Below are 104,194 nucleotides of genomic sequence, written 5' to 3' on the forward strand. Positions count from 1 at the left end.
CACCCGGCCGCGGACCCTCAGATCACGCCCGATACACAAAATTCCTGACAGACCCACAGGGGATGGCAGTGACTGGACATCTCAAGTGGTTGACGGCAAGTTCGCGGTTGGTTGGCGTCCGCCCACATGGACTGATGGAGCACCAATTACCGGTTACGTCATTAGGGTCAGTTGTCTGAATGAATCGCGACCTGTCGGAGGAGGCTTTCGTTTGGAAGGCGAGCTGATCTCTGAACAAGTGGTGTCGAGCAGTGTACGATCTGCCGTTCTTGATTTTGACGCTGCTCTCTTGGGCGATGGCCGACAGTGTGACAAGCGCAAGTCCAAGAACCTAGACCCGGGCGTAGTCGTAAGTGTATCAGCGCTTTCAAAATATGGAGAGGGAGTGATAGACCGGGCCAGAGTGGAGGTCTTCGCGCCAGAAGCAACTGTGACACGCCAGCGGTATAGATCGCTTTCGGCTGGTGTCGACCATGATTGTGCGGTGAGACTCGACGGCTCGATTGTCTGCTGGGGGAATACCAGCTATGACGGGGAGGGGTTGATTAAAGCTCCCGCAGGCACTTTCAAGTCAGTTTCGGCTGGTGGCTACGGCAGTTGTGCGGTGAGATCCGACGACTCTATTGTCTGCTGGGGGAGTACCTGGGCTAGCGAGAAGGGGTTGCTTGATGCTCCCGCAGGCACTTTCAAGTCAGTTTCGGCTGGTGGCTACGGCAGTTGTGCGGTGAGATCCGACGACTCTATTGTCTGCTGGGGGAGTACCTGGGCTAGCGAGAAGGGGTTGCTTGATGCTCCCGCAGGCACTTTCAAGTCAGTTTCGGCTGGTGGCTACGGCAGTTGTGCGGTGAGATCCGACGACTCTATTGTCTGCTGGGGGAGTACCTGGGCTAGCGAGAAGGGGTTGCTTGATGCTCCCGCAGGCACTTTCAAGTCAGTTTCGGCTGGTGGCTACGGCAGTTGTGCGGTGAGATCCGACGACGCCATTGTCTGCTGGGGGGATACCAGCGAGGTGGGGTTGCTTGATGCTCCCGCAGGCACTTTCAAGTCAGTTTCAGTTGGTTCAAGCCATTCTTGTGCGGTGAGATCCGATGATTCCATTGTCTGCTGGGGGGATACGACTTGGGGAGAGAGGTTGATTGATGCTCCCGCAGGCACTTTCAAGTCAGTTTCGGTTGGTGGCTTCGGCAATTGTGCGGTGAGATCCGACGACGCCATTGTCTGCTGGCATTATGGGGTTGTTGACTTCGGGCCTGTAGCGGGTGTTTACAAGTCGGTTGTGAGAAGATCTGAAGGCTATTGTGCGGTGAGATCCGACGACTCGGCCTTCTGCGTGGCAAAGGACGGGAAGGTCACAGAGTTGAACGTGTAGGGCGAGAGGTTTCAGAACAGCGCTCAGACATCGTCCCGGATTTTCGCCATCATTGCTTCACTGGCTTCCCACAATCTGGCCCCGGTAGCGGGATCTTCTCTATGAAGCTGGGACCGTTCGACCATTTCCACGGTCTCGGATCCCGATGCCGTCTTGATCTCATCGCAGGTGTCGTGATGACCGTCGCATGGTGCTTCTAGTGACGGTCTTGGTCTGGCGACAACACGGGTTGAGCGGTTCGGCGCTGAGGCGATCCCGCTAATGTCCGGCTGACAGCTTGATCAAAGGAAACAGGCTCTATGGGGTCAGACAACTTGCCTTATCGCGGTCCAAGGATCGGTCTCTGTCTGCCCTACGAAGGCTTGGCCACAGCCCAGGACATTGTGGATGTGGCTCGAGCCGCCGAGTCAGCCGGATTGGACTCAGTGTGGGTGGGTGACCACATTGCCTTTCCAGTGGAGTTCACGTCGCAGAACCCGACCATGGCCGACGGGAAGTATCCGTATCCCACCGACAATCCCCGAATGGAGTCACTCACCACCTTGGCCTTCGTTGCCGGGGCGACGTCCACCATCAAACTGATGGTCAACGCCTGCGTGCTTCCCCAGCGCAACCCGGTGATCGTCGGCAAAGCGGTGGCCACGCTCGACTTCCTGTCGGGGGGAAGGGTGATCTTCGGAGCAACCCTCGGATGGCTTCGCGAGGAGTTCGACGCCCTGGGTGCCGACTACTCCCGTCGTCGGCAACGGCTAGAGGAAGGAATCGAGATTTTGCGCGCGCTGTGGGAGCAAGACCAGCCCTCATTTGAGGGCGCGACCCACTCGTTCTTGCCCCTCAACATGCAGCCCAAGCCGGTTCAGTCGCCGCTGCCGATCTACCTGGGCGGCCATTCCCGCCCCGCACTCCGCCGGGCCGCCGCAGTGGGAGACGGCTGGTTGGCCGCTCGAATGACCCCGCAAGACCTGCGGGAACATGTGGACTTCTTACGGGAGGAGCGCAAGAGTTCGCCTAGGGTAGATAATCCGTTCACCGTGGCCACCAACTGTCCAGCGGCAGTCGGTGCCGGTAGACCGGGCGTGCTGGACCTCACCGATGGGGACGCCACACGGAGCACGCTGTCGGCCCTGGGAGAAGCCGGGGCCGATGTGGTCAATGTGGTGGTTGTCTCCTATGACCCCGTCGAAACCCGAGAGGCGGCCGAAGCTCTGGGCAAACACTGCGGGCTGACTTCCTGATCCGGTCAGTTTGCGGCGAGGTGCTCTCGTAGCTCGACTTTGCGGATCTTGCCGGTGACGGTGCGGGGGAAGCTGTCGACGGCGATGAACTCGTCGGGGACCTTGATCTTGGCCAGGCGTTGGCGGCACCAATCGAGGAGACCGTCGAGCGATTCATCTGGTCGGAGTTCGACAAACGCCACCGGGCGCTCGCCCCATTCGGGGTCGGGGCGCCCCACCACCGCCACCTCGGCCACGGCCGGGTGGTCATAGAGCACCGCCTCGATCTCGCTGGGATAGATGTTTACCCCGCCGCTGATGAACATGTCCTTGGACCGGCCCACGATGTAGAGGTAGCCGTCGTCGTCGAATCGGCCCAGGTCACCGGTGCGCAGCCATCCGTCGACCAGGGCTTCGGCGGTTTGGTCGGGGTCGCGCCAGTAGCCGGCCATCACCTTCTCGCTCTTTACCCAGATCTCGCCTACCTCTCCGGGGGCAACGAAGTCGCCGCTGTCGTCATGGAGTTCGATCCGGACGCCAGGTACCGCCCGGCCACACGATTCCAACAGCTCGGGGCATGTGGCCAGGGCCAGGTCGTGGTCCTCAGGCAGCAGCCCGGCGATATTGGATATGCCCTCGGTGATGCCGTACGCCTGGTACAGGCCGCACCCGAAGCGCTCATGGGCCTGTCGAATGAGTGGCCCTGCGGTGGGCGCCGCGCCGTAGACGATGAGGCGAAGGCTGGAGAGGTCGGCCTCCTCGAAGCCCGGATGGTTGAGGAGGCGGCGAATCTGGGCGGGGACCAGGATCGAGATGGTCACCCGGTGCTCGGCGACCGCGGCGAAGAACGACTCCGGCGAGAAGGAGCGCAACACCACGTGGGTCTGGCCATCGGCCAACATGGAGCACACCCGCGTTCCGCTGGCAACGTGGTACAGCGGCGTGGTCGACAAGTACACGTCGTCGGGTCGAAACCGCTGCACCAATGCCATGGTCATCCCGTTGAACGCCAGCCCCCGCTGGGTGAGGCATGCCCCTTTGGGTCGACCAGTGGTGCCGCTGGTGTAGATAATCAGCGCGGTGTCATCTTCGGAGGCGCGATCCAGATCGGTGAACGGCACCGACGCCAGCATCTCTGCATAGGCATCGCTTTGGCAGTCGATGACCGGTCCCGCGGAGCCGATCGCCCCCACCCGCAGGGCATATTGGCTGGTGGCCACGGTGAGGGAAGGCTCGGCGTTCGACAGGATGAAGTCCAGCTCAGGGTCGGTGAGCTGGGTGTTCAGCGGGACGGCTGCCGCGCCCAGGTAGGCCGCGGCCAGATAGACGTCAAAAAACACCAGCCCGTTGTCGGCCATGAGCGCCACCCGGTCGCCCCGGCCCACCCCGGCATCTTCAAGCCCGGTTGCCAACCGGCGAACCCGGTCTCGCAACTCCTCAAACGTGACCGATGGCCCCCCGCTGACCGCTACCGCAGTCCGCTGGGAATAGAGCGCCGCATCACGCTCCAACAAGTCGACAATCCGCATCAGGTTGCCAATCGAAACATCACACTTCGACGAGTTGGAGGGGGGTGTGCTCGGCTATGTGCCCGTAGTCGCGGTCGTGGTGAAGCACGGGTACGTTGATGCGGATGGCGACGGCCGCGATGAGCGCATCAGCTTGGAAGCGAATGGTGATTCCCCTCCATCTGAGCTCCCGGTAGATCGTTGCCGCATCGAGCCAATCGAGCTTGGGGGACAGCGCTTCATGTTGCTGGGCCTCCAGCAGCCGTTGGGTTCGGGCGACAGCATCTCGGCGGGCGCCGGCCATGACCTCAAGCAGGATCGGATCAAGGGTGATCACCTCTCCTTTGGATATCGCCTGGCGCATTCTCTGCGCCTGGGGTGACCCCGTTGCCGACAAGAAGTCGATCCACGCGGAGGTGTCAGCTATCAGCACCGTTGTCCCAATCGGCAAACCGGTTCGCCCTCATGGTGTCTAGGTCGCCGTCCCAGCCGACACCTTCCATTTCCAGTTGCTCTTCAATGGTCATCGGACCTCCACCCAAGAGGCGCTCCAAGGCGAGATGTACCGCCTGTCGCTTGGTGCGGAGCCCAAAAGTCTGCATGGCGCGCTCAATGAGCTCATCGTCGATGTCGATGTTGGTGCGACTCATGACACCATCATACACCCTGATGTGTACAATCTGTCGGCGCGTGCTCCCTTGCTCATTCTCGTGCAGGCATTGCTGGGACGGGGTGAAAGCGGGCGATTTTGTAGTCACAATCATCAGAATTCGGCGGGTGGGCCGTTAGTCTCAGCCGCATGAGCATTCGCGTGGGCATCAACGGCTTCGGCCGCATCGGACGGAACTTCTTTCGAGCGGCAAGACAGGCTGGCGCCGATCTGGAATTCGTGGCCGTCAACGACTTGGGCAGCCTGGAGACCATGGCCCATCTGTTGCAGTATGACTCAGTGATGGGCCGATTCGCCGACCCGGTTGCGGTGGTCGACGGCGGGCTCGACATCGGCGGCAGGGTCCTGCAAGTGCTGTCAGAGCGCAACCCAGCAGATTTGCCCTGGAAGGACTTGGGTGTGGACGTCGTGGTGGAGTCCACCGGGTTTTTCACCGCTCGCGATAAGGCTGCCGCCCATCTGGATGCCGGTGCCCCGAGGGTGATCGTGTCGGCCCCGGCGTCGGGGGCCGATGCCACCTTCGTGGTGGGGGTGAACGACAGCGATTTCGACCCCGACAACCACCTGGTGGTGTCCAACGCCTCGTGTACCACAAATTGCTTCGTGCCCATGGTGAAGGTGCTCGACGATGCTTTCGGAGTGGAGCGGGGCCTGATGACCACCGTTCACGCCTACACCGGCGACCAAGCGCTGGTGGATGGTCCGCACTCCGATCTGCGCCGGGCCCGGGCCGCGGCGGCGAACATCGTGCCCACCTCCACTGGGGCCGCCCGGGCCACCGGTTTGGTGCTCCAGGCCATGAACGGCCTGCTGGACGGCATCGCGCTGCGGGTGCCGATTCCCAACGGTTCCCTCACCGATTTCACCGCTATGGTGCAGGGTGAGCCTTCGGCCGACGACGTCAACGCCGCTTTCTCCGCCGCAGCGGCCGACGGACCGCTGTCCGGGGTGCTGGACTACAGCGAAGCCCCATTGGTGTCGTCCGACATCGTTGGCTCGCCGGCCTCTTGCACGCTTGACTCCGGGTTGACCATGGCCTTGGGCAACCTGGTCAAAGTCTCCGGCTGGTATGACAACGAGTGGGGCTACTCCAACCGGCTGGTCGACTTGGTCTCTATCGTGGGCGCAGCGGGCGGCTGAGCACTGAGGTGCTGCCCACCCTTGAGACGCTGAGCGAGGCCCTTGGTGGGCTGGACGGCCGCCGGATCCTGCTGCGGGCCGACTTCAACGTTCCGCTTGACTCCGATGGCGCCATTGCCGACGACTTTCGCATCAAGGCTGCCCTGTCCACCATCCGTTGGTTGACCGGTCAGGGGGCCGCGGTTGTGGCGTGCAGCCACTTGGGCCGCCCCGACGGCAAGCCCGATCCCCGATACTCGATGGCGCCGGTTCAGATCCGACTGGGCAAGTTGGCCTCTGGCGTGGAGTTGCTGGAGAACCTGCGCTTTGACCCCGGAGAGACCGGCAACGACGACCGACTGGTCCAGCAGTTGGTCGACGGCTGCCACGGCTATGTGAACGACGCCTTCGGAGCGTCGCACCGAGCTCATGCCTCCATCGTGGGACCGCCTGGTTATCTGCCCAGCGCCGCTGGGCGCCTGCTGGCCAAAGAGGCCGAAGTGCTGCTCGGCCTACGGTCCAAGCCCAAGCGGCCGTTCGTCGCCGTGCTGGGCGGGGCCAAGGTCAGCGACAAGCTGGGGGTGATCGACGCCCTGCTGGAGACCGCCGACGAGGTGGTGATCGGCGGGGGAATGTGCTTCACCTTCCTGGCCGCCCTGGGCCACAGCGTGGGCGACTCACTGCTCCAGGCCGACCAAATCGAAGCCTGCGGTCGGCTGCTGCAATCAGGGGCGCCCATCCGGCTCCCTTCCGACATCACTGCGCTGGCGCCGGGGGAACATGTGGTGCAGGCCGGTGTAGATCTGCGACCCGACTGGCGGGGTCTAGATATCGGGCCCGGTACCGCTGCTGAGTTCAGCGATCTCATCGCCGAGGCCGGCACCGTGTTGTGGAATGGCCCTATGGGGCTGTTCGAAGATCCGAGGTTCGCAGCCGGAACCAAAGTTGTGGCCCAAGCACTGGCCGATAGCCGAGCATTCACCGTTGTGGGCGGGGGCGACAGCGCGGCGGCGGTGCGCCAGTTCGGCCTCGACCAGGAGATGGATCACGTTTCTACCGGCGGCGGCGCGTCGTTGGAGTTGATCGAACAGGGCGATTTGCCCGGCTTGAGGGCCCTCAGGGAATCCGTTGGCACTCGTGAGGAGGACAGCAATGGCTGAGCGCAAACCGCTGATCAGCGGCAACTGGAAGATGCACATGAACCATCTGGAGGCCATCCAGCTCATTCAGAAGCTGTCGTATGCCCTCGACCATGCCGACTACGCCTCCGCCGACGTCTCCATCCACCCGCCGTTCACCAACCTGCGCTCGGCTCAGACGGTACTCGACGCCGACAACATCCCCATCGCCCTCGGTGCCCAGCACTGTCACTGGGAGGAGACCGGGGCGTTCACCGGAGAGGTGTCGCCCGCCATGCTGGCCAAGCTGGCGGTGAGCTACGTAATCGCCGGCCACTCCGAGCGCCGCCAGCTCTTCGGCGAGACCGACGAGAATGTGAACCGGCGACTCAAGGCCATCCTGGCCGCGGGGATGACTCCGATCATGTGCTGCGGCGAAACCCTGGAGGAGCGGGAAGCCGACCAGACCGAGGCCCGGATCACCTCCCAGGTGGACGCCGGTTTGGCCGGGCTGAAACGAGACCAGGTGGGGGCCATGGTGATTGCCTACGAGCCGGTGTGGGCTATCGGCACCGGCCACACCGCCACCCCCGCCGACGCCCAAGCGGGCTGTGCTCTGATCCGAGAGCGGGTGCGGGTCAATTTCGGCGCCGACGCCGCCGCCAGCGTGCGGGTTCAATACGGTGGCTCGGTCAAGCCCGTCAACGTTGCCGAGCTCATGGCCCAATCCGACATCGACGGCGCCCTAGTGGGAGGGGCGTCGCTGGAAGTCGACAGCTTCTCTCGAATCGTTCGCTTCAGACTCCAATAGGAGGACGCGGAGCCCCCGCTTGGCGCCACTAGGTCTGAAGAGCCGTTGGCCTGAAGTGGGTCAGGTGATCTCGATGTCGTCCCACTCGACTTCGGTACAGAGGCGGTGGTACTCGGGGCCGTACCAGGGGGAGCTCATCTGAAGTCGATTGTGGGTGGAGTTGACGTAGTAGTTGTTGCCCGGAGACCCCATCTCGTGCATGAGCAGGAGCTTGGAGGCTTCCTTGTCCAGCGCCTCGTTGTAGCGCTCAAAGGCGTCCATCGAGACCTCGACGCTGGACTTGCCCTCTTCGAGCATCCGCACGATGCACTGGCCCGCGTAGCCCGACCACACCTGATACCAGATGGGAAGGCCTGTACCGCCCGACAGGGGCTGGGAGTTGGGGCCGTACAGCATGAACATGTTGGGGAACTTCGGCACCATCATGCTGATATAGGCCCGGGGGCCGTCTTTCGACCAGAAGTCGTGCACGTTGAGGCCGTCTCGGCCTATGTAGTCGGCTGGGTACAAGAACTGGACGATGTCGAAGCCGATGGCGGTGATGACGGCATCCACCTCGTGAAGAGTTCCATCGGCGGTCTCGATGCCCTCGGGGGTGAACCGGGCGATCGGATCGGTGATCAGCTCGACATTGTCGCGGGTTAGGGCCCGGTACCAGCCGTTGTCCACCACGGGGCGCCGGGAGAAGGGGGCATAGTCGGGTATCAGCCGATCCACGAGGTCCGGGTCGTTGTCGGTCTGCTCGTGGATGTAGTTGGTGAGGAACGAGCGCAGCTGGTCGTTCACCTCGTTCCAATAGCCGCCGGCGGCCTGCCACTCCTCGTCAGGAATCAGTTGGTCGTGGGTCTTGAACAGCGCCGCGATGGCCATATAGCGCCACCAATTCCAGTAGCCGGGGAAGTTGTCGAGCAGCCAGCGCACTTCGGGCTCAATGGGCTGTCCGTACTTGGGCCGAGGGCTGATCCACTGCTTGGAGCGTTGGAAGACGTACACCTGCTCGGCCTCTTCGGCGATGGGGGAGAGGAGCTGCACTCCGGTCGATCCGTTGCCGATGACGGCGATCCGGTCGCCGCTGTAGTCGTAGTCCTCTGGCCATTGGGACGGGTGAATGACTCGGCCGGGGAAGTCCTCCAAGCCTTCGAAATTGGGGGTCCTCTGATTGGCGAAGGCGCCGACCGCGTTGATCACCACGTTGGCCTCGATGGTCTCGATGCCGTTTGGGGTGTCGGCTTCGAGCACCCACACGTCGCGTTCCTCGTCGAAGGTGGCCCGCTTCAGGTCGTGGTCGAAACGGGTGTTGTCGTACATGCCGTATTTGCGCGAGATGTGGAGCAGGTATTCCCGCACGTACTGGCCCTTCCCGAAGTACTCGGGCCACGGGTAGTTCTTCTCGAAGGCGAACTCATAGGTGATCGAGATGGTGTCCACCCGGATGTCGGGATAGTGGTGTCGGCTCCAGGTGCCGCCCGGCTCAGATCGGCGCTCCAGGATCACATACGGGAGTCCCAGCAGCTCCATCTGGATGCCCGCAGCCAGTCCGCTGAATCCGCTGCCGATGATCGCCACTCGGAAGCCCTCGGGAATCTCAGGCTTGCCGTTGGTCCAGTCGACTGTCCAGGGGAAGGGTTTGAAGGCCATCAGCTCGCGCCGCGATTCGAATTCCAGGTCGCCCATGTCCTCTTTGGTGGCCAGGTTCATCAGCTGGCGCAGGCGGGGTTGCGGCGGTTCCTCGGGCATCCCTGGTCCGGCGTTCTCCTCCAGCCAGGCCACCGTCTTGGCAACCAGAAGCTCGCGCTGGTCATCGTCGAGTTCCAGCATTCTCGGCAGTGCCGCAATCTCGGGATCGTCGGTGTGCTGGAACAGCGCCATTCGCACCGCGTCCAAGTCGGCCAATTCCACTGCCCTGCGCATGAAGTCCGAATCCATGCCGGGAATTGTTGCAGAGCGGAGTGAGATTTCTTTAGTCCACAGGTGGGAGGTCTATCCCGGAGTCTCGGAGAACAGGGTTGTGTACACCTCGCGGGTCTCCGCAGTGGACAGGCCCGCGCCCAGGTACAGGTTGTCGATGTAGATCTCCCAGTGAAGGTGGGGGTCGGTGTAGAAGTCCCCGTTGGCGGCCGCGTGGGTGCCGCGATTTCCGATCTCGCCCACTCGCTGTCCCGCTTGGATTTTCTGGCCGACCCGGATATCGGGATCCACTTCGTGGAGATGGGCGTAGACCGTCACCACATGGCCGAGGAATGGGAAGTCGCCGTGGTCGATCACCACATAGTTGCCGTAGAGCGTCAATAGTGTGAAGGGGGGAGTGGCTTGCAGCCGTTCCGCGATGCCGAGCAGCTCATCTCGGTCGTCGGAATCGGGGTCTTGGTAGTTGCCTACGGCTAGGACCACCCGCCCGTCGAGGGCGGCCACCGCAGAGCGCCCCAGCGTGAAGCACTGGAAGTCCACCCCCTGGTGGATGCCGGATCGGTAGGCCCGGGGGGCGTTGGGCAACAGATCGGGATTGGAGAGCGGGGACGCGCAGTCGCTGGGAGGAGTCGTGATGGGTGCCAGACCCGCTGCAACCGCCAAGGCCTCTTCATATGTCGGGGGCATCCGGTCCAAAACGACCACGACCGGTGTGGAAGAGGGATCAGGGAAATCCGGATCTGGGTCAGCGTCGTCTGATGGGTTGTCGGTGGCTGGCTCCTGATTCGATACGGAAGTGCCAGAAGTCGATTCAGGACTTTCCGGCGAGTCGCCTGATGGAGCGGATGACGATTCATCACCAGATTCCGGTTCGTCAGGAGTCGTTGAGTAGTCGGTCTCGGCGGATCCTCCAGAAGATGTCGCGGGAGCATCGTCGGCACTGTTCGACCACCAGATTTGCGATACCAGGATTCCGACCGCAAACGCCGCTCCCAAACCGGAGATCGATAGGAGCATTCTGCCCGACTTGAGACTTTTTAGGATTTTGGCAGTCCATCTGGCGATCCATCGGACGGATGCGACCAGGCCATTTCTGATGCCCTTGAGCCTCTTGGTGCCCCGTTTTCCCCGCCAGCGGAAGGGCGCGGCCAAACTACTGCCGATGCCCGTGAATCTCATGGAGTCCCATTTCCCCAACCATGCGAATCAGGAGAATACACGGGTGTCCGGTGGGTCTGTGGGTCAGTCGAGCGGGTAGAATTGTCTGCTGTGACCATCGCGCTTGTGGTTATCGACGTGGTTTCGGCCTTGGGGCTTTTGCTTCTGGTGCTGCTGCATAGCGGCCGGGGCGGTGGCCTTTCCGACATGTTCGGCGGAGGCTTCGGGACGCAGGCCGCTGGGTCGACTGTCATTGAGAAGAACCTCGACCGGCTCACCATCGTGGCCGCGTTGATCTTCTCCTTCTCCACTCTGGCGCTGGCCCTGCTGCTGGACTCCAGCTAGCAGCGGGCCACTGGCCGCCGGTTTGGACTTCGCACTCTCTCCCGAGTTGCTGGCCCTGCGCGACCGGGCGCGGACTGTGGCCGAGGAGGGGGTTGCCAAATTCGGACGTCACAACGACTCGTGGATCAACGGCTACTCCAAGGAATTCGCCCGGGTCATGGCCGACGAGGGCTGGATCGGCATGGGGTGGCCGATCGAATACGGGGGACAGGCCAGGCCACCTATTGAACGGCTGATTGTGGCCGAGGAGATGATTAGCGCCGGCGCGCCGGTGGCGGCCATGTGGTTCGCCGACCGCCAGATGGGTCCAACGCTGATCGCCTATGGCACCGACCAGCAGAGGGCGGAGTTCTTGCCCCAGATGCTGTCGGGGGATGCCACTTGGTGCATCGGGATGAGCGAGCCCGACGCCGGCTCAGATCTGGCCTCCATTGCCACTCGGGCGGTTCGTGACGGCGACCAGTTCGTGATCGACGGCCAGAAGATCTGGACCAGCTTCGGGCATATGGCCGACTACTGCTATCTGATCTGTCGCACTAGCGAAGATGGCCCACCGCACCGAGGGGTCAGCGAGATCATTGTGCCCATGGACACCCCGGGCATCGAAGTACGCCCCATCACCGACATGATCGCCAACCGGCACTTCTGCGAGATCTACTTCACCGGGGTCCGGGTGCCGGCGGAGAATCTGGTCGGTGCCGAAGGGGACGCCTTCAAACAGACCATGGTGCAGCTGGCCCACGAGCGCGGCGGCATTGATCGGTTGGCGTCCAACCGGGCGATTTTCCTGCACGCCCGGTCGGTGGCCGACCGATCTGACCCCCGAGTTCGCCAACAAATCGCCCAATTGGAGACCGAGTATCGGTTGGGCCGACTACTGGTGTACCGAGAGGTCCTTGGCCAGGCCCCGGCCGGTTTCAGCGCGGCCACCAAGGCCTTCTGCACTGAACACGAGCAGCGGGTAGCCCTATTCGCCGCCGCGAGCCTCGGGCCGGCAGCCCTGCTCGAAGACGAGTGGACCAGGGGAATCTGCTATGCGGCCTCGTACACAATCGCCGGAGGCACCTCCAACGTCATGCGCAACATCCTGGGCGAACGCGTCCTTGGTCTGCCCCGCGAGCCCCGCTAAACGAGTTGCCTATGTCTTCTTCCCGGGGCCGTAGTCGATAGTAGCTTTCTACCTAAAGTAGTATATTAATACCTATGGTGCTGAGCATTAAGAGTGAGAAGGCCGACCAACTGGCCCGCGATCTGGCGGAGTTGACGGGTACGTCCATCACCGATGCGGTTACCGCGTCGCTTGAAGCCCAATTGGAGCTGGAGCGCCGGCGCCGGCATCGACCAGCGCTGGGGGACATAGTGGAGAGGTTTCGTGAGTTGCCCGTACTCGACGAGCGTTCGTCTGACGAGATCATCGGCTTTGGCGAACACGGTCTACCCGCATGAACGTGGTCGACACCTCGGCGATCGTCGCGGTTCTGTTCGGTGAGCCGGGCAGCGAAGACATCGAGCGCAAGTTGATGGGCGCCCCGTGCGTGATGTCGGCCGCCACCCGAGTTGAACTCGGAATCGTGGTGGAGGCCAAGACCGGGGCGGCCGGCGTATTGCTCCTCGAAGAGCTCTTGGCCCGCATCGAGGTTCAGATAGAACCCGTGGATGCCAGTCTGGCCGAAGAAGCACTGGCTTGCTGGCGCCGTTTCGGCAAGGGGAGGCATCCCGCAGCCCTCAACTATGGAGATGTCTTCTCGTACGCCCTCGCCCGCCGCCTGGGTCAACCTCTGTTGTTTGCGGGTGACGACATCGCTCAGACCGACGCGCTGGTGGGCTGAAGGGAGAACGGGGGCGAATCTAGGAAAAGATCGGGTCCCGCGGCGGCGGATTTGGAAGAATCGGGGCGTGTTTCGCGTTACCCAGTTTTCTGACATGCACTTCTGTAGCGACCCTGAGGCCGCGCCTCGAAATACCGATGACACTTGGGACGCGGTGTTCGACGATGCGTTCGCTTCAGACCGGCCGCCTCCTGATCTGGTGGTGATTACCGGTGACATTGCCGACAACGGCACCGAGGCCGAGTACGAGAAGGTGGCCGAGAAGCTGTCCCGTCTCCCGGTCGATGCGGTGGTGTGTCCCGGCAATCACGACCGGCAGGTGCCCTTCGATGCCATATTGCCTCGGCCGGGCATCAGCAGCGGGCGCACTCTGCGGGTCGGGTCGTGGCTGTTCCTCTTCGCCGACTCCAACGCAGACGGGCGGGACCGGCGACCGGATGGCTCGCTGGTGGACCGAGAGGACCGGACCCACGCGCACGGCCGTTTCGGGGATGCCGAGGTGGCATGGATTGTCGAGACCGTTGAGCGAAGTGACGCGGATCACGCCTTTGTGTGGACCCACCACCCGCCGGGAGCCTTCGGTTTCTTCTACAAAGAAGACCATGACGCGGAGTTCGCTCGGCTGGTCGACATGGTCCCCAACATCCGCGGCGTGGGAGCTGGTCACACGCATACCAACACCACCCATGAGTGTGCTGGACGCCCAGTCCACCAGTGCCCGTCGCTGTCGACGAACCTCGACCTTGACGAATACACCACGCTTCCGCCGGGATACCGCACTTACGAGTTTTTCGACGACGGGACAGTTGCCAGCGAGGTCCACCTAGTGGGGGAGGAGCAGTGGCCGAGCTATCCCCTGGCCGAAGTTACCCGGCAAATGCTCCGGGGCGAGATCAGCTTCGAGGAGATGATGGAGCAGTTGGCCGCTGAGCGCGCCTGACTGCGACGTTGGGTCGGGCCGACCCGTGTCCTGAATGTTTCTTAGATCAGAAGCATCTAAATATTAGAATTAGTCTAGAATACTTGCTAGGATGCCGGCATGGGATCCAGCGATACTCCCTCCACCGCTGATCTGCTGCGGCAGAACGGCTTGCAAGTCACTGCTCAGCGGATTGCCGTCATCCGTGCCGTTTCGGCCTGTCCTCACGGTACCGTTGAGGATGTGGCCGAGGCGGTCCACAACGACATCGGCGCCATCTCCCGCCAGGCGGTTTATGACGCGCTGGGAATGCTCGCCGACAAGGGCCTGATACGTCGGATCCAGCCCGCAGGATCGCCGGCTCGCTACGAAGACCGAGTGGGCGACAACCATCACCACCTGATCTGCCGCAGCTGCAATCGGATGGTCGACGTGGACTGCGCGGTGGGCTACACCCCGTGCCTGACCGCCTCCGACGACCTGGGATTCGAGATCGACGAGGCGGAGGTCATCTATTGGGGTCGCTGCCCCGAGTGCTTCGCCGCCAGTCCAGAACCGGCCGCCCAATGAACCGATCAACCACCAAACATCAACACAAAGGAGAGTCCAATGACTGAGAACGCAAGCCAGTGCCCGTTTTCGGGGGCCAATACCGCCAAGGGCACCTCAGCCACCGAGCAGTGGTGGCCCGAACAGATGAACCTGAAGATCCTGCACCAGCACTCACCCGAGGCCGACCCGATGGGGGAGGGGTTCGACTACGCCACCGAGTTCGAGTCGCTCGACCTGGCTGCCGTGAAGCAGGATATCGCCGACGTCCTGGTTGACTCCAAGGAATGGTGGCCCGCCGACTACGGCCACTACGGACCCCTCATGATCCGCCTCACCTGGCACGCCGCGGGCACCTACCGCATCGGCGACGGCCGCGGCGGCGGTGGCACCGGGGCCCAGAGGTTCGCCCCGCTGAACAGCTGGCCCGACAACGCCAGCTTGGACAAGGCCCGCCGGCTGTTGTGGCCCGTCAAGCAGAAGTACGGCCGCAAGCTCTCGTGGGCCGACCTGTTGATCCTCGCCGGCAACGTCGCTCTGGAATCGATGGGCCTTGAGACATTCGGCTTCGGAGGGGGCCGCCCCGACATCTGGGCGCCTGAGGAAGACGTGTACTGGGGCTCGGAGAACGAGTGGCTGGGCGACGAGCGCTACACCGGCGAGAGAGAGCTGGAGACACCGCTGGGTGCGGTGCAGATGGGTCTCATCTATGTCAATCCCGAGGGCCCTAACGCCAATCCCGACCCCATCGCCGCCGGAATCGACATCCGGGAGACGTTCGGACGCATGGCCATGGACGATGAGGAAACCGTGGCCCTGATCGCCGGCGGACACACTTTCGGCAAGGCCCACGGTGCCGCCCCCGACACCTACGTCGGAGCCGACCCCGAAGGCGCCAGCCTGGAGGAACAGGGCCTGGGATGGAGGAATACCTTTGGCTCAGGAGTAGGCGGCGACGCCATCACCAGCGGCCTCGAGGGCGCATGGACTAATGATCCCGCCACATGGGACAACGGCTTCTTCGACAATCTATTCGGCTATGAGTGGGAGCTGACCCAGAGTCCAGCCGGTGCGCACCAGTGGCGACCGACCGACCGGGCGGCCGACGACACCGTGCCCGACGCCCATGATCCGGCCAAGCGGGTGGCGCCGATGATGCTGACCACCGACCTGGCGCTGCGGTTTGATCCCATCTACGAGCCGATCTCCCGCCGCTTCCATAAGAACCCCGACGAGTTGGCCGACGCCTTCGCCCGAGCCTGGTTCAAGCTCACCCACCGCGACATGGGCCCGGTGGCCCGCTACCTGGGCCCAGAGGTTCCCGATGAGGAGCTGATCTGGCAAGACCCGGTGCCCGCCCCCCAAGGCGAGCCCATCGGGCCCGATGACATCGCCGACCTCAAGGCTCGGATCCTGGGATCGGGGCTGTCGGTGTCCCAACTGGTGGCGACGGCCTGGGCCTCGGCCTCCACATTCCGAGGCACCGACATGCGAGGCGGCGCCAACGGGGCTCGCATCCGTTTCGCACCCCAGGACGGCTGGGAGGTCAACGTCCAGTCAGGAGTGGGCGAGGTTCTGACTGCCCTGGAGCAAGTGCAGGCCGACTTCAACGCCCAAGGGGGCAGTCAGGTATCGCTGGCCGATGTGATCGTGTTGGGCGGATGTGCCGCGGTGGAGAAGGCGGCCAGCGACGCCGGCCACGACGTTGCAGTCTCGTTCTCGCCGGGGCGCACCGACGCCACTGCCGAGCAGACCGACGTCGAGAGCTTCGCCGTGCTCGAGCCCACTGCCGATGGCTTTCGCAACTACCTGGCCGACTTCCATAAGCGGCCCGCTGAGGAGCTGCTGGTGGACAAGGCGTTCTTGCTCAATCTGACCGCCCCGGAGATGACCGTGCTGGTCGGCGGGATGAGGGCGCTCGACGCCAACGTCGGCCAGTCCCAACACGGTGTGCTCACCGACCGGCCTGGCACCTTGACCAGTGACTTCTTCACCAACCTCCTCACCATGGACACCGAGTGGCAGGCGTCAGCCGACCAGTCCGGGGTGTACGAGGGCCGCGACAGGGATTCCGGGGAGTTCCGCTGGACGGCGACTGCCGCCGATCTGGTGTTCGGCTCCAACTCCCAGCTTCGGGCGATCGCCGAGGTCTACGGATGCGATGACGGTGAGGAGAAGTTCGTCCAAGACTTTGCGGCCGCCTGGGCCAAGGTCATGAACCTGGACCGGTTCGACCTGGCCTGAGAACGGCGCTGGCCAGCCGGTCAGCGGGATCCCCCTCTCCCGCTGACCGGCAGCTAGCTCGTTGGCGAGAGGCTTGGTAGCCAGTTCGAACGCGGAGAGAGGGTGTCCCTAGAACCCGTTGGTGGGCAACGGGTCGATAACCAGCTCGACCACCGAGGGCCGGTTCTCGGCGATCATCTCCCGAACTGTGCTGCGGAGGCCCGCCTCATCGGAGACTCGCACGGCGGCGCAACCGAACGACTCGGCGTACTTCACCAGGTCGGGATTGTGCAGCTCGGTTCCGAGGAGCCGTCCGCCGTAGTTGACCTCTTGGTCCAGGCGGGTGTTGCCGTAACCGCTGTCGTTGACCACGATGTGCACGGTTGGGATGTCGTATTGGATAGCGGTGGCCAGCTCGTTGCTGGCGAACAAGAAGCCGCCATCGCCGTTGATCGACACCACGGGCCGCTTAGGGGCGGCCACCTTTGCGCCGAGGGCCATGTTCATGGCGAAACCGAGCGTGCCCATGTATGAAGACGTGAGGTAGGACCGGGGATGGGCGACCGGCAGGTACATGTGGCACATGTAGCCCACCATGGTGGCGTCGACTGCCAAAATTGAGTCCTCAGGCAGGCTGTCGGCCAGAGCCTCGACGATGGCGGCTTGGGGACCGGCGGCTCGATGGGCGACGTCGACGCGCTGGCGAGCCTGGTGCCACTGCGCTGAGCGATCGGGACTGGGATCGCTGACCTGCCGCAGGGCGTCGAGCAGGTCGGCTGCGCCTGCTTCGGCATCGCCCACCAGGGCGACCTCCGGCGGGGTGAATCGGCCGATCTCGGTGGGATCGACGTCGAGGTGGATCAGCCGGTGATGGTCGCCCAGCCCAACGCCTTGGAGACGGGTACCCACCGCCAGCACCACATCGGTGTCGGCGATGACCGGTGCAAGGCGCTGGTGGACGAACAGCGTGCCGAGCACCGCGGGGTCGCGGCCGTCGATCACGCCCTTGCCCTCCCGAGTGGAGATGGTCGCCGCCTGGAGGTGGTGTTGCAGCTCGCGAAGGACAAAGGCTGCGCCATGGGCCCCGCCGCCGACGACCAGCAGCGGGTGGTCGGCCTCAGCGAGCAGGCGGGCGGCTTGGGCCACCAGTTCCGGATCGGGCCGCTGAGGTTCGGGAGCGACGGGGGCGACAACCGGCGCACCTGTCAGCTCGCCCATGGTCTCAGGGGGAATTTCCAGGTGAGCGGGGCGAGTACGGCCGCTAGTCATCGCCGCAAAGGCCCGTCTCACCGCGGCGGGAAGCTGGTCGGCCTCAGTGATTCGCTCGGCGTGTTTGGTGATGGGTCGGACCACGTCGAGCTGATCGTGTACTTCGTGGGGGAGGCTTTTGCCCTGGCCGATGGCGTCCCGGTTGATCTGGCCTGATATCTGGAACACCGGCGACGATGCGGCGTATGCCGTGGCCAGCCCCGACCCCGCGTTGTACACGCCGGGGCCGGGCACGATGAGGGTGGTGCCGGGCCGTCCGCTCACCCGGGCGTATCCGTCGGCCATGAAGGCCGTGGCCTGCTCGTGGCGCACGGTTATGTAGCGGATCTCATCGGCGCCGTGGTGGAGCGAGTCCAAGATGTGCATGAGCTGCACGCCGGGAATGCCGAATACCACCTCGACGCCTTCTCGCACCAGCTGCTCAACAACCGCCGTTCCCCCCGAACGCATCGAGCCGGAATCCGATTGCGTTGTCATGGTGCCTCCACCCTTACCGTTCCCTCGATGCCTGCCAATTCGTGCGGTGCCCTGCTTCTGTGAGTGTCGCCCGCTAGGTGCTGGCATTAGTTTGAGCCTTTCAAGCTGCCAAAGGAGCTCGCTGTGGAGTTGCGGAACAAGACCATTGTGGTGACGGGGCCGACGGGGATGGTGGGGCCACCGCTGTGCAAGTCACTGGCCGCCGACAATCGGGTGATTGCGCTGGCCCGGTTCTCAGACCCTGATGCCCGGGCCGATCTGGAGGCTGGGGGAGTGGAGTGCATCGCCGTGGATTTCGTGGCCGCCGACTTCTCGGCGGTTCTCCGTGATGTGGACGTGGTTGTGAATCTGGCGGTGATCAAGACCGGCGACTGGAAGACGGACCTGGCGGTGTGCTCGGAGGCCACCGGGCATCTGATGAGCCACTTCCGCGACGCGGAGGCGTTCCTTCATTGTTCATCGGGGGCGGTGTATCAGCCCAATGGGGGTCAGCCGTTCACCGAGGACAGCCCCCACGGCAATCACCACGCCCACATGATGCCCACCTATTCCATTTGCAAGATCGCTGGTGAGTCGGTGGCCCGATTCGGGGCCCAGGAATTCGATCTGCCGACGGTGATCGCCCGGCTCAATGTGCCCTACGGCGACACCGCCGGCTGGCCGCTGTTCCACCTGCTGATGATGCGGGCGGGCATGGACATCGAGGTGCATACCGATGGCGCCCGCTACAACCTCATTCACGACGAGGACATCGCCGCCGACTTACCCATTTTGCTGGATCAGGCGTCGGTTCCTGCCACCACCTTGAATTGGGCCAGCCCAGGATTGGTGTCGGTTGCCGAGTGGTGTGCGTACATGGCCGAACTAGACGGCTGCGATCCCCCCAAGATCGTGGAGGCCGACACCGCCATTCCCAGCACGGTGATGGATACCAGCCGCATGGAGTACCTGCGCCCCGACCGCCTGGTGGGCTGGCAAGACGGCATCCGCCGTCTAGTTGAGAACCATCCCACCTGACCGGTAACTCGTAGAGTCAACAAGCCCCAGCGCGATAGGGTGCCCTTTGCGCCGGAATGCGGCGTCCATGTCGGAGTGGCGGAATTGGCAGACGCGCTAGCTTGAGGGGCTAGTGCCCAATACGGGCGTGGGGGTTCAAGTCCCCCCTCCGACACTGATTTCGAGGGCGAGTCGTTCGAGTTCTCGGCTAGAGCCCGGCCCCCAATTCTGTTTGCATACAATTCTGCTAACATATCTGTATGCAAAGTACGAGCGTGCGCATCGATGTGACGACGCATCAGGAGTTGAAGAAGCTCGCCGCCTCCCTCGGCGCAACGGTGGGCGACACGGTTGCGCTGGCGGTGCGACGGCTGCGACAAGACGAGATTGGAGCTGAGCTATCGGGTCAACTCACTGACGAGGAAGTGGGATGGCTCGATGCTGACCTCGGGTGATGTCGTCGAGCTGGATCTCGGGCTGCCGTTTGGCCGAGAGGCGGGATTTCGCCACCCAGCGATCGTCGTAACCGCCCAAAGGGTTCTCGACGCCGGGCCCAGTGTCATTCAGGTCGTGCCGCTGACATCGCAACTGCGAGGGTTTACGTCGGAGGTGGAGCTCGACGCCGATCCTGAAAACGGGTTGGATCGCACATCGGTCGCCCAGTGTCAACACATCCGTGCCGTCGCGGCTGGCCGAATCGAAGGGGCAAGAGGAAACGTCGGTGGAGCAGCGCTCACCCAAATCCGTGAGGTGCTGGGCCTGATCCTCGACATCCCCGGTTGATTTCGCTGGGAGGTAGCACTTGCGCGCGATGACGACCTCGACGTGTCCAAGGCGTTCTCTGGGGCGGCCAACCACACCGGTTTCTGCTTGGGCCGGTACTTCTGCATCGGAGCCATGCTGGCCAAGACCGAGGTCGACATCGCCACCAACCAGTTGGCTCGGCACCATGGCCCACGTCGCATTCGACGGCCTACCGCCCACCCCCGAGGGCGTGTTCACCCGGGCGCCCAAGTCGATGCCGCTGACCTTCACCCCAACCAGCCGCTGAGCGTCCTATCGCTCGGGCTGGGCGTCCTGGAGCGCTTCCTATCTAGCAGCCTTCTGTCACTGTGCCTGGTTGGTGGCATGGTGGGTAGCCTTCTCAGAGCTTGAAACGCATGGAGGAGCAGATGGCTGATCGATCAGGACAGGCGTGGGAAGAGCTGGTAGCCCTGATGGGGGAAATCGAAGGCGATTGGTGGCGGGAGGCAAGGGGAGTGCCGACCGCCAATGACCGGGCCGAGGCTCGGATATTTGCCCTCAATAGCTTGCAGCACGCTCTGGAGTTCTGGTCGCAGGCTGATCCGGCTCGGCCATGGTTCTACCGGTGGTTTTCGCCGACCAAGAAGCTGCTAGGGGACAATCCCGACGCCATCTACTACGGCACAGTGATCGATCCCGATCTCGACTATGTGGTCCGGGGCAATCTCGCCGGGGCGGTATACACCTCGTTCACGGTGGAGCAGGGAACCGCCGGGGGTGCGATGTCAGCCAAGCTGGGGGCCACTCTCAATGACGATGAAATCGAGATCAACTCCGACGGAAGCTACGAGTTGCAGCTCAGCCAGAGCCCCCAGCCCGGTAACTGGCTGGCGCTTACGCCTGAATCCGGGAGCATCACGACACGGCACTATTTCGAGTGGGATCGCCCCGCCGCCACCGACCCCAACATGAATGTGCCCCTGTCCATCGAGCCGACGGTCGATCTCGGACCGCCGGCCATCCCCGACGACGAGGCTTGCGCCCAGGGTCTTCAGCGAGTGGTCACGTTTCTGCGCAGTGTGACCGTCGAATGGCCCGACGGGCCTCGAGAAGACATGCCAGCGTGGAGCTCTCCTGAACTCAACCGCTTCACCAACCCTCCCCTCGACGAGGGCAATCGGACCATCGGCTATGCCGCGGCCGACAACGCTTACCGCTCCACCCGCTATCGACTGGGACCTGACGAGGCGCTGGAGATTCGGGGCCGATTCCCGGATTGCCGTTTCGCCAACGTGGTGCTCAACAACCGCTTCATCCAGACGCCGCCCTATCGAGACCGCCGGGTTTCGCTGAACCGACGCCAAACGGTGCTTGAGCCGGACGGCTCTTTCCGCATGATCCTCGCTCATCGGGATCCCGGCGTCCCCAACTGGCTGGACACCGCTGGCGCCCCCACCGGCACGATCTTCTGGCGCTATCTGCTTCCTACCGAACAGCCCACCCAACTCGAAACCCAGGTGCTCGCGGTTGACGACGTATGACCGCCGTCACAACAGGTGTACACAACCGGGTCGGCAGGTTCACAGATCACGCCCGAGCAGACTGAAGCACTGGCCGGTCGGGCCGGCGTGGGTTGAACGGGTAGCGAGGAACGCCACGTAATCGGCGATCTCGTTCGGATCCTTCAGTCGATCCTCTCCGAGGGCTGGCTCCAGCTCATGCAGGCGCCATCTTGTGCCAAGCGCTCAGCAGTGGCCCGCCCTATGTCACGTCCCGCACCGGTCACGACGGCAACTTTCCCGATGAGCGGCTTTGTAGACATCTGATGCAGCCCTTTTGTTCAGGTTCGGTAACGCCAGGCGATGTGGGAGGAGCGGCGGGCGATCTGGGCCTGGCGGTCGACCGGGGGCAGGTCGAGTTCTTTGAGGGAGACGACCTGGGCGTTCACGACTGGAGTTTCGGGCGGGTGCCACCAGCGGAAGGTACACAGCACGGAATCCCGCCCCTCAGTGTCAAGCCAGTTGGCACCGCCGGGGTCGGTACCGGCGATGACGATGGGGCCGGGTTCGATGAGCGCGTGGTTGAGGCAGGTGAGCCGGTTGGTGAAGTCCAGGGCCTCATACCATGGCCGGTTGTAGAGCTGGACGTCCCATATGGTTGCACCCCGGTGGTCGACCTCAACCACGAGGGCCTGGTCAGAATCGAGGGCCACCCCGGCATGGCTGTAGATGAGCGTCTTGACCCCGCGGCCCATCCCCGCCGGGGGGAGGAAGGTGTTGGGGGGCTGGTCGCCCAGCATTCGCTCTTGGTAGCCGTTCCAGAAAGCGAAGGAGTGCTCGATCTCGCCCAGCGCGGTGCTGAGGATGGCAGCGGCATCGACCTCTGGTTTGGGCTCGCCCACGGTGTCGAGGCGCTCGATCACAAAGGTGGCGGGCTCGGCTGCCTGCCAGTCGAAGTAGTAGTCCCGGATGTGGACGAACGATGCCTCGGGATCAAGCGGCAGCCAGTTCCTATTCCCGCCACTGGGCTCTTCGCCGCCCAACAAGATGTCAATATCGTTTCCGGGGCCCATCCCAAGGCTCGACCCCGTCACCTCGAGTCCTACTCCCGCGCCGCCGCTTTGGGTGGCGCCGAGTTTGATCTGAAGGACGAACTCCTCACAGGCGCCCATGTGGCCAGAAATTCGGTACACCCCGTCCCCGTCGATGGCGGTCCGGCGGGCCACCTGGTCGGCGTTGGGTCCGCCCCACTGATAGACGGGGTCGCTGCTCCGGAAGAAGGCTGGGTGGCGGGGGTCGTTGTGGCCGATCGCATAGGTAAGCCAACACGCCACCTGATTGGCCAGGTGCCGCTGTCCCTCATCATCAAGACCTTCGCCAAGGGCTTCAATCCGATCGCAGAACTCACGCCAAGTCGTCATAGCTGCCCTGAAAAATAGACCACCCTCCGATCAGCAGCGGTCTTGGGCGATACAAGGATGCGCACTTGAAGGTGCAGAAGGTGGCCTCGGCCGAATCGGGGGGGGGGGTAGGTCTCGGTCGCAGCATTCGCAATTTGGGCGCAGATCAAGTAGAGCCATATGCCTGACGCCACTTAGCTGGGGGAGGCCACCGGTATGCGAATAGAACCGCTCACTGCGGCACTCGGGGCTGAGCTGTCGGATATCGACCTCGGTGGACTCGACGCCGAGATGGCAGCGGAGCTGCGGAAAGCCATCTTGGAGTACAAGGTGGTGGGCATCAGGGACCAGTTTCTTGGTGATGCTGGCCATGTTCGGCTGGCTGAGTCGCTCGGTGAGCCGTGGATTCACCCGATGGACCGCCTGGCCGGCGTCGATTCGGCCGAGCCGTCGGAGCTGCGAGTCAAGAGCGACCACCAGCTTCTGACCGACCGGTGGCACCTGGATGTGCTGTATGCCCCCAACCCGCCCGCCGTCACTGAACACGCCACCAATCCCAGCGTGACGTGCCGCTGGCGCTGGCGCAACGGGGATGTAGTGATCTGGGACGAGCGGTGTACCGCCCACTTTGCCGTGCGTGATCCGTGGGAAGGCGAACGCGTGCTGCGACGGCTGCTTGTTGAGGGTGATTGCCCTGTGACGGCCAACTAGCTGACTATGGCTTCGATGTCGGAATCTCTTGACGACCGGATTCAGCGGCTGCTGGACAGGGACGAGGTGCTCTTGGCGTCTCCCTGGCAGCTCTTTGACGAGGTGCGGTCGGCGTCGGACTCGGCGTTCTACAGCGAGGCCATGGGGGCGTGGGTCATCACCAGTTACCAACTCCTGCACGACATCCTTGTCGATCCCGCGACATGGTCAAACCGGTCCCCCACTGCCACCTATGAGTTCCGCAATCCTGTGGCCGAACACGCCGATGCCATCGAACAAGAGCCGGAGATGGTTGAGGCGGTCCGCCGCTTTCGCAACCGCTCTCGGGGCCGAGTGCTCAACACGGCCGACCCCCCCGAGCACGTGCGCCAGCGCAGGGCTCTGAACCGTGCCTTTCGGCCTGCACGCCTTCGGGCGTTGGAGCCCGAGGTCAAGTCGGTGTCAGATTCGCTGGTTGCTGCTTTCGCCCCGCGCGGTCGGGCTGACCTGGTTCAGGAATATGCCGTGTTATTGCCCATGGTGATGATCTCGCGGATGCTGGGGGTTCCCGAGGCTGAATTGGAGATGTTCAAGGGATGGTCGGACGACTTCGCCATTCCCATCGGACGAGCCCGACCCAGTCGCGACGAGGTGCGCAGCTACATCAAGTCGGAGTACGAGTTCGACGAGCACTTCTCGGACTTGGTCGAGCAGCGCCAAGCCGAGCCCCGCGATGATCTGATCTCCGATGTGGCCAACGCCGAGGTCGACGGCGAGCCGCTGACCTACGAAGAGCGGATGGGGGCGCTGCGGCAGTTCCTGCTGGCCGGCAACGAGACAACCACCACGCTGTTGGGCAACATTGGCCACCGCCTGGCCACTAACCACGGTTTGCGAGATCACTTGGACTCAAACCGAGACCTAGTGCCGGCGTTCGTCGAGGAGGCGCTTCGCCATGAGGGGCCGGTCACTGGCCTCTTCCGAGTTGCTACTCGGGACACCGAACTCGGAGGGGTGCCAGTGGCCAAGGGTGAGTTCGCGTGGTTGGCGTTCGCGGCCGCCAACCGCGACCCCGAGTTGTGTCCGATTCCCCACGAATTCAACATCGCCCGCAGTCCCAATGACCATGTGGCCTTCGGATACGGCGAGCACTACTGCATCGGCCAGGGGCTGGCTCGCCTGGAGGGCAAGGTGGGCGCCAATGCCATGTTGGATCTGTCCAATCTGGCGCTCGCCGACGACCACAGCGACACCTTCATGGACAGCTACATCCTGCGAGGCCGCACCCAACTGCTGGTTGCCTTCGACCCCCCAGAGGCGCGCAGACCATGACCAGTCAGAGCGACAACCGGGTGGCAATCGTCACCGGAGCGCGTCCCTGGGGAGTTGGCGGGGCGACGGCGCGGGCGCTTGCCCGACGGGGCTACGACATCGCGCTGGTGGACCTCCGCCAGGACTGGGGGGAGCAGAGCGCCGAGGCCATTGCCGTGGGGTCGGCTTCTGGGGGCCGAGGAGGCGGCCGACGTCATAGCCTACGCCGCCTCAGCCCCGAGCCACGCGATGTTGGGGGCAACCATTCACGCCAGCGGGGGGCGGGTGATGCCGCTCTGAGGGCGGCTAGAAGACTGTCCCGCAGCAAACGGAGAAAGGCAGATGATGGGCAACGCCGACAAGATCCGCCGGGTGGTCACCGGGCATGACGCCGACGGCCGGGGATGCACACCACCAGGACTATCGACTACATGGTGTGCCTCGACGGCGAGGTCACCCTGTTGCTGGACGAAGGGGAGGTGACCCTGCACAAGTACGACACGGTGGTCCAGCGGGGGACCGCGCACCACTGGGAGAACCGGGGCACCGAGCCGACCCGGCTGGCGTTCGTTCTCCTCAATGCCCAACCACTGCTATAGGCGGCCAATTCTCAGCGGGGGTGGTGACAGTGACCGGGCTGTAGATCTGGCTAGCTGTAGATCCGGCTAGCTGTAGATCTGGCTAGCTGAAGATCTGGCTAGCTGATGTCAACCGAGGTGGCAATGATTGACTGCCGGTCGTAGGAGGTGGTGTCCCCGGTCAGCTCCACTGGTGCTTCCCGCATGTTGAGGTCGAGGGAAGAACCGCCCACCCGGAACGTGAATGCTCCCGGCTCAGTGGCCAGAGCCATATCGAGGCCGTGGAAGGCCAGCCGGCTGGGGTGGACTGTAAACGTGACGGTGCAGGTCTCCCCGGCAGGGATGGGGACTCGGGCGAAACCGATGAGCTCGCGGATCGGCCGAGCTACAGAAGCGACTTCGTCGGTCACATAGAGCTGTACGACTTCGTCGCCGTCGTGTTGGCCGTTGTTGGCGACAGGAACCGAAATCGTGGTGGCTTCGGTTGTCGAACCGGCCACCACCGAAGGCTCGCCATATTCGAATGTCGTGTACGACAGACCGTGGCCGAACCAGTAGAGCGCGTCGGTGTCGCGGTCGACATAGCTGCCGTAGAACTCTGATCGATCGCCGCGCCGCCGCATGTCGTGGTGAAGCGGGATCTGCCCGACATGAAGGGGCAGCGTGACCGGGAGGCGGCCCGACGGGTTCACCTTGCCGGTCAGCACTTGGGCGATGGCCGAGCCGCCCTCTTCGCCGGGAAGGATCGACCAAATGAGGGCGTTGGCAGTCGCAGACTCGGCCTCGAGGGTATGTACCCGGCCGCTGATCACCACTACCACCATCGGTGTGCCGGTCGCCGCTATTCGAGCCACCAACTGCGACTGCACACCGGGGAGGCTGAGGTCGGTGGCGTCACGGGCTTCCCCGACGGTCGCGTCAGCAACCAGCCCGGAGCGGGCGCCCACGCAGACGATGGCCACGTCGGCTGACTCTGCGGCGGCGATCGCTTCGTCGATACCGGATGCGTCGTCGCCGTCATCGGCGCACCCCACAGCATGGATGACCTCGGTGTCAGGCAACGCAGCCCGCAGTCCGTCCAGCGGCGTCACATGGGGGGTGAAATGCGGTCCCGGGGAGAACGTGCCCCCGGCTTCGGGCAGTTGGTCGACCCCCTGCTCCAAGCCGAGGGCCTCCATGGCTTCGAGCATTTCTGCACTGCGATTCTGGTAGATGATCTCCAGGTGGGTCGGATAGTGGTAGTCGCCCTGGAGGAGGCGGGGATCATTGGCATGGGGGCCGATGACTGCCAACTTTGACATCGACGGGCTGAGGGGCAGCACGCCATCGTTCTTGAGCAGGATCACTCCTTCAGCCGCGGCCCGGCGGGCCAGCGCTCTCTGGTCGGGCGTGTCGAATACCGCCAACGCGGCATCAGCGTCGACGTAGGGGTTCTCGAGCAAGCCGAGCTGGATCTTCTGGGCCAGCACTCGGGCACAGGACTCATCGATGATTGACTCGTCGATTCGGCCTTCTCGAACTGCGGTGGGCAGGTGTTTGTAGCAGTCGAGTGCCGGCAGTTCGACATCGAGTCCCGCACTGAGCGCTTGGATGGCTGACTCAGAGGGATCTGCGGCGGTCATGTGGTTGAAGTGCAGCTGCATGACTGCGAAGTAATCGGCCACCACCGTGCCGGCAAAGCCCAGCTCGCCCCGCAGGAGATCAGTGAGCATCGCCCGGCTGGCCGCCACGGGCACTCCGTCGATGGACGAGTAGCTGTTCATGATCGACGCCAAGCCGGCCTCGCGGATGGCGGCTGCGAACGGCTCGGCGTAAACCTCGCGAAGCTCCCGGCCGCCGAGGTGAACCGGCGCCTGGTTGCGGCCGCCCAGGGAGTACCCGTAGCCCAAGAAGTGCTTGCCGGTACACACCACACCGTTGGCCAAATCGTCGGTCTGGAGCCCTTTCACATAGGCAACGCCCATCCGGGCGCACAGCTCGGGGGACTCTCCGTAGGTCTCCTCCACCCGGCCCCATCGGGGGTCCCGGGCGACATCCAAGACGGGGGAGAGGTTGTGGCGGGCTCCGACGGCGGTCATTTGGGTGCGGATCACCTCTGCGACCTCGGCCATCAGGTCCACATCCCAGGTGGCGGCCAAGCCCAGCCCCTGGGGAAAGGTGGTGGCCCCACGGTGAAGGAATCCGCCGACCCCCTCCTCATGGATCACCGCGGGGATTCCCAGTCGAGTGCGTTTCACCAGTACTTGCTGGATGTCGTTGCCGAGCTTGGCTGATTCGTCAGCCAGCAATCCGGTGCTCGCACCGATTCGGGTGACTTGGCCGATGCCATCGGCCAGGGCCTCGGCCGCATGGTCAGCGTCGAAGGCCTCGTCTTGCACCAGAGCAGTAAGCCAAACCGTCCCGAGCTGGGCCACCTTCTCCTCCAGAGTCATGCGCCCCAGGAGGTCGGCAACTCGGTCGTCGATGGCTGCGTTCGGATCCCGGTAGGTCTCAGTCATGGGGGCCCTTGGTGTCGCTCAGACCTTCTTGGGGTCAGGGATGCCGGGGCGGGTGCCCTCTTTGTGCTCGACGAATTCGATGAGATAGCCGTCGAAGTCCTTCACATAGGCCATGATCACCGGCCAGCGGTCGAGATGGGCGGGTTCCATTACCGACTCGCAGCCCGCGTCGATGGCTCGCTGGTAGAGCCGCTCGCAGTCACTCGTGTTGATGTAGATCTTCCACATTGCGGTGCCCATGTCGATGGGACCCTCGTTGTCGAGGTGCTGAGCCAACTGGAGTCGGGAACCGCCGTGAGGCGACTGGATGATCGCCTCGAGGGCACCGGGAATCTCCAGGCGGTGCTGGAGCTCGAGCTCGCACACGTCCACCCAGAACTCGAGAGCTCGGTCCATGTCTTCGACGTTTATGCAGTATTGGGCGAGTATTTGGGTCATAACGGCCTCCTTGATCGCAACGGTGGCGGGCTACTCGTGATTGCCGGTGTGACAGTACAGTGTGGAATGGCGCTCACGTTGGCGTAAGCAAGCCGCAATTCAAGAGGGAGGCGACCCATGCCCAGCCCCGTCGCAGGCGTAGACCAGAGCAACGCCCCTTACATCATCGTCTCATCCGACACCCATGCCGGGCTGTTCGTCGAGGATTATCGGGAATACCTCGAGTCGGCGCTCCACCCCGAGTTCGACGAGTGGCTGGTCACCCGCCACCAGCATCGGGCCATGGTCGAGGAGCTCAACGGCGAATATGTCGAGCAGTGGGAGCGCGAGAACGAGATCGGACTGAAGGGGGCCTACGACCCGGAGATCCGCGACAAAACCCTTGATGCCGACGGCGTCGCCGGGGAGATCATCTTCGCCGACGGCGACGCGGTAACCGGAATGGAGGCCCCGCCGTTCGGAGCCGGCCTGTCGGCCGGACAGATCACCGACTCGCGGCGCGCTTGGGCTGGGGCTCGGGCCCACAACCGCTGGCTTGAGGAGTTCTGCGCCACCAATCCGCCCCGCCGAGCCGGAGTCGCCCTGGTGCCGATCACCCACAGTATCGACGAAGCGGTGAAGGAGATCGAGGCGCTGGCTGGCAAGCCGGGCATCAGGGGCATCATGATCCCCACCATGTGGCACGAGCACCCGTCGTACGGCCACGAGAGCTACGACCCGGTGTGGGCCGCTTGTGCCGAAGCCGGACTGGTGGTACACACTCACTCCGGAGAAGCCGACACGCCGTCATACAACGAGAACATGGCCCAATACATGCTCGAGGTGGCGTTCTGGACCCACCGACCTCTCTGGCAGCTCCTGTTCTCCGGAACCTTCGACCGCCATCCCAACCTGCGCTACGCGCCGGTGGAGTGCGGCTCGTGGTGGCTGGGCGATCTGCTGTTCAAGGCCGATGCCATGTTCGGCGGGCGCAACTGGAAGGTGAAGAAGATGAGCTCGCGCACCAAGGGGCTCATCCAGAGGCTGCCGTCGGAGTACATCGGCAGCAACGTGTTCATCGGTGCCTCCACCATGAGCAAGGTGGAGCTGCGGCGGCGCTACATGAATGGGGTCGACGCGCTGATGTGGGGCACCGACTACCCCCACCCCGAGGGAAGTTGGCCCAACACCATTGAGCGCCTCGAAACCGATTTCCAGGAGATACCGGTCGAGGAAACCCGCTTGTTGCTCGGGCTAAACGCGGTGCGGTGTTACGACCTAGACATCGACGGGCTGTCCAATATTGCCGGCCAAATTGGCCCGACTCCCGAACAGCTCAACCAGAACCTCGATCTGCGGACCGACCCGAACGCCATACGCGAGGCCCGGTTCTGGTTCGACGACTACAACATCGAGTGGCCTGATTGATCCAGTCGAAGCAGTTGCGCTTCTCGTGTTTGAATGAGCCGCCTGGAATTCGATCGGGCTGATGGCAGAGCCCTTCGGGCAGTCGCCGTCCAGTTCTTTGCCAACGGTGCACTGTTTGCGTCGTTCGTTCCCCGGATGCCTGAAATACGAGACCGGGTGGAGATCTCGGTAGCTGGCGTGGGCGCCTTGCTGTCCATAGCCGGCGTATTCGGTTTGGCGGGAAGCGCGGTCGTCGGTCACGCAATATCGCGGTTCGGCACCCGCGGGGTGATGATTGGTGCCGGGGGTTTGCTGGCGATGTCGTTGGCGGTGGTAGGGCTGGCTACCACGCCTGCTGTGCTATTGGTGGGATTGGCGGCGATGATGGTATTCGACGTCATGGTCGACGTTGCCATGAACATGCAGGGTTCGTGGCTGAGCGCCCGACGGCACGCACCGGTGATGAACCGGCTCCACGGCCTGTGGAGCTTGGGCGCTCTCGTTGGAGGAGCAGTCTCTTCGCGAGTTGCCGCGGCTGAGGTTTCGCTCACCGCGCATTTACTGGTCGCGGCCATGGTGCTGCTGGCCCTGCTCGGGTTTGTCGGGCCGGGTCTTCTTCGAGTTGACGAAACGCCTGAGCCAACACCCGAAGAGGGCAAAAGGGCTGTCATTGCCCAGCGAAGCCTCAGGACCCTGGCCATCTTCGTGGTGGTTGGCTTCTCAGCTGCGGCGATGGAGTCGACTTCCTTTGACTGGGCCGCTTTTCGCCTCACCGACGATTTGGGCACTTCAGCGGGATTCGCGGCCCTCGGCTATGTGGCGGTGATGGGGGGCATGACCGCGGCGCGATTTGCCGGCGACTGGGCCAGCGTCCGCTTGGGCAACAGCAGGCTGGTAACGCTGTCGGCCTCCATGGCTGGCACCGGGCTGGCAGTGGCGTCGCTGGTGCCGAATCGATATGTCGTTGTGGCCGGCTATGTCGCGGCCGGGCTCGGGATTGCCGCATTGCTCCCCTCCGTGTACGACGCGGCGGCAAAACGTCCCGGTCGGCCAGGGGCAGGGCTCGGCGCGCTTACCGGTGGACTGCGCACTGCCATCCTGGTCATCCCCTTCGTCATCGGAAGTATCGCCGGTACGGGGCTAGACATCGGCGGAGCGGTGGCGATCGTGGCGCTTCCTGCCACCGTGATCTTCCTTTCGACGTCAGCGAGAGTGCGAGTGGCCGCTCACCGCTAGGGGTCAATCCAGGGGAAGATGGGTTCAGGACGGCCCTGGACACCGACGTCAAGGGCCAATAGCTCGCCGGGCTGGAATCCGTCGCGCCCCGGCTCGGAGGGCACAGTGCCGCCTGCCCCAATTGTGGTGACGAATAGGGTAGAGAGATCTGAGCCTCCGAAAGCAGGCATCGATGGCTTCTGCACTGGTAGCTCAATGCGACGGTCAACCACGCCTTCTGGGATTACGCGGATCACGGCCCAGCCATAGACCGATGCTGACCAGTAGCAGCCGTCGGCATCGACACAGGCTCCATCCGGCTTGCCAGGCAGATTCGAATAGTCGAGGAAAACCCGCTCGGTGGTTGCCTCCCCGGTGTCAGAGTCGTAGTCGAATACCAGAACACGGTCGGTGGGGGTATCGGCGAAGTACATGCGCCGGCGCTCAGGGTCGAATGCCAATCCGTTGGTGACCCCGATATCTGAACGCAGGGTTGTGGCATCACCGTTGGGATCAACGCGGTAAAGGGTTCCTGTCCACTCCCCAGCACTGGTGTCGGCGTACATCGAGCCGACTACGTACCGGCCGCCAGGGTCACAACGGCCGTCGTTGAGCCGATTGCCGGTACCTGCCTTTTCGAGCCGACGCCAACCAACGGTTTCGCCGGTTGCCCAATTGAGGACAACCAATTCGTGCTCGCTGGCCACCAGCAACCGGTTGGGATCGGTGGTGAGAACGAATGATCCAGGACGTCCGGGAAGTGCCTTCGACATGGTGGCACCAGAGGATGGGTCCAATCGATGGATGGCACGGCCATCGATGTCGGCCCAGTACAACGCCTGAACGCGTTCACTCCACACCGGGCACTCTCCTAAGGCCGCGGGAGCGTGACCGACAGCCTCAATCATGGCCATTGAGCCCTCCGACGTTGACAGCTTGACGACGTATTCATATCCTCCGATCAGTTTGACCAGCAAAGCCGGAGCAACCGTGAAGGGATTCGACCCCAAATTCAGCGATCCACCCGACTACATCCTTGGCATCACCAAGGAGATTTGGGAGGACCGCGGCGTGGACGCCCTCCATCGCTATTACGCGCCCAAGGTGATCGTCCGCTCACCGGATGGTGTGGTGGTCGGAAACGAGGAAGTCATCAGCGCCACATTGGCCACCCTTGCTGAGTTCCCCGACCGGCAGCTTCTCGGCGAGGACGTCATTTGGAGCAAGGACGAGGACGGCGGTTTCTTGTCTTCACACCGCATCTTCTCCACGGCAACCCACCTCGGCGACGGCGCCTACGGGCCGGCCAGCGGAACCCGCTTGCGGTACCGGATCATTGCCGATTGCGCCTGTCGGGAGAACCAGGTCTACGACGAGTGGCTCATCCGCGATCAAGGGGCGATCGTCCGGCAACTTGGCATTGACCCTAAGCGGTTCGCCTCCGATCAAATCGCCAATGAGGGAGGATTTGAAGGGGCAAACCCCCCCCTTGCTCCCGCTGACGACGTTGAAGCTATCTACCGGGGATCGGGGAACGACCATGAGGTTGGTGTCGTATACGCCGAAGCGCTTGAGCAGATCATGCAGGGCCGTTTAGCCGTGGTTCCCGAAGCATTTGACCGCGCGGTCCACCTTGAGCTGCCCGGTGGGGAGGTCGGTCACGGCTGGGGCGATGCCGATGCGTTTTGGCTCGGGCTCCGCAGTGCTCTCCCCGATGCCTCATTCCGCATTCACCACCAGATAGGGCGAAGTGATACCGGGATGGCCCCCCGAGCTGCGTTGCGCTGGTCGCTGGATGGGACTCATGATGGGTGGGGGGCTTTCGGAGCGCCATCCGGAGCACCGATCCATGTAATGGGGCTGAGTCACGCCGAGTTCGGGCCCTGGGGACTGCGGCGGGAGTACGTGCTTTACGACGAGACCGCCATTTGGAAGCAGATTCTCTTGCATACCGGATGAGTCGCCCCGGCAAGATCTGGCGGTTTGACATAATGACAACGTATTCATATGGTCTCGGTCCGTGGGGGCCAAGCCAGAGGGGGCATCCTCTGCTGAGGTGCGGAACCGGCAGCAGGCCAACCGACGGGTGACGTCGGTTGATGTGGCTGCGGAGAGTGGCGTGTCGCAAGCCACTGTTGCCCGTGTCTTTTCCTCGCCAGATAAGGTCTCGCCCGCGACCAGGGAGAAGGTCCGCGCCGCGGCAGAGCGGTTGGGCTACGTGCCGAACGCCATTGCTCGCAGCCTCAAGTCGCAGCGAACCAACATTGTGGGGGCGGTGGTTCCGGCTTATGGTGAATACTGGCAAAGCGTGCTGGCCGAGTTCTCCCGCCAGTTGGCTCAACGGTCGTACCAGCTCCTGCTATTCAGCTTTACGAAACCAGATGATGTCGATGGCGCCCTCTCGTCGGTAGCCCAGTACCGCCTCGACGGAGTCATCCTGGCATCGGCCACCATAGGTCAGTCCCATCTGGGCAGAATGCAGTCGTCGGCGCTACCGGCAGTGGCCTTCAACCAGCCGGCTGCTGAGGGTTTGGTTCCGTCGGTCTCGGTCGACAATGAAGTGGGCATGGCCGAGTTGGCTCGCCATTTGGTTGACACAGGAGTCGGGACCGCGACGTACATCGGTGGAGTTTCATCGGTATCGACGGACCAGATCAGGTACCGAGGGGCTGTGCAGGAGCTAGCTGAGCACGGCATCGCGTGTCCCTACATTGAGGCCGGTGCCTATACCTATGACGCCGGCTATAAGGCCGCTGGCCAACTGGCCCAACGAGACAATTTGCCCGAAGCGGTGATGGTCGGCAGCGACGAGGTTGCGTTCGGGGTGCTCGACGGCCTGGAGAATGCGGGAGTATTCGCTCCTCGTGACCTGCTTCTCACCGGATTTGACGGCCTCCCGCAAGCAAGTTGGGCCGGCTACGACCTCACCACCCTGGTCCAGGCCACAGATGTGCTCGTAGCCCAGGCAATCGATGTGCTGCTCGGTTCTAGCACTGCCGCCGATCGGCCGGCTTCAGTAATGGTGCCGGGGACCATTCGCTACGGAGAGACTACGAGGAAGACAGATGCCTGAGGCTCTCAAGGACGCGACGGCAAAGACCGCACACGGCACCGATCCAGAACTGGCTGAGCGAGTCCGCCTTCTGATCGCTGACATTGAAGTCCGCGGCGAAGCCGCGGTGAGGGAGATGTCCCGTGAGTTCGACAACTGGGATCCAGAGCAATTCCAATTGACCTCCGAGCGGATTGAGGAGGTCGTTGCCGGCGTCGACCCGGGCACCCTCGACGACATCCGCTTTGCCCAGACCCAGATCCGGAACTTTGCCCAGGCCCAGCTCGACTCAATCGGCGACACCGAAGTCGAGACCATGCCTGGCGTGGTTTTGGGCCACAAGAGCATCCCGGTGGGCTCTGTCGGCGCCTACGTGCCGGGCGGACGCTATCCGATGGTGGCATCTGCTCACATGAGTATCCTGACGGCCAAAGTTGCCGGAGTGCCGAGGGTTGCAGCCTGCACACCGCCAATCAACGGGGGAGTGCCCGCGGAGACGGTAGCGGCGATGCACTTGGCCGGTGCTGATGAGATCTACCTTCTGGGGGGAATCCAGGCAGTAGCGTCTTTAGCGTTGGGCACGGAGTTCGTGGATTCCGTTGACGTTCTGGTCGGTCCCGGAAACGCCTTCGTAGCCGAAGCCAAGCGACAACTCTACGGCAGAGTCGGGATCGATCTTCCGGCTGGTCCTACCGAAACGCTGCTGTTGGCCGATGACACCGTGGACGGCGAGATCTGCGCCATCGATCTTCTGGGTCAGGCTGAGCACGGCCCAACCTCACCCGCCGTGTTGCTCACCACATCTCGCGAACTAGGGCTTGAGACCCTTGCTGAAGTTGATCGCCAGCTCGAAACCCTGCCAACGGCTGACATCGCCTCACGGGCGTGGGCCGACTACGGGCGGGTCATCGTCTGCGAGGACAAGGCCGAGATGCTGGCCATGGCGAATGATCTGGCGTTCGAGCACGTTCAGGTCATGACCTCCGACGACGACTTCTTCTTAGAGAACATGACGAACTATGGCGCCCTGTTTCTGGGCCCGATGACCAATGTGTCCTATGGCGACAAGGTGATCGGCACCAACCACACGCTGCCCACCCAGGGCGCGGCTCGCTACACCGGTGGGCTGTGGGTCGGAAAATTCATAAAGACCGTCACCTACCAGCGAGTCACGAACCCGGAATCGAGCGTCCTCATCGGGGAATACTGCAGCCGGCTGTGCGCGATTGAAAACTTCGCCGGGCACCAGGCTCAGGCTGATATCAGGGTCAGACGGTACGGCAGGGCCGAATCATGAGCGAAGCCATGAACCAGGCCGCGGACCGCGTCATGCGAACGGCGGTGGTTACTGGAGCCAGCGGGGGGATCGGCTCCGCGATCACGCGGCGGCTCGCAGCCGATGGGTTTGCCGTGATCGCTGGCTACCATCGTGCCGCCGAAAAAGCCGATTCGCTGGTGGCTGGTCTTCCCGGCCAAAGCCACCGAGCTGTGCGGATCGCAGTAGACGAGCCGCAATCCCTTGCCGAATTGTCCCAATTGCTGGAGAAGTCGCCGGGATCGCTGGACGTTCTGGTCAACTGCGCCGGGGTGACCAGGTCTGTTCCCCATGACGATCTCGACTCCCTTGACGACGCCACTATCGACGAGATCTTCACCACCAACTGGCGGGGTCCGTTCGCCGCCATCCGCGCCCTGAGGATGCTCTTGGACAAGGCCGACAGTGCCGTCGTCGTCAACATCTCCTCAGTGTCTGGCATCACTGGCCAGGGATCCAACGTTGCCTACTGCGCATCGAAAGCCGCCCTCGACAGCATGACCAGGTCGTTGGCCCGGGCGCTAGCCCCTTCGGTTCGAGTGGTGTCGGTGTCGCCAGGGTGGGTTCTTGGCGAATATGCCGATCAAGTGCCTTCTGAGTACCTCGATGCCCAGTGCAGTGGCACACCGCTGGGCCGCCTGGCCACCGCCGATGATGTGGCTTCAGCAGTTAGTGCTGTTGTACGCGATCTGCCCTTTACCACCGGTGCAATCATCAGCGTTGACGGGGGCCGACCCCTGGGGGTCACATGAGTGCTCCCATTGTCATCCGAGCCGAAGACTTCGCCCGTCGGGTGATTCAGCCATCTGACTTCGTGGCCGACACAGAGGCCTTTGTCGACGTGCGACTGCCCCAATCAGCGGGCAAGGCCAGCTACTCGTTTATCGGGCCGGGCGTTTCCCAGAACGATGCCCAAACGGTCAATCTCACCGAACTCCATGGATACCAAATAGGCGCGGCGAGCATGGGCCACGGAGTGGTCAATAACCAGCATCTCCATTTCACCGCCGAGGTGCTCATCTGTACCCGGGGCCATTGGAAGGTGAACATCGGCGAACACGCCGAGCAGCACTTGGAGATCGGACCCAACACAATTTTCTCCGCCCCCAATTGGGTGTTCCGGGGCTTTGAGAACATCGGGAGCGACGACGGCTGGCTATTCACGGTGTTAGGCGGCGACGACACCGGAGGCATCATCTGGGCCCCCGACGTTCTTCGCGATGCGGCCCAAACCGGCCTATACCTGCGCCCTGACTATTCGTTGCTGGATGCTGCCAATGGAAAGCCCGCTGAAGACGTGGTGCTTCCGTTGAATGCTGAGTTGCTTGCCGGGGTGGACACCTACAGCGATGCGGAGCTCGCCGCCCGAACGGTGAGGATGGAGGACCTCCAGTGGTCAGACAAGGCATTGCTGTCTAGCGTGCTGGGCGACCACACCACCGCTTTGGCACCGGTTATCGGCTACGGCCTGACTGAGGATCGCCGCCATCGAACGCCGATCAGCACACCTCACGGCTTCTCGGTGGAATGGCTTCGGGTGGCGCCTGGGTCCAGTACCGGTGTCCACAGCCTCGATCACAGTCAGGTGGTGCTGGTTGGCGAAGGCCAATGGGAGATTTCCGTCAACCGAGGCAATGACGCAATCAGCGCCAACCCGACCGAAGGCTCGGTGGTGTCGATTCCGGCTTCTGCCTGGAGGAACCTCAAGAACATCGGCACGGCTGATGCATTCGCGCTGTTGGTCTGCGGCAGCGACCAGCGAGCTGACATCCAATGGGATCCAGAGGTCGTGGCCGCTGCCGAGGCGCTCGGCTGGGGTCACGACGCCGCTGGCTACTTGGCTCCGCTGGCGCTTCTCGGAAGGCCGCCGCAATGAGCCGACTCACGATCTACCTACGTAGAAAACCAACAACCAAGGAGGGGTAATCCCCATGAGCACACAACAACACAGGTGGTGGCGAGCCTTCGCCGTCTTCCTTGCCTTCGCCTTGATTGTCGCGGCCTGTGGCAACGACGATGACGACGCGGACGAGCCAGCGACTCCGGCTGCAACTGAGGCCCCATCTGAGGAGCCTATGGACGACGGACCCATGGACGACGCTGAGGAGCCTATGGACGACGGGCCCATGGACGACGCTGAGGAGCCTATGGACGACGGGCCCATGGACGACGGGCCCATGGACGACGCTGAGGAGCCTATGGACGACGCGCCGGAAGTCATGCTGATCTCCGACGAATGCGCCATCCCGAATCCCGAGAGCAATTTCGAGATCGACATCATGGGCTGGGAGTTCCCGATCACTACTCAGTACGCCGAAGAGCTGGACGACTGCGAGGAGGGCAACTACTCGTTCAACTATCAGTTCCTCGATTCGCAAGAAGCCCGCAGTGCTATGACGCAGGACGCGGCCTCCGGTTCGCCCAGTTTCGAGCTATACCAGGGGTCGAACGCCTTCATTAGCGAACTGGCCAACCAAGGCTTTGTGATGCCTTTGAACGACTTGATCGACAAGTACCGCGACGAGTTCAACCTCGATCAGATCGACAGCGCCTTCTGGGAGATGGCCACGCTGGATGGCAACATCTACTCGGTGCCCATGGTGTCCAACACCATGCACGTCTTTTATAACGAACCGGCCCTTGCTGAACTCGGCATCGACGTTCCGACCACGTTCGACGAGGCATTCCAGGCTTGTGCCGACATCCAAGACGCCGGCTATGACATCGGCTTCTTGTACATGCTGTCGGCTGGCTGGGCCTGGCAGATTGAGTTCGACAGCGTTCTTGGATCGCTCGGTCAGCAGCCGATCGACCCAGTTACCGGTGCGCCCAACTTCAACACCCCCGAGGGTGTGGAGGCCGCTTCGATCTTGAAGAGGATGTGGGAAGACTGCGCCCCCAACGCTTCCAACTCCTACAGCACCGATGACGTGCAGGCTGCCTTCCAGACCGGCGAAGCCATTCTTGGGCACACTTGGGCTTCTCGGGCCGGAGCCATGGACGATCCCGAGGCTTCGACAGTGGTGGGCGAAATCCAATTCGCGGCAGCGCTCACACCTGGTACCGGGACAGTGGCCGCACCTGCTTACATCGACGGATGGATGATCCCAGCCGGCACACCCGAGGAGAACGTCGAGAAGATCTTCTTGGCCATCCTTGCTGCCACCGACCAGGAGAGCCAGGAGGCTGCTGCTGAATTCGGGCTTGTGACCCGGACCGGCGTAAGCAATCCAAACGGACCCCGCAACGCGGCGGCTGCTGAAGCCAGCCTGGTGAATGGTCGAGGCGTCGACCTCACCCACCCCGCGGCCGGCATCGCCCGGGCCAAGCTGGGCGAAGCGCTGGTCAGCATTCTCGACGGCACCCCGGTTGAAGAGGCACTGGCCGCCGCTGAAGAGGCGTATCTGGCCGAAGCCGAAGAACAGGGCGTGCTCTGATCCAAGCGAGGCTGTCGGAACCGACAGCGTAGAATCCCCCTCCGGCGGGGCGGTGGCCTTAGGGCCCCGCCCCGCCTGGGGATTGGGGATTTGCCGCCAAGCCGGCCAAGAGCAGGGGGAAGATGAACAGACGCACCTTCTGGGGATTCACGATACCCAGCGTGGTCGTGATGCTGGCCTTGATGGTTTTTCCACTGGTCACCACGGTGTGGTTGGGCTTCCAGAAGCTGCTGCTGCGCGACCTGAACAACCCTGAGTGGGTCGGATTCGACAACTATTCCGATGTCCTGACCGATCCCGAGTTCTGGGCCGCGTTCCGGTTCACGATGGTGTTCGTAGCCATCGTTGTGCCGGTCACGATGGTGATGGGTTTGGGCGTCGCCCTGCTGCTCGACCGAGTTGGGCGGGGGCGCAGCCTGTACATGGCGGCTCTGCTCCTCCCGTTCATCGTGACCCCGGTGGTGGGCTCTCTGGTCTACAAGGACCTGTTCGAGCGGGGCGGGCTGCTTTCGTGGCTCTGGGAGGTGATCACCGACGATCCCTTTGCGGTCAACGCCGGGAACGTGAAGTGGCTCATCATCATCCAATCGATCTGGTACATCATGCCGTTCGCCATGATCACGTTCTTTGCCGGTCTCCAAACACTTCCCCAGGAGCGGGTGGAGGCAGCGGCCATCGACGGGGCCAATTTCCTGCGGAACTTGTGGCATGTGATCTTGCCCCACCTCAAGGTGCTCATCTTGTTCGTGGGATTGATCTCGATCATGGACGCCTACCGGGTGTACGACCAGGTGTTCGTGTGGACCGGGACCAGGTTCACCGACGCCCACACCTTGTCGGTCTACAACGTGCGGGTGGCCACCGCCTTCGATATCGGGAGGCTGGGCAAGGGCAACGCCATCGCGGTTCTCAACGTGATCGGCATCTTTGTGGTACTCATCCCGTTCTTGTGGCGCAGCTACAAGGACCAGATAGCGGAGAGGACCTGATCGCCCGTGCGCCGTTCCAGCACCCTCTCCCGTATCGGGCTCCACGCCACCATGCTGGTGCTGGTGGTCTGGAGCATCCTGCCGTTCATTTGGACGTTCCAGACCTCCATAAAGTTCACCCGCGATGTGGCCGCCAAAGAGCCCGTGCTGTGGGGCTATGAGACCACTGCCAACGCCTATAGGGCCTTTTGGCTGGACGAAGACGACATCAACATGTGGAGCGTTTTGGTCTACATCCTGGTGGTGGCAGTGATTTGCCTCATCTTGGGTCAGATCGGCCGCCGGGTTCGACACAGTTGGCCGTGGTTCACCGCAGCGGTTGGAGTGATATTCGTTGCCTTGTGGCGGTTCCCGAAGGTCTGGGAGGTCAACGACGAGTACGACTTCTTGATCAACAGCATCGTGGTCACCGTTCTCACCATGCTGATCTCGTTGTCCATTGGGTTGTTGGCCGGCTACGGGCTTGCTCGGTACACCGGCATTTCTGGAGCGGTCATCCTGATCGTGGCCCTGGGCTTCCGGGCGTTGCCCCGTACCGCGTTCGTCCTTCCGTATTTCTTCGGGGCCAAGGAAATCGACGACTGGCTGAACAGCAGCGGCGTGGGTTCATGGGATTTCCCCCTCATTGACTTTCCCGGTATCGACACCCTCCAAATCCTCGATACCCGCCTTGCCATCGTCTTGGCGTTGGTGGCGGTCAACCAGCCCTTCACCATCTGGATGTTCCGCAGCTTCTTCATGGAGGTGCCGAAGGAGATCGAGGAGGCGGCCATGATGGACGGGGCCACCCGGCTCCAGGCGTTCCGAAGAGTGATCATCCCCATGATGTGGCCCGCCATCATCGCCACCGGCCTGTTCACCATGCTTTTGGCCTACAACGAATACCTGTTTGTGCGGGTGCTGGCCCCGACGGAGTGGACCTTGCCAGTGGCAATCGTGTCGCTCACCGGGGGAGAGAGTTCCAGAACGATCACCGAGGCGGCCGCGGCGTCGGTGTCGATCACACTGCCCATTGTGGTGGTCATCATCTTGTTCCAGAAGCATCTCGTGAAAGGACTCGGCGCAGGCGCCGTGAAGGGTTGATGCCAGAGGTCTTCCAGCAAGCCAAGCGGGTGGTGCTCGACTACTACGACGCGCTCGACTCGGCCCGCGAGGGCGAGATTGCCGAGGTGCTCAGCAAACACACCGCAGAGGGCTATAGCTGGCGGGGGATGCATCCGTTTCACGAGATGGCCGGTGCCGACGAAGTTGCCGAGCAGTTCCATGTGCCATTGCGCCGGTCGTTGGCCCCCATACAGCGCCGCCCCGATGTGTTTCTTGCCGGGGCCAACACCCGAGATCAGCTGGGGGATATCTGGGTGTGCCAGATGGGGCACCTTTTGGGGCTGTTCGACCAGCCGTGGCTGGATATTCCGCCCACTCGAAAGATGTGCTTCATCCGCTATGCCGAGTTCCACCGGATTGAAGACGGTCTGATCCAAGAGACAGCGTTCTTCACCGACGTCATCAGCGTGATGCGACAGGCAGGCCACTATCCGCTTCCGCCCCAGACCGGCTCATCGCACATCTATCCCGGCCCTCGCACTCATGACGGGTTGCTTTATGACGCCCAGGACTCCGCCGAGGGCGTGACCACCATGGCGCTGGTTGACAGGATGATCGACGACCTCATATGGGCCAATGACGTGGGGAATACCCAGGGAGAGAACATCATGCCCCGGTCGGTGTTGGCCGAATCCTGGCACGAGGACATGATCTGGTCGGGTTCGGAGGGTATCGGCGCGGCCTACACCATCGACCGCTATCAGCAGCAGCATCAGCACCCGTTCCGAGTCAACCTCTCGGCCAAGATCTTCAATGGGCATGTGGCCCGGTTCGCCGAGGGCAATTACGCGTGCTTCTTCGGCTGGCCCAACCTCACCGTCACCGCTGATGGCGGATTCATGGGCTTGCCGGGCTCGGGTGTTCCAGCTGACATGCGGGTGGTAGACGTTTACCGCCGCGACGGCGACAAGCTGGCCGAGAACTGGGTGTTCATCGACTTGGCCAACTGGCTCAATATGCAGGGGCTTGATGTCCTCGCTCGCATGCGCCAGCTCCTGGGCATCGAGGAAATTCACAACGAAGACGCAGAAGCACTCGCGTGGGTCCGGCCAGAAACGCCGGACCAGAGTGGAGGGGAGTGAAGATGTCAACGGTTACATTGGACAAGCTCACCAAGGTCTACCCCAATGGGTTTCAGGCCATAACCGAGCTGAGCTTGACCCTGGAAGACGGCGAGTTCCTCGTTCTGGTGGGTCCGTCGGGATGTGGCAAGTCGACGGCACTGCGGATGATAGCGGGCTTGGAAGACATCAGTTCGGGCGACTTATACGTAGGAGAGCGCCGGCTCAATGACGTGCAGCCCAAAGACCGGGATATCGCCATGGTGTTCCAGAGCTATGCCCTCTATCCGCAGATGACGGTGGCGGAGAACATCGGCTTTCCCCTCAAGCTCCGCAAGATCGGCAAGAGGGATCGCCACGAGCAGGTCTACCAGGCTGCTGAAATCCTCGAGCTCACCGAGCAGCTCGAAAAGAAGCCGGCACAGTTGTCGGGCGGGCAGCGCCAGCGGGTGGCCATGGGTCGAGCCATTGTGCGGCGTCCCGCGCTGTTCCTCATGGACGAGCCGCTGTCGAACCTCGACGCCAAGCTGCGGGTCCAGATGCGGGCCGACATCGCCGGCATACAGCGAGAGCTGGGGGTCACTACTTTCTACGTCACCCACGACCAAGTCGAAGCCATGACCATGGGTGACCGGGTGGCGGTCATAAAGGACGGAATCCTTCAGCAGGCCGCTGCTCCCGAGGCGCTCTACGAGAACCCCGACAACGTGTTCGTGGCCGCCTTCATCGGCTCTCCCTCGATGAACCTCTACGAAACGACGCTGAACGAAGCCGACGGCGGCTACCTCCTGCGTCTCGGTGACCAGGCCCTCGCAGTGCCCGACCGCGTTGTAACGGCGCGGCCTGCTCTACGGGACTACTTGGATCAGCCCCTAGTTGTTGGCTTCCGCCCCGAAGACCTTGAGGACGCCGCGGTCGTCCCCGACCATCCCGACGACCAAAGACTTGATACGGAGATCGCGGTTCGGGAAGCCCTGGGCGCTGAGACCCTGGTTCACTTTGCCATCGCCGCGCCGAGCGTGGACAGCGGAGACCCCGATGCCCTCGATGAGCTCGGCGATGAGGAATCCAGCCGGTGTACGGCCCGGTTCAGCGCGGCTACCCGGGCTCGGGTGGGCGACCGCGTGCGGGTGAACGTATCCACCGAGCGTCTCCACTTCTTCGACCGCAAGACGCATCTGGCCATTCGATCCTGAAGGCAAACAAGCCATGAGCGCCAGCGCCGATCGCATTCTCACCACCCATGTGGGCAGCCTGCCCCGATCGCAGGCAGTCACCTCGGGCGTGTTTGCGATTGAGAGGGAGGAGTCCATCGATCGTGTGGAACACGACCGGGTGGTGGCCGAGGCGGTAAAGGTGGTCGTTGCCCGGCAGGTTGCTGCCGGGGTGGATGTTGTGAGCGACGGCGAAATGAGCAAGCTCAGCTACGCCACGTACATCAAGTACCGCGTCTCCGGCTTTGAGGGGGACAGCCCCCGACGGGCACCCGCCGACCTTGAGGAATTCCCGACCTTCCTAGAGCGCCAGGCCGCTACCGGGGGTACGCCGACTTACCTGCGTCCTCAGTGCGTCGGCCCCGTTGAGGTCATGGACATGGAACCGTGCAAAACGGACATTGCCAACTTCAGAGCCGCCTTGGACCAGCATGATGCGGTAGGTGCTTTCATCAACGCGGCATCTCCGGGCGTTATTGCCCTCTTTCAGCCCGATGCGTACTACGGCGACCACGAGGCTTACCTCTATGCACTGGCGGAGGCGATGAGGCCCGAATACGAGGCCATTGTCGACGCCGGCTTCCTGCTGCAACTGGATTCCCCCGATCTCGGTCTAGGCCGGCACATGATGTTCAAGGGCCGACCCGACGAGGAGTACGAGCGGCTGGCCAGCATCCACGTCGAGGCCTTGAACCATGCGGTGCGAAACATCGACGCCAGCCAGCTGCGGCTCCATGTCTGCTGGGGCAACTATGAGGGGCCCCACACTCACGATGCCCCCATGTCCCAAGTGTTGCCGATAGCGCTCAAGGCCAAACCCCAGGCGCTGCTATTCGAGTCGGCCAATCCGCGACATGGCCATGAGTGGACTACCTTCGCCGAGGCCGACATCCCCGACGACAAGGTGCTGGTGCCCGGTGTCATCGACACCACGACCCACTTTGTCGAGCACCCTGAGCTCATTGCCCAGCGCATTGAGCGGTTTGCGGGAATTGTGGGCCGCGATCGAGTGATGGCCAGCACAGACTGTGGGTTCTCCTCGTTCGCCGGTTATGAGGGAATCGATCCTGAAATCGCCTACGCCAAGCTCGAATCGCTGGCCCAGGGAGCGGCCTTGGCGTCTGAGCGTCTCTGGTGAGCTGATGTCTGGAGACAAGGAGCACCGGATGAGTATTCATGACGAGAACAGAGCAGCCCTCGCCCCGCTTAGAGAGGCCATGTACCACTGGGTCGACGGGGGAGTACAGCCCGCTTTGTCAAAGACCTTCGTGGCCGACGCTCGAGTCCATTTGGCGTTTCCGTTTGAAGACCTCGACGGCCCCGAAGGATTGTGGGATCAGGCGCTCAACGCATTGGCATCGGCCATGCCCGATATAGAGCGCCGTGACTACATCGTGATGGCTGGCGACGACGACCAAAGCGACAACTGGGTTGGCTGTTGCGGCCACTACACCGGCACATGGTTGAGGCCGTTCCTGGACATTCCTGCTAGCGGACATCAAGCGGCAATGCGGTACCACGAGTTCTTCCATCTGGTTGATGGGCGCGTGGTGGAGATGCAAGCACTGTGGGACATACCCGAGCTGATGATGCAGGCTGGCGTGTGGCCGATGGGACCCAGCCTCGGGCGGGTGTGGCAGGCGCCCGGCCCGGCGACCCAAGACGGCGTTCACCGCGGTCCGAGGGATGCGGCAGACTCGCAGGCGAGCGTCGACTGGGTGACGGGCATGCTGACCGACATGGGCCGCCACCCCACAGAACCCGACCAGGTGATGCGCCTTGACCACTGGTGGCACCCGAAATTCAGCTGGTACGGCCCCGCCGGTATCGGGACAGGACGAGGAGTGGACGGTTTCCGCAACTGGCACCAGATTCCCTTCCTTGCCGCGATGCCCGATCGCCGCGTCGATTTCAGCAGTGTGAGCCACTTTCTTGGCGACAACGACTATGTCGGGGTCACTGCGTGGCCGGGCATGGCGATGACCGTTACCGGTGACGGTTGGCTGGGCATTGCTCCCTCAGGTCGGGAGATCACCATGCGCAGCCTCGACTTTTGGCGGCTGGAGACCGATCCGGCCACCGGCCAGCGATCGATTCGGGAGAACTGGGTGCTAGTCGATCTGCTTCATATGTGGGACCAACTGGGGGTGGACGTCCTTCGGCGAATGAGAGAATTGGCGCGGCCGAGTCGTCTGGCTGAATAGCGCCAAGGCAGTGATTGGCTCACGTGGGGGTGCTATCCCATGGTGCCGTGGGCGGGGCGTGTCCGCGACGGCCAGTTTCACCGGGTCCGTGGGACGACTGCTTCGGCGACGTTGCCGACCCTCCTATGGTGCGCTGGCCGGGCTTTGGGTCAATCTGGCTGGAATCCAGTATGAATTCGTGGGTGATGTACGACGAGCGCCCTGACCTGGTGTGCGTGGAGCCTCAAAGCCGCGCGCCCGATGCGTTCAATCGCGACCCCGAAGTCTTGGAACCGGGCGAGACGCTGAGTGTATGGATGAAGATCTCTTGGGACCTTGAGGGATGAGTGTGGATCCCGAGGGCTGTTTGGCTGCTGAGCTTCGAGGGACACCGTCGGACCAGTTGCCCGGCATCCTGGCCTTTGGAGACGGCGATGTGACGGCCGTCTTTGTGTCGCTGTCGGCGCGCGACCCCGACGGACGCGATGCGGAATATTTGGAGTGGCATACCCTCGACCATCGGGCCGAACAGCATCGGCTGCCCGGACTCCGCGGTTCGCTGCGGTTCGTGTCCACATCGGAGTGCCGCTCGGCCCGAGCTGCGGTCGACCCTCGATACGAGGCCACCGATCACGTCATGGCATATCTGTTTGCCGACCAAGCCCCTATGGACGCGTTCTATGGACTGGGAGAGGAGCTCTTCAAAGCAGGCCGGATGCAGCACCGACTGCCCGCGGTGGAAGGTGATCTGTACCTGTTGCGTGGTAAGGCGGCAGCACCAAGAGCGGTGGCTGGTGCCGATGTCCTCCCATGGCGTCCCGCACATGGGCTGTATCTGCTGCTCGAACTTGGGGTCGCCGCACCCGATCGTCTTGTCGAGATTGATGGCGTTGCCGGGGTGTGGTGGGCGACCACTGATTCAGAGAAGATCGAGGCTCGCCCCTGGTTCGGCTCTCTTACATCAGCTACTGAGGGGGTGAAGCAAGTCAGTTTGTGCTTCACCGACGAAGATCCAATCGACGTCGCTGAGCGAATAGAGCCGGTCTTGAAGGAGCGATGGGCTGACGGCTCAGCGAAACCCTTGCTGGCCGCGCCTTTCCGCGCGGTCGTCCCTTACGAGTGGGATCGCCACCTGCCCTGACCTCGAGCCGCAGGGAAACTGAACGCCGTTGGCTGAGAGCTGGTGTCCGCGTGTTCCGCCGAAGACATCCTGTGTCTGATCGGCACACGCAGCGGCACCGTTAGATTGGGGCCCCATGAGCGACAACTACGTCTTGTACGGCACTTCTGGATCTATTGCGACCATAACTCTGAATCGTCCTGAGTATCTGAATGCCATCGTCCGGCCCATGTGGACGGAACTCGACCACTTCATTGCGGAGGCAAACCGTGATCCGGAGATCAAGGTGATCGTGTTGCGGGGCGCGGGGCGGGCGTTTTGCGCCGGGTTCGACTTCGGTGCCGACGGCGATATGGCCGCCGTGCGGAGCGAGGGCCGGGATTGGGACCCAGGGCGCGATGCCATCGGTGTCACCAATCGCTGGGATGCGCCGGTGCCCAACTTCATGGGCCTCTGGTCGAGCCCGAAGCCGACCATTGCCCAGGTTCATGGATGGTGTGTGGGAGGCGGCTCAGACATGGCCCTTTCGTCCGACCTCGTGATTGCGGCGGAGGATGCCCAGATCGGCACCCCGTATTCCCGGATGTGGGGCTGCTATCTGACCGCGATGTGGGTGTATCGGCTTGGTCTGGCCAAAGCAAAGGAGTACGCCCTGACCGGCAAGCCGCTTTCGGGGGCCGAAGCAGCCGAGGTAGAGCTCATCAACCAGGCTGTCCCGGCCGATCAACTCGATGAGACCGTGGCGGAGTTGGCCGAGCAGCTTTCGAGCATCCCGTCAACGCAGTTGGCGGCCATGAAAATGGTCGTCAATCAGGCGTACGAGGCGATGGGTCTGAGGAACTCGCAGATCATCGGTTCGCTCCTCGATGGGGCGATGCGCAACACCCCCGAAGCCCTCGCATTCATCGAGAAGGCCATGACCGAGGGCGTGCCTGCTGCGGTAGCTCAGCGCGACGGCCCCTTCGGCGATTACAGCCAGCGCAAGAAGTAGGTGGAGCCGACTCAGAGATCAGTGCCGTTGCTGCGATCAAGAATGCCCTGGTAGGCATCAACGGTTTCTTGGTTGAAGGCAAAGAACCGGATTTCCGACACGGAGGTGGGGGTAGAACGGACGGTCTCGATAGCGATGGCGGCCGCAGCCTCAATCGGATATCCGAAGACCCCGGTGGAGATAGCCGGAAAGGCAACCGTCTCGGCTTCAACCTCGTCGGCTCGGGCCAGCGATTCCCGATAGCAAGAGGCCAGCAGTTCTGGTTCCCCGTGGTCGCCGCCGTGCCAGACCGGCCCCACGGTATGGATCACCCAACTGGCCGTGAGGTTAAAACCCGGCGTGATCTTGGCCTCCCCGGTCTCACATCCACCCAACGTGCGGCAGCACTCGACCAGCTCCGGCCCCGCCGCCCGATGAATGGCACCGTCCACCCCGCCACCCCCCAGCAGCGTGTGATTGGCCGCATTCACAATGGCATCCACGTCCTCATCTGTGATATCGCCCAGCACCAGCTCAAGACGTGGACCTGCCTTCTTGATGATCCTTGGGAGAAACGCTTGCTTCGGGATTGATGGCACGGTGAGTTCCCAGTTCATCACTGGGTCTTGTCGCGATAGGCCCTCAGTTGAAATGGAACCACCCATGAGGTGCCCGACGACGAGCATTTCAAGAATCTGACTTTCGTTCTGATCTGAAGAGCGCCTGTAGATGGATTCGTCACCGGTTATGGCGGCGCTTTCGATGACATAACCGCCCTCAACCGGAGCAAACGTTGCCTCATAGATCCCGAACCCCGTCCAGCTGCGATGGGCATAGAGTCGGTCGTCTTCCACGAAGATGAACCATTTCTCATCCATGATCTGGGGGACATAACCCTGCCGGATGCGCTCCATCTCCTCTTCGGTCCAAATCCGAGCAGGAGGGGGAATGACCTGGGGCATCTTGATTGGCTCGTTGCTCCAGTCGCTGCGTTGAGCAATGCGGTCATTCATTCTGTTGGCCAATCCTAGGTCCGCCCCTCGGCGGTGGCTTCTGCCAGGGTGGCCGTAGGTAGCGGCGACCAGAGTCTGGGTGCTTCTCCACAGCCCAGTTGTTGTGATGAACCTTGTCGTGGCAGGAGTGACACAACAGCACCAAATTTTCGGGTTGGGTGGGTCCGCCGTGTTGCCATTCGATGATGTGGTGCGAGATACACCATTCGGGTTCCACCCGGCAGCCGATGCAGCCCCCATCTCGGGCTTCGAGGGCTGCCCTGAGCGCGAAGTTGGGGTGGCGGCTAACGGTGCCCAGCCAGATGGGCTCGGTGTCGGCTTGTCGAAATAGACCGCAGAAGATGTCGGCGTCACAGGCCAGCTTGTGGAACTCAGATCCCGGTAGGGGAGTGCCGTCAGCCAGACGGGGGTTGCCCAGCTTGTTGTCGACGAGGTCGTAGTCAGCCATCAGTAGCAACGTGGTGCCCTGGGGCTGCTCTTTGCCGCCCTCGGAGCTCTGTCGTGTGATGAGCTGCTCCAAGGCGTCTGCCCGGCGGTGCCGGTCTGAAATGTGATCTCGGCCTCGCTTGTTGTCGAAGCGCCAGTTGGCGTCAGTCTTGGCGTTGAGCGACTTGCGAATTCGGGCCGCCGCAGTGGGATCGAACAGGGCGTAGAGCCGCCACATGCCATCGTCTTGTTCGGTGAAGCTGGCCGTTCGAGCTTGCTTCTGGCGCTCGTGGCGGGCTTCCCCGTCGTCGCCGGCCAACTCGTTCTGATGGTCCCGCATCGTCTTTCGGAACTGGTCCGGCGTCTCCGTTTCAGCCGCCTCCAGCATCTTCTGCTCGTCCATCGGCCCGTTCTCCGACGCCCTACCCATTATCCGAGCGTGCTCAGGAGTGATCCGGCTATCCACCAAGGCATCCCGGGTCGCCCCCAGCTTCTCCAGTTGTGCAGCTTCGTCCATCGTCTTGCGGGCCTGTCCTTTGGACACCCGCAATCCCTCCAATAGCCCATCCACCGTGTCACCCACCCGCGACCGCCGCTTCTTCTCCGCCACCACTTCCGCAATCAACCCCGAAACCCGGCTCTGCACCCGCCCCAAATCCCGCAACCGAGAGTCCAGCCCAGCGGCATCCAACCCCCGAACATCCACTGCCGTCAACACCGAAGAACCGATGTCGGCGGCGGTGTTCACCCTGGTCAGAGTCCCAAACTCCATGCCAATATCTTATCGACCCCTATGACAACATCTTTCTAGAGCAACCTTGTTGATCAAGCCGTCACATCTCACAAGTAAAGTGCTCGGCGTGGCTGATCATGTAGAAACCAAACCAGACTCGTCGGGAGGCGGCCCGATCTTCCGTCTTGAGCTTCCTGGCTGTAGCGGTACCGGCGTATTGCTTCCCGACGGACAATTTCTGGTTCATGCCGGTGCAGTTGGGCCTGCCGAGACGGTGGCGTCGTTCGACAAGTATGCCAACAGCTATCGCCGGCAGCTCCGCGAGGAACTGCTCGACAACGGCACTCTTCTAGTCGATGGTGACCGTGTGGTGTTGACACGTGACTGGGAATTCAATTCGCCAAGTGCAGCAGGAGGAGTGCTGATAGGTAGGCACAGGACCTGGCTTGACAAGTGGCAAGACGACGATGGCAAAAAGTTAAGGGAGTACCTGCGTATCGAGTCGAGCAATTCCGGCGATGGTGGCCCTGACCCTGGGTATACCTCGCCAGCGGAGATTGAGTTCCGACAGTTGTGGTACGAGGCGCATGTCGCGAGATTCGTTGCGGATGAAGAACACTACAGAGCGGCCAAGTACGCCACGGACGGGTTCAAGGCAAGTGCGGACGAAGCTCTCGGCCTGCTGGCTGATCTTCGACGACCCGGTGGCCTTGACCGGTTTATCAAGGACATTCGGAAGTGAGCCGTAGCACCGGGGACACTGGACTTCAATGGCTTCGCCGGACAGTTGTTGCTGAACCGGCTATACGATCGAACCGACGAACCCCAACGATTCGCTCATCTGCTGGCCGAATCGCTCACGGTTCCAGCTTCCGATCAGGAAGCTGTCGAGAAGCTCACGTCAATGGTGGACTATGTGAAGTCCATCAAGGTTGGAGCATACCCAGCCCCTGGAAGTGTGCCCTTCCTCTTGTCGTACTTCTGGGCACTTGCCGACTGGGAAAGCTGGCCGGTGATGTGGGCAAGTGCTGTCCGCTTCATTGAGTTCTCTACGGGTGAAAGCCTCCCAGATGATCCTCCCAAGAAATATCGGGCGTTTCTCCAGAGGGTTCGGGAGCATCATGTGGAGTTTGAGACAACCGCCGCATGGTGGCAGAACCAGCGACCTGTATTCCTTGACGAAGTACTGGCGGATCGCGCTGCTTTCGGGCTCGACGCTGAGGCTTCCCCAGAAGGTGACCTAGAGATCAACGCCCGCGCCCTCGTAGGTATCGCCAACTATTGGGGCAAACAGCTTGCCGAAGACGTCGAAGATGCGCTCGGCCACTCAATCAGGGTGAACTTGCCAAAGGCCATTAGTGCCAGGCCCGACCTCTGGGTGGATTGGCGCATCAACGAGGCCGCTGAGAATGGGCTCAGTATGCGGGTCTGGGTAAACGACCAGGGCGCAGCCGTTGCCCTGCGCCCTGGAGTAAACCCTCAAGGCTGGAGGGACGAAGTTGCGCCGGTCCTCAAAACAGCCGAATACGACAGCTGTCAAGTTCTCGGCGGATCTAGTTCCCAAATCGGCGAGGATGTCGGACTCCGAGGGACCAACTGGGCAGAATTCGTCTACGGTCGGTGGTTCCAACGGGAAGAGTTCACAGATGTCGACTTGGCAGAGACGGTTGTCGAGACGGCTACGCAACTGAAGCCGCTGTTCGATGAGCTGTTGGCCCTCGCTAAGGGCACGCAGAAAGAACCACCCACCGGTGGCGACGACACCGAACCGATAGAGGATCTGGCTGCGGAGCTGTTGATTCAACGGGAGTTCTTGGACGATGTGGTAGCCCTGCTGGAGGACAAGGGGCAGGTGATCTTCTACGGGCCGCCGGGGACAGGGAAGACTTACCTGGCTCGGGAGCTTGCCAGGGTATTGGCCCCTGATCCGGGGCAGCGGGCGCTGGTTCAGTTCCATCCTTCTAGTTCCTACGAGGACTTCTTTGAGGGATACCGGCCCGAAGCCGTAGACGGCGACATGACTTATCAGCTCACCCCGGGTCCCCTCGCGCTCATGGCTGAACGAGCCGAGAACTTCCCTGGTCGCCAGCATGTGATGATCATCGATGAGGTCAACCGGGCCAATCTTCCCAAGGTGCTGGGCGAGCTTGTGGCACAAGTCAACGACGAACTCAAAGATGCATTAGGTGGGGACGACTTGCTTGTCGGGCCAAGCCACTTCATGAAGGCGGGCTTAGACGCCGAGGCTGTGCGGCGAATTTGGGAGTACAACATCGAACCGTTCATCGAAGACCAGTTCTTCGGCGATCCTGCGGAGATCGAGCGGTTCAGGTTTGACAATGTCTATCGGCGGTACCGCAGCTATTCGGGTCAAGACGAACTGGAGGCGGTCCAAGAACAGCCCGCAACCACCGAGCCGTCCGACGAGGACGACGAATCGCAAGAAAACCAACACGGCGAGGCGGAGTGATCAACACGATCACGCTCTACGAGTACGAGCGGAAATCGCATCGGATCTCTGAATCCCAATCACGTCGCCTTGCCTCCGTGGGAAAGGGCGCGATCACCGTAGAGCCGGAGGCTCACCACGGTTACTACTCAATCACCGCCCAGAACATGGTAGGCACCCTGGTGGTCGATGATCTCCGGGTGCTGATCCGCCCGAAGATCCGCCCTGAGAACCTGTTTCTGCTGCTGGAAGTGGGCTTGGACCCAAATGCTTGGCGGCAGGAGGCCTTCGACTACGCGATAAGCGCCAACCTATTGCCTTCGGTGATTGCCTTCTATGCACGCACCTTGGAGACCACCCTGGCCCGAGGACTCCTTCGCTCGTACCGCCATACCGAGGAGCGGCTGGTGTCGCTGCGGGGGCGTATCGACATGGCCGGGCAGTTCCGCCAAGCAGGAATCCGGGTGCCGGTGGCGTGCCGATTCGACGAGCACACCTCCGACATCGCCGAGAACCGCTATCTGAAGGCCGCAACCCGATTGGCACTGAGGGTTCCCGGTGTGGCTCCAGAGGATCGTCAAAGGTTGCTCCGGGAGGTCGTGTCACTGGAGGATGTGGCCGACGTCCACGTTCAACCTGACGAACTCGACCGAATTGCGTTCACCCGTTTGAACGTTCACTATCAGCCTGCGCTGCGCCTCGCCCGACTGCTGCTCGCGAATCTGACTCTGGCCGACCGGCTCGGGCACAACGCCGCTTCGTCGTTCCTGGTGGACATGAACCAACTCTTCGAAGACTTCATCCCCCAGCGGCTTCGGCGAGAGCTTCGCGGTCGACTCGAAGTGCTGAGTCAGTTCGGAACTCATCTAGCCGAGCGACGTCAGGTGCCGATCCGTCCTGATCTTGTGTTCCGGAGGCAAGGCGTAGAAGTTCTTGTCGCTGACATCAAGTACAAGCTGACGGGCGACGCTCAAGCCCGAACTTCGGACTGCTACCAGCTGCTTGCCTACACCACAGCGCTGGACCTCCCAGAGGGTCTCTTGATCTACTGCCTCGCTGATGGCGGGCGACCTGAAGGGGTAGTGACTGTTCGGCATGCAGGCAAACGACTTCACACCTTGGCCATCGACTTGTCCGGTCCATCCAGTGCGGTTGCTGCGGAGATCTCCGATCTTGCTGGGTGGATCTATGGACGGGCTCGGGTCGCGGCCTGATCTATTACTAGGCAGGTCAGAGGTGATGAGTGCCCACTAAATTGAGGGCCTTGATGGCAGGGGAGAAGAGCTACTACGTCGACTCGCTGGGTTCGATCAAGCTGTCCCCATATCGGCTGAACGAGTCGCCGTGCGCCCACCGGTATGTGACTGATCAGACGATTTTCGCCTTGTACTGCGGTCGCCTGTATCCCCTGAAGCATTCTGCGGACGAGGATCCGCTTCCCAGCTATTGGAAACTGCGCAATGGCGTCCTGTTGTACGACGTGCCGGAGATGCCGCTGGAGATCGTTGGACCTGACGCCGGACGGCTGCTGGAGAAGGTGCTCGTGTGCAGTGTGGAGTCGCTCGGGATAGGCCGATGCCGTTACGCACTGGCCTGCAACGACGACGGAACCATGGTGATGGACGGCGTGATAATGCGACTGGGGCCGGAGCGCTTCTGGTACGTGAAGGCCAATGGCGAGTTCACCACCTGGCTCCGAGCCAATGCCTTCGGCCTGGATGCCGAAGTCAGCGATCCGCGGTCGCAAGTGCTCCAGATCCAGGGACCGAAGTCGCTCGATGTGCTCAACGCCGCCATGGGCGGAGGCTTGTCGGCTGACTTCCGATATTTCCGCGCCGGGTTCTTCGACTTGGGCGGCCAAACCTTGTGGGTGTCTCGCACCGGTTGGACCGGAGAAGTGGGTATCGAGGTCTACACCAACAGCGGCCCGGAACCGACAGATCACGATGCGCTGTGGGATCACCTGTTCATCAGCGGCGAGCCGTTCGGCATGGAGTTCAGCACGTCCACTTCAATGGGCATCCGACGCATCGAGGCGGGGATCTTGGACAACGGCAGCGACATCGAACCGGATCTGACCCCGTTCAGTGCCGGCCTCGGCCATTTTGTCAACTTCGACAAGAGGGAATTCATCGGCCGGACCGCACTGGAATCCGCCGATCGCAGCCAACTCCTGTTCGGCCTGATATGCCCAACCGCAGTGCCAGAAGCATTCATGGGCATCTACTTCGAAAACCGCCCGGTGGGGCACATAACCGTCGGCACCTGGTCACCCACGTTGGAGGCAGGTGTGGGTTACGTCCGCTTCGACCGGCCGCTGGCTGACGACGACTGGCTAGGAAAGACAGTTCTTCTTCAAGATCAAGAGGGGGATCTGCACGAATCGACGGTGGACTTGCTGCCCTTCATCGACAAGGAGAAGCAGCTGCCCCGAGCGGCGTGGGGTGAAGGAGGCCAGTAATGCGGCTTGGGATTCATCTGCCTCAGTACGGTCGAGCGGGTTCATCAGAGGCGATCCAACAGGTAGCAGTGCGAGCCGAAGAGATCGGGCTGGCCGATGTGTGGGTGAGCGACCACATCGTCTATCCGGCTGACCAGGGGTATCCGGCGTCGTACCTGTTCGATCCGCTGCTCACCCTGAGCTGGGCAGCGTCGGCAACTCAGCACATCGGGCTGGGCACCAGCGTGATGGTGGTGCCCCAGTACCACCCGCTTCACCTAGCCAACAGTCTGGCCAGCCTCGACCAGCTAAGTGGCGGTCGCCTGACCGTTGGAGCTGGAGTGGGATGGTCGGCTGCTGAGTTCTCAGCACTCGGACAGGATTTTCACACTCGGGGGGCGCGCATGGACGAGGCGCTGGAGATCATGCGCTTGGTGTGGACTGAGTCCCCGGCCTCCTACCAGGGGAACCACTATCAGTTTGAAGACATCAAGGTGCTGCCCCAACCGGCCCATGCAATCCCGATTTGGGTCGGTGGCAGCAGCCAGCCGGCCTATGACCGGGCCGCCGCGGTGGGCGACGGATTTCAGGGGCTGAGCAAGCCTCCCGAGGAGATGGGAGAGATCGTGACCGGCATTCGGGCGCAGTTGGCCGAGAGTCGCCCCGACGCCGATTTCACCTTCTCATACCGCACCGGTTGGGATCCCCAGGGCATGGATGCCTCCCAAATCCGCGAGGAGCGGGACCGCTACGCCGAGGCCGGTGTGGAGCATGTGGTGTCGGCGCCGTGGAGAATTGACGCCGACGCATGGATCCGGTCGATGGAGCTATTGGTCGAAATTGTCGAGCCAGATCTCGTCACCCAGTAAATCGGTGAGATCGCACAGGTCTGAAGGCAGGGATGCCCCGCCCTCGGTCACATGGCTGAGGTGAAGCCGCCCATCTGCTTGGGGTCGGCGTCAAAGGATCGCACCATGGCGTGAAGCGAGTAAGAAGCCACCAGTCGGCCGTCCTGGGCGAAGATGCGTCCTTGGCCTTGCACGTGGCCGCGTCCGGCGTAGATGGCCGGATTCTCGTAGAGGTGCCAGTCGGCCGCATCGGCTTCTTCATGAAAGGCGATGTCGACGGTCATGGGTCCGGTTGACAGGGTCTTGTGGGCCAGCGCCTCGGTGACGCCCTGGAAGGGCCGCATCGACGCACCGATGGTGTAGTGGGTGGTGGCCTGGGCCAGCAGGGCAGCCTGCATTGCCGGAGCCTCCGGCCGGTCGCGATATCGCATCCACACGAATAGCTCGGGGGGACCCACATCGTCAGGGTCGAAGTTGTAGGCGCCGTCCACCACCCGGATGTCGCGCCCGATCACACCGAAGTCTCTCAGGGGGCACTCAAGCGGATCGGGTACCTCCGGCATCTCGGCGGTCACCCGGTAAACGTCCTCAGCTCCGCTGTCGAGCAGAACCAATCCCACGGCGCACAGCTTGTCGTGCTGGACGATCCGGGTTTCCACCGTGGAATAGGTCCGGCCCTGGCGCAGGACATCAACTTCGACGGCCAAAGGAGAGTCGAACCGGGCCGCTTTGGTGAAGACCATCGACGCCGACACAACTCGCTGGTCGGGCACAGTCTTGGATGCCGCCACTATGGCCTGGCCCAGGAGATGGCCGCCCTCGATCACCTGCCGGGGTCGGAACCGATTGGGAATGTCCACGAAGGTACCGAGGGGCGGGTCGGGGAATGACGGGCTGGTGAAACGTCCTTCGCCGTCGGGTACCACGTCTATCAATCGAGCCAGGTCGGCGGCGGTGCCCCAAACAGGGAAGGGATAAGCCACCACATCGCCGTTGTCCTCGGCCACTTCTTCAAGGAGCGCCACTTGGACCCGATCGGTATAGAAGGCCACGTGGCCCTCAAGGCCGGCTACTTCGGGAAATGGTCCGCGGTAGGCCCAAACCACGTTCTCCTCGGTTTGGTCGCCAACGGCAAGCGACCAGTAGTCGGCCTCGCCTTTGAACGGGCAGACGGTGTGCAGCTCGGTCTCAGTGAAGTGCTCCCAGACCACATCGCCCACGGGGAAGTAGAGCTGGTCTTGGTGATCTGACTCCTTGACGATCAAGCATGAGTCGCTCTCGGCCACGATGGCGCCGTTGAACGTCGCCCGACCCCGACCCGACCACGGAACCAGATCGATGGCATAGCCGGGGTACCGGCCCCAGGCAGATTCAATCTCGCTCACACCAAGATCGTATTGCTAGCGTGCCCGCCAAAGAGGACCGGAAGAGGGGCTGACCATGGTTCAACCAATGGAGGGCATCCGCATCCTGGATGTCTGCGACCACACCTTTGTGCCTGCCGCCTCCGCGGTGCTGGCCGACTGGGGGGCCGACGTCATCAAAATCGAGCACGCCCAGCGGGGCGACGCCGCTCGCGGCTTGGGATCGAGCGGCGCCCTCGATCTCACCGGCAAAGTCCACGCCATTCTGGGGCACGCCAATCGAGGCAAGCGCAGCCTCGGCCTCGACCTCCAAACCGAGGAGGGATTGTCGGTGCTGCACCGATTGATTTCCATCTCCGATGTCTTCCTCATCAACAAGCCGCCCAATGTGCGTAAGCGTCTCCACATCACCGAAGAGGAGGTGCGGCAGCACAACAAGGACATCGTGTACGCCGCAGGCACCGCGTGGGGGCCCAAGGGGCCAGAAGGCGATAGGGGTGGTTATGACATGACCTCGTTCTGGGTGCGATCAGGGGCAGCGATGGCCACCTGGTACACCGACGACGAGCGAATGCCCTCGCAACCCGGGCCGGCCTTCGGCGACTCCATTGGGGCAATGACCATCGCGGGAGGAATTGCCACCGCGTTGTTCCACCGAGAGCGCACCGGCGAGGCCCTATCCCTGGAAGTCTCCCTGCTCGGGACCGGCCTGTGGGCCATGGGAGCCGGTGTGGCCATGTCTCACGTCAGCAACACACCGTGGCGGCCGATCGATTTGAGTGGGGCCCGGCAGCCGTTGCTAGGCAACTACGTCACCGCTGATGGGTACACCATCAACATCACCTGCCTTCAGCCCCTGCCGTATTGGCAGGAGTTCTGTCGAGTCATCGGACGCCCGGAGCTGATTGAGGATGAGCGTTTCACCTCCTATGAGACGCTTACGGAGAATGCTGGGCCCGCGCGGGAGATTGTTAACGAAGTGGTCTCCAGCCGGACCCTCGAGGAACTTCGAGAGCTGTTCACCGACTTCTCCGGCCAATGGACCCCGGCGCTCGACACCCTGGAGATCATTGACGATCCCCAAGTCAAAGCCAACGGCTACGTCCAGGATGCGGAGACCCAAGACGGGATTCCGTTCAAACTGGTGGCAGTGCCCGTCCAGTTCAACGGCGAGCCCGCGGCGCCGGGACGGGCACCGGGCTTCAATGAGCACGGCGATGAGATACTCACCGAGAACCTGGGCATGGACTGGGAAGAGGTCATCGATTTGAAGGTCAAAGGAGTGGTTGCCTGATGAAAGCTGCCGTCGTCTACGAGGCCAAAGAGCCAATCGATGTCGTCGAATTCACCTCTGGATCCGTCGGCCCCCACGATGTGCGGGTCAGGGTCGGGGCCAGTGGGCTGTGCCACTCCGATGTCGCGGTGCAGACCGGGGATTTGCCGTTTCCGCTTCCCATGATCCTCGGCCATGAGGGCGCAGGCGTGGTTGAGGAAGTCGGCAGTGAGGTAACCACCTGCCAGGTGGGTGACCACGTAGTGCTGTCGGCTCTTATCCACTGCGGCGTGTGCCGGAATTGCCTGAAGGGCCGGCCCAACCTGTGTACCGCGAATCTGGAGTTGACGTTTCCCGGCACCGACGCCGCTGATGGCGCCCCCCGCATGGCTGACTCGAATGGCCGGGGACTTTATCAGTTCTCAGCCATCGGCACCCTTGCAGAGGAGCTTGTCTGCAACGAGCGGCGGGCTATTCCGATTCCCGACGACGTGCCGCTGGAGATTGCCGCCATGACCGGTTGCGGCGTTCTCACCGGCACATCGGCGGTATTCAATCGGGCCAAAGTCCAACCGGGCTCCTCCGTGGTGGTGATCGGTTGCGGCGGCGTGGGGCTCAACGTGATTCAAGCTGCCGCGCTCGCTGGGGCCAGCACCATCATCGGCGTTGACCTTCACGACGACAAGTTGTCTATGGCTCAGGGCTTTGGGGCCACCAATCTGGTCAAGAACGAGAGTGCTGAAGCCACCGTGGAGCAGATCTTCGAACTCACCGGCGGCGAAGGTGCCGACTATGCCTTCGAAGTGGTCGGCATACCTGCGTTGGTGAGCCTGGCCTGGGACTGCTTGCGCCAAGACGGCACTGTGGTGGCCATCGGCGTCCAAGCCGCTGGAGCGATCACCGAACTTCCCGGCCTCGAATTCTGCATGACGGAGAAGACCCTCATGGGCTGCGTGTACGGCACATCGCGGCCGACAACGGACATTCCGATGCTGGTTGAGATGTACCGCCAGGGCCAACTGGAGATTGAGAAGCTAATCACCCACCGATTCGATCTCGAGGAAATCAACGGCGCCGTTGAGAAGATGGAAGACGGCCACAACGCCCGCGGGGTCGTCGTATTCTGAGTCGCGATGTTGGACTCGATGGGCCGTGCTGTGGCCATCATTTGCGTCTTTGCTCTGAGTGCAGTCCTGCTGGTGTCGTGCGGATCGTCTGGTAATCAAACGCCCGAAACGCCAGGGGACGTCTCAGAAGTCGACACTGCCTCGGACCCCACCCCTTCCGCGGAGGCCACTGGCTCCGATCAGACAGACAAAGACTCGGATGGAACCACAGATCCCGTCGCCCCGTCGGCTCCTCCTAAAGAGCCGGAAGAGGCCGCGGACGAGCCAGCCCCGATTGTTTCCGGACTCGGCTACATCGAGGAGACTTTCGTTGATCACGACCGGGCCACTCCGCCTAGCGGCAACGATCCGAGCAAAGACAGCCGTACCCTTCGGACCCTCCTGGTCTATCCGGCCGCGGTGGATGGCTCAGCCACCAGCCCTGTAGAGAATGCCCAGCCAGCAGGCGGCCCGTATCCGTTAGTCCTGCTGGCCCACGGGCTGAGCGGCTACCCGGAGGGATATGGAAAGTTCCTGGCCGCAATCGCTTCAGGCGGATACGTCGTCGCCGCCCCTGAATTTCCCCGCAGTTCGAGATTCAATCCTGGTGGTGCTGACGCGGGCGATACCGGATCTCAACCGGGCGATTTGAGCTTTCTGATCGACACCGTCGTCCAACTCGGCGCCGACCCCCGATGGCCGCTGGCCAACATGGTAGATAGCAGCAAGATCGCGGCAATCGGGCATTCCAATGGGGCGATCACCGTGCTGGGAATCGGCGCCAACAGCTGTTGTCGCGACGAGCGGGTTGATGCGGTGGTGCCCATGGCAGGTCCGCCGGCACCGTTTGAGGGTGAATACGACTTCACCGACACACCGCCAATCTTGATAATCCACGGCACCAAAGACCCCCTGATTCTTTACGCAACCTCACCGAAGCTGTTCAACGACATTTCAGCGATCAAGGGCCTGTTGACTCTTGAAGGCGGAGACCACGGTTCTTGGCTGGGGTCGGACAGCGACTTATTTGGCGACGTTGTCACCACCACATTGGATTTCTTGGCCGTGGCTTTCGATGGCGACGAGCAGGCCGCCACCCGCTTGCAACAGCCCCGCTCATCTCCCAGCGCCGATCTGGTATTCGCCGCCGAGGCGAACTCCGGTCTAACCGTGGAGTTCGAGGTGCCCGAGCTCAGCCGTCAGGCATCGGCTGAGCCGACAACCGGCTTGGTCGACGGACAGACCGTGGTGGTCACCTGGAGCGGGTTCCTCCCCGAACAGACCGTGAATATTCTCCAGTGCTCGCAAGGCGGCATCGAGGGCTCAGGAGTCTGCGACTTCTCCAACGCCAGAATCCTGCATCCCAATCCCACCGGCGAAGGCTCGGTGGAGCTGACAATCATCGTCGGGGCGGTTGGCAGCGGCATCTGTGATGCCAACGTCGACGATTGCGTGATCGCGATCAACGACTCCGGCCTCCAAGATCCCGAGGCCACGATCCGAATTCCCCTCAGCTTTGCTCGCTAGCCGCTAACCCGAACAGAACGAGGGCCGCGGAATTCGAAGCCGTGGATCTCGATCTGCTGGTCCGGTTCCAAAACTAGATCAGGAAAGCGGGCGAAAAGGCGCTCGGCCCCTACTCGCACTTCTTGGTGGCCGAGCCACTCTCCCAGACAGCGGTGGGTGCCGAGGGCGAATGCGGCGTGGGTGCCCTCTCGGCGGTCGAGGTCGATCTCCGTCGGGTTGGTCCAATGGGACTCGTCAAGGTTAATAGACCGCAGCACCCCGCTCACCAGGTCTCCGGCCCGGATTGGCGTGCCATCCAATTCAAGATCCTGCGTGGCTTGGCGGGTGATTGTTCCCACTGGGCTGTACACGCGGAATACCTCCTCGATGAGGCGGCGTAGCTTGGCCTGGGCTGCACCAATCTGAGACTTGAGGTCGGGGCGAGTCAGGAGAACCCAGGTCACCATGCCAATGCCGTCCCGGGGCTCGTTGATGCCTCCAGAGATCATCAGTCGCACGTTGTTAACGATCTCCTCTGGCGTCGCCCCCTCCTGAACGAACCACGAGATGGCCGAATCATCGTCGCCAGCCGAATCGATCCGCTCGGCGATGGCTGCACCGAGCTCAGCTTTAGTCTGCTCACCAATGGCGGTCAGGTCCGGGTCGTTCTCGAAGTTGGCCAGGTCGGTACACAAACCCTCACACCACGTCAACATCTTGTCGAAGCCGTGCGCGTCGAGTCCGAGCACGGTGGCCAACGATCCTGCCGACAGCGGCTGGGCATAGTCGGTCATCAGATCGAACCCCGCCGGATCAACGGTATCCAGCAATCGATCAGCCATCGGACCAAGCTCATCGGAGGAAAAGGCGCCGCTGCGCCCACCGGGCTGGAACGGTGGTTGCATGATGGCTTGGAGGCGGGTGTGCTCCGGAGGGTCGACCGCGAGCGTAGGATTCCAGTCGATCAAGAGGTGGTTGTATGAGACTTGAAGGCAAAGTGGCCATTGTCACCGGTGCGGGGGGCGCTGGCGTTGGAGGTTTGGGGGTCGTCTACGCCCGGGCGCTGGCCAGCGAAGGTGCATCGGTTGTTGTTGCTGACATCGACGGCGAGGCCGCAGTAGAAGTTGCTGAAGCAATTGCGGCAACCGGGGCTCGGGCCATTGGTGTTCGGTGCGATGTTGCGTCAGGAGACGACATCGATGCCATGGTGCAGGTCGCCGTCGACGCGTTTGGCGGGGTGGACATCCTGGTCAACAACGCCGGGCTGGCCCGGGGGAAATGGAGTGAGGCGTTGATCCTGTCCGCCGAAGAATGGATGGAGATTCTGGCCGTGAACACGGTTGCGCCGATCATGTGCGCCAAGGTCTGTGCTGAGTCAATGCGCGGCCGCGGCGGCGGCGTCGTCGTCAACCAGTCGTCAAACGGAGCGCTGATGGACGCCGGTGCCTACACGGTGTCAAAACTCGCCCTCAACGGGGTCACTCGGGTCTTGGCCGACGAGTTTGCCGACGACAACATCAGGGTCAACGGCATCGCACCGGGCATGATGACTGCGAAGCTCCCGGAGAAGCAGGTCCAGACCCTGCTGGCTCGCCAAACCGTAAGACGACAAGGGCAACCCGAAGATCTGGTCGGGTTGCTGCTGTACCTCTGCTCGGACGAGTCGAGCTTCATGAACGGCCAGACCGTGGTGGTCGATGGCGGCATGGCCCGCAGCCCGAAGAATTGACCGAGGACAACCAACCAACTGACAGTGAAGGGGAAATAAGGCAAACTGGGAGCATGGCCAACTCTGAGCTCGTCATCGACGTGGACACTCATGTGACTGAACCGCCAGACACGTTTGTGTCTCGGGTTCCTGACAAATTGAAAGACCGGGTGCCCCGGGTCAAGCGCACCGAGTAGGGCAAGGACCACTGGTTTGTCGGCGGCGAAGTGTTCTCATCAGTGGGAATGACCGCGGTGGCCGGGTGGCCCAAGAGGCCGAACTCCCCATCAGCCCCCACATCGGCAGCGGCGACACCACAACCGGTTTCACTCCAGAGCGGATGGCGGCCCACGGCAAACCCTCGACCTACGCCTACGCGTCATTGGAGATGTTCCTGAAAATGGGAGAACGCGGCCGCCCTCTACCGCATCGAGGGCCCCGAAGGTTAGAGCCCGAAGGTTAGAGATTGTCGAAGTAACCCAGAATCATCTCTTGGAGATTGCGGAGTCGGGGCTCAACATTGGCTTGGTTCAGAGGAGAGCCGGCCAAAGCCAGGCTGCACAGACCGCTGGTAGCGGCATCGGTGAGCGCCATTAGGCGGTCAGCCGTCTCCTGGTCGAGTTGAGAGCCGAAGAACTGGCCACAAGCGTCCGCTAGTCCTCGAAACTCCCGAGCGTCGTACCACTCTGCCTGCTCATCGGAGCGGTCCTCGGTTGCGTAGTAGGAACTGAACGCCCCGCAATAGCGAAAGGCAGACTCTTGCGTGGCATAAGCCGCGAAGAGTGCATTCACGCAGTGGCGGCCCGCGTCGAGGCCGCTGACTCCAGAAGGAACTTCTGCTCGCGTGGCCTCCAGGATCGAGTCGAGCATCAGGTTGTACACCTCAAAGGCGATGGCGCCGCACTCGGGGAAGTGGCGGTACACCGTGACCCTGCTGACGCCGGCTTGCTCGGCGATATCGCCCATGGTGGTGGAGGCAATCCCCTGGCTGAGGAACAACACCCGCCCGGCCTCAATGATCGCTGAGCGGCTGTTGGTGTTCAGGTCCTCGTGGTCGGAGCGGTATTTTCGGAGCTTGCTGGACTCACCCATCGGGCAAGCATACCGGCAGTCAATCAACGGTTAGAAGCGTCAATTCGGGAGCGCAGATGTTTGAACGACGGGCCTACATGCTGGATGCCTCCAGAGACCGCGTGCCAACCCAGCAGACTTTGGAGTGGTTGGTAGGAGTCTTGGCACAGCTTGGATTCAACGAGCTCCAGCTCTATGTCGAGGCAGTGGCACGGGGGATGGAGGTACTTGCGGAGGCGAGAGAGCGGTTCTCCCAGTCGATCGGGGGGCCACGGGGCCCAATCGTGGCCGCGCTGCTCCGCCGTTGATGGCTGATTAGAGTGCTTCGACTATGGAGATTCGGCAGTTGGCAGGGGCACTCGGCGCAGAAGTGCTGGGGCTGGATCTGACCAGCGAGGTCTCCGACACCGAATTCGCGTCGGTACGGGATGCGCTCCACCAAAGCGGCGTCATCTGCATTCGCGACCAGGGAGCCATGACCCCTGAAGACCAACTGGCCTTTGCCGGGAATTGGGGGGAGATTTCTATCCATCCTTACGTGCCCTCTATTGAGGGCTACCCGGGGATCATGAAGATCTACGATCCAAACCCCATCACCCAGACCTGGCACTCCGACTCAACCCATATGCGGCACCCCCATGCCTACACTCTGCTGTTGGCTCGGGTATTGCCCAAGGTGGGCGGCGACACCATGTTCGCCTCCGCCGTCAAGGCATTCGAATCGCTGTCCCCAGGGCTTCAGGAGGCACTCCGGGCGCTCTCTGCTGTACACGAGGGAACCAGCCGGGCTGCTGAAGCCGGGCTGGAGCATGAGGCGGTCGTCGCCGTCCACCCAATGGTACGGGCTCATCCTGACACTGGGGCAGAGGCGCTGTTCGTCAACGACAACTATGTGACCCGGATCGATGGGTGGACTCCCGCGGAGAGCCGCCCGCTTCTGGAGTTCCTCTACGGAGTAATCGGCCGCTACGAGAACACCTACCGACATCGCTGGCGCCACGGCGACCTGGTGGTATGGGACAACCGATCTACCCAACACGCCGTCGTGGGCGATGTGGCCGGCGAAGAGCGAGTCCTCCACCGGGTGACGATTGCCAGCAGCGCTTCTGACGGGTGAGCTAGTGGTCCGTCTGCGAAGCAGTCAGCCTAGCCAAGCGCTCTGAATGTTCGGCGGTGGTTCCGCCTCGGGATTGGGCAGACCATGCTCGAAGGGCGAAGGGCGCGAGGAAGTGGTCTTCGTAGTACCCGTCGGCTCCGTGCAGTTGGTGAGCCCCCTCTATGACGTCCAAAAGGGCTTCGTTCCCGGTTACTTTGGCTGCGGATACCAGATAGTCGCGGGCAACACCGGTAGGGGAGTGCGCGGCCTCGGCGACGGTGAGCTCCATCGCCTCGACTGCGATGGCCATGTCCACGAAGCGATGGCGGGCGGCCTGGAAGTCTTGCACTTGTCGGCCGTACAGCGGGCGGTGCAGAGCGTGCCGAGCGGTTCGGGCCAAGAGCTGGCGTGCATCAGCGGCCATTTCGACGCAGGCTGCGAGAACAGGATCGTCGGCGACATTTGGCAGGGGAAGGGACACGGACAGATCGCTGTCCAACAGGGCAGTGGCGATCATGTCCCGATGGGTCTCGTTGGCACCGACCGAGATGGAGGGATGGATGGCCTCGAGTGCGTCATAGGTGTACGTGGGCCCTTGGTCGAACATGGCGGTCCAGTCGGTTTCTCCTGGTACCGCCCAAGTCCGGGCCGTTCGGGCAATGTCCTGGAGAAGCTCGGTGGAGGCCACCTTCACTACCGAGGCCTGGTAGCCCACTGCTTGGCCTGTCTCCTCGAGGTCGATCAGCCGCTGGCAAAAGGCTCGGACTCGAGCCGCCGCGGTGTGCAGACGGGATCGTTCCCACGAGGGAATCGCGGCGGGCAGGCGTTGCAACCACAGCTCGGCCCACCCGTAGTGGGCCAGAGATCCTCGCTCGGCGACCACGGCGGCCATTACCTGCGACCACCCTTGGCCGACCTCGCCCAATACGCTGTCGTCGCCCAGTCGAACCTGGCCGAGGTTTATGTCACAGAGAGTCCAACGATTGATGGTTGGCCTGCGTCTCACCTCCACTCCGGGAGCATCTAGGGGAACGAGGAACATGGTCATCGCGGAACGGGCGTTTTCCTCAGGGTCGGTCACCGCCAAGACCACGGCCAAGTCTGCCTTGTGCGCGCCCGTAATGTGCGACTTGGTTCCCGACAGATCCCAACCGTTAGAGCTGCGAACCCCAGTCGTGGTGATGGCTGCCAGGCTGTTGCCCGCGCCGGCCTCGCTGTACGCGATTGCGCCAAGCATTTCGCCAGAGACCATCGGGGCTAGCCACCGGGACTTCTGGGCAGGAGTTCCGAATTGAGAGAGCACATAGCCGCACAGGGTCACTCCGGTGTCGATGGAAGGCGCACCGTGGTAGGCAGCCTCCAGGTCGTATACGTGCTTCCATGCTCGAGAGCAGCCGCGGCCCCCATCGGCTTCGGGCAATGAGACAGCCAAAAAGCCCCGACGAGCTGCCTCCCTTTGGTGTCGCTGTTCGAATTCCAGGTCGAGACCGGTCAGATCGGTGGGGTCGACATGGCCAAACACCTTCTTGGGCGCCATCTCCGCAGCCAAGAAATCCCGGATCTCTTCTCGCCATGAGAGCAAATCTGGGCTCAATCGGAGTGCTGTCAGCCGCATTGTCCAGTGCGGATTCTATGGGACCGCGTCAGCAGTCGGCGCAATGTCCGTGGAGGTCGAGACTGTGGGTGGCAGGGGTGAATCCGGTTCGGACTGATATCTCATTCAAACTCTTGTCCACCAGGCGTTCGATTTCACTGTCGAATTGAACGTCTTCAATGCTGCCACAGATCAGGCATATGAGGTGGTGGTGGTGACCGAGTAACGGTTCCGCCAACTCGAAGTAGGTGTGATCGCCCCCCACGTTGATTCGTCGGATGACACCGCAGCGAACCAAAACGTCCAAATTGCGATAGGCAGAACTCTGAGCCAACTTCGGATCTGCCTCCACGATGTCAGGCAGAATCATCGGTTGGCCGGAGAGGGCTAGGACCTCCACCAATTTCCGTCGGCCGCTGGTGTACCGGTGGCCTTGTTGGGCCAGCCTGCTGCCGATCTGAGCGTGCAACTCGGAGAGGAACTCCCTGTCTTCCGCGCTCTGTCGTAGCTGCTCAGTCATTCCTGTTCTTCATCTTAGGGGCTTATATCGGATGTACACCGCTCACGGCGGGCGCACCGTCGTTTCCAGGAGTACCGACAGCAATCGCACACCAGCAGGGGGACAACAAAAACCACTCCCATGATCGCAAAGAGCTGGCCGATGATGTACAGCGCATGGACTATTGCCGTCATGGTCTTCCCTTCTTGCCCGAACATCTCTCCGGAAAGTAAGCGTTGTCTGTTTGCTATCGACGCAGGTCGCAGAATACGTTTGCAGGAATGAGACTCATTATCAATTTAAGGCGAGTGATATTTGGTGCAGGGTGCTTGCTGGCTGTGTTGGCGCTGATCGCTGCCGGTTGCGGGAACGACGATGATGCTGGCGGAACCGGAGTACCGACAGTCTTAGCCACGACGTCGATATGGGCTGATGTAACGGCCAACGTGGCCTGCGATGGACTGGCCGAAGTGTCCACCATCATTCCCCCTGGTGGCGACCCTCATGCCTTTCAGCCCTCGTTGAGTGATCGCGAGAACATGGAAGACGCCGCGTTGATAGTGGCAAACGGCTTGTTCCTGGAGGAGGGCCTAGAGGACACCATTGATGCGGTCGAAGATGCGGGCACACCAGTGTTTCGCGTGGCTGACCATGTCTCGGTAATCGAATTCGGCTCGGCGATGGGCCACGATGAGCACGACGAGGACGAGCACGAAGACGACCACGACGATCACGAGGGCCACGACCACGACGAGGACGAGCACGAAGACGACCACGACGAAGACGAGGGCCACGACCACGACGAAGACGAGCACGCCGAAGACGACGGCCACGGCCATGCGCACGCGCACGGAAGCGAAGACCCCCACGTATGGTTCGATCCCATTCGAGTTGCCGAAGCATTGCCCGAGCTCAGCCAAGCTCTGGCCACCCAGGCAGGCCTCGATGCCGTGGCCCTAGACGAGTGCGTTGCGGCGTATCACAGCGAGCTCATTGCTCTGGACGCTGAGGTCGATGCCATCTTGGCCTCGCTGCATCCTGAGGATCGCCTGTTGGTCACCAACCACGATGCCCTCGGTTATTTCGCCGATCGCTACGGGTTCCAGGTGATCGGGACGGTCATTCCCAGCGGCTCCACCCTGGCCGCGGCTAGCCCCGCGGGGCTCCAGGAACTGGTTGAGCTGATCGACGAAACCGGCGTGGCCGCCATCTTCTCGGAGTCGACACACAGTTCCGATGACACTGAAGCCTTGGGCCGAGAGGCCGGTGTGCAGGTGGTTTCCTTGAATACTGGATCGCTGGGTCCCGCGGATAGCAGCTCGGGCACCTACATCGGGTTCATACGTACCAACGTACAAAAGATCGCCGAAGGCCTTGGTTGATGTCCCGCTAGCTAAATTGGACTAGTGGACTTTCTGACCAGTCCGTTCGACTGGTGGATCGAGCCCTTTTACGACAACGTCTTCATGCGGAATGCCCTGTGGTCAGGGCTGCTAGCGGTGTTGGCCACTTCCACGGTGGGAACGTGGGTGGTGCTTCGGGGGATGAGCTTCTTCGGGGAGGCCTTAGGCCATGGGGTGCTGCCCGGAATAGCCATCGCTTTCATCCTCGGGGGCGACACCATGGTGGGCGCGGTCATAGCCGCTCTGATCATGGTTTTAGGCGTCAACCTCATTCGGGCCCATTCGCCGTTGCCCGAAGACAGTTCGATCGGGCTGCTCTATGTGGGTTTCTTGGCCTTGGCGGTGGTAATTCTGTCCAGCAGGTCAGGGGCTTACTCCGGAGACATCACCCGATTTCTCTTCGGTTCCATCACTGGGGTGACCGACAGCGACCTCCTTCGCCAGCTCATTATCGCCGGAATCACCTTGTTGGGCATTCTGGTGCTCCATCGGGCCTTTCTGGTCATGACCTTCGACGAAGTACAGGCCCAGTTGTTGGGGCTTCGGCCCCGAGTGGCCCATGCCGCTTTGCTGGCGCTGTTGGCTATCGCCATTGTGGCGTCATTTCAGGCGGTCGGAAACTTGCTGGTCTTCGCGTTCTTGGTGGCCCCGCCGTCGACCGCGGCCATGTTGGTGCGACGGGTTTCTGCCATCATGATCACCGCGGTCATTCTCGGCTCTATCTCCGTTGTCGTTGGCCTGCTCATCAGCTACCACCACGACACCGCAGCAGGGGCGACCATGGCGCTGGGCACGGTGATCCTGTTCTTGATCACCCTGCTGATCCGATCGCTCTCTGGCGTCTACAACGTGCGGCTTATCACCTAACCCAACAACAGGGTGGCGGTTCCAGCCAGCACCGGATGGGTACCGTCGCGGGCCAGCCAGATGTCGCATGACACCGCGCCGTCATCGCCGACCGAAGTGACCGTTCCGCCGGCTTCCAATCGGTCACCAGCGAATACGTTGTCGAGGAATCGCACCCGAATGTGCTGAATGCGCTCGGCACCACCTGCCCAGTCGCCCAGCATGTTCATCACGTAGCCCAAGTTGTTGGGACCTTGATTAACCGGTTGGTCGCCCATGCCCAGTGCCTTCACGGTGTCGACGTCCCAGTGGATGGGGTTGGAATCGGCCAGCAGGGCGGCCATCGTCTTCATCTTTTCGGCGTCCACCGACTCGATCGCCATCCGGGGCAGCTCGTCGCCCACTGATGGAATTGGCTTCTCGCTCACTAGGGCCTCCTGGGAAAGATGAACGAATTGGACACCACAGACGACACTTCGCCATCGGGGGCAACGACTTCCAGTTGGAACGCCACAATGTCAAAGGTCCCCGTACGGGCACCTTCTTTGCGGACTGCACTGGTGATCTCTCCCCGCACGGTGTAGGTGGCACCGATCTCCAAGGGGCGTAGCTGCTGGATATCGCACTCGCCGAACATCGGGCCATCGTCCGCCGACCCGTAGCAAAGGGTGAACATCTCGTCGATGGAGATGCCCAAACCAGCCATTGCCGCGTAGTAGCAGAACATGGGATGGGCGATGCCATCGGTTCGCTGTTTCGCGCCGAGGACGTCGTTGGTCAGCCAAACCCTCCACGGTTTCACGGCGTAGGTTCCACCGGGGAACTGTCTTCCCACCAGGGATTCCAATTCCTCGATGGTCGGAGTCTGCGTCGCCGAAGTCATTGCTTCACCACCGGCAGGCTTCTGGTATGGCCGGATGGTCGGGAGCGGGGTACTTGCGGTGCAACGGCTGCACCACCTCCTCGCCGAAGCGCTGGATCTGCTCGCGGGTAGCTTCGAAAGACGGCCCGGTGACCATGCGGAACTGCACGGTGAAATACTGCACGCCCAGTTCTTCGTAGTACTGCTCCAACCGTTCCCGGCATTGGGCGGGGGAGCCAACCACGATGTGCTCGCGGGCCGATTCGGTGGTGATCTTCTCGGGAGAGTCGAATTCGGGGTGGTGGGCCAGGATGCCCTGCTCGCAGTAGAAGCGCATTTCAGGCACATAGTGGGTTCCGTACTGCTCGGCGGCCTGTTCGAAGGTGTCGGCCACCCAGGCCTTTCGCATCAGGACGATGAACGGCTCCTTGCCGTGTTCCATGGCTTTGGCCCGGTAGGCGCTGGCCTGCGCTTCCCACGTTTCTTTGAGGATGGGGAAGTCGTCGCAGGTCCAAGACTCGGCGTAAACCCCGCACCGTTCGATGGCCGCGGGAAGCTGGCCGCCGCCCCAGAACGGGAACCGGGGCTGCTGATAAGAATTGGGCGACAGCAGGCCATCGTGTACCTGGTAGAAGTCTCCCTCCCAGCTAAACCGCTCGCCCTTGGATTGCAGCGCCTTGTCGATGATGGCCACATTCTCCAGGTAGCGGCCCAGCATCCGCTCGGAGGGAACCCCGAACTGGCCCCAGTAGCCGGCGTGGAAGCCCCGGCCCCAGGTCATGTACAGCCGGCCCCTGGAGATGTTGTCGATGATGGCGCACTGCTCGGCCACTTCCATGGGGTGATAGAGCGTGTTGACCAGGCAATAGGAGCCGATGGCCACCCGGCTGGTCTCCCGGGCCAAGATCATCAGCAGGTTCAGCGGCGAGCCGAAATACGACTCGGTGCGGCCATGGCGATCGGGCACTTGAATGGAGTGGAACCCGCACTGCTCGGCCAGGATGCCCTCTTCGATCATGGCATCGAGGGCGTTGGCCGCGTTGTCCGGTTCGGGCAGGGGCTGGTCGTAGTGCCCGTGGTTGGTGTCGATCAGATAGCCGATGCGCAAGGTGGACTCGCTTTCTGGGATCGGGAAGTCTGTTGGCGTAGAAGCTAGTAGCCGCCGCTGGGCAGGCGTACGCTGAGCCGCCAGGAAACAGAGTCGGGCAAAGGAGCGCACCGTGGCCATTCACACCGAGATCGACGAGCAGGGCATTGCCGTCGTCACCATGGACAACCCGCCGGTGAACGCCCTCAACATTGCCGACACCTATCGGCTGGCCGAGGTCTTCCGCGGTTACAAGCACGACACCGATGTGAGGGTCGCCATCCTCACCGCCGTGGGCCGGGGGTTCAACGCCGGGGTGGACATCAAAGAGATGCAGGTCATGGAGGGCTTCGAGGGGGTCTTGGGCACCGGCGACGCCTGCTACGAGGCCTTCGGGGCGGTTTACGACTGCGCGGTTCCGGTGATCGCCGCAGTTCAAGACTTCTGCTTGGGCCTGGGTATCGGCCTCGCGGGGAACTGCGACTTGGTAGTAGCCGCCGAAGGCGTCAAGTTCTCCATGCCCGAGGTGGACAACGGCGCCCTGGGAGCAGCTACCCACACCGCCCGGCTGGTTCCCGAGAAGGTGATGCGCTGGATGATGTACAGCTGCGAGCCTGTGGCCGCCGAAGACCTCCAGCGGTGGGGGACCGTTCTCAGCGTGGTCCCGGGCGATCAGCTCATGGAGGAGGCCCGCAGAGCGGCGGGGGTGATCGCGTCCAAGCCGCCCGGAGTGATCCGCAAGGCCAAGTGGTCGATCAATGGGATAGACCCGGTGGACGTCCACCGCAGCTATAGGTTCGAGCAGGGGTTCACCTACGAGTTGAACCTCATGGGCGAAGGCGAAAAGGCCCGGGACGCCTTCGTCCGAGGCGAGCGGGAGTCGAACAAAGCCGCCCAGTAGTGGTTGACACCGTCATCGTAGGGGGAGGTTCGGCGGGATCGGTCTTGGCCGCCCGCTTGTCGGAGGACCCTGCCCGACGAGTGCTGCTTCTAGAAGCCGGACCCGACTACGGAAGCCGCGTGCCCTCCGACCTGGTTGACATCACGGTGTCATCGCATCCTGATCACGACTGGGGGGACGAGGTCCGGCTGCCCGGCGGGAGGACTCAGCCCTATCCCAGAGGGCGTGTGCTGGGTGGCAGTTCGGCAGTCAACGGCGGCATCGCCGTGCGGGCCATGCCCGCAGACTTCGACTCCTGGGGGTTCGCCGAGTGGCGGTGGGAGGCGATGCTGGATTGCTTCAGGCGGCTGGAGACCGACCTTGATGGAGAAGAGCAGTGGCACGGCCGCGATGGTCCTTTGCCCATTTTGCGCACTCCTGAGTCTGAGCTCAACCCGGTTCACACGGTGTTCTACGAGGCGTGCGATGCCGTGGGGCATGGCTTCATCGCCGATCACAATGCACCAAATTCCTACGGGGTTGGGCCTCTGCCCCGCAATCGGCGGGGACTGCAACGGGTATCGGCAGCCGATGCCTACCTGACCCCCGATGTTCGGCGTCGGCCGAATCTCGAGGTACGAGGCAATTGTCTGGCCAGGACGGTGCGATGGAGCGGCAACCGGGCTATTGGACTGGATGCGATACAAAACGGCCGAGAACAGGTGCTAGCGGCCGACGAGGTCGTCTTGGCGGCTGGAGCGATCCAGTCGCCCCTGTTGTTGTGGCGCTCTGGGATCGGCCCGGCCGCGGAATTGGCCGGCCTGGGCACCAGTGTGGTCGCCGACCGCCCGGGAGTGGGGGCCAACTTCTCCGACCATCCCGCGGTCTACCTGTTTGCCCTGCCCAAGCCGGAGATGGTGGCTCCTGGGGATGTGACCATCCAAACCTTGCTGCGGTTCACCAGCACGTCGGGGCCCGCCAACGATCTCCAATTGTTCCCGGTCGGTGTGATCGACTTGTCGGCCAACCCGCGCCGCCGAGACGAGGCAGGGGGCCTGGATTCCGTTTTCGCGCTGAACGCAGCCCTGCAACAAGTTGAGATCCGGGGGTCTGTCCGCCCGGTTTCATCTGATCCAGTCGACCCTCCGGCAATCACCTACCCGTTCTTGGCCCACAAGCCCGATCTGGAACGCCTCGCGGAAGCCTTTGAGCTCGGTTTGGAGTTGTTAATGTCGCCCTCGTACCAGAAGGTGGCCGACGGCCCGCTGTTTCTGCCGGATCGGCTTGCTCGTGATGATCTGCTGGCCCATGTATTCGCCCATCATGTGGCCTTCTACCACGGAGTCGGCACCTGTGCGATGGGTCGGTCCGACGACCCCGCGGCGGTGGTCGGACCCCGCGGCCAGGTATGGGGCACGGAGGGGTTGCGGGTCTGCGATGCCTCGATCATGCCCGAGGTGCCAAGAGCCAACACCAATCTGAACGTCATAGCCATTGCCGAGCGAATGGCTGAGTTGGTCTAGGCGGGATTCATCAAGCCGCGCACTGGCTGAAGCCCAAAACCTGTTCTGGCGGGGTGTGGTCGAGGCCAAGCGACTCGGCAACCGCAGGCTCGGTGACATGGCCCCCGCACACCGACAGGCCAGCCCGGAGCCCGGCATCGGCTCTCATGGCTTCTTTGGGTCCGAGGTCGGCCAGTTTCATCACATAGGGGAGCGTGGCGTTCTCCAGCGCGAATGTCGAGGTTCGGGGAACGGCGCCGGGCATGTTGGCCACGCAGTAGTGGACCACGTCGTAGGCCAAGTAGGTGGGGTTGGCATGGGTTGTGGGTCGGGAAGTCTCGATACAGCCGCCCTGGTCGATGGCGACGTCCACCACCGCTGATCGGGGACGCATCTGCTTGACCATCTCAGTGGTGACGAGGTGAGGGGCTCGAGCGCCTCGCACCAGAACGGCGCCGATCACCAGATCGGCCCCGAGGACCGCCTCTTCGAGGGCGCCTCCGCTGGAGTGCAGGGTGTGCAAAGCCGAGCCATACCGCGAGCTCAGGTCCTCCAATACCGAAACGTCGCGGTCGATCACCGTCACATCGGCGCCCAGCCCGATGGCCATTTGCACTGCGTTGCGGCCAACCACGCCTCCGCCGAGAATGACCACTTTGGCCGGGGCAACGCCGGGCACGCCGCCGAGCAGCACCCCCCGACCCCCTTGCGAGGACTCCAGACAATGGGCTCCGGCCTGTATCGACATACGTCCTGCTACCTGTGACATGGGGGCCAACAGAGGCAGACCACCGTTGGGACCGACTACCGATTCGTAGGCGATGGCCGTGACGCCCTGGTCAATCAACTCAGCAGTCTGCACCCCGTCTGCTGCGAGGTGCAGATAGGTGAACAGGACTTGGTTTTGGTCGAGGCGGGCCCGCTCTTCGGCTTGGGGCTCTTTGACCTTGACGATCAGTTCGGCTTGATCGAATAGCAACGGAGCAGAATCTGCAACGGTCGCCCCGTGGGCGATGTACTCCTCATCGGTGAAGCCCGCCCCGGCACCGCAGCCGCGCTCCACAACAACTTGGTGGCCGCGATTGACAAGCTCGGTCGCACCGCCGGGCGTCAGCGCCACTCGACGCTCTTCGCTCTTGATCTCCTTAGGAACCCCGATCCGCATTGAATGCCTCCGCCGCAGGCCGATTAATACAAGGACATTTTACCCGCGAGAACGAGGAATAATTCTTGAAATTTTGTTACAATTTCGCTAAGAACCGAAGATATTTTTCACGAATATCTCAAAATTCGCCCATTTTATGTCTTACTTTGTTTTGATTCACGAGCCGCTTCCCAGGAGTCAGACCAGTGTCTGAATTGGATTCAATCGATCGAACTATTCTCAACGAACTCCAGATCGATGCTCGCATGTCCAACGCCGAGCTCGCTGAGCGGGTGGGCCTGTCGCCCTCCGCGTGCTACCGGCGGGTCCGCCGCCTCGAGGCTGACGGGGTGATCGCCGGCTACGTGATGATCGTCAACCCTGAAGCCATCAACCGTTCCCTCGATGTGTTCGTCGAGATCTCTTTGGTGAGCCAGAGCGAGGCGAATCTGCGCCAGTTCGAGAAAGAGGTGGTGGAGTGTCCCGAGGTCATGTCCTGCCATTTGATGGCTGGTGACGCCGACTATCTCCTGCATCTCGCGGTGGCCGATCAGCGCGATTTCGAGCGAATCCACAACCAATACCTGTCCCGCTTCAGCGGCGTGGGCCGCCTGCGATCCAGTTTCGCCATCCGTTCTGTGTGGGAGACCACCCGCCACGAGCTTTAGCATCAGGCCATGACGACGGCCACCCAGCACTCCTATGACTCCTACGAAGCCTTGGTGGAGGACTATTTCGAAAAGGGCTGGACCGATGGGTTGCCCATCGTGCCCCCGACTCCGGAAATGGTGGCCATCTTCCTAGAGCGTGCCGGCCTATCCGGAGATGAGGTCCTGGGTACTGTTCCCACCCGAGAGGTCACCTGCACGGCAGAGCAGGCTGCGGCGAACGCCGTCATGGCCGGCTGCCTGCCCGAGTACTTCCCAACGGTGGTGGCCGCGGTTCGCGCCCATCTCCACCCCAAGGGAAACTGCCACTCCACCACCGGCACACTGTCGGGCGCCGCTCAGGCTGTCATCATCAACGGACCCATTCGCAATGAGTTGGGGGTGGTCTCAGGGGCCGGTTGCTTCGGACCGGGCTTTCGGGCCAATGCCACCATCGGACGGGCGCTTCGCCTCGTGATCCGCAACGTGTGCCGTGCCATTCCCGGCTTTTTGGACCGGGCCAGCTATTCCACCCCGGTCCGCTACTCCTTCTGCTTCGGGGAGAACGAGGAGGCCTCCGATTGGGAGCCGCTCCATGTGCAGCGGGGGCTCGACCCTGAGCAGAGCGCCGTGACTGTCCACTCCCTGATGAAGATGGTTGAGGCCACCGACTTCACCAGCCGAACCGCCGAGGGGGTGTGCGACACGCTGGTGAAAGACATCCGGGCCAACGGTGTCGCCGGTGACTCCTGGCTGGGTGAGGACGGCAATCTCGTCATCGTGATGGGCCACGAGCACCATCGGTTCTTCCTCGAAGAGGGATGGTCGAAAGCCGACATCCAGCAGCACTTGTGGCCCCGGCTCATCGCTCCTGCCACCAGCGCCACCGACCGCATGGCCCGCATCGGCAAGCCCGAGGGCATCCTCATCGTGGCCGCCGGGGGAGCAGGCATGGGAGCAAGCTGGCTCCTACTGCCCCACCTCGCCCTCGCCATCACTGAGCCCGTCGTCTAGCCGCCGTCCGGATGCGCGTCAATAAGTTAGGCTAAGGCCATGACAACGCTCATCGGCCTCGACCCCACTTCGGGTCCATTCGACCGTACTGACGATCACGAATTCTCTCCCCGGCCAGCCAGCTTGGACGGGGCGGTGGTCGGTTTGGTGGCCAACGGCCTTGGTGAGGGAGAGATCTTCCTGGATGCCCTTTACGACGAGATGACCAAGCTGAGCGATTTGCAAGCCCCACTCAAGGTGGTCAAGAGCTCGGTCTCAATACCCCCTGACCCGGGTGACTGGAGCAGGCTCACCGAGGAGGCAACTGTCGCGATAACCGGCTTCGGCGGTTGAGGCAGTTGCAGTGCCCGCAGTTTGCGGGACGCAGTGGAGCTGGAATGGGCAGGCGTTCCCAGTGTCGCCATCGTCCATGAGGAGATGAGGGGTTCAGCCCAGGCAATCGCCCGAGTGAGTGGATGCCCAGACTATGAGTTCCTCGCCGCCGATTACCCGTGGACCCCCACCGCCATTTGGTCGAAAGAGGAGTGCCTCGAGTTGGCTGAGATCATGGCCCCCAAGGTCTTGGCCGCATTGACCGGCCAGAGCTAGCCGCTACTCCGCCAAGTCGGAGTCCGCTGAGGAAATAGCAGCAGCACCAATTACACCGACCGCGGCTACTGCCGCGCCCAGCCAAAATGCGCTGGCAAAGGCTGCTCCGGAGACGTTCTCTCCCACAGCCAGCACCAGTACCTGGACGCCAGCGGCAGTGCCCAGGCTGGTGAGCGTTTGGAACATCCCGGTTGCCGCCCCAAGACGGTCCATCGGCACTGCCCCCACGACCGAAACCTGATAGGCCGGCCCGGCCACCCCTAGCCCTCCGCCGGCCAGCGCCAGCCCCAGGATCACCAGCACTACGGTGTCGACCAGCGATCCCGCCGCGAACGACACCATGGCCAAGACCACCAGCGCGCTGCCCAAACAGGAAGTCCATCGCTCTCCCCGGGTAGCAGTCAGCCGGCCGCCCACCGGTGAGCTGAGGCTGAAGAAGACCAGGCGAACTACCAGAAACACCGTGGCGGCAGTCAGAGTGTACCCATAGCGCTCTTGCAAGAGTTGGGGCGCGAGGATGAATCCGCCCATATAGGCTGCATTGGCCGTGGCTGAGGCCACAACCGGCCCGGCATAGTTCCGGCGGCGGAACCACTCAAGCGGGACCATCGGGTGAGCCGTACGTCGTTCGATGGCCACGAATGTCCAGATGGTTGCCGGAACGAGGGCCAACAGCGCCAATGCAACCGGGTGGTCGAAACCCAGGTTGGCGCCCCGGTCCAGAGCTACCATCAACACGACTACCGCGGCCACCAAGCTGAGCGCGCCCGCCACGTCGACCGGCTTGGCTTCGCCGGCACGGGAAGGACGAACAACGAGAATCGCAGCAATCAGGCCTATCGCAGCAATGGGGGTGTAGACGGCGAAGATTGCCCGCCAGCCCAGCGCGTCCACCAACGCGCCGCCGGTCACCAACCCGATGGCCGGTCCTCCAACGGCCGCGAATTGGAACCAGCCCATGGCCCTAGCCCGTTGATTGACCGGGAACGCAGCCATCATGATCGCCATCCCGTTGGGAATCGTCATGGCGCCGCCCAGCCCTACCAACGCCCGGAACCCGATAAAGCTAAGGGGGTCCCAGGCCAGGCCGCACACTCCAGTGGCTGCGGTGAATACGGTCAAACCGAGGATCAGCATCCGCCGGTGCCCCCATAAGTCGCCCAGGGTGCCGAATACCGTTGTCCCCGCGGCGAGACCAAGGAACGGGGCAGAGACCGCCCACGACAACGTTGCGTTGGTGGTACCCAGGCTTTCCGAGATGTCCGACAGAGAGGCGCCGATAATGGTCATGGTGGAGCCGAACACCACCTGCCCGGCCAACAGGGTTACCAGCAGCCTCCAGGCGTAAGCCGCATCATGCGGAGTTGTTGGAGTGCTCAGTCTTTTAGCTCGATCAAGACTTCGTAATAGGGCTTAGTGCCGGTGTTTACTGCGGTTTCGATGCCGCCTTTGGAGATGAACATGGACTGACCGGGAATCACGTCGCCCTCCACGAGGCCTGAGAACTCCCCTGTGGTGTCGGGCTCGAAATCTCCCGCGATCTTGTCGCCGGTAACCTGGACCAGCACGTAATCGTGATCGTGGCGGTGGAGATCAGACCGCTCGCCAGGGTCCAGGCGCATTTCCCAAATCCGCACCCGGTCGTTCTCCATCAGCAGTTTGGTGGCCACGTCTCCGAATTCCCGCTCTTCGCTCATACCGAGAAGCATAGGCACGGAAGACGGCTCAGGCCTTGTTACCGTTCAGGGGTAGTCTGCCAGACTGTGACTAGCCAGCGGGGGGATGAGCGCCCTCGCCTACAACAGCCTCATCCAAGCCTGGCCCGAACTCACCCGCCTCGCCCACAAACCCCCCGACGCCCAAACCGACCTCGGCCTCGCTTGAGAGGAGGCACATGTTGGCGCTCTTACTTCGCATAGCGAGTGATGTGTCAGCCAATTTCAGATATTGACAATATTTAATCGGATTTATTCTAGTTTGTGACGTAATTCGCAGGGATATTGTCATTGGTGAATGGTAAAGTAACATCCATGGAATTCACGCCTGTGGCCAGCCAGAATGACTGCGCCGATGGCCTTAGTGGCTGTGGTTGCGGGGCGCTGGTTTGCGTTGCAGTCGCCGATGTGGCTGCGTTGTCGGAGGACGAGTTGCGGCGAGAGTTGGGGGCGGTTAGCCGGGCGGAGTCGAAGCTGGCCGGGTACAAGGCCCGGATCCTGGCCGAGGTGGCCCGCCGCCATGACACGGCCGGGGCCAAGAAAGTGGCCCGGGAGGTGCTGCGTTCGTCTCCGTCTTCGGCTCACCACGACGTGAAGGCGGCTGAGCGCCTTGCCGGGCTAGGGGAGACTTCCGGGGCTCTGGCCGCAGGAGAAATTCCTGCGGATCATGCCCGGTTGATTGCTCGGGCGTCGTCTGAGGGGCCCATCGACGAGGCTGAGCTGGTGGAGGCCGCCAAGACGCAGACTTACGACGAGGTGGCCCGCACCGTCAAGCGCCAGCAGCACGAGTTGTCGGGCGACGACGGACAGGCGATCCACGATCGGCGAAAGAAGAACCGCACAGGCCGGTGTTTCCAGAACAGGGACACGGGCATGTATGTGATCAACGCCGAGTTCGACCCGGTTACCGGGGCGCATATCGCTGGAGCGCTGGCCGACAAAGAGCGGGAGCTGTGGCGCGTCGAGGATCCCAAAGCGAGGCCAACCCACGTCCAGCGCTGCGCTGATGCACTGGCCGAGCTGATCTTGCACCCCGAAAAGGGCAAGGCCGCGGGTATCGCGCTGGTGCTGGTGGCCGACTATGACGCTTCTCACAAAGAATTGGTGGATGCCCGTCTATCCGACGGCACGCCGCTTCCCGCCAAGGAACTGGTGAAGCTGGCCTGCGAGGCCGATATTTTCCCGGCGGTGTTCAACGCCAGAACCCAGGACCTGTGGCTGGGACGGCGTCGCCGTTGTGCCTCAGACGCCCAGAGAATCGCGCTGATGGTGCGCGACAAAGCCTGTGTGGGCTGCGGGGCCGATGCGAACCGCAGCTTCGCCCACCACATCGAGCACTGGCAGAACGGCGGCGCAACCGACTACCCCAACCTCGTCACAGTGTGCAACGACTGCCACCACGACATCCACGACCGACACCACCAAGTAGAACAGGATTGTCGAACCGGCAAACACAGCGTCGTATCGCCGCCCGAGGCCTTCCCCGACACCGGAACCGACACCTGGCAGCCCAAACAGCTAAACCCCGTGCTCCGAAACTGAGGGTTTGCTGTTTGGGGAAAGCGACCGGGGGGTTAGCGGCGTGCTAAGCCATCGGGATGGCTGAGGAGTTCAAGCACGACCTACCCGACGGGATGACCGACTGGATCGCTGAAGCGGGGGGCGGTCGCATTACCCGGTTGAAACGTCACATCGCCCGGCGTGAAGCGTGGGTGGTTGACGTGACCCGAACCGACGGGTCGGTGGCCGAGTATTTTCTGCGCTTAGACCGAGACGGCGACGGCAGCGGGACGCACTCGGTGAAGAGCGAGGCCAAAGTGCAGACCGCGCTGGTCGAGACTGGCATGAAGGTTCCCGCCATTTGCGCTTGGAGTGAGGATCTTCAGGCTGCGTTGCATGAGCGGATGCCGGGACGGGCCGATTTGGACAACGCCGAACCCGAAGAGCAGGCCGCGGTGCTCGATGACTTCATCCAGCAGTTGGTTCTGCTTCACTCGCTGGATCCCGACTCGCTGGGGCTCGACCACATGCCCGTTCCCACCACGTCGGCCGAGTGCGCGTTGGGCGAGATCGACTTTGTGGAGCAGTTCCTCGGCGGCATGGTGACCGATCCGCTGTACACGTATTCGCTCCAATGGATTCGGAACCATGTTCCCGAGCGCCTCGACCGAGTAAGCCTCTTGCAGGGCGATACCGGCCCGGCCAATTTCATGTTCCGCGAAGGGCAGGTGAGCGCCATCGTCGACTGGGAATGGGCCCACTTCGGAGATCCCATGGAGGACTTTGGCAACATCTGCACCCGGGAGTTCTACTGTCCTTCGACTCCCGACGAGGGTCTCGCTCCGCTGTTTCGCCGGTACGAGGAACTGTCCGGCTTTCCCGTGTACCTCGATTCGGTTCGCTACTACCGGGTACAGCAGTTTGTGCGGTCCATCGTGTCGCTGGCCCGCATTACCGCCACCAACGACCCCCAAATGCCCAATGCCATGAACTGGGCCTACCGCTACATCTGCGAACGGGCTACCTGTGAGGCGCTGGCCGACGCCATGAGCATCGAGTTGGAGCGTCCCGAACTGCCCCAAGTCGAAATGGGCTCCTCTCTGGAAGGCGTGGTCGTCCAAAACCTGCGCGATGAGGTGCTGCCCGCCGTCGACGGAGACTTCCCCCGCCATCGGCTGGAGCACGCCACGCTGCTGGTGGAGTGCCTAGACCGCCAGAAGCAGCTCGGCCCCGATCTTGCCAGCATTGAGTTGGACGAAATCGCCGCGCTGACCGGCCGACGGGCCGACAGCCTCGATGACGGACTGATGGAGCTAGACCGCGCAATCCAGGGATGGGGCACAGAGAAGGAAGCCGAAGTGCTCCGTTATCTGGCTCGGCGGGCGTGGCGGCTGGAGTACCTGTGGAAGCCGGTGGTGGACCTGTTTCCCGACCGCAAGTTCTCAAGAATCGACTAGCGCTGTCGCAGCCCCATCATCTTGATGGCTTCCACCAGATATCCATTGGGGTCGGCTCGCTTGGCCTGGGCGGTTTCCTTCAGGGCCGGAGCAGCAAATCCCTCGAAGTCGTCGGTGCCCAGTTTGGCGATCAGCGCCTTGGCCACATCCACCGGGTCCATGAACGCGTCGGGGGGCTGAAGGAAGGGATCGTCGTTTCCTGGCTTGGGAGTGGAGAACTCGGTAGCGGTAGAGCCGGGGGTGAACAAATGGGCTCGAACGCCGGTTCCAACCAGATCAAAATAGAGACCCTCGGTAAACAGGTTGAGCGCGGCTTTGGCCGCGCCGTAGGCGCCGGTGCGAAATGCCATCGACTGGGTTCCCATTGACGACACGTTGACGATTGCCCCCGAGTCCCGCTCCAGCATGTAGGGCAGCAGGGCCAGGGACAACCGGGCTGAACCGGTGAAGTTCACTGCCATCGTCTCGTCCAGTTCTTCGGGGGTAAGCCGTTTCATCGAACGGCGACGAGGAGCGCCGGCGTTGTTCACCAGTACGTCGATGGGCCCCATTTCGGCCCAGGCTCGCTCGGCAAACGGGGCCACGCTTTCGAGGTCAGCCAGATCCAGCATCCACCAGCAGCCATCTCCGCCAGCATCTCGCACTTGGCCCAACACCTGTTCGAGGCGGTCGCCCCGCCGGGCCGCCAATCCGACAAATGCCCCACACCGCCCCAGCTCTACCGCCAACGCCGCACCAATGCCCGAAGAGGCACCGGTTACCAGCACCCGTTGGCCGGCCGGATACCAGCTCATCCTGCGGTCAACCCGGCGTCGATGCTCAGCACTGCTCCATGAATTCGATGGGCTTCATCAGAGGCCAAATAGGCCACCGCCGAGGCGATGTCATCGGCTTGGGACATGCCCCGCATCCCCATGTATCGCCCCATCAACTCCATGTCGGGCTCACTGGGGAAGCCGAAGGATGTGGCCAGATTGGTTTCCACTCCACCCGGGGCGATGGCGTTAATCCGTACGCCTGCCTTCATGGTCTCCATGGCCATGGCCTTGGTGATCTGAATCACGGCCCCCTTGCTGGCGCAGTAGGGCACGGTGTAGGCCTGCCCGATCAGTCCGGCGTTGGAGGCCATGTTCACAATGCAGCCCTCCGATAACTCCAAGTGGGGGAGCGCGGCCTGCGACATCCAGAACACGCCTTCAACGTTCACACCGAAAATCAGGTCCCACACTTCTTGGTCGACTTCGCCCACCCGATGGCCCCGGGCCACTCCGGCGATGTTGCACAGCACATCGAGGCGACCATGGTCGTCCATGACCGAGGTAACCAGCTCATGGCAAGCGTCCCGGGAGCGCACATCGGACACAACCGAGTGGAACACCGCCCCCTCGCCAACCATCGCCGCGGTCTTCTCCAGTCCGGCAGCGCTGACATCGCTGCCTACCACGACGGCCCCTTCGTCGGCCAGACGTACCGAGGTGGCCTGCCCGATACCCGACCCAGCTCCGGTGACCACGGCCACCTTCCCAGAAAACCTCATCCTGCCGCTCCTTGACTGCCTAGGGAAGCCCGACGCCGGGAATCTCCACTGGCACGAATTCAATTCGCCCCTGCCCGAGGCCTTGCACCTCATCGGGATGTGAGCCCGGCGCTGTGACCAGGAAGAGCGTACGGCGATCGTCGCCTCCCAGCATCACTGCAAAGCAGTTGAGCTCCGTTTCGACACGGTGGGTGATCTCGCCTCCCTCAACCACCCGCAGCGCGGCCCGGCCGATCGCATCGGCATACCAGATGCCCCCTTCAGCGTCGAAGCAGCATCCGTCAGGGATGGTGCCGGGCACCGCGGCCCACAGCCGAGGGTTCTTGAGGTGGCCCTCAGGCCCGAGATCGAAGGCAGTGAACTGGCTGGCAAAGCTCTCACCAACGATGTAGGTGGCACCGTCAGGGGTAATCACCGCGCCGTTGGGGAATGCCAAGTCGCTGGCCGCAGCCTCGACCGTTCCATCGGGCTGCACCAGTCCGAGAGTGGCTGGAGCGAATTCCTCACCGCTGTGCAAGTCGAACCCGAAGTTGCCCACATAAGCCCGGCCTTTGGCGTCAACTGTCATGTCGTTGCAAAGCGAGGTGGCTATCTCGGAAAGGTCGGCGTGCTCGTGCAGCGCTACGCCGTCATAGCGCATGACTCGTTGGTCTCGCATCGAAACGACCAGCAGATCGCCATTGGGCATCCAGCCCAACCCCGACGGTTGGCCGGGCACCTCGACAATCACCTCAACGGTGCCGTCCAACGAAGTGGCATTCACGGTGTACTGATAGAAGTCCGAATACCAAAGTCGGCCGTCATGCCAGCGGGGTCCCTCGCCGAAATCGATTCCTCCTACGAAGGTCTCAGGGCTGGGAAGTATCTCCATGCCGGGGGACAATAGCGACTGTGGACGAACTCCCTGTTGTAGACCTGACCGATTCGGCCTTTTGGTCCGACCCATACCCAGTGCTCGCTGAGGCACTCGGCCAGCATCCCCTGGGTCGGGGGGTCGACGGCGGCCTCATCGCCTTGAGCTTTGACGCCGCAGAGTCGGTGCTCCGAGATCCCCGGTTCTTGACCACCGACCTCCTGGCCCCTCGAGGCATCACTGAGGGTCTCATTGCCGAATGGTGGGGTCAGGTCATGTTCTCGGCCAACCCACCAGTCCACACCCGGTTGCGCCGCCTGGTCAGTCGGGCGTTTACCCCTCGAGCAGTCGAATCGCTGCGCCCCCGCGTGGTTGAGATAACCGAGGAGTTGCTGGACGACTTCCACGGTGACACCGTGGATCTGGTGGCCGGGTTTGCCCATGACCTGCCCATAAGGGTGATGGGGGCCATGCTGGAGGTTCCTGCTGGTGACCACCGTCATTTTGCGACCTGGACCGCAGATCTTGGACTCGTCTTTTCCTCAGTGCACACACCCGAATTGCTCAATCGACTGGAATCGGCCATCACCGGGCTCAATGGCTATGTGGCCGAACTCATTGCTGACCGGCGGCGGCATCCCGGTGATGACCTACTCAGCAAATTGATCGCCGCTGAAGCCGACGGAGATGTCCTCACCGAACCCGAATTGATCGCCATGGTGGAGAACTTGCTCTTTGCCGGACACGACACCACCCGCTCAATGCTGATGATCGGCGCGGCGCTGCTGCTGTCTCATCCAGACCAGCGGGCATTGCTGAGCGGCGATCCTGGTTTGGCCGCCCAAGCCGTCGATGAGATCCTCCGCTTCGAAGCCCCGGTTCTGGGTTCAGGGAGAGACGCCGCCGAGCCCTTGGATCTGTTCGGTGTGCCGGTGGATACCGGGGAAACGGTCACGACAATGTCCCTGGCCGCTAACCGCGACTCGGCCGCCTTTGATGATCCCAACCGATTCAACATCCGCCGCCCGGGAGGCAAGCTGATGAGCTTCGGCCAGGGAATCCACTACTGCCTCGGAGCGGCCCTGGCCCGTCTAGAGGGTCAAGTGGCCTTCCCCATGCTCTTGGAACGCTTTCCCCGCATGGAGCTGGCCGCGGAACCCGCTTGGGTGCCCTATGCCTCCATCCGCCGATTCGAAGAACTGCTGGTGACGACCTCCTGACCAGGTTCCACTCCGCCGAAGATAGGGTGATCGAGCCATGCTTCACTGGGCCAAGACTCGGATGATCAACTCGGTGAGCGGCATGTTCGCCCACGCGGAGATGCCGTTGAAGCACACCGGAGACTTTCCGGGAGATCCAGGATTGTGTGGTCCTGATTCGATCAGCTGGCGGGTGATCGGCGATGTGAGTGTGTTCATTGGTGGAATCCGGGCACTGCTGATCCAAGCGGCCCATCCGGAAGTGGTCGCCGGGGTGGACGAGCACAGCCGTTATCGAGATGATCCCCTCGGCCGGCTCAGCCGGACATCCTTCTATGTCACCTCGGCCACATTCGGCGCAATGCCCGAAGTGAAGGAGGCCGTGGACCTGGTCAATTCCGCCCATCAAGGAGTAAGCGGCACCTCCCACCGCGGCCAGGCGTATAGCGCCTCAACACCAGATCTGGCGGCGTGGGTCCACAACTCACTGACTGATTCCTTTCTGGAGGCTTATCAGCGCTTCGGCGGGCGCCTGAGCCCTGCCCACGCTGACCAATTTGTGGTTGAGCAATCCAGGGTGGGGGAGATGCTGGGCGCCTCGCCTCTGCCCACAACCGCCGGCGAACTGCGGGAGTGGATAACCGGGCATCCTGCGTTGGCACCGAGCCCGGGGATGCGAGCTGCCGTTAGGTTCCTTCAGAACCCTCCGATTCCTGCGGCCCAGAAAGCGGGGTACCAAATCCTGATGAACGGGGCCATCACCACGATCCCCCGAGAGATCACGTCGGTCCTAGGGCTGACCCCGATGTCGGGCGCCAAAGTCAGCAGCACGGGGATGGTTTTGGGTCTGCGGCGCATCATGAAGAACAGCCCTGCCTGGCAGGCCGCCCTTGAACGGTGCGGCGTGTCCTACGACCCGCGGCTGTTTCGCGACCGGCGGAGTTAGCCAGGACCCTGCCAGTCCCCGACTGGCGGAATTAGCTCGCCAACAGACCGGCCAGATTGTCTCGCATGATGAGCCGAGTTTCGGCGGGGGAGAGGCTCGATAGGCCCTCCACGAATTCCAATGGCTCGGCCAGGCCCTCGGCGTGGGGCCAATCGGAGCCGAACAACACCTGGGAAACTCCGATCGACCGGGCCAGATCGGCCACCGGCTCCTCATGATGGGGGGATACGAACACGTGGCGGCGGAACACGTCGCTGGGTTTTTCGTTCAGCGGTCCTCTAAACCACGGACCATTGCGGCCCATTCGGTTCATCTTGTTCATGGCTGCCATCAGGTAATCCACCCAGAGGCTGCCATTCTCCACGCTCATGACCCGGACGTTGGGAAAGGCTTCGAACAGGTTGGCGTAGATCAGCGCAGCCACTGTCTCCATGATCGGGCGGTCGCCGTAAAAGCAGGTCCACTGCAAGGCCGACTGCCGGTGCGACGGCGGATTGGGCTCTTCGCCCCAGTGCACCGACATCGACTGGTTGTAACCCGACTCGCCGATGTGGAAACCGACCACCGCGCGAGCTTCGTTGACCCGGGCCCAGAAGGGATCGAAGACCGGGTCGGCGATATTGCGGCCGGCCGCGGGCCCCGGACGAACCGACACCACCCGAGCTCCCCGCCCCAGCGCCCATTCCAGCTCGTCCACGGCCCGGTCGGGATCGACCAGCGACAACAGGGGAGGGGCATGGATGCGACCATCCCGGTTGAGGCCCCATTCGTCGTCCAACCAGCGGTTGAATGCGGACAGGTTGGCGTAGAGCAGATCGGGATCGTCAACCATGTAGTGCTCCACACACACCGCCAGTGTGGGGAACAGCACAGCGGCTTCGATTCCTTGGGCGTCGAGCACCTCGACTCGGGCTGATCGCATGACGTATTCGGGCCGGTGGGGTTCTGAAACCCGAGTGCCCCTGATGTTCCCCCCGTCGTCGCCCCGCTTCATGGCCTTCAACATGTCCCGCAGCATTCCCGGTCGAGGTGCCGTGTCGTAGTTCCGGTGCTCCAAGAAAGTGAACCGCCGGTCGCCGATGTATACCTCTTCGGTGCCGTCGGGCTCGGTAACCGGCCGCACTGCCTGATCGGCGAATGCGGGGTCGATGTAGCGGGTAAAGGCGTCTCGGGGCTCGTAGTAGTGATTGTCGGCGTCGTACGCCCGATATCCCAGATCCATATGCACAGGTTAGGGCCGCATCCACAGGACGGGTAGTGTGACCCCCGCAAGTACCGCCTGATCGAAGAAGGAGAGCCGAAAGATGGGACGGCTGGATGGCAAGGTAGCGATCATCACTGGAGCAGCTCGAGGGCAGGGTGAGGCTGAGGCCCGGCTGTTCGCCTCCGAAGGGGCCAAAGTGGTGCTGGGGGACGTCCTCGACGACGACGGTGAACAGGTAGCCGCCAGCATTGGCGAACACGCTCGCTATGTACACCTTGACGTGTCCCAAGAGGCCGATTGGGCCGCGGCGGTTGAGGTGGCCACGGGGATGGGGTCGCTGACTGCCCTCGTCAACAACGCCGCCATTATTAGGCCGGCAGCCATTGAAGAGACCTCTTTAGACGACTACATGGAGGTCATAAACGTCAACCAGGTAGGCACATTCTTGGGGATGAAGGCCGTTTTCGAATCTATGAAGATGGCCGGTGGGGGTTCCATTGTGAACATCAGCTCGATTGACGGCCAACAGTCCAAGAACGGACTCATCAGCTATTCCGCTTCCAAATTCGCCATCCGGGGCATGACCAAGACCGCGGCCATTGAGTGGGGCCGGTTCGACATCAGGGTGAACTCCATTCATCCTGGCGGGGTGAACACGCCTATGGGCAATCCGAATAATGATCCCCGGGCCGAGAAAGAGCCCTACATATTCCACCCCATTGCCCGTGTGGGTGAGCCGATTGAAATCGCCTATGCTGCCCTCTTCTTGGCCAGCGACGAAGCCTCGTACATCACCGGTTCAGAGGTCAACGTCGACGGCGGCTGGAGAGCTGGACTGATCACCCCTGGTCTTCCCGGCACCGATTTCGTGGTCGAGTACGGCTACGACACTGACTGACGCCCCTATCTACCTCTTCACTTGACCGAACCGCCACTCTGGGACGCCCCCAGCGCTGCCCCCAGCCCCGACTACGGCGCTGGTGTCGAACGGCTGGCCATGGCCAGGGCCGCCCGCCGACTGCTGAACGCGGCGCGGGTAACCGCGGCAGGCGACGATGCCGTGTCCGAGGCCACCGACTTGATCGAGCAGGCAGCAAAACTGCTGGAGGCTGAGCAGATGGAAGGTCTCCACCGCCAAGGGGTGATGGGCGACCTCGAAACCGGTTTCGAGTCCCGCGACCCCATGGCGTTCTTCCCTTACAGCCCGATTATCGGACGGCTGAACCCGGCCTCGCCTCCGGCCGAATTCTGGGTTGAGGACGTAGAAGTTCACGGGCGGATGAACCTGTCGGCGGTTTATGCCGGTCCACCGGGACTGGTACACGGCGGGATCATCGCCATGGTGTTCGACGAGCTCTTGGGCGTGGTCAATGTGGTCAACGGCAGAGGTGGGTACACGGGGACACTCAATGTGAGGTACCACCGGCCTACCCCCTTGCTGGAGAATATCGCCCTGCGAGCCTGGCCATCAGGCAGCGAGGGCCGCAAGCTGTACGCCTCTGGGGAGATGCTCTACAACGGGACTGTGACGGCCAGTGCCGAGGGCGTCTTCATTCGGGCCAATCGCCAACTCGTCGACGACCTGAAGAAGCCACCGGAATCAGCAAGTCCAAAGGAGAACCCATGACAGACACCGGCTTTGAGACCAGCGCGGCAGTACACGAGCTGATCGATACCATGAAGGGCCTCGATCAGGAGTTTCTCTCGGGCCCCAAGGCGCTGGCCGATGACCAGGCGGTGCTAGAGGGCTACCGATGGATCTTCTCCATTACCCAGGTGGCGCTGGATGTGTACGTCTGGGCCGACACCAACCGGCCTCGGTTCACCGAAATCGTGGGCCCGTACAAGAAGTGGGGCGGCGATAACTCCGACGCCTTCTACTTCATGACCCGGATCGACCCCTCCCGCACTTACCGGGTGACCGTGGACCCCGGCGACGCGGTGTACCTGTCGCTCACCGTGTACGGCGGACCGGATGACGGCCGTTACTCCGAGCGCATCGTCGGAACGCTCAACACCACTCAGATGACTCCCAACCCCGACGGCACCTACGAGATGATCGTCAGTCCGAACGACCACGACGGCAACTTCCTGAAGCTGGCGTCAGATGCTGTGGTGGCCTGCACCCGCGACTACATGAACGACCCCGTCAACGGGGAGAAGGCGCGCTGGCGCATCGAGTGTTTGGACCCGGCTCCTGAGTGGAGTGACGTGCACACCGACGCTGAGGTAGCCCGGCGCTTCCAGCACGCGACTACGTGGGTGAAGGAGCAAGCCGCCATGGTTCCCATTCCGCTGGGCACGCTCAACCACATCGATGACCCCTTCCCGGTTCCCTCTGAGACCTTCGGCTGGGCCGCGGGGGATGCCTCCTACGCAATGGGAGCCTTCGAGTTGGACGATGATGAGGCGCTTGTTCTGAAGGGCCGCTCCCCGGAGTGCGTCTTCTGGAACATGTGCCTGTGGAACCAGTTTTTGCACTGTTTCAACTACGACTACGACGATGTCACGACCAATAGCTCCAAAGTGCAGCTCGACGATGACGGGTCGTGGACCATTGTGATCTCGGCAACCGACCCCGGTGTGCCCAACTGGGTATCCACCCAGGGCCGGCTTCACGGGCGCATCTGGTTCCGCTGGTTCTTGCCCGAGCGGACTCCCGACCCCATCGGCGCTGAGGTGGTCAAGTTGGCTGAGGTTCGCTAGTGCTCTAGCTCCACCGCGAAGCGGTCGGTGTAGAAACTGAGCGCTTGGCGGCGCTCCTTTGGAGTCATGCCGAAATCGGCCAGGTTGTAGATCACCCTGCCGTGCTTTCCCCGGGGATGCTCGACCATGTACTGGTCCATGGCCGCCTTCACATCGGAAGTAAACGGCTGGTCGGCCAGCTTGTAGATACGCTCCACCATGGCCACGTCATCGGCCATGAAATCGTGGAACAGCACGTCGATGGACTGCTCGGGAGGCACCAGGTCCCGGTCGTCAGTACACGACTGGAGCATGTCCTGGATGAGCTGGGCCCACCATTGGCCAATGCCGTGAACATCAACCGGGTGGGGGGCGCTCATGCGGGCCGAGTAGCAGATCATGGTGGCGAACGAGGCGGTGATCGACACCGGGTCTCGGTGGGTGAACACCACCGTGGCGTCACCGAACACGTTCATGAGCGGCCCAATCTGCTCCAGATGCTGGGGCGACTTGAGGACCCAGCGCTCGCGAGGCGGGCGCTGATGAGCAAGAACCTTGAGGATCCGCTTGAGATACTGGTAATGCGGGGTTTGGTCGTGCTCCTTGTAGTACGACCGCCAGGAGGGCATAACGGCTGAGCAGTCGAACAGCATCGTGGAGAAGTCGATTGCCAGCAGGTGGATTTCCTCGTGGACGTGGTCCCAGGTCATCTCGTGCATTCGGTCGTAATGGGGCACGGCCTTGTTCATGATCACCAGCCCGTCTTTGGCCCGCTGAACGCGGCCCTCAATGGTGCCGGCCTCTTCGGTAGGGGGCACCGGCTCCAGAGATTCCCACCAGGGCAGCGAGCGCAACGCCGGATCGGCAGATATGAGGTTGTGCAAATGCGTGGTGCCGGTACGGGGCAGCCCGGCGATCACGATAGGCCGGTCGACGGGTACGTCTAGGGCATCAGGGTGGTCCTTTATGTACAGCTCGATGCGCAGCCGATTGACCGCGAAGGCGGTGAGCTGGCTGAACTGGCTCAACTTGCCCATGGGGGAGAGGTCGGCCTCTGTGTCCATCGCCCGACACAGCACCTCCAACGGTTCCCGGAATTCGTCGGAGCCGAAATCGCTGAGCCCCGACTGGGCGGTGGCCGCGCCCAGCACTGCCTCGGGGCTCAATTCGATCTGGTCGGCCAGCGGCGCAGTTTGCTCCATCATCTCCGCAATCTCGGGCGGAAGCACCGGATCAACGAGGTCCTCAATGCGAATGGGGGCAGGGCGGTCGCTCACGCCCGGCAGATTAGTGGTGCTTGATTGGCTCTATAGCAACCGAAGTCGCTCTGTCGGCTGCCCAGTGACCTCGGCGATCAGCTCGTAGTCTTTGTCCACGTGCAGAACTGTGAGCTGAGCAGATTCGGCAGTGGCGGCGATCAGGAGGTCGGGAATCGCTGGTGCCCGGTGTTTGCCAATGTCGGCCAAGGCCATCTGAATCTCCATGGCTCGCCGCTCGATCGTCGACGTGATGTACTCCACGGGCATCTTGGAGAGTGGTGGTTCGTCGAGGTTTAGACGGTACTCGTCGGCCGAGCGAGCGGAGAATCCGATTTCCAGTTGGGTCAGCGTCGTAACGCGAACGAGGCCGCGCTCAATCCTCGACGTCCACTCCTCAGCATTGAGACTGCTCGGCAGACGCACATAGGCTGACTTGTCGATCAACCATGCTGTCACGACCAGGCTTTCGCCATGACTTCAGGATCAGCAAGGTCGGCACAGCGCTCGGCAGCCCGTTTCAAGTCAGCTACCGTCGTCTTGCCCTCACTTCTGGCGTGCTCCCTGGCTAGAACTCGCCTTAGGTGCTCAGCCCGGGACAGGCCCAAGCGCTTGGCCTTAGCGTCAATCTCCACCACCAAGTTTTCGGGAACGCCTCGAATCAGGATGTCAGCCATCGCTCCTCCTCACCAAACAAGAGTCTTCTACATGGACGATATCATAGATATCAAAGCAGAACTATCCCAGAACCCGAGGCCGCGCCGAACAGAATCGGCCAAGGTGCTGCGGACGAACCGATTCGTAACGTCACGCACAGACGCACAGTGTCGCGTCTATCGGCTTTGCCCCCAGCGCTTCCAGGAACTCGATGAGTGGCTTGAGCCCTACCGGTCGGCCAGCAGACGCCACCCTCGTCCGATATCGACACACCGGAACACCGGTCTGACGACCCGCGGGAACCCGCGAACCAGTCGGTGCAGAGTATTCACCGAGGGTAACGTCAGCGCCTATGGATCTTGGACTCCGAGGAGCGCGGGTAATCGTGACTGGGGGAGCCGGGGAATCGGGGCGGCCGCGTCCAGGATCTTCGCTGCCGAAGGCGCTCACGTGGCGGTGGTTGCCCGCACCCTTGCCGACGTAGAAGCAATGGCGGACGAGATCGGCGGAATCCCCGTGGTTGCCGATTTGTCGACGGCCACCGGGGTTGCGGCGGCCATGGATGAAGCTATGGTGCAGTTGGGCGGGGTTGATGTGCTGGTCAACAACGCTGGTTCTTCCACCGGGGGATCGATTCTTGACGCCGACGACCAGGCTTGGCAAGAGACCATCGACCTCAAGCTGATGGGATATGTGCGGGCCATGCGCGCCGTATTGCCAGAGATGCAACAGCAGGGCTCGGGCACAGTGGTGAACGTGCTCGGAGTGGCGGGCACGGAGGCATCACCAGGCTATGTACTGGCGTGCATCGTGACCGCGTTGACCCACGTAAGCGTCTCGGTCGGGCAACTGGTGGCGCCAGACGGTGTCCGGGTGGTGGCAGTGCACCCCGGGCCAACGGCCACCGACCGGCTGATAGAGATGGTCGCCAATGCCGCTGCCGCCCAGGAGATGAGTCCTCAGGAATTCGCCGACACGGTGCTCGGCAGCCGGATTCCCCAGGGCCGGGTCGGTCGGGCTGGCGAGGTGGCCCGGACCATCGTGTTCGCGGCCTCGGGGGCCTCCGGATTTACCAACGCCAGCCAGCTATTCGTCGGCGGTGGCTCGGCGGCAAAGATCTGACCAGGCGAGAACAGGAGTAGGACGATGCCCCAGCATGTACCCGAGATTCAGTGGACCGAGGACGCCCTTGAACTGCGGCAGTTCGTCTTCGACTACTGGGCGGAGAACAAGCGAGCCCCCAATCTGGCCGCCATGCACGCGGGAACCGGCATCGAGCGGCGTCGCTTGCTGGAGGCGCTCAAGCTCCTGCAACTGGGGATCGTGTTCGTGATTGACGAGACGTCGCCCAACTGCGACATCTTGAAGGCCCCGCCGTTCTCGGCGTTCCCCAGCCAGGTGGAGATGTACATCGACGGGGAGTTCCACAGCTATATCGGCTGCGCCCACGAGGGGATCGGGGTGTCGTGGACCCCGTACTTCCGGGACAAGGAGGTAGAGCTGCGGACCTACGACGCTCACACGCTGGAACCTATCACCCTCGTCTCCAAGGACTTCAAGCTCTTATCCGCGGAGCCCTCTGAGCCATTGATCCTGAGTACGGAGGTGATCTGGGATTGGGTGAACACCGACATGAAGCACATGTGCGACCACACCAACTTTGTGTTGAACCGCGAGAACGGGGCCGCCTACGAGGCGTCCATCGGCCGCCGGGGCATTTACTTCACCGTTGACCAGGTAGCTGAGTACATCGCGCTTGTGCTCAACATCCGCATCTACGACTACCACTGGCCCGCCATGACCATGGATCCACCCATGATCATCGACCGCCTCCGGGAGCTGGAGGTAGATCTAAGCCCGTGGGGGATGTAGCGCCGAAGGATCGGTCCCTCAACCGGACGCCTTTTGGCGGCGGCGGTGGGCGGTGAGGATCGGCTCGGTGTAGCCGTTGGGCTGATCGCGGCCTTCCAGCACCAAAGCCAGAGCCGCGCTGAACGGAATACTGGTCGCCAAGTCACTGCTCATGGGCTCGTAGGCAGGATCGTCGGCGTTCTGGCTGTCAACCACAGAGGCCATGCGTAGCATGGTCTCCACTACCTGCTCTTCCGACAGCAGCCCGTGGTGGAGCCAGTTGGCGATGTGCTGGGACGAGATCCGAAGGGTGGCCCGGTCTTCCATCAAAGCGACGTTGTCGATATCGGGCACTTTGGAACATCCCACTCCCTGGCCCACCCATCGGGTCACGTAACCCAGGATTCCTTGGGCGTTGTTGTCCAGATCCCGTTGGATCTCCGCCGGGGAGAGCTCGCGATCCGACGGTAAGACCGCGGGGGCGAGCATGGCTTGAACGGCCTCGGCACGGTCTGGCGGCGAGTTTGCAATCTCGGTCTGTCGAGCGGCAACGTCGGTTTCCAGATAGTGCAGTGCGTGCAAAGTGGCCGCGGTGGGGGAGGGGACCCACGCGGTGGTTGCTCCCGCTTGAGGATGGCCAATCTTCTCGTCCAGCATGGCCGCCATGTCGTCGGGCCGAGCCCACATTCCCTTGCCTATCTGGGCATGCCCCGGCAGACCCATAGCCAGCCCGACGGCCACATTGGCCTCCTCATAGGCGTTCAGCCATCCCGACGCCTTGATCTCCGCTTTGGGGACCATGGCGCCGGCTTCCATGTTGGTATGGATGTCATCGCCGGTTCGGTCCAGAAAGCCGGTGTTGATGAACACCACCCGCTCTGAGGCCTCGGCAATGCAGGCGGCCAAATTGAGAGACGTCCGGCGCTCCTCGTCCATGATCCCCATTTTCAGCGTGTTGGGAGAAAGGCTCAAGATGCCCTCAACCTCAGTGAACAATTCACGGATCAGAGCCGTTTCGCGGGGACCGTGCAGCTTGGGCATCACGATGTACACCGACCCGGTTTGGCTGTTGCGATGGGGGCCAGAGCCGGTCTGATTGTGGAGGGCACCCCAAGCTGCCACCGCCACGTCGACGATGGTCTCTGGAATCGGCTGGCTATTCAGGCGAACCATGTCGGTTTCCATGTGCAGGCCCACACTGCGGATCAACATGACGCTGCGACGACGCACCGTCATGGGACTTCCCAACCGGTCGATCACCGTCGAGTCGGCATTCAGGCTGCGGGTCATGGCCTGCCCGCCCTTGGTGAATGAAGCGGTGAGAGTGCCCTGCATCAGGCCGAGCCAGTTGGCATAGGCCAGGGTCTTGTCCTCCGCATCCACCGCGGCTACCGAGTCTTCAAGGTCCATGATCGCGGTCAGGGCCGATTCCATCATCACATCAGCCACCCCTGCGGGGTCATCTCGGCCGATGGCGTGGTCGCGGTCGATCACCAGCTCAATGTGGAGGCCGTGCTTGCGCAGCAGCACTGTTTCGGGTGCCGAAGCCATACCGGTATACCCGGCAAACTGCTCGGGAACGATCAGCTCTGCGGAAGTGCCATCGGTAAGTTCAACCCGCAGCCCATTGGCAGTCACCGTGTAGGCCACCGAGTCGGCATGGGAGCCGGAGGACAACGGAACATGGTCGTTCAGCAGAGCCCGAACTCGATCGATTACCCGCTGGCCCCGCATCGGGTTGTATGGCCCACTCCGCTCGGCGCCCTCCGCCTCGTCGATTGCGTCGGTGCCGTAGAAGGCGTCGTACAGACTGCCCCAGCGAGCGTTGGCCGCGTTGAGCGCATAGCGGGCGTTGTCCAGCGGCACAACGAGCTGCGGCCCGGCCAACGACGCAATTTCAGGGTCCACCCCCGCGGTGGTCACCGGCACTGGTCCGGGATCTTCGACCAGGTACCCGATGGAGCGCAGAAAGTCGGCCGCCCCCTCGGGTTCCGAACCCCGGTCAAGGTGCCAGGAGTCGATTCGAGCCTGTAGGTCGTCGCGCTCATCCAAGCTGGCTCGCACCCGCGGCGTGAAGCGTTCGACGATCTGCTCCAAGGACGACCAGAAGTCTCCGACCCCCACGTTGGTGCCAGGAGCAAGCCGATGGCTGACGAAGTCGGCCAGCGGGCTGGCCACTTCGAGCCTTCCAAGGGTCTCGTAGGTCATGGGCACGGCCTCAGGGTAGAAGTTGCTTTGGCCGATTTCTCAAGCAAGGTCATGTTTCCTGGAAATAAAGGTGCAGTTAGGCCTCGCGCGATTGCTATCGTCGCCGGACAACCACCCTCACCAGACCTGAGAGGTATCAGCATGGCCGCCAACGTTGCCGGTTCATTCGATGCCGAGGTCCGATCCACCCAGTCGTGGATGGTCTCGCCCCGCTTCGAGGGGATCACCCGCCTGTACTCGGCCCGTCAAGTAGTGGAGCAACGCGGGAATCTCAATCAGGATCACACCGTGGCTCGATTGGCGTCCGAGCGGTTTTATGCCCGCTTGCGGGAGTTGTTTGAGCAAGGGAGGTGCATCTCAACCTTCGGCCCCTACTCTCCGGGCCAGGCGGTGGCTATGAAGCGAGCCGGAATTGAGGGGATCTACCTGGGCGGATGGGCCACCTCCGCGAAGGGCTCATTGCACGAGGATCCCGGTCCCGATTTGGCCAGCTACCCGCTGGGCATGGTTCCCGATGAGGCGGCAGGTTTGGTCCGTGCGCTGTTGACCGCCGACCGCAACCAGCGGTTCGCCCGATCGCGGATGAGCATTGAAGAGCGCATGCGCTCCCCGGAGGTGGACTTCACCCCGTCGATAATTGCCGACGCCGATACCGGCCACGGCGGTGACGCCCACGTCAGAAATCTGATCCGCCGATTCGTCGAGGCCGGAGTGCCCGGGTACCACATCGAGGACCAAAAGCCGGGGGTCAAGAAGTGCGGGCATCAAGGCGGCAAGGTGTTGGTGCCGTGCGACGAACAGATCAAGCGGCTCAATGCGGCCCGATTCCAGTTGGATGTGATGGGCGTTCCCGGCATCATCGTGGCCCGTACCGATGCCGAGGCGGCCAATTTGCTGGACGGCGGCACCGACGAGCGCGATCAGCCGTTCATAATGGGGGCCACCCAGCAATCAGTCCCGTCGTACAAGGATGCCTATCTGGCGGTCTTGCGCCTGCTTGCCGAAGCTGGCGTGGAAGGGGTGAACGGTCATCTGCTGTATGCCGTGCCCGAGAACCGCTACAAGCGGGCCATCGCCTGGCTCGATCAAACCGGGGTCAACCAGATCATCGAGAAAGCCGCGGTCATCTACCACTCCTCACCCGACCCCCGGGCCGACGACGCCGTGGACAGAGCCTCCGATGCGCTGGCTGAAGCGTGGCACCGGGCGTCGGGGCTGGCCACGTATGCCCAGGCCGTGGCCGACCAGCTGTCGCTGCGGGCATCGGAGGGAGAGAGCTTCGGAATGGAAGTGGGGGAGTGGCTCGGCTTCGCTCGCACGGTCGACACCGCAACCGCCCGAAGCCGGGCCGCGGAGAAGGGCCTTGACGTGGCCTGGAACGCAGAGGTGGCCCGAACCACCGAGGGCTACTACCAGGTGCAGGGGGGCATCCCCTACGCAGTGGCCAAGTCACTGGCCGTGGCCCCGTACTGCGACCTGCTGTGGATGGAGACCAAGACTGCCGACCTCGGGGATGCCAAGGAATTCGCCCAGGCGGTCCATGCCGTGTACCCCGACAAGATGCTGGCCTACAACCTTTCGCCCTCCTTCAACTGGGACACCACCGGCATGACCGAAGACGAGATGCGCGAATTTCCCGCCGAGCTGGGTCGACTCGGATTTGTGTTCAACTTCATTACCTACGGCGGCCACCAGATCGACGGCATGGCCGGCGAGGAGTTCGCCGCATCCCTTCAACAGGACGGCATGCTGGCTCTGGCGCGGCTTCAAAGAAAGTTCCGCCTGGTCGATTCCCCGTACAAGACCCCTCAAACCCTGGTGGGGGGACCTCGGCTCGATGCCGCACTCATGGCCAGCTCCGGCCGCACCGCTACCACCCGGGCCATGGGCAAGGGATCGACCCAGTTCCAACACCTCGTTCAGACCGAGGTGCCCACCCGGGAGCTCGAAGGCTGGTTGGAGCGATGGGCGTTGCACAACAACGTCGATGCCGAATTGAATGTGCAATTGCGCCCCTACACAGCAGGGTCCGAGATCCTCGAACTCGTGGTTCGCAGCGGTGACAACGACCTTGCCAATGTGGTGTTCGGGGTGCTCCACGACCGGCGCCGTCGGGCAATTCTCTCGGTACGCGACCAGAACACCCACAGTCCGGCGCTGCGTCGCAAACGGCTGATGACCCTGATGCACCTCTATCTGATCCGGCGCTACAACGCAGTATCGGTCCAGTATCTGACCCCCACCGAGGACAACTTTCGACAGGCCGCGGGTATGCGAGGTTTGGGGTTCTACTCCTCGGTATCCGACGAGGTGGGGCAGATCACCGTGGCCGATGTCGACGAAGCAGTGGTGGCCAACCTGGTAAACGACGACGACGCCCTGCAAGGACTCATCCAAGGCCGAGGTGCTTAGCGGCTAGCTCTTGCCAACGGGCAGGGGAGTACCGGCCATCGCAGAGCGAAGCAGGAAGGCAAGCACAGCGGTAGCCATGGCCACCCCGGCCAGCAGCACCAGTCCAGCGGTTGATCCGCCCAGATCGGAGAACACGCCGAACAGAATTGGGCCGGTTACGCCGCCGGCCTCTCCCACTGTGAAGAACAGCCCGCCCGCCGCGCCCATGTTGCGCTGGGCAACCCCAGGAAGCTGCATCATCACCAGCAAAGCCATCGGCACGGCAAGTCCCTTGCTCAATCCGATGATGGCCAAACCGACGAACGTAGCTGGCCTGCCGTCGACGGTGAGCAAGACGATGGCCATGCCGAATAGAGCGAAAACCGCTGCCATGACGGCGATTCGGCTGCTTTCAGGGATGGACCGGGGGCCCAACAGTGCACCGACGATGCTTAATGCCGTGACCGCACCCGCCAAATAGCCCGCCACTGAACTGGAGAACCCCCGGTCTTCGATCACGGTCGGGAGCCACCCGTTGAGCGCGTGGTTGAAGAAGAACATGCCCAAAGCCATGACCAGCATGAGCTGGACCGCTCTACGGCTGAGCAGTTCCCAGGCACCGGAGAACCCGGGAGCGGGATCGGCATCGCGATCGGCGCCGGGAGCGACCCTCTCGGCCGCGGCAGCCGCTAGGAGCCAGATGGCTATGACCCCCACGGTGATCAGGGCATACACCAACAGGGTGGCCCGCCAACTCTGGTCGAAGGCAGGCATCAGCACGCTGTTGGCAGTGACCAAGGGGAGGACGCCGCCAATTGCCGGGGCGGTCATTGTGACCCCCATGACCATGGCTCGCTCCTGGTCATCGAACCAAACGCTGATTAGCTTGGGGGCGCCCACCGACACCAGGGGCCCGCCCAAGCCAAATACCGCCACCGAGCCGAACAGGGCGATGAAGCTGTCGGCCACTGGGCGCAACAGTGCGGAGACCGAGATAAGGACGGTGGCGATACCCAGCGAACGACGCAACCCAAGCCGGTCGACCAGCGCGCCGGAGGGGAGTGCCGCCACCAGGAACACCAGCGGCCATGCGCCCAGCACCGTGCCCATGGCCCCCTTGCTCATGTTGAGGTCTTCGCGGATGGTCTCCACCAGTGGCGCCATGGAGAACACCGCCAGCCCGAAGGAGAAGTACACCATCCACAGCGCGCCGAGCAGCACCCAGCGGAACTGATGGCGTTGATGGCGCACGCCGGGACCGTACCAACGCCGCGCCGCTTATCTGTCATGCTGGCCCGATGGGTACAGCAGTGGTAACCGGCGCCGGGCAGGGGCTCGGACGGGCGATTTCGAAGCGGCTAGCGGCGGACGGCCATCGCATTGTGGCGGTGGACCTGAACCCCGAGACTGCCGCAGCCACCGCGGAGAAGCTTGACGGGCAATGGCGGCAGTGCGATGTGTCCGATCCGGAATCGGTGGCGGCTCTAGCTGAATCGCTCACCCACGTGGACGTGCTGGTGAACAATGCCGGTATCTGGATCTTCGCCGACATGGACGACATGACCCCTGAGGATGTGCGCCGGGTGCTGGAGGTGAACGTGATGGGCGTGTTCTATTGCACCCAGGCATTGGCCCCGCTGATGGGACCGGGTTCCGCCATCGTCAACCTCTCGTCCAGCGCCGCCAATTCCAACTCGCCCGGGGTGGGCATCTACCCTCCGTCCAAGGCCGCAGTGGAAAGCTTCACCAAGCAAACCGCCTTGGAATTGGGCCGCCGGGGCATACGGGTCAATGCCGTCGGCCCGGGGATGATCCAAACCGAGGGCACCCAGGTCAACTACGAGGGCGAGCTAGGCCGGCGCCGGGCTAAGGCCGTGCCTTTAGGCCGAAACGGACAGCCTGACGACATTGCCGATGTGGTGGGATTTTTGGCCTCCGACGATGCCCGCTATGTGACGGGCCAGGTGATCTACGTCGACGGCGGCCTCAGCGCCGGTCGAGCTGCCCTCTAGCCGCCGCCTGCGCTCACCAGGCTGGCCTCGTGGGTCCGCCAGCGGTGGTAGTGGGCCCAGAGCACCAGCAGGGGAGGGAGCACGGTGAATGTGGCGATCAGGCCGAACAGGATCGCCACCGCGGCCAGGATGCCCAACTCCTGCATTGGCATGAGGGGTGAGAACAACAGCGCCAACAGGCCCAGTGCGGTGGTGAGCGCACTGGCCAACAGAGCCCCACCAGTGGTGACCATCGCCCCCCTGATGGCATCAACCACCCGCGCCGACTCCTCCAACTCTTCCAAGAAGCGATGCGTCAGGTGGATCGTGTAGTCGACGCCGATCCCGATGGTCAGCACCACCATCAGCGCGGTGCCCATGTTGTAGGAGATTCCGAACACCCACATGGCGCCCAGCAGCCAGGAGAGGGTCACGGCGATGGGAATAATGGTGATCAAGCCGAGCAGCGGGCGGGCCTGGCTTATTGCGAAGTAGGCCACCAGGATGGACAGCGCGGCGGCAATGACCAGGCCCACACTGAGAACCTGGCTGTCGGCCAGTTCCTCGGTGATCAGAGCGATAAGGGCGTCGCCGCCGGTGACGGTGATTTCGGAGCTGTCGCCTCCCCACAGAGTCTCCAATTCGGTGATCAGCTCTTGAAGAGCCTCGTTGCTCTCCACGGCAACCGGTATCTGGATGATGGTGCGGTCGAGTTCCCCGGTGCGGAGGTCGAGCACTTCGGCGAAGCCTTCAGGGTCCGCGCTTCTCAGCAGATCCCACGCCTGTCGGGCCTCCTCGTCGGTGGCGGTGATGCTGGTGTTGAGGTGGTCGAAAGCCGCGGCGACGGCGGGGTCGTAGTTGCCTCCGCTCTGCTCGGTTGAGTCGGCGAGCAGCGTTCCGGCTGAGGCCAGGGGAGGTCCCACAATGCCATCGGGTCGCCGCAGCGGATCAACCAGCGTGGCGTGCAAATCGGTGAGGTTACGAACCGCCCGGGCGTTGTCAAGGTCGGTCTCGATGAGCACCGTCATCAGGGTGGCGCTGCCGTCGAAGTTCTCCTCCAGAAAGTCGAAACTCTGGAAGGTGTCGGAGTCATTGGGCAAGAAGTCTTTGACGGCGAAGCTCGTGCTGAGGTTGTTCGCCGCCACGACGGACAGAACTGTGAGGGCCAAAGCAACGATGATGACCGGCAAAGGCCGGCGGGCAACGCCGGTGGCAACCCGGGGTAGGACGGCTCCTGCCCCGGGAATCGTATCGGCCAGTGGACGGGTTGTCGGCGCCTTTCCCTTAGCCGCGAGCCGACGGTCCAGTATCAACCGGGCGGATGGCACGAAGTTGGCCATTACGACCCAGCCCGAGATGACGCCGATGCTGGCGATAATGCCGAAGTCGGCAATGGGTTCGAAACGGCTGCTCAAGTTGGCCAGCAAGCTGATGGCGGTTGTGCCAGCAGCCAGCAAGACCGGCACACCGCATAGCCGCACCGAGCGGGCAATAGCCCGCCCGGAGGCGTCGCCGCCCTCACCGGTGTCTTTGGCATGCTCTGCGTTGCCGCCTCCCTCGTTGCCTTCACGCAGTGCCTCGCGGTAGCGACCGACGATCTGAAGGGCATAGTCCACCGATAGGCTGATGAGCAGGACGGGGACGAGCGTCAGGAGGATGTTGTCGGGATCGACGATGCCGACACCACCGGGGGAGAGCCAGGACAGAGCTCCGAACGTCCAGAGAATCGTCATACCGAGGCCCAGCATGGTGATGTGGACGTCGGACTGGGTCCGGTAGAACAGGGCCAGTAATACCACGATCACCGCGAGCGCGATCACGGTGAGGATCAGCAGGTTCTCTTCTCGGGCATCCTTGCCCTCGGCATCGCTTTTGGCCAGCGTGATGATGGTGACGTCAAGGGATGCCGTATCGAATGAATCGGCAATCTCATGGGCCCGCAATTGAGCCGCCTCTTGGCCGAGAGCGTCGCCGACATCGTCGAGAATGACCAGCGAGAGTCCGGCAATGGGAGCGCCGTCGCCGCCGCGGGCCACAAAGCGGCCGAGCAAGTCGTTCAATTCGGCGCGTTCTGGGTCCTGCGCCAACTGGGCCAGGCCGAGAGAAACTTGGGCATCAGTAAGCGTTTCCAGACTGAGACCCACATCGGCTGCCGCTAGTTCTAAGAGCTGGACGTATCCATAGAGGGGGTCATTGACCAGGAACGGCGCAATCTCCGGATCGCTGATGATGGCGGTTTGCAGGTCATTGACGGTCCGAAGGGAATCAGCGGTGAGGACGTCGCCTTTGGCCAGTATCTGGACCACGCGCAAGTCGGCCGCGGCGGGAAAGCTCTCCCTGATGGCGTCGGTGGCATCGGCCAGGTCGCTGTCGGCAGGAAGGAAGATCCCGGTGGAGTCGATTGGCCCCTCAGGCCGGTCTCGAACCAGGAAGCCGGCCAAAAGGGCCAGCGTCACCGCCCCCAATACCAGAAGAACGAGTTGTGGCGATCTCTGGATTGTGCGGGCCTGCCAGCGGAACATGCCTTGGCCTCAGAGAGTTGCCTGCCGGTTAGAGAGGCTCACCACTTGCTGGACTCCTCGGCGTAAACGTGGTCTGGCAGGTCGTAGGTGATTCCCTCGTCGTGATACCAAGACCCCGACATAAGGGTTGTGAAATTGGAAGCGTTGCTCTTGCGGGCCATCTTGGGAAGGACCCACGAGGTAAACCGGTCATACCTGGCCTGGACGCGGAACCAGGGCAGCACGCCGAACGTGGACTGCTTGGGATAGTTCAGCTGGTTGGCCAGCGAGTCTCCGATGAGCGCTCGCGAAACCTTGTAGACGTATTGCGACAACTTTTTGCCTTCGACTGGGTCGTCGATGCCAACCACCAGGGGTGCCGAATTGACCAGCGAATTAGCCAGTACGACAGAAGAGGCGCTGGGCTCTGGCTCGCACATGGTGCCGATGTCATACAGCTTCAAAGCATCGTTTTCTCCCTTGAAGAGGATCGACTCGGGAATTCCCAGAAGCAGCCCCGAGTAGCGCCATGTGGCCATGAAGCTGGCCGCCTCCTCTTCGCTGAACGCTGCTCCCAGACTCCTCATGTGCTTGAGCAGCCGGGCGGAGAACGCGGTGATCGCGTAGCCACAATGGGCGGCGCTCAACGGGATGCCCATAGCACCCACGTCCCAGTCCTCAGAATTGTTTAGCAAGTACCGGACCTGGGCGTGGACAAGGCGGATCCGAAAGGAGAGCCTCCACCCGTCTCCATAGGGCTCCATGCCGCCGGGAAAGAAGATCTCCACCATATGACGGTTGTTCTGCTGGAGACGTCGCACACCCTGGTAGCGCAAGCGGCCGGTAATGAAGAAGGACTCGCTGATGTTGGTGGAGAAACCCTCCACCAGGACTCCGGCCAACATTCCGGCCACCACCATCTTCCGGTTCCGGTGGAACATGTGAATGCCAGCATTCAAAGCGGGAAGGTCGAGCCAGTCTGGTGGGGACATGACATCGTCAAAGAGGGCGCGGACCTCAGATGGGGCATCAGGGAGTTCATTCCCGTCAGGAGGGCTCATGTAGGCCGAGATGAGCCGGTTCGACTCCGAGCGCTTCAGGGTGGAGAGAGCCTCAACGGCGGCATCGGCCAGGGGGTCGCCGATCATGGCGTGCGCGACGTAGTTCTCTGCCATTTCAGGTTCGAGGGCACGAGCTTGCGCGTAGCCGGGGTTGTCGTAGTCGGTGGGTGTTTTCATCAGTTTTCGATGAGGGATCTACCAAGTCTGAGACGGTCGGTAATGTTCATGCCAGATAATAGTCCCGGTTGAACCGAAAGCGGCTCTCCAGAGGAGAACCTTTGGAAGCCCATTTTTTTGGGGGGGGGGGGGGGGGTGCGGGGGGGGGGCGGGGTTTTTCAAAAAAAATTTAAGAACATCTTTTTTCTTCTGTTTATCGTTGCGCGTATTGTGGGGGGTA

General features: G+C 62.5%; 100 protein-coding genes, 1 tRNA gene and 2 pseudogenes. 68 read left to right on the top strand and 35 right to left on the bottom strand.

The genetic code is table 11. The features are described 5' to 3' along the window. The first annotated feature begins 211 nt into the window (after positions 1 to 211). Together OXG30_08570 and OXG30_08575 are read left to right on the top strand one after the other, a co-directional pair. Positions 212 to 1,369, top strand: coding sequence for a hypothetical protein (locus OXG30_08570; protein MCY4134952.1), 1,158 nt, complete (start codon positions 212 to 214; stop codon positions 1,367 to 1,369). Positions 1,370 to 1,731: 362 nt separating this feature from the next. After that, positions 1,732 to 2,604, top strand: a complete 873-nt coding sequence (locus OXG30_08575; GenBank protein ID MCY4134953.1) for an LLM class F420-dependent oxidoreductase — start codon at positions 1,732 to 1,734, stop codon at positions 2,602 to 2,604. Between the two features lie 5 nt (positions 2,605 to 2,609). On the opposite strand, the gene OXG30_08580 is transcribed toward OXG30_08575, so the two are convergent. From OXG30_08580 to OXG30_08590, 3 genes are read right to left on the bottom strand one after another with little or no spacing between them, the layout of a single operon-like run. Beyond that, positions 2,610 to 4,112 carry an AMP-binding protein gene (locus tag OXG30_08580; protein MCY4134954.1) on the bottom strand — a complete coding sequence of 501 codons (1,503 nt, stop codon included), beginning with the start codon at positions 4,110 to 4,112 and terminating at the stop codon, positions 2,610 to 2,612. 19 nt (positions 4,113 to 4,131) lie between these two features. Beyond that, the gene (locus tag OXG30_08585; GenBank protein MCY4134955.1) at positions 4,132 to 4,455 is read right to left on the bottom strand and encodes a PIN domain-containing protein; all 324 of its coding nucleotides are present in this window, start codon (positions 4,453 to 4,455) and stop codon (positions 4,132 to 4,134) included. 55 nt (positions 4,456 to 4,510) lie between these two features. Further along, entirely contained in the window at positions 4,511 to 4,741 is a 231-nt protein-coding gene (locus OXG30_08590) for a type II toxin-antitoxin system VapB family antitoxin (protein ID MCY4134956.1), read from the bottom strand. 149 nt (positions 4,742 to 4,890) lie between these two features. On the opposite strand from OXG30_08590, the gene gap reads away from it, so the two are divergent. From gap to tpiA, 3 genes are read left to right on the top strand one after another with little or no spacing between them, the layout of a single operon-like run. Next, complete coding sequence (gene gap, locus OXG30_08595; GenBank protein MCY4134957.1) at positions 4,891 to 5,901, top strand: type I glyceraldehyde-3-phosphate dehydrogenase; 1,011 nt, start codon at positions 4,891 to 4,893, stop codon at positions 5,899 to 5,901. An 11-nt stretch (positions 5,902 to 5,912) separates the two neighbouring features. After that, on the top strand, positions 5,913 to 7,040 hold the full coding sequence (locus OXG30_08600) for a phosphoglycerate kinase (GenBank protein ID MCY4134958.1): 1,128 nt from the start codon (positions 5,913 to 5,915) through the stop codon (positions 7,038 to 7,040). Further along, the gene (tpiA, locus tag OXG30_08605; GenBank protein ID MCY4134959.1) at positions 7,033 to 7,809 is read left to right on the top strand and encodes a triose-phosphate isomerase; all 777 of its coding nucleotides are present in this window, start codon (positions 7,033 to 7,035) and stop codon (positions 7,807 to 7,809) included. Before OXG30_08600 ends, tpiA begins: the two co-directional genes overlap by 8 nt. 60 nt (positions 7,810 to 7,869) lie before the next feature. Here the strand turns inward: tpiA and OXG30_08610 are convergent, their stop codons facing one another. After that, positions 7,870 to 9,735: an NAD(P)/FAD-dependent oxidoreductase gene (locus OXG30_08610; protein ID MCY4134960.1), complete on the bottom strand. Its 1,866-nt coding sequence runs from the start codon at positions 9,733 to 9,735 to the stop codon at positions 7,870 to 7,872. A gap of 54 nt (positions 9,736 to 9,789) precedes the next feature. Continuing rightward, positions 9,790 to 10,380, bottom strand: coding sequence for a M23 family metallopeptidase (locus OXG30_08615; protein MCY4134961.1), 591 nt, complete (start codon positions 10,378 to 10,380; stop codon positions 9,790 to 9,792). Between the two features lie 606 nt (positions 10,381 to 10,986). Between OXG30_08615 and secG the strand changes: the two genes are divergently transcribed. The 7 genes from secG (at position 10,987) to katG (ending at position 16,761) form a co-directional block, all read left to right on the top strand. Then, entirely contained in the window at positions 10,987 to 11,220 is a 234-nt protein-coding gene (gene secG / locus OXG30_08620) for a preprotein translocase subunit SecG (protein MCY4134962.1), read from the top strand. Between the two features lie 22 nt (positions 11,221 to 11,242). Further along, positions 11,243 to 12,349, top strand: a complete 1,107-nt coding sequence (locus OXG30_08625) for an acyl-CoA dehydrogenase family protein (protein MCY4134963.1) — start codon at positions 11,243 to 11,245, stop codon at positions 12,347 to 12,349. Positions 12,350 to 12,423: 74 nt separating this feature from the next. After that, on the top strand, positions 12,424 to 12,666 hold the full coding sequence (locus OXG30_08630; GenBank protein ID MCY4134964.1) for a type II toxin-antitoxin system VapB family antitoxin: 243 nt from the start codon (positions 12,424 to 12,426) through the stop codon (positions 12,664 to 12,666). Continuing rightward, entirely contained in the window at positions 12,663 to 13,049 is a 387-nt protein-coding gene (locus OXG30_08635; protein ID MCY4134965.1) for a type II toxin-antitoxin system VapC family toxin, read from the top strand. Before OXG30_08630 ends, OXG30_08635 begins: the two co-directional genes overlap by 4 nt. Before the next feature lie 67 nt (positions 13,050 to 13,116). Beyond that, positions 13,117 to 13,989: a metallophosphoesterase gene (locus OXG30_08640; protein ID MCY4134966.1), complete on the top strand. Its 873-nt coding sequence runs from the start codon at positions 13,117 to 13,119 to the stop codon at positions 13,987 to 13,989. Positions 13,990 to 14,088: 99 nt separating this feature from the next. Beyond that, positions 14,089 to 14,538, top strand: coding sequence for a Fur family transcriptional regulator (locus OXG30_08645; GenBank protein MCY4134967.1), 450 nt, complete (start codon positions 14,089 to 14,091; stop codon positions 14,536 to 14,538). A gap of 39 nt (positions 14,539 to 14,577) precedes the next feature. Continuing rightward, a complete protein-coding gene (gene katG / locus OXG30_08650) occupies positions 14,578 to 16,761 on the top strand; it encodes a catalase/peroxidase HPI (GenBank protein MCY4134968.1) in 2,184 nt (727 codons plus the stop codon). Positions 16,762 to 16,869: 108 nt separating this feature from the next. Here the strand turns inward: katG and OXG30_08655 are convergent, their stop codons facing one another. Next, positions 16,870 to 18,486 carry a thiamine pyrophosphate-binding protein gene (locus tag OXG30_08655; GenBank protein ID MCY4134969.1) on the bottom strand — a complete coding sequence of 539 codons (1,617 nt, stop codon included), beginning with the start codon at positions 18,484 to 18,486 and terminating at the stop codon, positions 16,870 to 16,872. Between the two features lie 129 nt (positions 18,487 to 18,615). Here OXG30_08655 and OXG30_08660 point away from each other — a divergent pair, with 129 nt between their 5' ends. The 5 genes from OXG30_08660 (at position 18,616) to OXG30_08680 (ending at position 21,767) form a co-directional block, all read left to right on the top strand. Beyond that, positions 18,616 to 19,503 carry an NAD(P)-dependent oxidoreductase gene (locus OXG30_08660; protein ID MCY4134970.1) on the top strand — a complete coding sequence of 296 codons (888 nt, stop codon included), beginning with the start codon at positions 18,616 to 18,618 and terminating at the stop codon, positions 19,501 to 19,503. 69 nt (positions 19,504 to 19,572) lie between these two features. After that, positions 19,573 to 19,657: transfer RNA gene (locus OXG30_08665), tRNA-Leu, on the top strand. 85 nt (positions 19,658 to 19,742) lie between these two features. Beyond that, positions 19,743 to 19,937, top strand: a complete 195-nt coding sequence (locus OXG30_08670) for a hypothetical protein (GenBank protein ID MCY4134971.1) — start codon at positions 19,743 to 19,745, stop codon at positions 19,935 to 19,937. Then, positions 19,921 to 20,265: a type II toxin-antitoxin system PemK/MazF family toxin gene (locus tag OXG30_08675; GenBank protein MCY4134972.1), complete on the top strand. Its 345-nt coding sequence runs from the start codon at positions 19,921 to 19,923 to the stop codon at positions 20,263 to 20,265. The genes OXG30_08670 and OXG30_08675 overlap by 17 nt, the downstream gene beginning before the upstream one ends. 389 nt (positions 20,266 to 20,654) lie before the next feature. Then, positions 20,655 to 21,767 carry a DUF1214 domain-containing protein gene (locus tag OXG30_08680; protein ID MCY4134973.1) on the top strand — a complete coding sequence of 371 codons (1,113 nt, stop codon included), beginning with the start codon at positions 20,655 to 20,657 and terminating at the stop codon, positions 21,765 to 21,767. Between the two features lie 299 nt (positions 21,768 to 22,066). Here OXG30_08680 and OXG30_08685 read toward each other — a convergent pair whose 3' ends face one another. Next, positions 22,067 to 23,146, bottom strand: coding sequence for a hypothetical protein (locus tag OXG30_08685; protein MCY4134974.1), 1,080 nt, complete (start codon positions 23,144 to 23,146; stop codon positions 22,067 to 22,069). Positions 23,147 to 23,207: 61 nt separating this feature from the next. Then, a pseudogene (locus OXG30_08690) lies at positions 23,208 to 23,305 on the bottom strand (DUF1272 domain-containing protein). Between the two features lie 36 nt (positions 23,306 to 23,341). Between OXG30_08690 and OXG30_08695 the strand changes: the two are divergent. The 3 genes from OXG30_08695 to OXG30_08705 all read left to right on the top strand — a co-directional run bounded on the left by OXG30_08695 (position 23,342) and on the right by OXG30_08705 (position 25,725). Beyond that, the gene (locus OXG30_08695) at positions 23,342 to 23,836 is read left to right on the top strand and encodes a TauD/TfdA family dioxygenase (GenBank protein ID MCY4134975.1); all 495 of its coding nucleotides are present in this window, start codon (positions 23,342 to 23,344) and stop codon (positions 23,834 to 23,836) included. A 15-nt stretch (positions 23,837 to 23,851) separates the two neighbouring features. After that, positions 23,852 to 25,147 carry a cytochrome P450 gene (locus OXG30_08700; GenBank protein MCY4134976.1) on the top strand — a complete coding sequence of 432 codons (1,296 nt, stop codon included), beginning with the start codon at positions 23,852 to 23,854 and terminating at the stop codon, positions 25,145 to 25,147. 383 nt (positions 25,148 to 25,530) lie between these two features. Continuing rightward, complete coding sequence (locus OXG30_08705) at positions 25,531 to 25,725, top strand: cupin domain-containing protein (protein ID MCY4134977.1); 195 nt, start codon at positions 25,531 to 25,533, stop codon at positions 25,723 to 25,725. 98 nt (positions 25,726 to 25,823) lie between these two features. On the opposite strand, the gene OXG30_08710 is transcribed toward OXG30_08705, so the two are convergent. Together OXG30_08710 and OXG30_08715 are read right to left on the bottom strand one after the other, a co-directional pair. After that, the gene (locus OXG30_08710) at positions 25,824 to 28,202 is read right to left on the bottom strand and encodes a glycoside hydrolase family 3 C-terminal domain-containing protein (protein MCY4134978.1); all 2,379 of its coding nucleotides are present in this window, start codon (positions 28,200 to 28,202) and stop codon (positions 25,824 to 25,826) included. A gap of 18 nt (positions 28,203 to 28,220) precedes the next feature. Then, the gene (locus OXG30_08715; GenBank protein MCY4134979.1) at positions 28,221 to 28,640 is read right to left on the bottom strand and encodes a VOC family protein; all 420 of its coding nucleotides are present in this window, start codon (positions 28,638 to 28,640) and stop codon (positions 28,221 to 28,223) included. A gap of 117 nt (positions 28,641 to 28,757) precedes the next feature. Between OXG30_08715 and OXG30_08720 the strand changes: the two genes are divergently transcribed. Next, complete coding sequence (locus OXG30_08720; GenBank protein ID MCY4134980.1) at positions 28,758 to 30,047, top strand: amidohydrolase family protein; 1,290 nt, start codon at positions 28,758 to 28,760, stop codon at positions 30,045 to 30,047. Between the two features lie 33 nt (positions 30,048 to 30,080). After that, positions 30,081 to 31,262, top strand: a complete 1,182-nt coding sequence (locus OXG30_08725) for an MFS transporter (protein MCY4134981.1) — start codon at positions 30,081 to 30,083, stop codon at positions 31,260 to 31,262. Here the strand turns inward: OXG30_08725 and OXG30_08730 are convergent. After that, a complete protein-coding gene (locus tag OXG30_08730; protein ID MCY4134982.1) occupies positions 31,259 to 32,155 on the bottom strand; it encodes an SMP-30/gluconolactonase/LRE family protein in 897 nt (298 codons plus the stop codon). The genes OXG30_08725 and OXG30_08730 overlap by 4 nt on opposite strands. A gap of 76 nt (positions 32,156 to 32,231) precedes the next feature. Here OXG30_08730 and OXG30_08735 point away from each other — a divergent pair, with 76 nt between their 5' ends. The 15 genes and pseudogenes from OXG30_08735 to OXG30_08805 all read left to right on the top strand — a co-directional run bounded on the left by OXG30_08735 (position 32,232) and on the right by OXG30_08805 (position 47,707). Further along, positions 32,232 to 33,200 carry an ester cyclase gene (locus tag OXG30_08735; protein MCY4134983.1) on the top strand — a complete coding sequence of 323 codons (969 nt, stop codon included), beginning with the start codon at positions 32,232 to 32,234 and terminating at the stop codon, positions 33,198 to 33,200. 61 nt (positions 33,201 to 33,261) lie between these two features. Continuing rightward, entirely contained in the window at positions 33,262 to 34,314 is a 1,053-nt protein-coding gene (locus OXG30_08740; protein ID MCY4134984.1) for a LacI family DNA-binding transcriptional regulator, read from the top strand. Next, positions 34,307 to 35,590, top strand: coding sequence for a histidinol dehydrogenase (gene hisD, locus OXG30_08745; GenBank protein ID MCY4134985.1), 1,284 nt, complete (start codon positions 34,307 to 34,309; stop codon positions 35,588 to 35,590). Before OXG30_08740 ends, hisD begins: the two co-directional genes overlap by 8 nt. Then, positions 35,587 to 36,360, top strand: coding sequence for an SDR family NAD(P)-dependent oxidoreductase (locus OXG30_08750; GenBank protein MCY4134986.1), 774 nt, complete (start codon positions 35,587 to 35,589; stop codon positions 36,358 to 36,360). Before hisD ends, OXG30_08750 begins: the two co-directional genes overlap by 4 nt. After that, positions 36,357 to 37,484 carry a hypothetical protein gene (locus tag OXG30_08755; protein ID MCY4134987.1) on the top strand — a complete coding sequence of 376 codons (1,128 nt, stop codon included), beginning with the start codon at positions 36,357 to 36,359 and terminating at the stop codon, positions 37,482 to 37,484. Before OXG30_08750 ends, OXG30_08755 begins: the two co-directional genes overlap by 4 nt. 55 nt (positions 37,485 to 37,539) lie before the next feature. Continuing rightward, entirely contained in the window at positions 37,540 to 39,045 is a 1,506-nt protein-coding gene (locus OXG30_08760) for an extracellular solute-binding protein (protein ID MCY4134988.1), read from the top strand. A gap of 122 nt (positions 39,046 to 39,167) precedes the next feature. Continuing rightward, complete coding sequence (locus tag OXG30_08765) at positions 39,168 to 40,034, top strand: sugar ABC transporter permease (protein ID MCY4134989.1); 867 nt, start codon at positions 39,168 to 39,170, stop codon at positions 40,032 to 40,034. A gap of 6 nt (positions 40,035 to 40,040) precedes the next feature. Then, entirely contained in the window at positions 40,041 to 41,117 is a 1,077-nt protein-coding gene (locus tag OXG30_08770; GenBank protein ID MCY4134990.1) for a carbohydrate ABC transporter permease, read from the top strand. Continuing rightward, positions 41,117 to 42,136 (top strand): annotated as a pseudogene (locus OXG30_08775) (nuclear transport factor 2 family protein). Before OXG30_08770 ends, OXG30_08775 begins: the two are co-directional and overlap by 1 nt. A gap of 86 nt (positions 42,137 to 42,222) precedes the next feature. Beyond that, positions 42,223 to 43,395 carry a sn-glycerol-3-phosphate ABC transporter ATP-binding protein UgpC gene (gene ugpC / locus OXG30_08780; protein ID MCY4134991.1) on the top strand — a complete coding sequence of 391 codons (1,173 nt, stop codon included), beginning with the start codon at positions 42,223 to 42,225 and terminating at the stop codon, positions 43,393 to 43,395. 13 nt (positions 43,396 to 43,408) lie between these two features. After that, a complete protein-coding gene (locus OXG30_08785) occupies positions 43,409 to 44,551 on the top strand; it encodes a cobalamin-independent methionine synthase II family protein (protein MCY4134992.1) in 1,143 nt (380 codons plus the stop codon). Between the two features lie 28 nt (positions 44,552 to 44,579). Continuing rightward, entirely contained in the window at positions 44,580 to 45,617 is a 1,038-nt protein-coding gene (locus tag OXG30_08790) for an ester cyclase (protein ID MCY4134993.1), read from the top strand. A 170-nt stretch (positions 45,618 to 45,787) separates the two neighbouring features. Next, the gene (locus OXG30_08795) at positions 45,788 to 45,943 is read left to right on the top strand and encodes a hypothetical protein (GenBank protein ID MCY4134994.1); all 156 of its coding nucleotides are present in this window, start codon (positions 45,788 to 45,790) and stop codon (positions 45,941 to 45,943) included. Next, on the top strand, positions 45,940 to 46,737 hold the full coding sequence (locus OXG30_08800; GenBank protein MCY4134995.1) for a hypothetical protein: 798 nt from the start codon (positions 45,940 to 45,942) through the stop codon (positions 46,735 to 46,737). The genes OXG30_08795 and OXG30_08800 overlap by 4 nt, the downstream gene beginning before the upstream one ends. A gap of 115 nt (positions 46,738 to 46,852) precedes the next feature. Continuing rightward, positions 46,853 to 47,707 (top strand): crotonase/enoyl-CoA hydratase family protein, encoded by an 855-nt coding sequence (locus OXG30_08805; GenBank protein MCY4134996.1) that lies wholly within the window; start codon positions 46,853 to 46,855, stop codon positions 47,705 to 47,707. An 11-nt stretch (positions 47,708 to 47,718) separates the two neighbouring features. On the opposite strand, the gene OXG30_08810 is transcribed toward OXG30_08805, so the two are convergent. Next, the gene (locus OXG30_08810; protein MCY4134997.1) at positions 47,719 to 48,246 is read right to left on the bottom strand and encodes an O-acetyl-ADP-ribose deacetylase; all 528 of its coding nucleotides are present in this window, start codon (positions 48,244 to 48,246) and stop codon (positions 47,719 to 47,721) included. 445 nt (positions 48,247 to 48,691) lie between these two features. Next, complete coding sequence (locus tag OXG30_08815) at positions 48,692 to 49,897, bottom strand: DUF222 domain-containing protein (GenBank protein ID MCY4134998.1); 1,206 nt, start codon at positions 49,895 to 49,897, stop codon at positions 48,692 to 48,694. Between the two features lie 88 nt (positions 49,898 to 49,985). Here OXG30_08815 and OXG30_08820 point away from each other — a divergent pair, with 88 nt between their 5' ends. From OXG30_08820 to OXG30_08840, 5 genes are all read left to right on the top strand, one after another. Next, complete coding sequence (locus tag OXG30_08820) at positions 49,986 to 50,600, top strand: DUF4357 domain-containing protein (protein ID MCY4134999.1); 615 nt, start codon at positions 49,986 to 49,988, stop codon at positions 50,598 to 50,600. Positions 50,601 to 50,981: 381 nt separating this feature from the next. Next, positions 50,982 to 52,328: an AAA family ATPase gene (locus OXG30_08825; protein ID MCY4135000.1), complete on the top strand. Its 1,347-nt coding sequence runs from the start codon at positions 50,982 to 50,984 to the stop codon at positions 52,326 to 52,328. Between the two features lie 77 nt (positions 52,329 to 52,405). After that, positions 52,406 to 53,521 carry a hypothetical protein gene (locus OXG30_08830; protein ID MCY4135001.1) on the top strand — a complete coding sequence of 372 codons (1,116 nt, stop codon included), beginning with the start codon at positions 52,406 to 52,408 and terminating at the stop codon, positions 53,519 to 53,521. A gap of 53 nt (positions 53,522 to 53,574) precedes the next feature. After that, positions 53,575 to 54,768: an aminomethyltransferase family protein gene (locus OXG30_08835; GenBank protein MCY4135002.1), complete on the top strand. Its 1,194-nt coding sequence runs from the start codon at positions 53,575 to 53,577 to the stop codon at positions 54,766 to 54,768. Beyond that, positions 54,768 to 55,616, top strand: coding sequence for an LLM class F420-dependent oxidoreductase (locus OXG30_08840; protein ID MCY4135003.1), 849 nt, complete (start codon positions 54,768 to 54,770; stop codon positions 55,614 to 55,616). Before OXG30_08835 ends, OXG30_08840 begins: the two co-directional genes overlap by 1 nt. Before the next feature lie 47 nt (positions 55,617 to 55,663). Here OXG30_08840 and OXG30_08845 read toward each other — a convergent pair whose 3' ends face one another. Beyond that, positions 55,664 to 56,980 carry a thioesterase family protein gene (locus tag OXG30_08845; protein ID MCY4135004.1) on the bottom strand — a complete coding sequence of 439 codons (1,317 nt, stop codon included), beginning with the start codon at positions 56,978 to 56,980 and terminating at the stop codon, positions 55,664 to 55,666. A gap of 55 nt (positions 56,981 to 57,035) precedes the next feature. Between OXG30_08845 and OXG30_08850 the strand changes: the two genes are divergently transcribed. Genes OXG30_08850 through OXG30_08860 form a run of 3 tightly spaced genes read left to right on the top strand, consistent with a single transcriptional unit; the run spans position 57,036 to position 60,865 of the window. Further along, entirely contained in the window at positions 57,036 to 58,253 is a 1,218-nt protein-coding gene (locus tag OXG30_08850) for a CoA transferase (GenBank protein MCY4135005.1), read from the top strand. Next, complete coding sequence (locus OXG30_08855) at positions 58,253 to 59,359, top strand: Zn-dependent alcohol dehydrogenase (GenBank protein MCY4135006.1); 1,107 nt, start codon at positions 58,253 to 58,255, stop codon at positions 59,357 to 59,359. Before OXG30_08850 ends, OXG30_08855 begins: the two co-directional genes overlap by 1 nt. Before the next feature lie 6 nt (positions 59,360 to 59,365). Next, positions 59,366 to 60,865, top strand: a complete 1,500-nt coding sequence (locus OXG30_08860) for a neocarzinostatin apoprotein domain-containing protein (GenBank protein MCY4135007.1) — start codon at positions 59,366 to 59,368, stop codon at positions 60,863 to 60,865. Here the strand turns inward: OXG30_08860 and OXG30_08865 are convergent. After that, the gene (locus tag OXG30_08865; protein MCY4135008.1) at positions 60,862 to 61,686 is read right to left on the bottom strand and encodes a cytochrome P450; all 825 of its coding nucleotides are present in this window, start codon (positions 61,684 to 61,686) and stop codon (positions 60,862 to 60,864) included. The genes OXG30_08860 and OXG30_08865 overlap by 4 nt on opposite strands. A gap of 137 nt (positions 61,687 to 61,823) precedes the next feature. Between OXG30_08865 and OXG30_08870 the strand changes: the two genes are divergently transcribed. Further along, entirely contained in the window at positions 61,824 to 62,573 is a 750-nt protein-coding gene (locus tag OXG30_08870; GenBank protein ID MCY4135009.1) for an SDR family oxidoreductase, read from the top strand. A gap of 53 nt (positions 62,574 to 62,626) precedes the next feature. Beyond that, positions 62,627 to 62,749, top strand: a complete 123-nt coding sequence (locus tag OXG30_08875; protein MCY4135010.1) for a hypothetical protein — start codon at positions 62,627 to 62,629, stop codon at positions 62,747 to 62,749. 262 nt (positions 62,750 to 63,011) lie between these two features. Here the strand turns inward: OXG30_08875 and OXG30_08880 are convergent, their stop codons facing one another. Continuing rightward, positions 63,012 to 63,644: a TetR/AcrR family transcriptional regulator gene (locus tag OXG30_08880; GenBank protein ID MCY4135011.1), complete on the bottom strand. Its 633-nt coding sequence runs from the start codon at positions 63,642 to 63,644 to the stop codon at positions 63,012 to 63,014. Positions 63,645 to 63,700: 56 nt separating this feature from the next. Between OXG30_08880 and OXG30_08885 the strand changes: the two genes are divergently transcribed. Continuing rightward, the gene (locus OXG30_08885; GenBank protein ID MCY4135012.1) at positions 63,701 to 63,931 is read left to right on the top strand and encodes a hypothetical protein; all 231 of its coding nucleotides are present in this window, start codon (positions 63,701 to 63,703) and stop codon (positions 63,929 to 63,931) included. A gap of 23 nt (positions 63,932 to 63,954) precedes the next feature. Beyond that, entirely contained in the window at positions 63,955 to 64,740 is a 786-nt protein-coding gene (locus OXG30_08890) for a TauD/TfdA family dioxygenase (GenBank protein ID MCY4135013.1), read from the top strand. A gap of 1 nt (position 64,741) precedes the next feature. Here OXG30_08890 and OXG30_08895 read toward each other — a convergent pair whose 3' ends face one another. Next, positions 64,742 to 66,334, bottom strand: a complete 1,593-nt coding sequence (locus OXG30_08895) for an acyl-CoA dehydrogenase family protein (GenBank protein MCY4135014.1) — start codon at positions 66,332 to 66,334, stop codon at positions 64,742 to 64,744. 28 nt (positions 66,335 to 66,362) lie between these two features. Then, positions 66,363 to 66,833: a Fur family transcriptional regulator gene (locus OXG30_08900; GenBank protein MCY4135015.1), complete on the bottom strand. Its 471-nt coding sequence runs from the start codon at positions 66,831 to 66,833 to the stop codon at positions 66,363 to 66,365. A 317-nt stretch (positions 66,834 to 67,150) separates the two neighbouring features. On the opposite strand from OXG30_08900, the gene OXG30_08905 reads away from it, so the two are divergent. Both OXG30_08905 and OXG30_08910 read left to right on the top strand, forming a co-directional pair. Continuing rightward, positions 67,151 to 68,194 (top strand): metal ABC transporter substrate-binding protein, encoded by a 1,044-nt coding sequence (locus OXG30_08905; GenBank protein MCY4135016.1) that lies wholly within the window; start codon positions 67,151 to 67,153, stop codon positions 68,192 to 68,194. Between the two features lie 24 nt (positions 68,195 to 68,218). After that, complete coding sequence (locus OXG30_08910; GenBank protein ID MCY4135017.1) at positions 68,219 to 69,082, top strand: metal ABC transporter permease; 864 nt, start codon at positions 68,219 to 68,221, stop codon at positions 69,080 to 69,082. Here OXG30_08910 and OXG30_08915 read toward each other — a convergent pair. From OXG30_08915 to OXG30_08925, 3 genes are read right to left on the bottom strand one after another with little or no spacing between them, the layout of a single operon-like run. Beyond that, positions 69,079 to 69,489: a MaoC/PaaZ C-terminal domain-containing protein gene (locus tag OXG30_08915; GenBank protein ID MCY4135018.1), complete on the bottom strand. Its 411-nt coding sequence runs from the start codon at positions 69,487 to 69,489 to the stop codon at positions 69,079 to 69,081. The two genes, OXG30_08910 and OXG30_08915, sit on opposite strands and share 4 nt — an antisense overlap. Then, positions 69,489 to 69,944 (bottom strand): hypothetical protein, encoded by a 456-nt coding sequence (locus tag OXG30_08920; GenBank protein MCY4135019.1) that lies wholly within the window; start codon positions 69,942 to 69,944, stop codon positions 69,489 to 69,491. Before OXG30_08920 ends, OXG30_08915 begins: the two co-directional genes overlap by 1 nt. Positions 69,945 to 69,948: 4 nt before the next feature. Further along, entirely contained in the window at positions 69,949 to 71,031 is a 1,083-nt protein-coding gene (locus OXG30_08925; protein ID MCY4135020.1) for an LLM class flavin-dependent oxidoreductase, read from the bottom strand. 112 nt (positions 71,032 to 71,143) lie between these two features. On the opposite strand from OXG30_08925, the gene OXG30_08930 reads away from it, so the two are divergent. Beyond that, positions 71,144 to 71,911, top strand: coding sequence for an enoyl-CoA hydratase family protein (locus tag OXG30_08930; GenBank protein MCY4135021.1), 768 nt, complete (start codon positions 71,144 to 71,146; stop codon positions 71,909 to 71,911). Further along, positions 71,911 to 73,413, top strand: coding sequence for a GMC family oxidoreductase N-terminal domain-containing protein (locus tag OXG30_08935; GenBank protein MCY4135022.1), 1,503 nt, complete (start codon positions 71,911 to 71,913; stop codon positions 73,411 to 73,413). Before OXG30_08930 ends, OXG30_08935 begins: the two co-directional genes overlap by 1 nt. 10 nt (positions 73,414 to 73,423) lie before the next feature. Here the strand turns inward: OXG30_08935 and ald are convergent, their stop codons facing one another. Beyond that, positions 73,424 to 74,557 (bottom strand): alanine dehydrogenase, encoded by a 1,134-nt coding sequence (ald, locus tag OXG30_08940; protein ID MCY4135023.1) that lies wholly within the window; start codon positions 74,555 to 74,557, stop codon positions 73,424 to 73,426. 185 nt (positions 74,558 to 74,742) lie between these two features. On the opposite strand from ald, the gene OXG30_08945 reads away from it, so the two are divergent. From OXG30_08945 to OXG30_08960, 4 genes are read left to right on the top strand one after another with little or no spacing between them, the layout of a single operon-like run. Beyond that, positions 74,743 to 75,204 carry an Lrp/AsnC family transcriptional regulator gene (locus OXG30_08945; protein ID MCY4135024.1) on the top strand — a complete coding sequence of 154 codons (462 nt, stop codon included), beginning with the start codon at positions 74,743 to 74,745 and terminating at the stop codon, positions 75,202 to 75,204. 9 nt (positions 75,205 to 75,213) lie between these two features. Next, entirely contained in the window at positions 75,214 to 76,197 is a 984-nt protein-coding gene (locus OXG30_08950) for a hypothetical protein (GenBank protein MCY4135025.1), read from the top strand. 39 nt (positions 76,198 to 76,236) lie between these two features. Continuing rightward, positions 76,237 to 76,530 (top strand): hypothetical protein, encoded by a 294-nt coding sequence (locus OXG30_08955; GenBank protein MCY4135026.1) that lies wholly within the window; start codon positions 76,237 to 76,239, stop codon positions 76,528 to 76,530. Positions 76,531 to 76,551: 21 nt separating this feature from the next. After that, positions 76,552 to 76,785, top strand: coding sequence for a hypothetical protein (locus tag OXG30_08960; protein MCY4135027.1), 234 nt, complete (start codon positions 76,552 to 76,554; stop codon positions 76,783 to 76,785). A gap of 3 nt (positions 76,786 to 76,788) precedes the next feature. Here OXG30_08960 and OXG30_08965 read toward each other — a convergent pair whose 3' ends face one another. After that, positions 76,789 to 78,105, bottom strand: coding sequence for an MFS transporter (locus OXG30_08965; GenBank protein ID MCY4135028.1), 1,317 nt, complete (start codon positions 78,103 to 78,105; stop codon positions 76,789 to 76,791). A 56-nt stretch (positions 78,106 to 78,161) separates the two neighbouring features. Continuing rightward, complete coding sequence (locus tag OXG30_08970) at positions 78,162 to 78,482, bottom strand: hypothetical protein (protein ID MCY4135029.1); 321 nt, start codon at positions 78,480 to 78,482, stop codon at positions 78,162 to 78,164. Between the two features lie 333 nt (positions 78,483 to 78,815). Here OXG30_08970 and OXG30_08975 point away from each other — a divergent pair, with 333 nt between their 5' ends. Continuing rightward, positions 78,816 to 80,042, top strand: a complete 1,227-nt coding sequence (locus OXG30_08975) for a DUF222 domain-containing protein (protein MCY4135030.1) — start codon at positions 78,816 to 78,818, stop codon at positions 80,040 to 80,042. Between the two features lie 56 nt (positions 80,043 to 80,098). Beyond that, entirely contained in the window at positions 80,099 to 81,457 is a 1,359-nt protein-coding gene (locus OXG30_08980) for a phosphotransferase family protein (protein MCY4135031.1), read from the top strand. Here the strand turns inward: OXG30_08980 and OXG30_08985 are convergent. The 3 genes from OXG30_08985 to OXG30_08995 are packed head-to-tail and all read right to left on the bottom strand — an operon-like array spanning position 81,454 to position 83,865. Then, positions 81,454 to 82,251 (bottom strand): SDR family oxidoreductase, encoded by a 798-nt coding sequence (locus tag OXG30_08985; GenBank protein MCY4135032.1) that lies wholly within the window; start codon positions 82,249 to 82,251, stop codon positions 81,454 to 81,456. The genes OXG30_08980 and OXG30_08985 overlap by 4 nt on opposite strands. Further along, positions 82,248 to 82,994: an SDR family NAD(P)-dependent oxidoreductase gene (locus OXG30_08990; GenBank protein ID MCY4135033.1), complete on the bottom strand. Its 747-nt coding sequence runs from the start codon at positions 82,992 to 82,994 to the stop codon at positions 82,248 to 82,250. Before OXG30_08990 ends, OXG30_08985 begins: the two co-directional genes overlap by 4 nt. 19 nt (positions 82,995 to 83,013) lie before the next feature. After that, a complete protein-coding gene (locus OXG30_08995) occupies positions 83,014 to 83,865 on the bottom strand; it encodes an SMP-30/gluconolactonase/LRE family protein (GenBank protein ID MCY4135034.1) in 852 nt (283 codons plus the stop codon). Between the two features lie 20 nt (positions 83,866 to 83,885). Between OXG30_08995 and OXG30_09000 the strand changes: the two genes are divergently transcribed. Together OXG30_09000 and OXG30_09005 are read left to right on the top strand one after the other, a co-directional pair. After that, positions 83,886 to 85,067, top strand: a complete 1,182-nt coding sequence (locus OXG30_09000) for a cytochrome P450 (GenBank protein MCY4135035.1) — start codon at positions 83,886 to 83,888, stop codon at positions 85,065 to 85,067. A gap of 37 nt (positions 85,068 to 85,104) precedes the next feature. Next, on the top strand, positions 85,105 to 85,992 hold the full coding sequence (locus tag OXG30_09005) for an oxygenase MpaB family protein (GenBank protein ID MCY4135036.1): 888 nt from the start codon (positions 85,105 to 85,107) through the stop codon (positions 85,990 to 85,992). A 31-nt stretch (positions 85,993 to 86,023) separates the two neighbouring features. Here OXG30_09005 and OXG30_09010 read toward each other — a convergent pair whose 3' ends face one another. Next, positions 86,024 to 87,214 (bottom strand): amidohydrolase family protein, encoded by a 1,191-nt coding sequence (locus tag OXG30_09010; GenBank protein MCY4135037.1) that lies wholly within the window; start codon positions 87,212 to 87,214, stop codon positions 86,024 to 86,026. Positions 87,215 to 87,296: 82 nt separating this feature from the next. Here OXG30_09010 and OXG30_09015 point away from each other — a divergent pair, with 82 nt between their 5' ends. Genes OXG30_09015 through OXG30_09025 form a run of 3 tightly spaced genes read left to right on the top strand, consistent with a single transcriptional unit; the run spans position 87,297 to position 89,902 of the window. Beyond that, positions 87,297 to 88,094 (top strand): glucose 1-dehydrogenase, encoded by a 798-nt coding sequence (locus OXG30_09015; GenBank protein ID MCY4135038.1) that lies wholly within the window; start codon positions 87,297 to 87,299, stop codon positions 88,092 to 88,094. A gap of 21 nt (positions 88,095 to 88,115) precedes the next feature. After that, complete coding sequence (locus tag OXG30_09020) at positions 88,116 to 88,823, top strand: PaaI family thioesterase (protein MCY4135039.1); 708 nt, start codon at positions 88,116 to 88,118, stop codon at positions 88,821 to 88,823. Continuing rightward, positions 88,820 to 89,902, top strand: a complete 1,083-nt coding sequence (locus OXG30_09025) for a DUF1214 domain-containing protein (GenBank protein MCY4135040.1) — start codon at positions 88,820 to 88,822, stop codon at positions 89,900 to 89,902. Before OXG30_09020 ends, OXG30_09025 begins: the two co-directional genes overlap by 4 nt. Here OXG30_09025 and OXG30_09030 read toward each other — a convergent pair. Genes OXG30_09030 through OXG30_09040 form a run of 3 tightly spaced genes read right to left on the bottom strand, consistent with a single transcriptional unit; the run spans position 89,899 to position 91,814 of the window. Beyond that, entirely contained in the window at positions 89,899 to 91,158 is a 1,260-nt protein-coding gene (locus OXG30_09030) for a sulfotransferase (GenBank protein ID MCY4135041.1), read from the bottom strand. The genes OXG30_09025 and OXG30_09030 overlap by 4 nt on opposite strands. A gap of 30 nt (positions 91,159 to 91,188) precedes the next feature. Continuing rightward, complete coding sequence (locus OXG30_09035; protein ID MCY4135042.1) at positions 91,189 to 91,602, bottom strand: PIN domain nuclease; 414 nt, start codon at positions 91,600 to 91,602, stop codon at positions 91,189 to 91,191. Continuing rightward, positions 91,593 to 91,814 (bottom strand): ribbon-helix-helix protein, CopG family, encoded by a 222-nt coding sequence (locus OXG30_09040; GenBank protein ID MCY4135043.1) that lies wholly within the window; start codon positions 91,812 to 91,814, stop codon positions 91,593 to 91,595. Before OXG30_09040 ends, OXG30_09035 begins: the two co-directional genes overlap by 10 nt. 31 nt (positions 91,815 to 91,845) lie before the next feature. On the opposite strand from OXG30_09040, the gene OXG30_09045 reads away from it, so the two are divergent. Continuing rightward, the gene (locus OXG30_09045) at positions 91,846 to 92,916 is read left to right on the top strand and encodes an SDR family oxidoreductase (protein ID MCY4135044.1); all 1,071 of its coding nucleotides are present in this window, start codon (positions 91,846 to 91,848) and stop codon (positions 92,914 to 92,916) included. Positions 92,917 to 92,940: 24 nt separating this feature from the next. Continuing rightward, complete coding sequence (gene merB / locus OXG30_09050; GenBank protein ID MCY4135045.1) at positions 92,941 to 93,666, top strand: organomercurial lyase; 726 nt, start codon at positions 92,941 to 92,943, stop codon at positions 93,664 to 93,666. A gap of 18 nt (positions 93,667 to 93,684) precedes the next feature. Here merB and OXG30_09055 read toward each other — a convergent pair whose 3' ends face one another. Then, positions 93,685 to 95,853: a malate synthase G gene (locus OXG30_09055; protein ID MCY4135046.1), complete on the bottom strand. Its 2,169-nt coding sequence runs from the start codon at positions 95,851 to 95,853 to the stop codon at positions 93,685 to 93,687. A gap of 141 nt (positions 95,854 to 95,994) precedes the next feature. Between OXG30_09055 and OXG30_09060 the strand changes: the two genes are divergently transcribed. Continuing rightward, on the top strand, positions 95,995 to 98,265 hold the full coding sequence (locus tag OXG30_09060; protein ID MCY4135047.1) for an isocitrate lyase family protein: 2,271 nt from the start codon (positions 95,995 to 95,997) through the stop codon (positions 98,263 to 98,265). A 3-nt stretch (positions 98,266 to 98,268) separates the two neighbouring features. Here OXG30_09060 and OXG30_09065 read toward each other — a convergent pair whose 3' ends face one another. Further along, positions 98,269 to 99,495: an MFS transporter gene (locus OXG30_09065; GenBank protein ID MCY4135048.1), complete on the bottom strand. Its 1,227-nt coding sequence runs from the start codon at positions 99,493 to 99,495 to the stop codon at positions 98,269 to 98,271. Between the two features lie 47 nt (positions 99,496 to 99,542). On the opposite strand from OXG30_09065, the gene OXG30_09070 reads away from it, so the two are divergent. Beyond that, a complete protein-coding gene (locus OXG30_09070; GenBank protein MCY4135049.1) occupies positions 99,543 to 100,256 on the top strand; it encodes an SDR family NAD(P)-dependent oxidoreductase in 714 nt (237 codons plus the stop codon). On the opposite strand, the gene OXG30_09075 is transcribed toward OXG30_09070, so the two are convergent. Both OXG30_09075 and OXG30_09080 read right to left on the bottom strand, forming a co-directional pair. Beyond that, positions 100,253 to 102,757: an MMPL family transporter gene (locus tag OXG30_09075; GenBank protein ID MCY4135050.1), complete on the bottom strand. Its 2,505-nt coding sequence runs from the start codon at positions 102,755 to 102,757 to the stop codon at positions 100,253 to 100,255. The genes OXG30_09070 and OXG30_09075 overlap by 4 nt on opposite strands. A gap of 38 nt (positions 102,758 to 102,795) precedes the next feature. Further along, complete coding sequence (locus tag OXG30_09080) at positions 102,796 to 103,974, bottom strand: oxygenase MpaB family protein (protein MCY4135051.1); 1,179 nt, start codon at positions 103,972 to 103,974, stop codon at positions 102,796 to 102,798. Positions 103,975 to 104,194: the final 220 nt, after the last annotated feature.

It is taken from the genome of bacterium, from assembly GCA_026708015.1.
In the GTDB taxonomy this organism is placed as follows: domain Bacteria; phylum Actinomycetota; class Acidimicrobiia; order Acidimicrobiales; family Bin134; genus Poriferisocius.

Bases quoted from the DNA above. Each gene is read 5' to 3' on its own strand.
- OXG30_08580 (MCY4134954.1), bottom strand. From the start codon at position 4,112: ATGCGGATTGTCGACTTGTTGGAGCGTGATGCGGCGCTCTATTCCCAG.
- OXG30_08585 (MCY4134955.1), bottom strand. From the start codon at position 4,455: ATGCGCCAGGCGATATCCAAAGGAGAGGTGATCACCCTTGATCCGATC.
- OXG30_08590 (MCY4134956.1), bottom strand. From the start codon at position 4,741: ATGAGTCGCACCAACATCGACATCGACGATGAGCTCATTGAGCGCGCC.
- gap (MCY4134957.1), top strand. From the start codon at position 4,891: ATGAGCATTCGCGTGGGCATCAACGGCTTCGGCCGCATCGGACGGAAC.
- tpiA (MCY4134959.1), top strand. From the start codon at position 7,033: ATGGCTGAGCGCAAACCGCTGATCAGCGGCAACTGGAAGATGCACATG.
- OXG30_08610 (MCY4134960.1), bottom strand. From the start codon at position 9,735: ATGGATTCGGACTTCATGCGCAGGGCAGTGGAATTGGCCGACTTGGAC.
- OXG30_08630 (MCY4134964.1), top strand. From the start codon at position 12,424: ATGGTGCTGAGCATTAAGAGTGAGAAGGCCGACCAACTGGCCCGCGAT.
- OXG30_08635 (MCY4134965.1), top strand. From the start codon at position 12,663: ATGAACGTGGTCGACACCTCGGCGATCGTCGCGGTTCTGTTCGGTGAG.
- OXG30_08645 (MCY4134967.1), top strand. From the start codon at position 14,089: ATGGGATCCAGCGATACTCCCTCCACCGCTGATCTGCTGCGGCAGAAC.
- katG (MCY4134968.1), top strand. From the start codon at position 14,578: ATGACTGAGAACGCAAGCCAGTGCCCGTTTTCGGGGGCCAATACCGCC.
- OXG30_08655 (MCY4134969.1), bottom strand. From the start codon at position 18,486: ATGACAACGCAATCGGATTCCGGCTCGATGCGTTCGGGGGGAACGGCG.
- OXG30_08670 (MCY4134971.1), top strand. From the start codon at position 19,743: ATGCAAAGTACGAGCGTGCGCATCGATGTGACGACGCATCAGGAGTTG.
- OXG30_08675 (MCY4134972.1), top strand. From the start codon at position 19,921: ATGCTGACCTCGGGTGATGTCGTCGAGCTGGATCTCGGGCTGCCGTTT.
- OXG30_08680 (MCY4134973.1), top strand. From the start codon at position 20,655: ATGGCTGATCGATCAGGACAGGCGTGGGAAGAGCTGGTAGCCCTGATG.
- OXG30_08685 (MCY4134974.1), bottom strand. From the start codon at position 23,146: ATGACGACTTGGCGTGAGTTCTGCGATCGGATTGAAGCCCTTGGCGAA.
- OXG30_08695 (MCY4134975.1), top strand. From the start codon at position 23,342: ATGCGAATAGAACCGCTCACTGCGGCACTCGGGGCTGAGCTGTCGGAT.
- OXG30_08700 (MCY4134976.1), top strand. From the start codon at position 23,852: ATGTCGGAATCTCTTGACGACCGGATTCAGCGGCTGCTGGACAGGGAC.
- OXG30_08705 (MCY4134977.1), top strand. From the start codon at position 25,531: ATGCACACCACCAGGACTATCGACTACATGGTGTGCCTCGACGGCGAG.
- OXG30_08710 (MCY4134978.1), bottom strand. From the start codon at position 28,202: ATGACTGAGACCTACCGGGATCCGAACGCAGCCATCGACGACCGAGTT.
- OXG30_08715 (MCY4134979.1), bottom strand. From the start codon at position 28,640: ATGACCCAAATACTCGCCCAATACTGCATAAACGTCGAAGACATGGAC.
- OXG30_08720 (MCY4134980.1), top strand. From the start codon at position 28,758: ATGCCCAGCCCCGTCGCAGGCGTAGACCAGAGCAACGCCCCTTACATC.
- OXG30_08725 (MCY4134981.1), top strand. From the start codon at position 30,081: ATGAGCCGCCTGGAATTCGATCGGGCTGATGGCAGAGCCCTTCGGGCA.
- OXG30_08730 (MCY4134982.1), bottom strand. From the start codon at position 32,155: ATGGCCATGATTGAGGCTGTCGGTCACGCTCCCGCGGCCTTAGGAGAG.
- hisD (MCY4134985.1), top strand. From the start codon at position 34,307: ATGCCTGAGGCTCTCAAGGACGCGACGGCAAAGACCGCACACGGCACC.
- OXG30_08750 (MCY4134986.1), top strand. From the start codon at position 35,587: ATGAGCGAAGCCATGAACCAGGCCGCGGACCGCGTCATGCGAACGGCG.
- OXG30_08755 (MCY4134987.1), top strand. From the start codon at position 36,357: ATGAGTGCTCCCATTGTCATCCGAGCCGAAGACTTCGCCCGTCGGGTG.
- OXG30_08760 (MCY4134988.1), top strand. From the start codon at position 37,540: ATGAGCACACAACAACACAGGTGGTGGCGAGCCTTCGCCGTCTTCCTT.
- OXG30_08765 (MCY4134989.1), top strand. From the start codon at position 39,168: ATGAACAGACGCACCTTCTGGGGATTCACGATACCCAGCGTGGTCGTG.
- ugpC (MCY4134991.1), top strand. From the start codon at position 42,223: ATGTCAACGGTTACATTGGACAAGCTCACCAAGGTCTACCCCAATGGG.
- OXG30_08785 (MCY4134992.1), top strand. From the start codon at position 43,409: ATGAGCGCCAGCGCCGATCGCATTCTCACCACCCATGTGGGCAGCCTG.
- OXG30_08790 (MCY4134993.1), top strand. From the start codon at position 44,580: ATGAGTATTCATGACGAGAACAGAGCAGCCCTCGCCCCGCTTAGAGAG.
- OXG30_08795 (MCY4134994.1), top strand. From the start codon at position 45,788: ATGAATTCGTGGGTGATGTACGACGAGCGCCCTGACCTGGTGTGCGTG.
- OXG30_08800 (MCY4134995.1), top strand. From the start codon at position 45,940: ATGAGTGTGGATCCCGAGGGCTGTTTGGCTGCTGAGCTTCGAGGGACA.
- OXG30_08805 (MCY4134996.1), top strand. From the start codon at position 46,853: ATGAGCGACAACTACGTCTTGTACGGCACTTCTGGATCTATTGCGACC.
- OXG30_08815 (MCY4134998.1), bottom strand. From the start codon at position 49,897: ATGGAGTTTGGGACTCTGACCAGGGTGAACACCGCCGCCGACATCGGT.
- OXG30_08835 (MCY4135002.1), top strand. From the start codon at position 53,575: ATGGCAGGGGAGAAGAGCTACTACGTCGACTCGCTGGGTTCGATCAAG.
- OXG30_08840 (MCY4135003.1), top strand. From the start codon at position 54,768: ATGCGGCTTGGGATTCATCTGCCTCAGTACGGTCGAGCGGGTTCATCA.
- OXG30_08850 (MCY4135005.1), top strand. From the start codon at position 57,036: ATGGTTCAACCAATGGAGGGCATCCGCATCCTGGATGTCTGCGACCAC.
- OXG30_08855 (MCY4135006.1), top strand. From the start codon at position 58,253: ATGAAAGCTGCCGTCGTCTACGAGGCCAAAGAGCCAATCGATGTCGTC.
- OXG30_08860 (MCY4135007.1), top strand. From the start codon at position 59,366: ATGTTGGACTCGATGGGCCGTGCTGTGGCCATCATTTGCGTCTTTGCT.
- OXG30_08865 (MCY4135008.1), bottom strand. From the start codon at position 61,686: ATGGCTGATCGATTGCTGGATACCGTTGATCCGGCGGGGTTCGATCTG.
- OXG30_08870 (MCY4135009.1), top strand. From the start codon at position 61,824: ATGAGACTTGAAGGCAAAGTGGCCATTGTCACCGGTGCGGGGGGCGCT.
- OXG30_08875 (MCY4135010.1), top strand. From the start codon at position 62,627: ATGGCCAACTCTGAGCTCGTCATCGACGTGGACACTCATGTGACTGAA.
- OXG30_08880 (MCY4135011.1), bottom strand. From the start codon at position 63,644: ATGGGTGAGTCCAGCAAGCTCCGAAAATACCGCTCCGACCACGAGGAC.
- OXG30_08885 (MCY4135012.1), top strand. From the start codon at position 63,701: ATGTTTGAACGACGGGCCTACATGCTGGATGCCTCCAGAGACCGCGTG.
- OXG30_08890 (MCY4135013.1), top strand. From the start codon at position 63,955: ATGGAGATTCGGCAGTTGGCAGGGGCACTCGGCGCAGAAGTGCTGGGG.
- OXG30_08895 (MCY4135014.1), bottom strand. From the start codon at position 66,334: ATGCGGCTGACAGCACTCCGATTGAGCCCAGATTTGCTCTCATGGCGA.
- OXG30_08900 (MCY4135015.1), bottom strand. From the start codon at position 66,833: ATGACTGAGCAGCTACGACAGAGCGCGGAAGACAGGGAGTTCCTCTCC.
- OXG30_08920 (MCY4135019.1), bottom strand. From the start codon at position 69,944: ATGACTTCGGCGACGCAGACTCCGACCATCGAGGAATTGGAATCCCTG.
- ald (MCY4135023.1), bottom strand. From the start codon at position 74,557: ATGCGGATCGGGGTTCCTAAGGAGATCAAGAGCGAAGAGCGTCGAGTG.
- OXG30_08950 (MCY4135025.1), top strand. From the start codon at position 75,214: ATGACGACGGCCACCCAGCACTCCTATGACTCCTACGAAGCCTTGGTG.
- OXG30_08955 (MCY4135026.1), top strand. From the start codon at position 76,237: ATGACAACGCTCATCGGCCTCGACCCCACTTCGGGTCCATTCGACCGT.
- OXG30_08970 (MCY4135029.1), bottom strand. From the start codon at position 78,482: ATGAGCGAAGAGCGGGAATTCGGAGACGTGGCCACCAAACTGCTGATG.
- OXG30_08975 (MCY4135030.1), top strand. From the start codon at position 78,816: ATGGAATTCACGCCTGTGGCCAGCCAGAATGACTGCGCCGATGGCCTT.
- OXG30_08980 (MCY4135031.1), top strand. From the start codon at position 80,099: ATGGCTGAGGAGTTCAAGCACGACCTACCCGACGGGATGACCGACTGG.
- OXG30_08985 (MCY4135032.1), bottom strand. From the start codon at position 82,251: ATGAGCTGGTATCCGGCCGGCCAACGGGTGCTGGTAACCGGTGCCTCT.
- OXG30_08990 (MCY4135033.1), bottom strand. From the start codon at position 82,994: ATGAGGTTTTCTGGGAAGGTGGCCGTGGTCACCGGAGCTGGGTCGGGT.
- OXG30_08995 (MCY4135034.1), bottom strand. From the start codon at position 83,865: ATGGAGATACTTCCCAGCCCTGAGACCTTCGTAGGAGGAATCGATTTC.
- OXG30_09005 (MCY4135036.1), top strand. From the start codon at position 85,105: ATGCTTCACTGGGCCAAGACTCGGATGATCAACTCGGTGAGCGGCATG.
- OXG30_09010 (MCY4135037.1), bottom strand. From the start codon at position 87,214: ATGGATCTGGGATATCGGGCGTACGACGCCGACAATCACTACTACGAG.
- OXG30_09015 (MCY4135038.1), top strand. From the start codon at position 87,297: ATGGGACGGCTGGATGGCAAGGTAGCGATCATCACTGGAGCAGCTCGA.
- OXG30_09025 (MCY4135040.1), top strand. From the start codon at position 88,820: ATGACAGACACCGGCTTTGAGACCAGCGCGGCAGTACACGAGCTGATC.
- OXG30_09040 (MCY4135043.1), bottom strand. From the start codon at position 91,814: ATGGCTGACATCCTGATTCGAGGCGTTCCCGAAAACTTGGTGGTGGAG.
- OXG30_09045 (MCY4135044.1), top strand. From the start codon at position 91,846: ATGGACGATATCATAGATATCAAAGCAGAACTATCCCAGAACCCGAGG.
- merB (MCY4135045.1), top strand. From the start codon at position 92,941: ATGCCCCAGCATGTACCCGAGATTCAGTGGACCGAGGACGCCCTTGAA.
- OXG30_09055 (MCY4135046.1), bottom strand. From the start codon at position 95,853: ATGACCTACGAGACCCTTGGAAGGCTCGAAGTGGCCAGCCCGCTGGCC.
- OXG30_09060 (MCY4135047.1), top strand. From the start codon at position 95,995: ATGGCCGCCAACGTTGCCGGTTCATTCGATGCCGAGGTCCGATCCACC.
- OXG30_09070 (MCY4135049.1), top strand. From the start codon at position 99,543: ATGGGTACAGCAGTGGTAACCGGCGCCGGGCAGGGGCTCGGACGGGCG.
- OXG30_09075 (MCY4135050.1), bottom strand. From the start codon at position 102,757: ATGTTCCGCTGGCAGGCCCGCACAATCCAGAGATCGCCACAACTCGTT.
- OXG30_09080 (MCY4135051.1), bottom strand. From the start codon at position 103,974: ATGAAAACACCCACCGACTACGACAACCCCGGCTACGCGCAAGCTCGT.